Below are 115,343 nucleotides of genomic sequence, written 5' to 3'. Positions count from 1 at the left end.
TCCGTATCAGCAGTCAAGTTTTGAATATTCATATAATCCATGACGCCAATATTGCCAGAGCGCAGTGCTTCTGCCATCGCTAACGGTACTTCTGCTTCTGCTTCTACTACTTTTGCACGCATTTCTTCTACTTTTGCACGCATTTCTTGTTCTTGAGCAACGGCCATAGCACGACGTTCTTCGGCTTTTGCTTGTGCAATATTTTTATCTGCTTCCGCTTGGTCTGTTTGAAGAACTGCCCCAATATTTTTCCCAATATCGATGTCAGCAATATCAATGGATAAAATTTCAAACGCTGTTCCGGAATCCAACCCTTTTCCTAAAACCGTTTGAGAGATCATATCAGGGTTTTCCAATACTTTTTTGTGATCTTTTTGCGAACCGATTGTAGAAACAATCCCCTCGCCAACACGGGCAATAATTGTTTCTTCTCCAGCTCCCCCTACTAGTCGATCAATGTTTGCACGAACGGTAATTCGGGCTTTTGCTTTGACTTCGATTCCATCCATAGCCACCCCTGCAATAAAAGGTGTTTCAATAACTTTTGGATTAACGCTCATTTGTACAGCTTCTAGTACATCACGGCCCGCTAAGTCGATAGCTGCTCCGCGCTCAAATGTTAACTCAATATTTGCTCTATGCGCTGCAATCAACGCATTTACCACGCGGTCAACGTTACCGCCTGCTAAATAGTGGCTTTCTAATTGATTAATGGTAATACCTAAACCGGCTTTACTTGCTTTAATTAACGGATTCACAACGCGAGATGGTATCACTCGACGAAGTCTCATTCCGACCAGTGTGAAAATACTAATACGAACGCCTGCTGCTAATGCTGAGATCCATAGCATAATCGGTACAAAAGTGAAAAAAACAGCTAAAGCAATAATTGCTAGACCAATAACTACAAAAAATAATACGCTACCTACTTCCATTAATTAAGGTCCTCCTTTTTCAAAGGCTCTGTGAGCTTCCGCACCACAACCCTTGATCCCTCTACTTTTATAATATTTACTAACACATCTTTGTCTAAATATCCGCCTTCAGTGACTACATCCACATACTCTTCATCGATGAGCACGGTACCTGAAGGACGCAGCGGTGTTGTTGTTTTACCTTGTTTTCCTATTAATTCATACCGATTTTGATTCGACACGTAGCCGGATTCAGTATTAAGTGAATCATTAAGCACCATTTTTTTGAAAGGTGTAAGCTTTCTTTTAAAAAATTTCATCATCACAAACGCACCTCCCAGTGCCACCACTATTGCAATTACAAGAGAAATTCCCATTTCGACATTATTATCTGTTGACATAAAAAAACTTAAAATGATAGCTCCAAGTCCTAGCAGCCCTAAAACTCCTCCTGGTACTACAATCTCTAACAGAAGCAATATAATTCCTGCTATAAATAAAACGAGCGCTTCCATGCCCGCTAATCCTGCTACCATATGACCATAGAAAAATAAAAGAAGTGAAGCTATTCCAATAGAGCCCGCAATACCAAATGAAGGCGTAAACAATTCAATTACAATTCCTAAAGCACCAATGGATAATAAAATGGGAACAACAAGCGGATGGGTAAGAAAACGAGCAACTTGTTCACTTACACTCATTTTTGCATACGTCAGTTTAGCATCTTCATAGCCAAGTACCCTCAGGAGATCGTCTAAATTTTTTACAGTTCCTTCTGAATAACCAACTTGCTCGGCTTGCTTCGGAGTGAGCGTCAGCAATTCGTTTCCTTTTAAGTTGAGCTCAGGTATTACCATCTTAGTATTTGCCATCGCTTCTGCATATTTAGGGGTTCGGTTATTTTGTTCTGCTGCGCTCTTCATAGCCGATAACCAGTAGGACTGAGCCTTTTTTCGTGCGGCATTTCCCTGTTGGTCAATCACAGCTGCCGATCCCATTGTAGAACCGGGTGCCATATAAATTTGATCAGCGTTAAGTGCAATATACGCTCCAGCTGATAGTGCTTTTTTATCGACAAAAGCAGCGGTAGGAATAGGTGTTGAGGTTAAGCTTTTAGCTATTTCAGAAGCTGCATCTACAGCTCCTCCAGGAGTATCTATGTCCAATATAATCAAATCTGCACCGTCATTTTCCGCATCTTTAATGGATCTGTTTAGAAAAGAAAGCAGTCCATTTTCTACCGTTTTATTTACAGGAATAACGTGTACACGCTTCACGTCAGCAGTGCTAATAGTGGGGAATAACCCAGTGGCTAAGATAAGAAAGCACACGAAAGAAAATAAGGTTTTCACCGAATACACTTCCCTCCTTCCATAGATAGTATGAGCATGTATCTGTATATACGAATAACTTTAACAATAGTTTCAAATTTTTTAAAATTTATCTATTTTATTCTTTGTACCAGAAAAACAAAACGTACGTTCGAGTATTATCCACATAAAAAACACCTTACACAAGGTAAGGTGTTTTTTATGATAAGTGTTGAAGGACAAGCTTATTAACAAGAGAGCCATCCGCTTTGCCTTTTACTTTCGGCATAAGCGCTCCCATAACTTTCCCCATATCAGCTTTAGAGGAAGACTGCGTTTCTTCAATCGTCGTTTTAATAATTTCAGATAACTCTTCTTCAGTTAGCTGTTTAGGAGCGTAAACTTCTAACACCGCTAATTCAGAATGAATTTTATCAACAAGATCTTGACGACCTGCTTTCTCAAATTCATGGAGGGAGTCTTTACGTTGTTTGAATTCGCGAGAAATAACCGTCAACTCGTCTGCTTCAGTTAGGTCGGTTCCTAACTTAATGGCTTCGTTTTGAAGAGATGCTTTGACCATACGAATGACCCCAAGCTTCTCTTTCTCTTTGTTTTTCATCGCTTGTTTCATATCACTATTTAAACGCTCGAGAAGACTCATAAATCCACCCTCTTATTAGAACTTGCGTTTTCTAGCAGCTTCAGATTTCTTCTTACGCTTTACGCTAGGCTTTTCATAGAATTCGCGCTTTCTTGCTTCTTGTAACGTACCAGTTTTTGAAACTGAACGTTTGAAGCGACGAAGAGCATCTTCAAGCGATTCGTTTTTACGAACAACTGTTCTTGACATTCTAATTCCCTCCCTCCGAACAAAACCACTAACATCATAATGAAATGACATGTTAGACATGTCTTTTGCAATTATAATATAATGATTCCTTAAGGTCAACCGCTTTACATAAAGTAATGCAGTTATTCCCCCTTTATTTTATGAACTTTCTTGATAAAACATTACTCGTTCAGCTTTTTTACACGTATAAAAAAAGCTGCGTATACACGCAGCTTTCCAATAAGTGTTATGAGCTCATTTTCACCTGATCTTGAAGATGAACCTCATCTAGCACGCGAACAAACTCACCTTCATTATAAGGATATCCAGCTTTTGAAATTTTTACTTTTACAAGCTTTCCAACCATTTCTTCAGACGCTTTAAACACAACCTTTAAGTAGTTATCAGTATATCCTACATATAAACCACTTTCAGGATCTTCTTTATATTTTTCTTCCGGAATTACTTCTAGTACTTCTCCTTCAAACGTTGAAGCATATTCTTTTGCCAATTGATTTGAAAGTTCGATTAAACGATGCACACGTTGATTTTTTACTTCTTCATCAATTTGGTCGGTCATACGAGCCGCTGGCGTACCTGTACGTTTAGAATACGGGAATACATGAAGCTCTGAAAAACCGTGCTCTTTAATAAAGTTATACGTCTCCATAAACTCTTCTTCTGTTTCACCTGGGAAGCCAACAATAACATCTGATGTAATCGCTAATCCAGGAAGAGCTTCTTTCAGACGGTTTAAGCGCTCACCAAAGAACTCCATTGTATACTTACGACGCATGCGCTTCAATACTGTATTTGAACCTGATTGAAGAGGAATATGCAAATGACGTACAACCATTTCTGATTGATCTAGTACCTCAATCACTTCGTCCGTAATTTGACTTGCTTCAATTGACGAAATACGAATGCGTTTTAATCCTTTTACTTGAGACTCTAAATCACGAAGAAGCTGGGCAAGATTGTAATCTTTCATGTCTTCTCCGTATCCGCCAGTGTGAATACCTGTTAACACGATTTCTTTATAGCCCGCATCCACTAGCTGCTGTGCTTGTGCTACTACTTCTTTAGGATCACGAGATCGCATTAAACCGCGCGCCCATGGAATAATACAGAATGTACAGAAGTTGTTACAGCCTTCTTGAATCTTTAACGAAGCACGCGTACGGTCTGTAAAAGCCGGTACATCTAGCTCTTCATATACGCGTGTTTTCATAATGTTTCCTACGCCGTTAATCGGCTGACGCTCTTTTTTAAATTGTTCAATATAATCAAGCATCTTAACGCGATCTTGTGTACCTACTACGATATCAACACCAGGAATGGCCATAATTTCAGCTGGCGAAGTTTGAGCATAACACCCAGTTACACAAATAACCGCATCTGGATTTTTCCGCACAGCTCTGCGAATAACTTGACGGCTTTTTTTATCTCCTGTATTTGTTACCGTACATGTATTAATTACATATACATCGGCAGTTTGTTCATATTCAACACGCTCATAGCCTTGGCCTTTGAACAATTGCCAAATTGCTTCTGTTTCATAGTGATTTACTTTACACCCTAGCGTGTGAAAAGCAACTGTTGACATAATCGTCACCTCATTAACTCAGTTTGATAAGATATAGCAGACAGCGCATATAAAGGAGCTGTTTCTGCTCGTAAAATTCGCGGACCAAATCCGCTTATTGTAAATTCATTTTCTTCTAATACTTCTACTTCCTGCTCGGTCAAACCACCCTCGGGGCCTACAACCACAAGCATGGAATGGCCGGGTTTTAAAGCCGAAAGAACAGCGTGCAGATGAGATGTTTCTCCTTGCTTTGCTCTTTCTTCATAGGCTACAACTTTATGAGTATAGTCACCGCTAATTTCTACTAGTTTTTTAAAAGAAATTGGGGCTTCTACTGCTGGTACAATCGTACGATGAGATTGTTCTGCAGCCTCTTTAGCAATCTTGTTCCAGCGATCTACTTTTTTTTGACTCTTTTTATCATCCCATTTAACAACTGAACGAGCCGCAATAAAAGGGATAAACTTATACGCCCCAAGTTCTGTCCCTTTTTGGATAATAAGCTCGAGCTTATCCCCTTTAGGCAGACCGTTCACAATTGTAACATGGACTGGAAGCTCTTTTTCTTCGCTTATCCATTCTATAATAGATGCTTTCACTTCGTTAGCGGAAATATTTTCAATTTCACACAAAGCAGCTTGCCCCTGTTCATTACAGGCAATAAACTGTGATCCTTCATTCATTCTCATGACGCGTGAGATATGATGGGCATCATCTTGTGTTACTATGACACTTTGCTCTTGAAATTGATCATTTGGCAGAAAATAACGTTGCATCTTGACACCTTCTCACTTGTTAAGCTTGTTTTTGCGCAATAATTGCTACCCAGTCTTCCATAAGCGTTACTTCTTGAATAACAAAGCCCGCTCCCGTTAACGCTTTTTTGACATCTTCTTTTTTCGCACTAATAATACCTGATGTAATGAACATGCCTCCTGGCTTCAACACCTTTGCAGCATCGTCTACAAAACGAACGATTACTTCAGCTAGAATATTCGCCACAACAATGTCAACCGGTCCTTCTATACCTTGCAATAAGTTGTTTTGACCTACTGTTACGACGTTCCCAACTTGATTTAGTTCAATATTTTCGCGAGCAGAACGTACCGCTACTTCATCAAGGTCTAGAGCTTGTACATTACTTGCTCCTAACAGAGCTGCGCCAATGCTTAGCACTCCTGAACCTGTACCCACGTCAATAACAGTATCTCCTGCTTTCACTGTTCTTTCCAATGCTTGAAGAGACATAACCGTTGTTGGATGCGTACCTGTCCCAAAAGCCATTCCGGGATCAAGCTCGATAATCAATTCATCTGTGCTTACTTTTTCATAGTTTTCCCAAGTTGGTACAATCGTAAAACGCTCTGAAATTTTCACGGGATGGTAATATTTTTTCCAAGCAGTGGCCCACTCTTCCTCGTTCACTTCACTGATCGTAACTTTGTTAGCTCCTAAATCAAAGTCGTAAACAAGCAGTCCATTAATTTCTTTTTTGATACCATCCACAGTTTCTGCTAAAAAGCTGTTAACTGGAAGATATGCTTTAATCACTACACCTTCTTCTGGGTAGTCTTCTACGTTTAAATCGTAGATTTCACCAAAAGTTGTATCTCTGTCTTTCACTAAATCAGCAGGATCTTCAATCACTACCCCGCTAGCTCCTGATTCATGTAAAATATGAGAGATGGGTTCAATTGCTTCTTGCGCTGTATGAATACAAATTTCAGACCATTTCATTGCTACCAACTTCATCCTTTCTGCCTTCAGTAATATAGGATTTTAAATATGAACATGACAGATGACAGGTTGGCAAAGTACCTTTACCAACCTGTCTCTGTTTACTATGAAAGACAATTATTCTCCTTTAATTGCTCGTTTTACTTTTGCAAAAAAGGAATCATGCTGCTCATCAACGGCTTCTTGACCGCTCAGTTCAGCGAACTCACGCAATAATTGTTTTTGTTTTTCTGATATTTTTGTTGGAGTTACAACTCGAACGTGAATATGCTGATCTCCTTGACCATATCCTCGTACGTTTGCCACACCTTTTCCTTTTAAACGGAATTTCGTTCCCGTTTGTGTACCAGCAGGAATCTTCAACTTCACCTTGCCGTGTAGAGTTGGTACTTCTACTTCATCACCTAGCGCTGCCTGAGCAAACGTTAAAGGCATTTCGCAGTAGATATCGTCTCCATCACGTTCAAAGAATTCATGAGTGCGCACGTGGAACACTACGTATAAATCTCCCGGAGGACCACCATTTACCCCTGGTTCTCCTTGAGCACTTACGCGCAGCTGTTGACCATCATCTACACCAGCTGGAATTTTAACATTAATTTTACGTCGTTTTGTTACTTTACCGTCACCGTGGCACGTTGCACATTTGTCTTTAATGATTTTTCCCGTACCATTACAATGATGACACGCACGTCGATTTACCACGCGGCCAAACGGCGTGTTTTGTTCAACGTTTAACTGACCTGAACCATTACAGTGCGAACATGTATCGACTTTTGTTCCAGGTTTTGCACCTGAACCGTGACATGTTTCACACGTTTCTTCACGTGGAATTTCAATTGTTGTTTCTTTTCCGAAAACAGCTTCTTCAAAAGAAAGTGTCATCGTGTATTGTAAATCGGCACCTTGTCTCGGAGCATTAGGGTCACGTCTGCGACCACCACCACCAAAGATCGAGCTGAAAATATCTTCAAAGCCGAAGCCGCCAAAGTCTGAGCCGCCTCCACCAAAGCCGCCAAAGCCTTGATTTGGATCAGTATGACCAAATTGATCGTATTGTGCTTTTTTTTGGTCATCACTCAATACTTCATATGCTTCTTTTACTTCTTTAAATTTGTCAGCAGCATCTTCCGCTTTGTTAATATCTGGATGATATTGTTTAGAAAGCTTGCGGTATGCTTTTTTTATTTCATCTTTTGTAGCGCTCTTACTGATACCGAGTACTTCATAGTAATCTCGCTTACTCATCAATACTCACTCCCGAATCGTTTCACATAAACGTAATTGTATCATTATTAATAATTCCATAGCAACATAAAAGTTACTTTCTATTGCTCCCGTGCACGCAGAGAGCCAAGTGAAAAACTTTCCCTTTCGCTTTTCCACGTTAAAAAAGTCAAAGCCAAGAAATAAGCTTGACTTTGACTTTTTAAAAAGATGTGAATCGCACCATGGCGTCATTCACGTTAGTCGTCAAGATGCATTATTTTTTGTCGTCGTTTACTTCTTCAAACTCTGCATCTACAACATCATCATTTTGAGCGCCTTGTTCACCTGCTTGCTGAGCTTGTTGAGCTTGCTCATACAATTTTACAGTTAACGCTTGAACGATTTCTTGAAGTTCATCTTTTTTCGCTTTGATTTCTTCAAGGTCATTCTTTTCAATCGCTGCTTTTAAAGCATCTTTTGCTTCGTTAGCTTTTGTTACTTCAGCTTCTTCTACTTTTCCTTCAAGATCTTTTAATGTTTTTTCAGTTGTAAACACTAATTGATCTGCTTCATTGCGTAGTTCCACTTCTTCTTTACGTTGCTTATCAGCATCTGCGTTTTCTTCCGCTTCTTTTACCATGCGGTCGATTTCGTCATCTGATAAACCAGTTGAAGATTTAATTGTAATAGCCTGCTCTTTGTTTGTACCTAAATCTTTTGCACGAACGTTTACGATACCGTTCTTATCAATATCGAATGATACCTCGATTTGAGGTACTCCGCGTGGTGCAGGAGGAATGTCTGTTAATTGGAAACGTCCTAGCGTTTTGTTATCTGCAGACATTGGGCGCTCACCTTGAAGAACGTGAATATCTACAGCCGTTTGGCTATCTGCAGCCGTTGAGAATACTTGTGATTTACTTGTTGGAATTGTCGTATTACGCTCAATTAGCTTTGTAAATACGCCACCCATTGTTTCGATACCTAGTGATAAAGGCGTTACGTCTAGTAATACAACGTCTTTTACATCACCAGTTAATACGCCGCCTTGAATTGCTGCACCAAGTGCAACTACTTCATCAGGGTTTACACCTTTATGAGGATCTTGACCAGTTTCTTTTTTGATTGCATCTTGTACCGCTGGGATACGAGTTGAACCACCAACTAAGATTACTTTATCAAGTTCGCTTGCAGAAAGACCTGCATCTTTTAAAGCTTGACGCACAGGAGCCATTGTACGCTCTACAAGACCTGCTGATAACTCGTCAAATTTAGCACGTGATAAAGATACCTCTAAGTGAAGAGGGCCAGCTTCTCCAGCAGTGATAAATGGTAAAGAAATTTGTGTAGATGTTACGCCTGATAAATCTTTTTTCGCTTTTTCAGCCGCATCTTTTAAACGTTGAAGCGCCATTTTATCTTTGCTTAAATCAACGCCGTTTTCTTTTTTGAATTCAGCTACTAAATAGTCGATGATTACTTGGTCAAAGTCGTCACCACCAAGGCGGTTGTCACCCGCAGTTGCGCGAACTTCAAATACGCCGTCGCCAAGTTCTAGAATAGATACGTCAAACGTACCGCCACCAAGGTCATAAACTAAAACTGTTTGATCTTCATCTGTTTTTTCTAATCCGTATGCAAGTGCTGCTGCAGTAGGCTCGTTAATAATACGCTCTACTTCTAAACCAGCAATTTTACCAGCATCTTTTGTTGCTTGACGCTCAGCATCATTAAAGTAAGCAGGAACTGTGATAACAGCTTTTGTTACAGGCTCACCTAAATACTCTTCAGCATAACCTTTTAAATGTTGAAGAATGATAGCTGACATTTCTTGAGGCGTGTATTGCTTGCCTTCAGCTTCCACCTTATGGTCTGTACCCATATGACGTTTAACTGAAATAATTGTGTTAGGGTTTGTAATAGCTTGACGTTTCGCTACTTCCCCAACTTGACGCTCACCGTTTTTGAATGCCACAACTGATGGCGTTGTACGGTTTCCTTCTGGATTTGGAATTACTTTTGGTTCGCCGCCTTCTAATACAGCGACACAAGAGTTAGTTGTACCTAAATCGATACCAATGATCTTACTCATTGACAATGACCTCCTTCATAATATGTAGTGTTATTGATTCACTTTAACCATCGCAGGGCGGATGATTTTATCTTTTAATTTGTAACCTTTTTGAAGCTCTTCTACTACCGTGTTCGGTTCGTATTCATCGTCTTCTACTTGCATCACTGCTTGATGCTCGTATGGATCGAATGTTTTCCCGACTGATTCAATTGCTTCAACACCTTCTTTTTGAAGTGCCTCTACTAATTGACGGTATACCATTTCTACACCTTGCAGCACAGATTTAGTTTGTTCGTCCGCTGTGTTAACTTGTAATGCACGTTCGAAGTTATCTAGTGCTGGTAAAATATCCGAAACTAATGATTGAGCACGGTATTTTTGAGCAGCTTCTGCATCGAGACGTGAACGACGACGGAAATTATCGAAATCAGCTTGTAGACGTAAGTAGCGATTCTCTTCTTCTTCAAGCTGTTGCTTTAATTGATCATTTTCTTGTTGAAGAGGGTTTACTTCCTCAGACACTTCAGCTTCAGTTGCTTCAGCAGCGTCTGTTTGAACTTCTTCAACCACTTCTTCGTTTTGTTCTTCTACTTGCTTTTCGTTTGACAATTCATTCACCTCCCTTAAATGTTTACACACATTTTCACATTTTAAACAACGTTTTTTATTTTATCACAGGGAAAGGATGGAAGTAATATATTCCACCCGATTCCTTTATTCTTTATACAAGTTTGTTAATACTTGAGACATATCTGATGACAGCAGTGTAAGCAAACTAATCACACGCGCATATTCCATGCGGGTCGGTCCCAGTATAGCAATTGTGCCAAGCTGTTCGTGACCAAAGGAATAACTAGCTGTAATTAAGCTGCACCCTACCATTTCATTCAATTTATTTTCATGACCAATTTTCACATGTATGCCAGCCTCATTTGGGCTTAACAGCTTATAAAACTGCTGTTCATGTTCAATAATGTTAAACAGCCCGCGAATTTTATTAAGATCATGAAATTCCGGCTGAGCAAACATATTCGTTTTGCCGCCAACTACTAATTTGCCATTCATGTTGAGCTTTAATGCATCATTGAGTATATCCATCGTCTGCTCATACCCTTGAATGTGGCTTTTTAAGAGCGTCGCTACTTCTTTGTACATTTTATCATGTAAATCAGTAATGCGAACGCCGATGAGCTTTTCGTTTAAAATGTTAACCATTTTTTCAATATCGGAAGGTTGAATACTGCTCGGCAGCGTAATCGTCCGACTTTCAACGTGTCCTGTATCGGTCACAATAATGGCAACAGCTGACTGAGCCGTTAAAGGTAAAATCTGCAGCTGTTTTAACTTATGGCTGACCGCTTTTGGTCCTAGCACAATAGACGTTAAACTCGTTAAATCAGATAAAATTTGCGCTGACTTTTGAACGAGCTGCTCCAGTTCTACAATGCGTTCAGCGAATACCGAACGCACTGTGGAAACGTCGCTTGCTTTCAAGTGCTGCGGGGACACTAGATGATCAACATAATAACGATAACCTTTCTCAGACGGAACGCGCCCTGAAGAAGTATGAGTTTTTTCAATAAATCCAAGTTCTTCTAGGTCTGACATCTCATTACGAATCGTAGCCGAACTAAAATTAAACTCTTCTTTCTTAGATAATGTTCGAGAGCCTACCGGCTGCGCAGATCGAATGAAATCATCAATAATGACTTGTAAAATTAATAACTGTCGATCAGTAAGCACGCTTCATCACCTCTGTTAGCACTCTAAAACTCTGAGTGCTAAATCTAATAATAAATTACCAAATCACTATAGCGATGTCAACGATTTGATATTAGATTATCCCAATAAAGGCTTGAAAAACTTCATTCCCCAAAAATCGACCATTGTGTGTTAAAAAGACTGAGCTATTGTCTTCACCCAAAAGTCCTTTCTCTTTGTATTCTTGAATAGGTTCTCCAAATACATCTTTTAATTCTCGATTGAATTTTTTCTTAAACTCCTCTTTTGAGACTCCTTTCGTTTTACGAAGGCCCAAAAACATTTCTTCTTCCATTTTTTCAGCCTCGGTCACGCTCACTTCATTGAGATATGCATTTCCGTTTTGCTCGACCGAATCAATGTACTTTTTTAATGGTCCAATATTTGCTCGTCTTATTCCGTCTATATAGCTATGTGCGCCTGCGCCAATTCCGTAATAATCATCGTTGTTCCAATATGTTAAATTATGAATACTCTCGTAGCCTGGCTTTGCGAAATTACTGATTTCGTATTGATGAAAACCTTGTTTGTCCATTTCTTTCATAAGCAGCTCATACATAGCTGCTTCTTCTTCTTGAGCAGGCAGCGGCAGCTTCCCCTTGTTCATTAGATTATAAAATACCGTTTTAGGTTCAATAATCAACGAATAGGCAGACATATGCTCTACCTCTAATGAAAAAGCCGTTTGAAGCGTCGAAGAGAAATCAGCTACCGTTTGTTCTGGCAGGCTATAAATTAAGTCTAAGCTTATATTCGACATTCCAATCTTTCTCGCTTGCTCAACACATTCAAATACCTGTCTGTTTGAATGCACACGTCCAATTTTCTCCAATAATCTTTCATTAAACGTTTGTACACCAACGCTTAAACGATTCACGCCATAATCATGGAGAAGCTGAAGCTTTTCTTTTGTCAATTCATTCGGATTGGCTTCAAATGTAAACTCACCTTTTTCGTCATAAGGGAGGTACATACGAATCGATTCTAAAAAATGCTCCAGCTGCTGTTCATCTAAGGCTGTGGGCGTTCCACCTCCAACGAATATCGTGTTTAAATTGGTTGTTGGATAACGTTCGACTGTTTGTTTCATTTCTTCTCGCATGCTTTCCAAATACGGCATAACGGGCTGATTTTTGAAAAACACTTTATTAAAGTCACAATAGTGACAAATATGATGACAAAACGGGATATGCAGATATGCTGCCTTCACCATGGACTTCCACCTCAATCACATTTATAAATGATAAAAATACCGCAGAGTCTCTCTGCGGTATTTTTATCTATGTTCGTTCGCACTTATTTACAGCGCTCAAAACTCTTTACTATCGTATCAGATTAGCTTGATTTTCAAAACTAATTTGACATGTTAAATAATAGAATTTCAGCTATTAATCTTCGTCCATGCGAAGCACAGCCATGAATGCTTCCTGCGGTACTTCAACAGAACCGACCTGCTTCATACGTTTTTTACCTTCTTTTTGTTTTTCAAGAAGTTTACGTTTACGAGAGATATCTCCTCCGTAACATTTTGCTAAAACGTTTTTACGAATGGCTTTAATTGTTGAACGCGCGACGATTTTTTGACCGATTGCCGCTTGAATAGGCACTTCGAACTGTTGACGTGGAATAAGCTCTTTAAGCTTTTCTACAATGACTTTACCACGATCGTACGCCGAATCTCTGTGTACGATAAAGGACAGTGCATCGACCGTTTCGCCGTTTAAGAGAATATCCATCTTCACAAGCTTCGAAGGCTGATATCCAATAAGCTCGTAATCAAACGAAGCATAGCCTTTTGTATTTGATTTTAATTGATCAAAGAAATCATATACAATTTCAGCTAGTGGAATTTCATATACAATACTCACGCGATTAGCATCCATGTACTGCATATCAATAAAGTTGCCTCGCTTCTTCTGACAAAGCTCCATCACAGCACCTACATAATCGTTTGGTACCATCATCGTTGCCTTTACATACGGTTCTTCCACACGTTCAATCTTTTGTGGGTCCGGCATATTAGACGGATTATCTACAGACAGATGAGTCTCGTCTGTTAAATACACGTCATAAATAACGCTTGGAGCTGTTGTAATTAAATCAATTTTAAATTCGCGTTCAATACGCTCTTGGATAATTTCCATGTGAAGCAACCCTAAGAATCCACATCGGAAACCAAACCCTAAGGCCTGAGACGTCTCTGGTTCAAACTGAAGTGCAGAGTCATTTAGCTCTAACTTTTCTAGTGCTTCACGAAGATCGTTATACTTTGCTGTATCAATTGGATACAGTCCGCAGTATACCATTGGATTCAGACGACGATAACCAGGAAGAGGTTCACTTGCTCCATTTTTAGCAAGTGTAATCGTGTCCCCTACTCGCGTATCTCCAACGTTTTTAATAGCTGCTGTTAAAAACCCTACGTCGCCAACAGAAAGTTCATCTTTAGCAACGGCTTTTGGCGTTAACACACCTAGCTCCGTTACCTCAAACTCTTTTCCTGTTGCCATCATTTTAATTTTGTCGCCTACTTTTACTCGTCCCTGTACGATACGAATAGATGCAACTACACCTCGGTATGCATCATAAAATGAATCAAAGATTAGTGCTTGAAGCGGTGCATCTGGATCCCCTTCAGGAGCAGGAACTTTTTCAACAATTTGTTCTAAAATTTCTTCGATTCCAATTCCTGCTTTAGCTGAAGCTAATACAGCTTCCGACGCATCTAATCCAATTACGTCTTCAACTTCTTGACGCACTCGCTCTGGCTCTGCACTCGGCAGGTCAATCTTATTAATGACAGGTAAAATTTCAAGGTTGTTATCAAGCGCTAAATATACGTTTGCTAGTGTTTGAGCTTCAATACCTTGAGCTGCATCTACTACTAGAATTGCACCTTCACACGCAGCTAAACTTCGCGACACTTCATATGTAAAATCGACGTGTCCCGGTGTATCAATTAGATGAAAAGTATACTCTTCTCCATCTTTTGCTTTGTATTGAAGCTGCACAGCATTTAATTTAATGGTAATTCCACGTTCACGTTCCAAATCCATCGAATCTAAAAGCTGAGCTTTCATTTCTCGCTGTGTTAACGCATTTGTTTTTTCTAAAATACGGTCTGCTAATGTTGACTTACCGTGGTCTATATGAGCAATAATCGAAAAGTTTCTGATTTTCGATTGTCGTTTCAATCTTGCTTCTCTATCCATATTTTTTTCACTCCTACTGAAAATCGGCAAAATACACTAAACTAAATTATAACAACACATTCGTCAACATTCAATAAGCATTCCATTGGGGATTTTTCCATACAAAAAAGCAGAAAGAGATTCTGCTTTTAATTAAGAAGATGATGGATAGCCTTAAAAGCTTTTCCTATTGTACTTTTTACGCCTTCCGCTAAACTTTGACCTAGCGAGGAGAAAAAGTTAAAAGCCTTTCGTTTTTCTAGAAACTGCTGTTTTTCATCAATATTCACGACTTTTTTTGAACCTAAAACAGCAGCTTCCACCTGACCATCTGACGTTTTAGAAACATTAATAACATGTTCAATCGAAGGATCATTATATCCCTTCATTTTAATCAACCCTTGCTGAGCCGTCTGCATCCCTAAAAATACAATGCACAGTAAAAAAATAGTTAGCACTACTGATTTTAAAGTAAATTTAATCATATTATTAGGCCCCTTACTTCTTTATCTTCTGTAGTACTAACCATTATGACTATATTGTGAAGAACTCATTCATCTAAAAGCGTATTAATGAGTATATGCCCCAAAGTTCTCTTGATCCACTTCATGATGCAAAGCAGCGTTAAGTCCTCCTGCAACTACATTAGCCATATCTTCAATAAACATATCCACTTCTTTGGGCGTAACCATCAAATTATGGCCTAAAGGTGCAAGCACTTCATGAATAAGACGTCTTTTTTCTTCATCGTGAAGGGTGCCAATCATACCGAGATACGTTTGACGCTGCTCTTCATTAGGTAAATCATCCTCCGTGAGCTTCTTTTTTTCTCCAAACGTCATACCAGACGGAAGCAGCGACTTAGACGGCTTTCCCTGCTCTTTCATTTCTCGGCCAAAATGTTTTAAGATAAAGTCAATTGTATCGCTTGTAATGGAAACAGCATCCACCACCGTTGGAATACCTATTGCAATAACTGGAATGCCAAGTGTTTCATAACTGATTTCTTTGCGTTTGTTTCCAACCCCAGACCCCGGATGAATACCTGAATCTGAAATTTGAATGGTAGCATTTACCCGTTCAATCGAACGAGCGGCCAGCGCGTCGATTGCAATGATAAAATCTGGATTCACTTTCTTTACAACGCCAAAGATAATATCACTTGTCTCAATACCCGTCATTCCCATTACTCCCGGAACAATGGCGCTAACGGGTCTAAAGCCATCTTGCACACTTTCAGGCTGTAGCTCAAACAAATGTCTTGTAATCAACAAATTATCTACTGCCTTTGGTCCAAGCGCATCTGGTGTAACACTTAAGTTTCCAAGACCCACTACAAGACAGCTAGCATCATCTGGAATGTTGAGGCTTTTAATAAAAAAATTCAGCTCTTTAGCAAATACTTCTTCCATGGCCTCTTGCTTTTCAGTATCCTGCTCGCGAATGCCTACCGATTCAAGGGTTACATATCGGCCTTTTTTCTTACCGATTGCTTCTGCGCCTTCTTCCGTAATTTCTACCATTGAAATTTTGACACCTTGTTCTTCTTTTTCTTTTACAATTACGCCTTTGATTTCTGACTGATTATTCGGTTTAGGCTGATTTTCTAACGCTATGTCTTTTGCTTCGACGGCTAAATCCGTGCGCACGCTATATTGACTTAAATCAAGTTCTTTTTCCATTTCTTAACCTCCTAGACAATCTTTGTTGAAATTATTGTCACCGAGGACTGGCGGATTCATGCATTTAAGAAATGAAAAGTGGAAGGAAGGGCGCAATATCAGCTACAAGCTTTTAAAGAGAGGTCTGTCATATAAAATTCCTTGTCAAGGCTATTGCATTCTGTCCTTGTGTTTGATAAAATATCTTTTGTTCTTATTGTGAAGAATGTCGAGTTCTATATAATCTCGATTGTTATCATTTCGGGAGGTGAAACGGATGCCAAACATTAAATCAGCTATCAAACGTGTAAAAACTACTGAAGCTCGCCGTGCTCATAACATTCAAGCTAAATCAGCTATGCGTACTGCAATCAAAAACTTTGAAGCTTTAGTTGAAAACAACGATGTAGATAACGCAAAAACAGCATTTGCTGTTGCTTCTAAAAAATTAGACAAAGCCGCACAATCTGGTCTTATCCACAAAAATGCTGCAGCTCGTCAAAAATCTCGCTTAGCAGTAAAACTTAACGGTTTATCTGCATAATTGAGACAAAAACGATCCCATTAGGATCGTTTTTTTATTGCGCTCTTTTTAATAAAAACAGCTGTAAAATAAGCGCTTTATCCATTTTTCCCGTCTTCATTTCATAATCTGCCTCTGCTAAATCCTTTAAAATTTCTTTAAGCTGCTGTTCCTCAAAACTTCTGCTCTGCTGCAAAGCAATTTTCACACGAAACGGATGAACCTTAATCGTTTGAGCAATTTGCTGCTGACCGTACCCTTGACTAGACAGCTGCTTCGTATGATAAATCAACCGAAACTGCGTCGCTAACAAAGATAAAATTTTAATAGGCTCTTCGTTATTACGCAGTAAATCCTGATACATATTTAAAGCAGTAGAAACCTTTCGCTGAATAACAGCGTCAATAAGCGTAAATACATTTTGTTCAAGCGTTTTTGCCACAAGCTTAAGCACAACTTCTTTTGTAATGACTCCGTCTTGTCCAACGTATAATACCATTTTTTCAATTTCATTTGTCACAAGCGTTACATTAAGACCCACAAGCTGAATAAGCAGCGTCACAGCATCTTCATCCATGTTCACTCCATCTTTTGAAAGTAAATTATGAATCCACTGCTTCATTTCTTTTTCACCAAATTCGTTCGCTTCAATGTAAGCTGCTTGTTTTTTTAATAATTTTGTTATTTTTTTTCTTTCATCCAGCTTTTCATAAGGGGCTAGTAGAATTAACGTTGAAAAAGACGGGGGCTGCTCCACATATTGCTGCAGTTTTGCCAGATCATGCTCAACTTTATCTTTCGATTTTTCAGCCGTTAAAAATGCTGCATTTTTCGCAACCACTACACGCTTGTCTCCTAAAAAAGGAAGCGTTTCAGCATCTTCTAGAACTTGATCAATCGATGTTTCTTCTAAATCGTATAGTGACAAGTTAAATTCTTTATCTTCTTCATTTAACGTATAGTCGACGATTTTATCTCTAATCTTTTTACTCATAAATGCATTGACCCCGTGTATTAAGTAAACGGGGGCTATATTATTTTTGGTAATACTTTTTAAGCTATCAACTGCCAACGTATATACGCTCCTCTTTTTTATTCATCTATATTGATTATGTATAGTTACTGATAAACAAAATACAATTTCTATCGTAAAGGTGTTATGAGTTTTTGGCAACAATACAAAAGGAATTGCCTTAAAACGACAATTCCTCAGTTTATGATAAACATTAACAATATAAGCCCTAGGTTACTTATTTGTTAATGATTAAACCCTTATCTCTATTTTCTCCTCATGCTCGTAAAGTATAGTTGTTAACTGTTGTCAGTTTGTGAAAACGCTTTTAAATTGTCTAGATTTTTAAAAAAAGTTAGATTATACTGTAAACAGGAGGGGTGTTAATGAACCAATTTGAAGAAAGTGTCCAAAGTAAACGCAACGACGCTGTCGATTCTGCCGTAGGATTTGGTGTTTCATTTGGCTTTTTCACTGCCTTATTTGTTATTGCAACTGTGATTCACTACTTGGGTTCGTAAAATTGCTTCAAGGCTGCTTCTTAGCAGTCTTTTTCAGTTCGTTTTTCTTACTATAGATTATGGAAGTTGCTGCGAAAACGTTCCTGACTTTTTTGTAAATTCATACATTACCCCACCATCTTCATCCGTTCGATAAATATACACTCCGTAGCTTTTCAGAAGCTCTAATATTTCTTGATGAGGATGACCATAACGATTTTTTTGCCCCGCTGAAACAAGCGCTACTTTAGGATTTAAATGTTGAACAAACTCTTCTGAAGTTGAAGTTTTACTGCCATGATGCCCAACTTTTAATACATTTGCTTTAAGGTTTGGAAAGTCTTTCAATATTCTTTGTTCTCCTTCCTTTTCTAAATCTCCCGTGAATAGCCATCTTAAATTTCCTAACTTAGCGTCTATTACAATTGAGCCGTTGTTGCTCGTTTCTTCGAAACCTGTCGGAGAAATAATCTGAAATAACACACCTCCTTCTTGCCAGCTATCTCCTTGTTGAACAATTTGAACAGGCACGCTTTGTTTTTGAGCAGCGATCACCAAGCCAGTCTCTACATCATTTAATTCAGCTTTTTTCCCAAGCACCAGCTCTCCGACAGCCACTTGTGAAAATAAATGCTGTGCCGCCCCTGCGTGATCATAATCGCCGTGTGTAATAATCATTTTATCTACCCTTGTTATTCCTTTTGAATGCAAAAAGGGAACAAGTACATCTTCTCCCACGTCAAAAGAAGAACGACGTTTTTGCCATGGTTCTTTTGGAAATGAAACGGTTCCTCCGGTATCGATCATATACACACCTTTTCGATAAGGAAGCTCAATGATAAAGCAGTCTCCTTGTCCTACATCGACCATTGTGACCGTTCCTTTTGAATTCAAATAAGGATACATACATTGTGCGGCTAACAATGCCACGAGAAGAAACATATAGCGAACGAAAAATTCTCCTTCTTCGAGCGCCACAAATAAAGCATAAATGCATAAGTACATGCCCAAAAACAGCACAATGTGGGGTTTTCCCGTTACAAAATCAGCGGGAATCCACTCAAAAGAGCCAAGCAATTTTTCACAAAAAAGTAAAAGAACATGAAGAATCTGCTCCAGCAGTTCACTCACTCCCGGCAAGAGGATACGAACAAAAAGAATGAGCAAACAAAGAGGTAATATAACAAGAGAAAACAGCGGTACAAAAACCATATTTAATGGCAAACTGAGGAGAGATACTCCATAAAAATAATACAACAATAAAGGAAGTGAACTGACTTGTGCAATCGCTGAAACAACCATGAGCTGGCTGAAAGAAGAATGAAAACGAGGTAAAATCGTCTGACTCGATAAAATCAATGCAAAACTAACGGCAAAAGAAAGCTGAAATCCTACATCAAATAAATAGTACGGCTTAAAAAGCAGCATGGCTATAAAAGCAAGGCTGATGCTATCAACCAAAAGAATTTTTCTTTGTATTTTTATCGATATAAGCATCAGCATACTCATAAAAACAGCTCGGACAACTGAAGCGCTGCCACCGGCCAAAACCATGTATACAGGAAGAAGCAAAAGTAAAAGCGTAATGGCTCGCTCGCGCGTTATTCCAATCCGAATGAGCAAATAAAAACACATCGCTGTCAGCAGTCCAACATGAAGACCTGATATGGCAAGCAAGTGTATTAAACCAAATTGCTGATAGCGCTTGATACTCTCTTCTTCGATGCCGGTGCGCTCGCCGTAAATTAGTGCCTGCATAAACCCAGCGCCTGGATCCGACATATTTTGTTGAATATAATTAATTCCTTTTTGACGAATAAAGGTAAGGTACGTAAGTGGAGTTAGAGTGGGGAGCTGGCATTTTACCAAATCAAGTCTCTTGACGTTAAGCTGCCAATGAATAGACTGATGGTACAAATATTGCTGATAATCAAATGCATGAAGGTTGCGAGCAGGTGAAGGAGAAGTTAATTGCCCCGCTAGTTGACAAACTTGATGAATCGTTAGCTTTTCGAGCTGCTGTTTCTCTTCCAACGTTTTTAGTTTATAAAAAGCCATGACCTCTTCATTTTGAACCGTAAACTTAAAAGTAAGCTTGTCGCCGTCACTATGCGGCACAGATGAAATTTCGCCTGTAAAAGAAGAAGATTCAGTTAAAAGAACCGTTTTGTTATGCTTATTTGTCTCAGCTAATAGGTAGACGCACAAAACACTCAACAGCGCAGAAGTAATAACCACTTTCCTCGGACATTGTAGCCATTGAAAAATGAAAAGCACGATTAGCAAAAACAGGCTTACAGCGGAATGATTATCATATACATATAAAGCTATCATCATGCTAAAAGCACAGTAAATATAATATCCTTTCACTTTTAGCTCCTTTCTTCTTAAAAGAAAGAGGCTTCTTACTGTTACCAAGTAAAAAACCTCTTTTACCTTTAATTTGCCGCAAACAAAGCGAGAGCTTCACGCTGTAAATTCATCACTTCTGCTTCGTCCGCTCCGCTTTTTTCTAAACGAGCGAGAACATCCGTCACAAATTGAAGCTTCTCTTTACTTTTTAAGTCAATGATTGCGTCATCAAGTTCAACTTTTGCTGTTTTCACTCCCGCCTGTTGAAATAACTCAACAGCATACGGATGATTTTTGTAATCATTAGCGTAATATACTGTTTTAATTCCCGCTTGAATAAGGGCTTTACAGCAGTTTAAACACGGAAAATGCGTGACGTATACTTCCGCATCTTCTGTTTTCACACCAAACTTAGCACACTGCAAGAGTGCATTCACTTCTGCATGGACAGTTCTTACACAGTGTCCACCAATCACATAACAGCCTTCGTCAGCACAATGCACGCCTCCGCTGATCGAGCCGTTGTATCCTCCAGCTATAATACGTTTATCACGCACCACTGTAGCCCCAACAGCCAGACGTTCACAAGTGCTTCTTAAGGCTAGCAAATGGCTTTGTGCCATAAAATATTGATCCCATGAAATCCGGTTCATCTCATTCCCTACCTTTTTATTTAAAACTCAATAATTATAATTATACTTGTCTCTTTCATAGTGTAGCGTTTCTTTTCCTTTTTCGTCAATAAGTCTCTACTGTACCGTAATTTGAGCTTTGATTTTTTCTAGCGACTTCTCGCCAATACCTGATACTTGGCCCAAATCCTCTACTGTTTGAAACAAGCCATTTTCCTCTCGATATGAAACGATGGCACTCGCTTTTGAAGGTCCAATTCCATTTAGCGTTTGCAGTTCATCAGTATTCGCTGTATTGATATTAACCAGGGGCTGATCATTTGAAGTTCCTGAGGAAGAGATTGAAGAAACTGGAGATGAAGGCGGGATTTCTTCTCCAGCAGCTGGAATGTAAACAGCCATTTCATCTTGTAGCTTGCTAGCTAAATTGAGCTGTCTTAAGTCCGCCTCTTTCGTAGCGCCTCCGGCTTGTGCTAGAGCATCTTTTACCCTTGCGTCTTTCGGAAGCTGGTATACACCAGGCTTCTGAACAGCTCCTTTAATATCCACCATAACAAACGGGGAATCTTGGCTCGAAATTACTTGATCAGACGACTCTCCTTCTTTTTTTGCAGCAGAAGATTCTGCCTTTATCATATCTGAGGTTTGAAGAGAACTTTCCGATTTCTCTCCGCCTGTGCGATAGATATAAAAAGCCAACCCAACTGCTAAACAAATACAGCCAATTAGCCATTGTTTTTTTGAAAAAGTCAAATTGTACACTCCTTTGAATTTTGAAGTAACGTCATAAATTCCATTACGTCTTCATAGTGTTTAGAAGAAAAGGCTTTTGAAGGAGGGAATGAATCAGTGAACATAGGGTTTATCGGAACAGGAAACATGGGGAAAATATTAATTGATGCGTTTATTGAATCAAAAGCCGTACGTCCTTCTAAAATTACTATTATGAATCGCACAAAAAAAAGAGCCAAAGAGATTCAACAGCAGCATAAAAAAATTAATGTTGCTGATACAGCTGAAGAAGTTGTTCACGCATCCAAAGTCATTTTTATTTGTGTTAAGCCATTGGATATTCACCCCCTTTTAATAAAATTAGAACCACTGCTGACGAAAGATCATTGCATTGTATCCATTACCAGTCCAATTAGCGTAGAACAAATCGAACGCCTCATTCCGAGTCAAGCAGCTAGAATTATCCCTAGCATTACGAATCGGGCATTAGCAGGTGTTTCTCTTTTCACGTTTGGAGAAAGATGTACGCCTTTTTACCAAAATTATTTATATGAATTATTTTCATCTATGTCAAAGCCTGTGGCTATTGATCAAACGATTACGCGTGTATCATCCGATATCGTAAGCTGCGGTCCTGCATTCTTCAGCTTTTTGCTTCAACGCTTTATTGATGCAGCAGTTCAAGAAACAAATATTTCTGAAGAAGAAGCTACCGTCATGGCCAGTGATATGATTATTGGAATGGGAAAACTGTTGGAAAAAGAAATATTTACGCTTCCTACCTTGCAGGATAAAGTATGCGTAAAAGGCGGTGTAACCGGAGAAGGTATTAAAGTTTTAGAAGCTGAACTCGGAGAGATGTTTGTGCACGTATTTCAAAAGACACATGAAAAATTTGACGAAGACATTGAGCTTGTTCACAATCAGTTTGATAGTCTTATTCCATAATTTCTGTAAAAATCCTGCTTTGAAACAAAAAAAGAAGCCTCTACTCGGCTTCTTTTTTTTGCGCAGAGAAAAAGATGCGCTCACTGTTTGAAGTAGGCTCACTCATTTTGAAATCTGCACTTACTTCTATATTTATAAAACCAGCTTCGCTCAGCCATGATTGATAATCGTCAATCGACCAAGTGCGCTGAGTATGCACCTCATCAAAGCGATGATATGCATCCATTTCTTCATCATAAGCAAAAAACGTAATATCATGCTCTACGCGCGTGTCTGTATCGTCATAGGTGCAGTTCCAAATATATGACACGTCTTCATCTACGTAAGAAAAAGATTGATTTCCAAATACGTCTTTCATCTTGTGCACTGAATGAACATCAAATATAAAGAGCCCACCTGGTTTTAAGTGCTTATATACACGTTGAATGGTTTCTTGAACTTCTTTATCACTTTGCAAATAGTTCAAAGAATCACAAAAGATTACTACACAGTCGAACTCTTTCAATAACTCAAGTTCCGCCATGTTTTGCTGAAAAAGAGATAGCGTTAACCCTGCTTCTGCCGCCTTTTCCTGGGCTACCATAAGCATATCATCAGACAAATCAACGCCTACTACGGAGAAACCTTCTTGTGCAAATCGAACGGAGAGTTCTCCCGTGCCGCAGGCAAGGTCTAATATACTGTCAGGCTTTTTTTTCGTTTTTGCCACCTGCTGATTAAAAAATTCAGCCCAATCGTCATACGGAACGTCTGCCATTAGCTGATCATATACGTAGGCAAATTCTCCGTACCTGCTCATAGCTGTAGCTCTTCTGAACTTACAAATGGTGCATCTCCCCATAAGCGTTCTAAGTTATAATATCCGCGCTCATCTTTATGGAAAATGTGAACCACAACATCTCCAAGATCAACAAGAACCCACTTAGCCTGCTCAAATCCTTCTAAACGCTTCACAGAAATGCCTTGTTCGTGTGCTTTTTCTTTAATTTCACGAGCGATTGCCTGCACTTGTTTATCTGAGTTACCGTGACAAATAACAAAATAATCTGCCACAAGTGAGATTCCTTCCATATTTAACGCTACGATATCGATTGCTTTTTTATCGTCTGCTGCTTCTACAACAAGAGATAGCAATTCACGTTCAGTCATGTGTTTGACCTCCTAAGATTAAATCATTATATGTCATCATCGTATCGGGATAAACGGCCTGATGTTTAGTCATTAAAAAAGAAATGGTGTTTTTCAGTGATTGAATAAGTGCTGCATTTAAGTCCGTTTTAGCTAACTCCCGCACTTCATCAACACCTGGAAATCTTCTTCCGGGTTCAATGTAATCAGCAACGTACACAATTTTTTCAAGTAACGTCATGCCAGGTCTTCCGGATGTATGGTAAGCAATCCCATCCAATACTTCCTTATCCGTAATCCCTACTTCATTTCTCACTAAAAACGCGCCTACTGGAGCATGCCATAATTCGGTATTGTATTCCAATAAAGAAGGGCTCATGTTTTGATCAATAATAATTTGCTTCATCTCTTCCTTTGGACGAAACTTGGCGTAGTCATGAAAAATAGCAGCCAGTTCTGCTTTTTTTTCGTCTGCTTCAAAACGCTTAGCTAATTCAATTGCTGTTTCCATTACCCCGACAGTATGAATATAACGGCGTTCTGTTAACTGTTTCTTTACGATTTCTAATGCCTCAGTTCGATTCATATAATTGATTCTCCTCGATATATTGTTTAACACCAGCAGGTATAAAATAACGAATGGTTTCTTTCTTTACTACTCGTTCACGAATAAAGGAAGAGGAGACATCAAACTGCGGAACTTCTACTTCTTTTATCGGGTAAGGGGACGTAATGGTATACCCCGGGCGTTTTACACCTACAAATGTAACCAAATTGACTAATTCATCAATTTCATACCACTTCGGCAAATATTCTACCATATCAGCACCAACGATGAAATGAAACTGATACGTTGGATATTTCTCTGTTAGTATTCTCATCGTATCGTATGTATATGAAGGCTCTTTGCGCTCAAATTCGATCGGCTGCAGGGTAAATTGATCATGTTCTTCAATAGCTAGCTTTAGCATGTGTAAACGATGATATGGCTCAATAGGCTCTTTGATTGTTTTATGAGGTGGAATATACGACGGCATGAACCATATCTCATCTAATTTCAAGGCATGCAAAACCTCATTTGCCATCATTAAATGCCCCAAATGAGGCGGGTTGAATGTTCCACCTAAAATTCCAATACTCTTCAACAATCCCCGACTCCTTTAATTTACTTCATTTTTAAATAGAGCGGGTTTCCCCGCTCTATTTCATTTCACTTTTGGAAGCATTAACTGCTTATTTTCGCGTGATTCTTTATATAATACAATTGTATTTCCAATCACTTGTACAAGCTCTGCTTTTGTTCCTTTTGTTAATCGAGCAGCAACCGTATCACGATCTTCGTCACAGTTTTGCAGAATGCTTACTTTTAATAATTCTCTTGCTTCTAATGCATCAGCAATTTGACCAATCATATTTTCGTTGACTCCACCTTTTCCTACTTGGAAAATTGGATTTAAATGATGTGCTTTTGAACGTAAAAAACGTTTTTGTTTACCTGTTAACATAAAAACCTCCGTTGTATCTTATCTCTTAGTTAGTGTTGAAAGAACAATGTGTTCCATTGCCTCTTCGTCAGGACGGACGTTCGTCCACTTTTCAAATGCAAGTGCACCTTGCAGTACAAACATACCGACACCGTTATGAGTGCCTGCCCCTTTTGCTTCAGCCTCTTTTAAAAGCTTTGTTTTTAAAGGGTTGTAAATAATATCGCTGACTACGGCTTCTTTTTGCAATAAAGTAAGTGCTAATGGCAGCTCATCCACGTTAGGATACATTCCCACTGAAGTGGTATTAATAATAATATCGAATGTATCTAATTGTTTTTCTGCATCAGAAATAGACATCGCCGCCGTTTTCGTCGAAAAAGGCAGCTCGTTAGCTAATACAGCTGCTTTTTCGACGGTACGATTGCATATCGCAATTACCTCGGGAGCATGCTGAGCTGCAATTGTATAAAAAATAGCTTTTGCGGCTCCTCCAGCTCCAATAATTAAAATTCTTTTTTGGGATAAGCTTCCTTCTACTGCTTTGAGTAAAGACGTCACATACCCCTCTCCGTCGGTATTGTATCCAATATAACGGCCATCTTGATTAACAACTGTATTTACAGCGCCAATTGCCTTTGCTAATGGATCGACTTCATCCAAATGCTTCATAATATCAACTTTATAAGGAATCGTGACATTAAATCCTTGAATGTTTTTATCTTTTAGCTCTCCAATGGCTGACTCAAAATGAACAGGTTCAATTGGAAAAGCTTCATAATGAGCATCCATATTCAGACGTTTAAAGGCATCATTTTGCATCAATGGCGATAGTGAATGCCCAAGCGGATAACCAACTAGCCCATATAATGTACTCAAGATTTTTTCCCCTTTTTGTTTAAATTAAAGAATCGCGCACAAATACGCCGACTCCTTTTGGTGCATGCGCCACAACTTTTGAACCTGACTCATTAACCGTCACCCAGCCCAGCCCTGAAAAAACAATATCCGTTTTTTCATTTTTTATTGTAAATTCATGTGCAACCAGTTCAGGAAACTCATCCATTTGCTCTGGGCGTGGCGGCTGAAGCAGTTCACCTGCTTGCTTTTCATACAACTCATCTGCTTTTTCAAGCTTCGTACGATGGATATGCAAATCGTTTGATACATAACATGTTAATGACTTGCGGCCCCCCTGTACATAATCTAAGCGCGCCAGTCCTCCAAAGTATAACGTTTGCCCTTCATTTAGCTGATAAACCTTCGGCTTTATTTCTTTTTTAGGAGAAATCAGCTTTAAGTCTCGTTTATCTACATAGTGAGCCATCTGATGGTGATTAATAATACCAGGCGTATCATATAAAGACGCGCCGTTATCAAGCGGGATATCAATCATATCCAGCGTTGTGCCCGGATATTGAGATGTAGTAATAATATCTTTTTCTCCCGTTACTTCTTTAATAATGGCATTAATAAATGTTGATTTACCAACGTTTGTACATCCCACAACATATACATCTTTACCTTCGCGATAATGTTCAATGGCTTCGGCAATTTCTCGAATTCCTTGTCCTTTTTGCGCGCTCATGAGGAACACATCCACTGATTTTAGCCCAAGCTCTTTCGCTTCTCGCTTCATCCAATGAATTAGTTTATTTTTCTTTATAGACTTTGGCAGTAAATCTGCCTTATTTCCCACTAAAAGAACCTTGTTATTTCCAACAAATCGATGCAAACCAGGTAACCAGCTGCCGTTAAAGTCAAAGATATCTACAACTTTTACAACTAAACCATCCGTTTGACCAATTCCATTTAAGATTTTTAAAAAATCATCGTCTGTTAAGGAAACATCTTGTACTTCATTATAATGCTTCAAGCGAAAGCATCGCTGGCAAATAATAGCTTCTTTTTCTAGTGCTGATTTTGGAGCATAACCAAGTTCATTTGGTCGTTCTGTTTGAATCTCCACTCCGCATCCTACGCACTGTAATTTTTCTTCACTCACGTTTTAATCCTCCCAGTTAATCATACCTTTTCGTTTCATCCAACCTAGAATTCTTCGTTCCATTTTACGGTTAAATTTCGTTACAAATCCATCTGTTTGTGCAACTGGTACAACCAAAACCGTATATACGCCGAGACGATTTCCTCCTAATACATCCGTTAAAAGCTGGTCACCAATAACTACAACCTCATCTTTTTGCAGCTCCATATCACGAAGAGCTCTTCTAAATGCTTTACGCATCGGTTTGCGTGCTTTATATACAAATGGAAGTCCAACTGGATCTGAAAACAGCTTGACTCGTTTCTCCACATTATTCGATACAATCGTAATTTTAATTCCACTATCTTTCATTAACTGAAACCACTCAATTAATTCCGGAGTGGCATCAGGGCGATCCCATTCCACCAACGTGTTATCTAAGTCGGTAATAATTCCTTTTATTCCGCGCTCTTTCAAATCGTCTGGCTTAATTTGAAACACGTTTTTCACATGTTCATTTGGTAAAAAAAGTTTCAACACGTATCATGCACCTCGAATATATAGTTACATACTAAAATTAACGCCGTCTATCATTATAACGACTTCTTGTTATTTTCCAACCTAAAATTTTATTCTCTTCAAAAACAGGTCTTTTCTTAGTATAAAGGATATGCCTTGTGAATGCTTTAACTTTATACAGAAAGTTATTGACAAAAGGTAGCAAACCTCTATTTGTTCGTAGGCTTACGATATATTCACTCTCTGCAAACTTAAAATAAAAAATAGTGTAGAAAACGTTTATTACTTATCAAATAGGGTAAGTGGTAAACAAATTCTGTTAAAAGTTTTCGACAAAAAATGATAAGCCTAATTATGTGGATAAGTTTATACACATTATCCTCTGTTATAGTTCAGCAATTAATGGTAATTATAAACAACATACCCACATTTTATCCACCGAAAGCTGTGGATAACAGAACGATTGTTCCTTTATTTGATTCATGTTAGATTATAAATAAGGAATTTATTAGCATTTAAATATAACTTTTTAGGATATTTATTTTAGTAGGAGGTGGCGGCAATCTTATGAGAAAATTATCAGATGAGCTGCTTATTGAATCATACAGCAAAGCAACCGAACTGCAATTAAGCCCTGATTTTATAAAATTAATTGAAGAGGAAATTGAAAGAAGATCATTAAAGATTAGCATACAAATTCCTTCTTAACGAATAAAAGAGCCTTCTTAATAAAAGAAAGCTGCATCTTCATTTATCTATCTACTCTTTTATTATATAGGCTCTATTTTTTCAAATGAGCAATTGGTTCTCCATACTTTACATAAGAACCTGAGTGAACGTTAGAATCAAAAGTGATTGAGTTCTTCTCAAATAATAAAATGACAGTCGAACCAAACGTGAAGTAAGCCATTTCTTCCCCTTTTTCGACTACTTCTTTTTTAGAAACCGCTTCAATGCTGTTGATAAACATGGCTCCTACTTTTACCATCAGCATGTGACCATTTTCAAATGTTAACTCCGTGAGCTTCCGGAAATTTTTCACCAGCGGTTCTTTCCCATACTTGATTCCTAATGAATTTACTGGATAAGACTTTTGCCCAACGGTCCACGTATTCCCCACTTGGGCTTTAAGAGGACTGTGAATGCGATGATAGTCTTTCGGACTAAGATAGAGAATAATAAACTGTCCCTCTATATATTTTTCAAGAATGAGATCATTTGAAACCATTTCCTGTATAGAATAAGGTTTGTTTTTTACAATCATTTCTTTTTGAGGCGTAATGACTCCATATGCTTCTATCTTTGCATCTACAGGACTGACAACGCTGTCTTTCTGCTGATCGACCGGACGGGCAGAAGGATTCAAACGGCGAATAAATAGCTCGTGTAAGGTTTGATAGTGATGCAGAGGCTTGTCCATTTCTTCTTCATTTACTTTAAAAACTTTTGTATAGGAGGGTATAACAAACCGACTCCATTTAGAGAAAGTGAATTTTCGAATGAGCTTCGATGATCCTTGATGATTCGTAAGCTCAATAAACGTTCGATACAGGTGCTGCAACAATAATTTTACCTCCACATACTGAATAGTTCTTTACTAGAATAAGGTTTGCGTCTACAATGAAATTACCATTATTTTTACCTTTAGTTCATTCCATCCTTTAAAGGAGTGAGGAAATTGTTTTTATTAGACTATCTAGATCATACAATTAAAAAGCTGAGATCCCAAGCGGCAAACTCCTTAACGATTGTTAATTTAAGTTTAGGAAGCTTTGCTATTTTATTTGTCATGAAAAATGAATTGAACTTAAGTTTATTACTAATTTTTTTAGCAGCGTTAGCAGACCGATTCGACGGCATGGTAGCCAGAAAGCTGCAAATTGAATCTGAACTTGGAAAACAACTGGACTCCATGTGCGATATTATATCATTTGGCATCGCTCCAGCTCTACTACTTTATCAAAGTATTTTGTCTCACTTTGGTGCTGCAGGTTCAATTGTTACCATCTGTTACATTGCTTGCGGAGCACTTCGTCTTGCCCGCTTTAACATCACAGAAAATACTGGGTATTTTACAGGGCTCCCTATTACCGCAGCAGGTTGTTTATTAACTCTTAGCTACTTGGGCGTCCCTTATTTGCCTTCACACTTTTATATGTTTTTAATTATCGTACTCGCTTGCTTGATGATTAGTACTTTCAAGCTAAAAAAAGTGTAGAGCTCCATTTACTTTTGCAGAGGAATATTATCGTCTTGCTTCTTTTCTTAATTATAGAATAAATCATCTTCTTTAAGAAACAAAGCGAAAATGCCTTAAGAATTCTTAAAAATGAATGGTTCTATTCGGTAGGATATGTCATCTAAAAAAACTCATGCGCATGCATGAGTTTTTTTAATACCAGCAGCTAAAAAACCAATAGAAGCTTCCGAAAATTAATAACAGGACAAACAGAACAATCAACAATCCAAGTCCCCAGCCGAAGCCTCCTCCACATAGGTAAGCTGGATAATTAGGATAACAGCAGCCTCCGTAACCGTACATACTTTCCCTCCTTACACTATGAACTACTACTAGCGTATGTACATACCTTTTCCCTGTATAGGCTGGTAACTATCTATAAAGAAAAATCTGTGGACTTTTTCAAACTCTCTTGTCCCCGGGGGGAATTTTAAACGTACAGGCAAAGACATCCTTCTTTTTACATATAGTGTAATGTTAGTCTCTCACAAGTTGATATCCCCTTATGGAGGTGAAGAGATGTCTGCATTATTTACCGCACTAGGCTATTTCTTTAAAGAATTGGTTTTCCTTGTTTCCTACGTAAAAAACAATGCCTTTCCTCAACCCTTGTCTGCTGCTGAAGAAAAGAGATATTTATCTTTAATGGAACAAGGAGATCAAGAAGCGCGAAACCTTCTTATCGAACACAATCTCCGGCTCGTTGCGCATATTGTTAAAAAGTTTGAAAACACGGGAGAGGATGCGGAAGATTTAATTTCAATTGGGACAATCGGTTTAATTAAAGCAATCGAAAGTTATTCACAGGGAAAAGGAACAAAATTAGCTACTTATGCCGCACGATGTATTGAAAATGAAATATTGATGCACTTGCGAGCGCTCAAAAAAACAAAAAAAGATGTGTCTCTGCATGATCCAATTGGCCAGGATAAAGAAGGAAATGAAATCAGCTTGATTGATGTATTAAAATCAGAATCAGACGATGTAATTGATATGATTCAACTAAATATGGAATTAGAAAAAATAAAAGAATACATCGATATTCTCGATGATCGGGAAAAGGAAGTAATTGTTGGTCGCTTCGGTTTGGATCTGCAGGATGAAAAAACCCAGCGAGAAATTGCAAAAGAATTAAATATTTCAAGAAGTTATGTTTCGCGAATTGAAAAGCGAGCGCTCATGAAAATGTTTCACGAATTTTACAGAGCCGAAAAAGAGAAAAAAAAGAGCGGAAAGAAGGAGAATTAATCCTTCTTTCCGCTCTTTTTTTAAAATAATTTCCAAATAATAATCCGTAGCAAACACATCATTACTCCCCCTACTAATCATTTAGGTGGAATCTTTCTCCACAAGCAGCCATACAACGATATATCCTTTTTGATTAATCATCATTCATCCACTCCTTTCCACTGTTCAAATTAGAAATGACGGTAAAACTCATACTTGCGGTCTTTTATTTCTTCTTCTAATTGTCTTACATACTGTTCATGCTTAATTTCTGCCTCAGAGTATTGACGAGACTTTATGGTAATAGTTAAAAAGAAAATGTTCAGTGTCATTACAATCACCTCCTTATACACAAAAAAGCCACAGTAATGCATAAGCATCCTGTGGCTGAAAAATGATAAAAACCACAGGGCTACTATTCGCACCTGTGGTGAATTAACGTGTTTTAATGATCAAAGTAAGAAAGTTACTTGATACAGGAACACGGCCGAATAGTATACGTATATAGACGATTTTTGAACATAGTTGAAACTGGATGACCCATAACTGATAAACGTCTTAACATATGACTCGACCTCCTTTTAATAAAGTATTTTCCTTACAATGGTAATTATATCCACGGACTCATAAAAAGTAAACTGTTTTTTTGAAAAATAGGGAATTTTTTTATTTTTTCAACCCTCATAAAAAAAAGACGATGTATGATCGCCTTTTTATATCTATTATTCTTTTTCTTTCATTAGTTCTTTTTTCAGTTTTTTAGTTTGATAACTAAAATAAAAGGCAAGGGCGGCAAAAAGAATAACGATGGCTTCCATTATTCCAAGCTGCATATCACTTTTTTCACCTTGGCCAATCATAACACCAATGTACAAGAATGTACTTACGGCTAGAAGGACGTAAATAAAGCGGCTGTAATCTTCAATTTTTGCTTTGATGCGTTGAGCTTTCATACAATCACCTTCTCAGTAGAATGTTATAACTCTACTCTATCATAGATCTATAGGTCTATAAAAATCCTATTTTTACCAACCTTATTTCAATGCCTCTTCTAAGTCTTCAATTAAGTCTTCTACATCTTCAAGGCCTACAGAAATACGAATTAATCCATCTGTAATTCCTAGCTCTTTACGTCGGTCGCTCGGTATAGAAGCATGAGTCATTTTAGAAGGAATGGAAATAAGGCTTTCAATGGCTCCTAAACTTTCTGCTAATGTAAAATACTTCACTTTGCTCAGTACTTGTTCCGCTTTCTCTTCGCTTCCCACATCAAAAGAAACCATTCCCCCAAAACCTCTTGCTTGCTTTTTAGCAATGAGGTGGTTTGGGTGGGTGTTTAATCCTGGATAATATACTTTTGTAACAGCAGGATGAGCAAGTAAAAATTCTACTATTTTCCCAGTGTTGAATTCATGTTCTTCCATTCGTATTCCTAATGTTTTAATCCCTCTCATCAAAAGCCAAGAATCTTGGGGTCCTAAAATGCCTCCAGTCGCATTTTGAATAAAATGGAGGTCTTCTGCCAATTTAGGCGAATTCACAACGGCTAGCCCTGCTACAACGTCACTGTGGCCGCCTAGATACTTAGTTGCACTGTGCAGAACGATATCCGCACCTTTTTCGATAGGGTTTTGCCAATACGGGGTACTGAATGTGTTATCAACGATGGTAAGTAAATGATGCTGTTTAGCTACTGAAGAAGCCTGCTGCAAGTCAGTAATTTTTAGGAGAGGATTCGTGGGAGTCTCGATATAAATAGCTTTTGTGTTGGGGCGAATTTCTTTCTTAATATTTTCGATGTCGCTTGTATCAATAAAAGTAGCTTCAATGCCAATACGGCTCAGCACTTTTGTAATCACTCGGTACGTTCCTCCGTATACGTCATCTGTAATTAGCACATGATCTCCGCTGTTAAACAGCATGAATACAGCAGTAGTAGCTGCCATACCAGATCCAAACGCAAACCCAGCATATCCTCCTTCAATTTCTTTGATAAGTTCTTCTAAGGCGTGTCGTGTAGGGTTACCGGTTCTCGAATATTCGTATCCCGTATGTTTTCCAGCTCCCTCTTGTTTATAAGTGCTCACTTGATAAATAGGAACAGAGACAGCACCCGTCTGTTCATCGCCAACAATTCCACCATGAATTAATTGTGTTTTACGTTTCATCTTATCTTCCTCCACTGTAAATATTTTTACTTAAGTACCGTTCGCTGCTATCGGGAAAAATAGTAACAATATGAGCGCCTTTTTCTGCATTTTTTGCTTCGAGCAGGGCTGCTTCGAAGGCTGCTCCTGAAGAGCTCCCTACTAGTAACCCTTCTTTTAAAGCCAGCTCTTTCACTCTTTGAAAAGCATAAACATCTTCAACAGTATGAATAGCATTAAAATAAGACCGATCCATATAATCAGGGATGAACTCCATTCCAATTCCTTCAGTTAAGTGAGGGCCGGATTTCCCACCGTTTAAAATCGAACCTTCTGGCTCAACAATGACTGCTTTTAGAGAAGGATTTTTTTCTTTCAAAAATTTTGCTGTACCCATAAATGTTCCACCTGTACCTGCTCCAGCTACAAACACGTCGATTTTTCCATCAAGCTGTTCATATATTTCTGGCCCTAAGGTTTTGTAATAAGTCATAGGATTGGCCGGATTAGCAAACTGCTGAGGACAATAAGAACCAGGTATTTCACGCAGCAGCTCTTGAGCCTTGTTTATAGCACCTTTCATACCAGCTTCAGTAGGTGTTTGAACCACAGTTGCCCCCAAAGCCTTCATAAGCTGCTGTTTTTCAATACTGAATTTTTCTGGAACACATAATATGACGTTTATTTCGTGCTGAAGAGCAGCTAAAGCCAGCCCAATCCCCGTATTTCCAGCAGTAGGCTCAATCACCGTTCCGCCTCGCTTCAGTCTTCCAGAGCTAAGAGCTTCTTTCAGCAGTTCTTTTCCTAAACGATCTTTTACACTTCCTCCTGGATTAACATATTCCAGTTTAGCAAATATCCTGATTTCTCTGGGTAAATCAAATTGTGTAATCTCAATCACAGGTGTGTTTCCAATCAATTCATGAACGTTTTTGGCTACCTTCATAATCTTGAACACCTCGCTAACGAATAATATAACTTAACTTATAAATAAAGTCGGAATTAAGGTAAAAATATAGTCTACACCCCATGTTATGATAAACGATGCAGAGTGTAGACGAAAACAAACTCTATATTTTACGAACAGCTTATTTTAATTTTGTAATAAAATTCAATACTAATTTCGTTGAATTAACAGCTGCTTTTTCTAAAAATTGCTCAAAAGAAACATTTGATTCTTTGCCGGCGATGTCAGAAAGAGCACGAAGAATAACAAACGGTACGCCAAATTGATAGCATACTTGAGCAACGGCCGCCGCTTCCATTTCAGCTGCATACAGGTCTGGAAACTTAGAGCGGACAAACTCTACGCGCACAGGATCGTTCATGAACGAATCCCCTGTAGCAATTAGTCCTTTTACAATTTTCATATCCGTTACTTCAAGAGCGCTTTCTTCAGCAAGACGAACTAGTTTTTCATCTGCTTTAAAAGCTGCAGGCAAGTTTGGTACTTGACCGTATTCATAGTTGAATACCGTTACATCTACATCATGATGACGAACTTCTGTTGAAATAACCGCATCTCCTACGTTTAACTCCGGATGGAAGCCGCCTGCTGATCCTGTATTAATAACGTAATCAGGTTTGAACTTTTCTAGTAAGATGGCTGTAGATAACGCCGCATTTACTTTTCCAATACCTGATTTTAATAATACAACCTCCACACCGCTGATTGTTCCTGTCGAGTATTCACATCCTGCGATTACTGTTTCTTGACGATTTTCAATTTTATCGCGTAAAATCGTCACTTCTTCTTCCATTGCTCCAATGATTGCTACTTTCATTTTAAAACCTCTTTCTACTATTGTTTCGTTGCCTCCAATACCCACACAAAGTGATTAAATTGTGTAAAGGTTATGTGAAAACCATTGCTTTCAAAGATTTGCTTTAAGACGGGAATCGTTGTATAGTATTCCCTCTCTAGATCTTCTGCTAGTTGCGTATACCCTTTTTGTTTTGCCTGAACAATGGTATCAGCAAATGAATCCGCTGTTTCAAACATTGTATCAGCAAACACTATTTTACCACCGGTTTGAAGTAACTTTCCATAGTTTATCACAGCTTCTTCTTTTTCTTTATCTGTTAAATGATGAAAAGCATACGTACTAACTAAGCTCTCTGCTGGAAACAATGATGTATCAAATTGTAAAAAGTCTCCTGGTGTGACTAAAACATCTGCCCCTAATTTCTGGTGTGCCAATTGTCTCATTGGTACTGAAGGTTCAATTCCTACTACAGTCAGTTCTTTTTCTAACAGTTTTTTTGTTAAGTTTCCAGTCCCTGTTCCAAATTCTATCACATGCCCTATTGAACGGTCTGCTACATACTCTAAAATTTCATTATAATTGCGAAACACTTCTCTATACTGTTCATCTTTCCCGCTTACCGATGCATCATACTCATTCGCCCACTTTTCAAAGATATCTAAAAACTCTAGACCCATAAAAAACGCCTCCTTATAACTAATAATTCTTATGGATATAGTATGTTTTTAGCTATCGTTTGTTCTTCATTTACAAATATTTTAAGCTTTTAACTTTCTATTTGCTATACTATAGTAATGAGGTAAGGAGGTCGTAAGATGAATTTTGAATTTGAAATGATTGAAGATAAAATAGAATTTTTTGAAGCGCCTGATGTTAAAATGCTTGAGAAACAAATTGCGGAAAAAATTGATCAAAATAAAGCGATTTTGCTTGAGGTGCATAGCGTATCTCATCAAATGTCTGTGGACTATGAACAAGGTAAAAAACTGTACTCTGCGGTTGTTCATTTCAAATTAAAAAAGCAGCGCTAGCGCGCTGCTTTTCTTATTGAAGCTTATCCACTACTGCGGGCTTCCAGCCTTCTCCATCTACCCATTCAATTTGAACGCGGTATTTTGTTGATGAGTTGCCTTTAGGACTAACCGTAGCTACGGCTTTACCTACGCCACCGTTATTCCCTAAACGCCATACGGTCATATTACTTGGGCTAATGCCTGACCCTTCGCCTACAGCTTTTAGCATTTCGTTCCAATCCGTTGATCCTTTTTTATAAGTTGCTGCAGGTGCATCTTGTGACGTACCTACTGAATCCCATGAAGGATCTACCTTGCGTTCTGCCACGCCAGGCTCTGGATTTTTCTCTACTTCAGCCTGTGAATCTGAGTCATTTGATTCTTCATCTGTTGCTTGATCATCTTCAGAGCTTTGGTCATCTTCAGAACTTTGATCGTCCGTTGCTTGATCATCTGTTGCTTGATCATCTTTCGAAGAATCATCGTCTTTTTTAGCCGTCTTGTCCGTTTTTTGGTCATTTGTTTGCGGATTGTTTTGAGTTGTTTCCGCTTGGTTATCCGATTTATCCTTGTTTCCAAGAATCATCGTACCACCGACAAATACAATTAAAACTGCTACGACAGCAATTAACAGATTATATAATCGGTTTACTTTTTTTTCTTTGTTTTCGTGTCTTGAAGAACGATTGTTATTCATTGCTACAATTTCCTCCAACTTTTATAATGCTTTATTCTAACATGTGTTTTCTTATACATGAAGCATCAAAATTTATTTGAAGTATATTTGTAATATTTTTTACAAATTCTTCTTGTTTTAACGTGTATTTAAGTCATACATCCCTTTAACAATATCATAAAATACGCTGTTTGTGGGAGATATCGCACTTTTTGTATTTAAATCCACTACTACCATTGCATATTTTGGATCATCTGCAGGAAAGTAACCCGCAAACCATTTATTGACGATATCGTCTTTCACATTGATTTCAGCAGTTCCTGACTTTCCTGCCACTTCATAAGGAAGCGTTTGAAATCTTCTTCCTGTTCCTTTTTCGCTCTGTACGACACCTTTTAAAAGCTGCTGCATAGAAGCAGCTGTGGCTTTATTAATGGTATCTCCTTTTAGCTTATGCTCTTTAAACGTATACAATGACGTGTTGTTTTTATACTCTAGCGCATCTACAGCTTTTACCTGTTTCTTTTCTCCTCCGCGTGCAATTGTCGCCATCATATTTGCTACTGCAAGCGGAGTCACTTTTACATCAAGCTGTCCAATTGCCGTTTGAGCTACAGCATTTGGTACTTTTTTTTCTCTTTCATTTGTCCAAACTCTTCCCGATTTTTCTCCTGAAAACTGCTTAAAATGTTCAAAATGAAACACATCACCCGTCCATCCTACAGGCTGAATAAGCCCTAACTTATCGGCATATTGTTCAAGGGTATTCGGATTAGATATTATCATTTCTTTTGCTAGCTGTGCAAACGTTGCATTACAACTTTGCGCGAAGCTTTCTTCAAACGTCAGCTGCCCTTTTTGATGATCTTCTTCTACATTATTGCCATAAATACTTTTATCGCAGTTATAGGTAAAAGAAGGCTGAATTTTATTTTGTTCAAGCGCTGCAGCTGCTGTTACGGTTTTAAATATAGATCCAGGAGTTTGTGGCGTCAGCAAACGATTTTCTACGCTGTCTGAACCATTTTGCTTTTTAAATGGATCTTTCTTATTAATCGAAGGCCTGCTGGCCATCGCAATTACTTTATTGTTTTTTATATCAATTAAGACGGCTCCTCCGTCTTTTAACTTATAATGATTTAATGTATTCTCCACTAGCTCCTGAGCATACAAATCAAGCGTCGTACGCACACTGACTGGATAATAAGGGTTAGCTGTGCCCGTGTATTTTACATCGATGCCAAACATAGGCCCACCTAGGCGATCAACATGATAAAGGAGCTTAGACTCCTGTTCCGGCAGCAAAAACTCGTCAAAAGCCCTCTGCATCCCTGAGATACCTACAGGCGTAGTTGATTTAATTGCTCCATTTTTCAATTTGTCACTATACTTCTCTTCAATTATTTGTCTGCTTTGTGCCTCTAGTCCGATTAAATGTTCAGCAAGAGGAACTGGACGCTCATCTTTTAGAGGAATTCCAAATACGCCAGGTACCTTTAATGCATTTATTCTTTCGACTTGTGCATGGGATAATTCTTTTGTAATAACAACCGGTGTTTTAGCATTCGCTAGTCTGTTCGTTAGTTCCTTTGGTTGCATTCCCACGATTTCACTTACTTGCTGAACAGGCCACTTCATTTTTTCTAAAAATGGAAACAGGACTAAGCGATTATGCGTGATAGATGTTAAAGACTGTCCATTTTTATCTTCAAATTTCCCTCGCCCGTCATCTACCACCATTTCCTGCGTACGCTGTTTTACGCTTCCTTCAATTAAGTTAATCTTTTTGTCAGTAAAAGATTCTGTGCTGACAAGCTGAAGTTGAACAAGCCGTGCTCCCAGTCCACTAATTAATAATAAAATAAAAATAAGAGTAATATAAATTCGCTTGTGAATTATTTTCATGACTACACCTCACTCTTTACAAGTGTCGACGTTGCCATTACTTTTAAAACCATTATCTTAAGAAATATTCATTCTTTTTTTCATTTCACAAAAAACTTGCTGATTCAGCAAGTTTTTATTATTAATTTTCTGTTAAAAATTGCTGAGTTGTTCTTAGCTTTCCTATTTTCGGAAAGATGTAAGAAAGAGTTGCTTCATGCTCTTCTTTTGTAAATGTCGCCATGGCATCCGTGATAAAAATTTGGTTATACCCATACTGAAATGCTTCACGAGCTGTGCTTTCCACACCAATATTTGTTGCAATTCCGCAAAGGACAATTGTATCAATTCCTCTTCGGCGAAGCTGAAGGTCTAAATCTGTCCCAAAAAAGGCTCCCCACTGACGTTTTGTCACAATATAATCATTCTCTTGAACATTAAGTCTTGGATCGAATTCCGCCCAGTCTGCAGGTCTTTCTTGAGGAGCAGATGGCTTTTGATCCGTTTCTGGCGTCAACGCATCTTTTCCATCTTGAAAATCTACTCGTACAAAACTAATAAATCCATTTTGTTCGCGGAAACGATTCACAAGCTGAACAGATTTCTCCACAATTTCGTCTCCTCCAATTGGAACAATCCCTTTTTGTAAATCAATTAAAACAAGCGCTGTTTTAGCAAAATCGATATCTTTCATTTTCATCTTTCCTTTCTTACATATCTTTTCTATTCTCTCCGCTTTTTAAAATCATATAAAAAAAGCTGACGCGTGTCAGCTTTTTTACTTACGAGCATTCAGTAGAACGCTTCCAACCAGATGTTTTACTTAACAGATACAATTTTCACTGACATATCTCCACCAGGAGTTTGAACAGTTACTTGATCTCCAATTTGTTTGCCCATTAGACTTTTAGCAATTGGCGAATCATTTGAAATTTTCCCTTCAAACGGATCTGCTTCTGCACTACCTACAATTGTATACGTTTCTTCATCACCATCTGGCAACTCTACAAATGTTACAGATTTACCTAATGATACAATAGAAGAGTTTTCTACATCTTCTTCAATAATTTTCGCATTGCGAATCATATTTTCAAGCGTTGTAATACGGCCTTCTACGAAAGCCTGCTCGTCTTTTGCAGAATCGTACTCAGAGTTCTCCGATAAATCTCCAAAACTGCGGGCGATTTTGATACGCTCTACAACTTCTTTACGTTTTACTGTTTTTAAATATTCTAGCTCTTGCTCTAGCTTTAGCTTTCCTTCTTCTGTCATTGGAAATACTTTTTCTTGTGCCATAATCCCTTCACTCCTTCTTGAACTCAAAATCTCTAGTGTATACAGTCCATTTCTGTATGTACAAAAAATTTTCCATTCTGTGGAAAAATCAGTTAATAGAGAAATGACAGCTTCAAAATAGAAGCTGCTCGTTTCTCTATTCTTTATAATGTTTGTGTTTAGTTAGCAGAATATGTCTGCATTGTCTTCAAAAAAATTCCTGCATCTATGCTATGTTATTATAAAATGGCATTTTGTTCAAGAATTGTTTGAATTTTAGTGACCATCAAGTCAATCGCTACGTGGTTTTGACCGCCTTCAGGAATGATAATATCTGCATAACGTTTTGTTGGTTCAACAAACTGATTATGCATCGGGCGAACGACAGATACGTATTGATCAACAACTGACTCAAGCGTACGCTCTCGTTCTTTAATATCACGAAGCATACGACGAATGATACGAAGATCCGCATCTGTATCTACGTATAGCTTGATATCCATTAAATTACGCAAGCGCTGATCTTCTAGTACAAGAATACCTTCTAAGATAATAACATCTTTTGGTTCTTCTCTAATTACCTTTTCAGAGCGCGTATGAATTGCGTAATCATATACCGGTTTGTCAATGCTCTCATAATTTAATAAGTTTTGCAAGTGTTCAATCAGCAAATCATTATCAAATGCTAAAGGATGATCGTAGTTTGTTTGCAAACGCTGTTCAAACGGTACATCGCTTTGATCTTTATAATAATAGTCTTGCTCAAGAAGCATAATAGAATGCCCTTTAAAATATTCATAAATAGCTTTGGTTACAGTTGTTTTACCAGAACCGGATCCACCAGCGATACCGATTACAACGGGCTTTTTCCCCATTTTATATTTAAATCCCCTTTCGCATCATGTTATATGAAAATAGAGGTTGGTCCACTTTAAATTTCACAATTTGCAGCGGATGACGCGCAGCATCTAGTTCTTTGCCATCTTCGTCCCAAATTTTATCTATTTTTTGCGTAAAGTTTTTAATTTCCGGACCGAAAAATTCCACTTCTTCTCCCGGTTTAAAATAGTTACGCTGTTGCAATGTCACGGTGCTTGTTTCTTCATCATAATTCAATACTAAACCAGCAAAATCAAATTTTGTTTTCTTGCCGTGTACGCCAAACATTTGCTCATCTACTCCAGGAACTCCTTCAAAAAAGGCAGGAGCCGTATCGCGGTTTGCACATTTGTCTAGCTCATCAAGCCATTCTTTTTGAATCACAAAATTCTCAGGATCTGCACAGTATGCGTCAATCACCTTGCGATACACGCTCACCACTGTTGCGATATAGTGAATCGACTTCATACGTCCTTCAATTTTTAAGCTATCAATACCCAGCTCAATCATTTGAGGGATAGATTGAATTAAATTTAAGTCTTTTGGACTCATTGCAAACGGATCGTCTTGCTCATCAAATAAAGCCGTTTCCGTTTTACCGTCTTCTACTTTAAATAAATCATAGTCCCAACGGCATGATTGACAGCAGCCTCCGCGGTTTGAATCACGCGCTGTCATATGGTTACTTAGCACGCAGCGGCCTGAATAAGCAATACACATCGCTCCGTGAATAAAAGCTTCAATTTCAATATCCACTTTTTCTTTCATTTCGCGCATTTCTTCAGCACCCGTTTCACGAGCAAGTACAACACGTTCTAATCCTTCTTCTTTCCAGAACTGAACGGCTTTCCAGTTTGAAAGTGATTGCTGCGTACTTAAATGTACTTCAAGCTTAGGTGCAACGCGTCGACAGGTTTCGATAATTAACGGATCAGCTACGATGATTCCAGAAACACCAGCGCGCTCTAATCCCATTAAATAATCTTCAAGTCCGTCCATATTTTCATTATGAGCAAAAATGTTTGTTGTAACATAAATACGTGCATCGTATTTGTTTGCAAACTGAACACCTTCTGCCATTTCTTCAAATGTAAAGTTATCTGCATTTGAACGAAGGCCAAACTCTTTTCCTCCGATAAACACAGCATCTGCTCCATAGTGTACGGCAACTTTTAATTTTTCAAGGTTACCGGCTGGAGCTAACAACTCAGGCTTCTTAGTAATAACTCGTTTACCTTCTACTACAGTATCGATTTGAACAGCCATCGTTTGTACCTCCTTTGTTTATCTTTCTTTGCATGCTTTTTAATATACCGTTTCTTTAAAGAAAAACCCTGTGTCTAACGGACGGTTAATCGGCTGCAAGATTTCAATTTCTTCTAACAAATCGTCTTTAACGTTTTCGTATTCTTCACGGTCATCTACACATAAATCAATCGCTTGACGATATTTTTTTGTTACTTCTAAAATATATTGCGGTGACTTTAATACGCCGTCAATTTTGAATACATCTACTTCAGCATCAATCATTTCGGAAAGCTCATCGATAATGCACATATCTTTTGGACTCATAATGTGCGTTCCATTTTCATCTTCGAAAATTGGATACTTATTGTTTCGCTCATTATCAAGTAAAAACATATCTTTTTCTACTTTACGATTTTCAATTTCCATGACTTTTCCTTGATACTCAAAGTAGTTGCCAAGAAGTGAACGTTTTGATTGGAACATACACGTCATGCCATGCACCTGAACTTCAATTTCTACTTCGGCTTTTTCTTTGATATCAATGATGCTATCCATGCTTAGCTCACGAGCAAGAACTGCGCGCTTAGCTCCTTTACGCCCCCAGTAGTTACATGAATACCAGTTTGTGCCCGTTGTTTCAGTACTCCAGTGCATCTTCATTTCTGGAGCTGTTTCACGCACTGCCATCAATACAGCAGGATCTCCAAATACAATCGCATCCACGCTTGCTTCTTTTAAGAATAAAATATATTCATTTAGTTCGGCGATTTTATCATTGTGAAATAGTCCGTTCATCGCTACGTAGACTTTTGCATTATGCTGATGAGCAATATTTACAGCTTCTACGATATCTTCACGTTTGAATTCACCTGCTAAACGCAAACCGTAGCGCTGTTCACCAACCATAACAGCTGTTGCTCCAGCTTGTAGTAATGATTCAATTTCCGAAACTGCAGTGGGTGTCACTAATAGTTCTGGTTTTTTCATTCTTGGTCACCTCTTTTAATACTAATCGCGATTCCGTCTCCAATAGGGAGAATAGTTGTATAATAATCGGGATGATTCATCAGCCACGTATTGTATGCCTGAATTTTTTTAATTAAGCTGCGGCGTCGACGTGTTTCTACTTCGGCCAAATCGGTCGCTACGTGACCTTTAAATAGTACGTTATCCGAAATAATCATTCCTTTAGAAGACAGCATCGGCTCATAATGTTCAAAAAAACGCTGATACTGACCTTTAGCTGCATCAATAAAAACTGCATCATAAGGACCATGACGTTCAATCTCATCTCTAAGCTCTAGTGCATCTCCAAACAACGACACAATTTTATCTTGTTTTCCCGCCCGTTCAATAAATTCTTGCGCTTTTTGGTAACGCTCTTCATTTCGTTCTACCGTAACCACTCGTGCCTCTGGAAGCGCATGGGTCATTCGAATAGACGAATATGCAATCGCTGTTCCAATTTCTAATATATGTTTTGGCTGATGAAGACGAAGAATTTGCAATAGCGTTTCAACACCAATCAATTCCATAATCGGAACGTGATGTTCTTTTGCATAAGCTTCCATTTCTTCAATAAGCTCCTGGCGCTTAGGAATAAGCTTTTCCACATACTGCTCTACGTTTTGTAAAAGCAAAACACTTCCTCCGTTCTCAGAAGTACATTTTACATTATGTTTTCATAACGTTTCATTACTGCAAAATAGTAAGACAACTAGTCTATTATAAGTTTTTTTCGGTTTTACGTAAACCCGATATATTTTAACATAAAAGATGGGGAATGCGAAGTATCGCGATTCCCCAATTTTAAATTCCCACTTATTTTTCGGTATTTTGCTTTTCTTTACCTGTAATATGCTTGGCTTTTTCTTTGTTATGTTCTTCTAACGTTTTGGTAAAAATAACTTTCCCTTCAGGTGTGGCCAAGAAGTATAAATAATCTGTATTGGCTGGATGTAACGCAGCTTTGATTGACATCAAACCAGAGCTGGCAATTGGTCCTGGAGGCAACCCTTTTACTTTATACGTATTGTAAGGAGAGTCCACTTCTAAATGCTTATAGAACACGCGGTCTTTATGCTCTCCTAAGGCATATAAGACGGTTGGATCCGTTTGAAGCGGCATATTTTTTTCAAGGCGATTATAAAAGACGCTGGCAATTTTTTCTCGGTCGACTTTTGCAGTTGCTTCCTCTTCAATCAGAGAAGACATGGTTAACAATTTATGTGCACTGAATTTTTTCTTCTCCATTTGCCCACTGTACTGACCTAATACATTATTTGTTTTCCCTACCATTTTATCCAATATTTCATCTAACGACACGTTTTTATCATAAAAATCATACGTAACGGGATATAAATAACCTTCTAGCGGATGTTTAATATCTTTTTGCATCACTTCATCCGTTACTAAATCTGGATATTTTTCTTTCATTTTATTGACGAATGCCTTATCGTCTAGCTTTTTCATGACTTCGTCTTTTGTAAACTTTGTATTTTTAGCAATGATACCAGCAATTTCGACAAGCTGACGTCCTTCTGGAATGGTGACACGAATATCAGGTTGTTTTGAAACCTCGCCTTTTTCCATTTTTTCAACCATTTCCCCTAAGCTCATGGAAGGAGAAAATAAATACGTTCCAGCTTGAAATCCAGACACATGGGTTAATTTTACGTAATAGCGAAATGCACTTTTGCTTTTAATTAAATCTTCTTTTTGCAATACCGTACCAATCGATTGGACGGAAGAACCTTGTGGAATGGTCACATTTACTTTTTTATTGCTGTTTCGATCCACGGGCGTTAAGCGGGATTGAGCATAGAAAAATGCACCGCCAACTAGTAAAAGAAGTACGATAATTGTAATAAAAATAACTCGTTTTTTTCTTGAACGATTAGGTGGTAAAAATGTTTGTTGCGACAAGCAGCTTCCTGGTTAAATCTACTTCTGTAAAAGAAGATACAACCAGTTTCACCTCTTTTCTTCTTGATTTTTTATAAGTATGAACAGAGAGGAGACATGAGATTGCGATTCATTCGTATCGCCTATAGGTGTGAGATGGTATCGCTTCCTTAAACTCTCGCCTCTTCTAAAATTTTTCCATGATTTATGTTATTGTCTGCCCAAAGTCTAGTTTCATCCGTTCAAACAATGAATTCTTTTATTAAAATGCACTCTCACACGCAGGAATTATTATACTACAATTTATCTTATTTTTCGTCATTATCATACAATCTGCCCTAAGAATGCAAGGAAAAACCTTTTTATATCTAAAAAGCACAGCCGCTATGTAAAAAAAAGCTGATAACGATTGTCATCAGCTTTTTCACTATAATTATTCGCCTTCTTCGTCAAGGAATGTATTAACCATTTCCTCAACCATGTCCCACTCTTCTTCTGTTTCAATCGGTTGTAGCTCACCGTCTTGACCATCTTCACTTGGTGTGAAAGCAGATGCATGAATTTCAATTTCCTCTTCATCATCTTGGTCTGCTCCGATTGGATAGTAAATTACATATGATTTGTTATATTGATCAGAATCAAATGTGAATAAAATTTCGCATAGCTGCTCATTTCCATTCTCATCGACGATTGTAATTTTATTTTCTTCTACGCTCATGTTTGCACCTCATTTTATATTGTAAGCTCTTAGCTTAACTTTTTCTTCAGTGAAAAGCAAGCCGTTCAGTTATTTCACTTCCCTTTTACGTACAAAAGAATATGCAAAAGGGAAATTCATAACTTTTCAGCTGAGGCAAAGCCTGCTGCTTTTCTTACTGCTTGCTGTCTAAGTATCCTTGAAGAATCATAACAGCTGCCATTTTATCGATTACTTTTTTGCGTTTCTTGCGGCTTACATCGGCAGACAGCAGTACTCGCTCTGCTGCCATCGTCGACAAGCGCTCGTCCCACATCATCGTTTCAATGTTAAGTTTTTCTTTGACGTTGTCAGCAAACTCAATGCACGCTTCGCCTCGGGGGCCAATCGTACCATTCATATTTTTAGGAAGACCCACTACGATTTTCTCTACGGAATATTCGTCAATTAGCTGCTGTAAACGAGGATATGATTGCTCCATCTGCTCATCTGCAATTTTAATTGTTTCAATTCCTTGCGCTGTCCATCCCATTTCATCACTAACTGCCACACCAATTGTTTTGGTTCCTACATCTAATCCTAATACGCGCATTTATGAATCCTTTCGATGCTGTTGTAAATAAGATTTAACAAGTTCTTCAATGAGCTCGTCTCGCTCTAACTGGCGAATTGTGTTTCTCGCATCGTTATGACGAGGAATGTAAGCAGGGTCTCCTGATAACAAATACCCAACGATTTGGTTGATCGGGTTGTAGCCTTTTTCTTGCAGTGCGTCATAAACCGTAAACAATACTTCATGTACGTTTGTTTCAGCTGGCTCATCTTGAAAATTAAATTGCATGGTTTTATCAAATGAACTCACGGTCCCACCTCACTCTCTTAATTTGTGAACACATTGTGCACTATGCTAAGTCTTATTTATATTGTACACCAAGAAAGAGGAGAATTAAACGGATTTAACCCATTCTTCTACAGTGCCAAGTGCTTTTTCAATTTGGCTAGCGTCTTTTCCTCCAGCTTGCGCCATGTCAGGACGTCCGCCTCCGCCTCCGCCGCAAATCGTCGCTACTTCTTTAACAAGTTTGCCAGCATGATGGCCTTTAGCAATTAAATCTTTTGTTACACCTGCAATAATATTTACCTTTTCACCTTGTGGAGAAGCTAATACGATTACAGCGGATTCTAATTTTTGTTTTAAATCGTCAACCATTGCACGAAGATTATTCATATCCGTTGCATTCACTTTCGCTGCTAGTACATTCACACCATTAATGTTTTGCACACGGTCAACGAGATTGCCAGCTTCAATATTGCCAAGCTTTGTAGATAGTGAATCATTTTCACGCTGAAGATTACGAATTTCTTCTAGTAATCCTTCAACGCGCCCTACTAAATCACGCGGGTTGGATTTTACTTTTGCCGCAGCTTCTTTTAGTAAGCCTACTTGATCGTTCATTAACTGATAGGCAGCTTTTCCAGTTACAGCTTCAATGCGTCGAGTACCTGCACCGATTCCCGATTCTGATACAATTTTAAATAAACCGATAACAGACGTGTTTGGCACGTGACATCCACCACATAATTCTAAGCTGTAGTCGCCTACTTGTACTACGCGCACGATATCTCCGTATTTCTCACCGAATAGCGCCATTGCACCCATCGCTTTTGCTTCGTCAATTGCTTTGTTTTCAATTTGTACAGAGATACTGTCCCAAATCTTTTCATTAACGATTTGTTCAATTTTCTCGAGCTCTTCTTGTGTCACTTGACCAAAGTGAGAGAAGTCAAAGCGCAAGCGATCCGCTGTTACTAAAGAACCCGCTTGATTAACATGCGTTCCTAACGTATCTTTTAATGCTTGATGCAATAAATGCGTTGCCGTATGGTTTTTCACAATCGCACTGCGGTTTTCTTCATCAAGCGTCGCCGTATATGTTTCACCTTTTACAAGCTCACCGTTTGTTACAGCTACCGTTTGGACATTTTGGCCGTTTGGCGCTTTTTGAACGTCTTTTACTTCCGCTGTTCCTGCAGCACTTTGGATCATACCTTGGTCCGCAATTTGACCGCCGCTTTCTGCATAGAATGGCGTGTGGCTTAAGATGACTTGCGCTTCTGTTCCAGCTTCAGCGCGGTCAACAAGCTCACCGTCTACAATAATTGCTTCAACAACTGTTTCTACTTCATTTTTATCATAGCCAACAAACTCACTTGCAACAGTTACTTCACCAAGTACGCCGCCTTGAACTTGCATAGAACTAGAATCTTGACGAGCAGCACGCGCACGCTCACGCTGTGCCTCCATTTCACGTTCAAAACCTGCATGATCAATTTTCATGTTCTCATCTTCTGCATATTCTTCCGTTAATTCAACAGGGAAGCCATATGTGTCATATAAACGGAAAACATCTTCCCCTTGTACCGTATCACTGTTTTGCGCTTTTTCTTTTTTAATAACGGTTGCCAAAATAGCTAGTCCGTCATTTAACGTTTCGTGAAAACGCTCTTCTTCATTTTTTACTACGCGCTGGATAAAATCCGTTTTTTCCTTTACTTCCGGATAGAAATCAACCATGATTTCACCGACTACCGGCACTAGCTCGTACATGAACGGACGATTAATGTTTAACTTTTTAGCATAGCGAACTGCTCGGCGTAACAAACGGCGCAGCACATACCCACGGCCTTCATTTGAAGGAAGCGCGCCATCACCTACAGCAAATGTTACTGTACGAATATGGTCAGCAATGACTTTAAATGCCGTATCTTGCTCATCATTTGTACGATATTTAGCGCCTGAAATGTTTTCTGTTGCTTCAATAATCGGCATAAACAAATCTGTATCAAAGTTTGTTTGCACGTCTTGAATAACAGAAACCATACGCTCTAAGCCCATTCCCGTATCGATGTTTTTCTTTGGAAGCGGCGTGTACGTGCCATCAGGATTGTGATTAAATTGAGAAAATACAAGGTTCCAAATTTCTAAATAGCGCTCATTTTCTCCACCTGGATATAATTCCGGATCAGTTAGGTCATTTCCATATGCTTCTCCGCGATCATAAAAGATCTCTGTATTTGGACCACTTGGACCTTCTCCGATATCCCAGAAATTACCTTCCAAACGAATGATGCGCTCTTTAGGCACGCCCATTTTTTCATTCCAAATCTTAAATGCTTCTTCATCTTCAGGGTGAACTGTTACAGATAGCTTATCTGCGTCGAATCCAATCCATTTATCGCTCGTTAAGAATTCCCATGCCCATTGGATTGCTTCTTCTTTGAAATAATCACCGATAGAGAAATTGCCAAGCATTTCAAAAAACGTATGATGGCGAGCCGTTTTGCCTACATTTTCGATATCGTTTGTACGAATGGATTTTTGTGCGTTACAAATACGTGGATTTTGAGGAATAACACGACCATCAAAATATTTTTTTAATGTAGCTACTCCACTGTTAATCCATAATAAAGATGGATCTTCATGCGGGACTAAAGATGCGCTTGGTTCTACATCATGGCCTTTTTCTTTAAAGAAATCTAAATACATTTGACGAACTTGTGCTGACGTCAGTTTTTTCATGATTGGTCCTCCTTTAATACTCTTCTTATTTATAGACAAAAAAATGATGACATAAAAGCATCTATTTTCTCTGTGTACAAAAGCAATTGCTAGTTATTTGCACACAAAAAAACTCTCATCCCTGTAGCAGGGACGAGAGTTGAACTCGCGGTACCACCCTGATTATAAATGCCTAAAGCACTTATCACCTTCATAGCGTTAACGTTGCTGACACGGCAGGTTTTAGCCTGCACTCTGGACTAGCGTTCAGCTGCTCTTTGTTTAGCGCTTCTTTCAGCCAAGGAAGCCCTTCTCTAAAAACCAGTGTGCAACGTACTCGATCCATCATTGTGTTTAAAATATGTAGCGTTTTCTTATGGCGATATTATGACAAATTAACCGCTCTTTGTCAATGTTTGAGCGTATAAGAGCGGATATGCAAAATAGATATTTTAATGACTGCTAAAATTGGCACAGCCAAAATGAGACCCAATACTCCTCCAAATTCTCCTCCTAAAAGGAGCGCAAGCATGATAAACAAAGGATGAATATGAAGGCTCTTTCCTACGATAAGCGGAGACAGCACATTTCCCTCTAGAAACTGCAGCACAAAGATTATAATGACAATGGTAATAACCAACTTTATCGAGATTGTGGCTGCAATAATAGCCGCTGGAACCGCACCAATAATCGGGCCAAAATAAGGAATGATATTCGTTACACCAATAATGAAGCCTAAAAGAAGTGCATAAGGTACATGAAAGAACCACAGTGCTGCCGTGGCAATCACACCAATAATGAGACAAACAAAAAATTGCCCTCTAATATAATTGCCGAGCGATTCATTCACATCCGATAAAAAACGTTCGCCTGGTTTGTGCCACTTTTTAGGCGTGACATAAGCTGTTGCTTTCTTAATAGAGGAAAAATCCTTCAGCATATAAAAAACAATAAATGGAATAATGATTAAAATCAAAAAAGAGGTAATCAATGACTTTAATCCCTCGGCCACTTTTGTAAGCCACACGTTGAGCGTAGCCTCTACATCATCAATGCTGCCTTCAATTTTCTCATGTACACCGTTTGGAAGTGAAGTTGTACGATCATGAATCGATTCTACCCAATGTCTATATGTATTCGTAAAATGAGGCAGCTGTTCGTTTAAATCTTTTACTTGTTCCACAAAAATAGGGTACGACTTATAGGCTCCAAACCCAATTCCTCCAAAAAAGATGATGTAGATCAGTAAAATAGCTAGAGGACGAGGCACGCCTTTATCATGCGTTTTTTCAATAAGCGGATGAAGTAAATATGTAATGAATGCTGCAATAAAAAAAGGCAGCAGTGCTTTTAAAAACATGTAAATAACAGGAAGCCATAAAAACTGGACTTTAAAAAAGACTAATATGCACAGCAGCGCTAATAACAGCAGTCCGAATCTATAGAACCATTTGAATGAACTATCTTTCAACGTAAACTCCTCCTCTCTTCTATTTTTTGATAAAGAAAGGAGTTTATACATGCTGTTGTCTCTTCTGCCTGCAAAAAAGCACTATTGCAGCTCAGTGCAATAGTGCTTTTTTTATTAGTGAATAGCTTTCATCATACGTTTACGCATTTTTTTCATATTTCTTTTTGTAAACATCTCTCGATCATCTGCCATTTTAAATGCATAAGCTCCAAGACCGAAAGCGACTACTGACGGAATGATTCTGCCCATTGCTCTTCCTCCCGGTAAAAAAGAATTAGAAATTAATTGTGCGCTCGTCGTCTGAGAACAAATCATCAAGCGAGCTCAATGTTCCATCTTCTTCTACTTGGTGAGTATTAATTTGTCCTTTTGAAATAGTCATTTCAATAAAACAATTCCAGCAGTAATACTGATTTACACCAATTTTGCCAACGTCAATACTTTTACAGTTTGGACATTTAAACAAAGTCGACACCTCTTTATACGTTCTACTTATATAAACGCATTATGTCCACTTCTTTCCATGTCCATACTTTATTTTCTGACAATTAGCAAAGAAGGATGGCAACAAAGGAGTTTATTTAACTCTTTGTTAGCATACGAAAGGTTACATGAAATCATACGGCGTAACGTTTTCCATCCCAATATTTGCATCTTTCATAAATGGAATTTCGGGATCTTCTATGTCGTTATCCAAGCTTTCTCGAAGCAGCGGCTGTAAATTCGTTTGTCGGATGCTGTCTTCATTTCGGCTGACGCCAAGCTGAAACGCTTCGTCTTCGCCGCATAAAATTAAAAACTGTTTGCTTCGCGTAACGGCGGTATAAAGTAAATTGCGTCGCAGCATCCGGTAATAGCTTTTAACAATTGGAAGCACAACAATGGGAAATTCACTTCCCTGTGATTTATGAATGGAACAGCAGTATGCATGAGTTATTTGATTAAAGTCTTGCTTTGTGTAAGTTACTTCATTTCCTTCATATGAAATAACCAGCATATCCTGTTTTTCCGTATTTTCTTTGGCAAAGAAAACCGAGACGATTTCTCCCATATCTCCGTTAAATACGTTGCTATCCGGCTGATTTACAAGCTGCAGCACTTTATCTCCCACTCGGTACGTGATATCTCCGTGTTTAAGCTCTCTTCTTTGCTCAGAAGCCGGGTTGAATAATTCCTGAAGAACTTCATTCAGCTTATCAATACCTGCAGGACCTTTATACATAGGAGCTAAAACTTGAATATCTTTAGCCGTATAGCCTTTCTTTAACGCATTCCCGCAAACTTGTTGCACGACGTTCGTGATGTGCTGTCCTTGACAACGAATAAAGGAACGATCTCCTTGCTGCCTTGATAAGTCTTCCGGAAGCTTTCCTTTTTTTATTTCATGAGCCAAATCAATAATTGACGATCCTTCCGCTTGCCGGTATACATCTGTAAGACGGACGGTAGGAACTACTTCTGAACTCAGTAAATCTTTTAACACCTGTCCCGGACCTACTGAAGGAAGCTGATCTTCGTCTCCAACTAAAATAACCTGTAAATTAGCAGGAAGAGATTTAAACAGCTGATGAGCAAGCCACAAATCTACCATTGATACTTCATCCACAATCAGTAATTTTCCGTCAATTGGATTTTCCTCATTATGATCAAATCCTTCTTGTCCGTTCCATTTTAATAATCGGTGAATGGTAACTGCCGGAAGTCCCGTCGCTTCGCTCATTCGTTTAGCAGCGCGTCCAGTAGGTGCCACAAGTAAAACAGGAAAAGCTTCATCTTTTTTATAATCCCCTGGATTTAACGAACATCCGTGAAGTTCTGCATAGAGTTCGACTATTCCTTTAATAACCGTTGTTTTCCCTGTACCTGGTCCACCTGTTAAGAGAAGCATCGGAGACATTAAAGCGGTTTGTATGCCCTTGCGCTGAGACGGTGCATATTGCACGTCTAATCGCTCTTCTAGTTCACCCAGTGCCAATAAGAATTCTGATTCCGGAAACTGCTCTTCGTACTGCGTTTGAGCCATAATTTTTTGAATAGCTTTAACCAGCCCTTTTTCAGCATAGAAAAGGGGAGGAAAATAAATTTTTTCGTCTTGAATGATAAGCTTTTTGTCTGCTTTTAATGCGTCCACTTCTCTTGTAAGATCCATTTCAGACAGATTCTCATGCCTGCTTTTTCGAAGAAGCTCTGCTGTTTTTCCATACAGCTGATCTGCCGTGACGTATACATGTCCCATTTGATTGCATTCTTGCTCAATGACATATAAAATACCTGCACGCAAACGATCAGGATGATTGGTTGCCATACCAAGCCTCTTTCCAAGTTCATCGGCCCTGCTAAAGCCAATACCTTGAATATCTTCTACGAGCTGATAAGGATTATTTTGAACAATTTCAAGCGCTTCTTGTTTGTACGCTTGGAAAATCTTCATCGAAAGCTGCGGTCCAAACCCAAGGTCTGTCAGCTTTACCATTACTTCTTCTAACCCTTGATGTTCACGAAGCTGCGTGACTAAAGCTTCTGCCTTGTCGGCTGAAAGCCTCGGAACCTCTTTTAGCACAGACTCATTTTGCAAAATACGAAAAATAGCGCGTTCTCCTAGAGCGTCCACAATGTTTTCAGCAGTTTTTTTACCGATTCCGTGAAATAAATCGCTAGACAGGTACTGAACAACCCCTTGCCTTGATTGCGGAAGTTCTTTTTTAAACTGTTCAACATGAAACTGCAGACCAAACTTTGGATGCTCTTTGAAGTCTCCGTAAAACGTGTATACTTCATCTTCATTCAGCTTAGGAAAATAGCCTGTAACGACCGTTTCTTTATCTTCAATCTCTAAATTTGTTTTTTTGATCCGTATCCGCGTAACGTTATATAAGTTTTCTTCGTTATGAAAGACGGTTACAATCGACGTGCCGCTTATATAATGACGTTCTGGCTGTGAAGGGTTCACTTGTTCTTCGTTCATGTTATCCTTCCTTTACCCGCTTTCTTAATGTTCTAATGTAGACAGAACTTGTTTGGCATTTGCTGCCATTACGTGATCTGGCTGCACGTTTAAAGCTTCATCTAACATCTCAATCGCCTTGTCTTTGTCATCTTTCATAGCATACGCTACGCCTAAATTATAAAAAGCATCGGCATGTTCTGGATCTTGATTGACTACCTTAAGAAATTCAGCAATTGCTTCATCTACCATTTCGAGCTGTGCTAAACAAAGACCGTACTGAAATTTTGCTTCTACATCATGTTCGTTTAGTTCTACCGCCCGCTGAAGATAAGGCATCGCGAAACGAATTTCTTCCATATGAAACAGCGTTAAACCAAGCATAAAGTACGCATCGGATGAATCTAAGCCTTTTTTGATTGCTAAATCAAAGTAGTGCTTTGCCTGCTCAAGCTGCTCTGCATTAAAATAAATATTTCCTGCTCCGTAATACGCTGTTGCCGTTTCTTCATCTAATTCAATCGCACGTTCATAAAATTTCAAAGCACGATCCATCTCACTAACAGCCGCTAACAAATTGCCAAAATTCACATACACAATTGGATCTTTTGGATTATCTTCAATTGCTTCTGAAAATGTTTTAGCAGCCTCTTCAAATTTCCCTTCCTGCATATACTGAATTCCTAGCTGATTTTTATCTGTCATTTTTTCGTTCACTCCACTGTTTTAGTTATGATTTAAGAGATTTTCACATCATGAAAATCTAGAATATGTAAGTTATTAGTTTACCCAATAAGTAAAGTATATCATAGAAAAACCTCAGCTATATACGGCCGAGGTTTTTCGTTCTTGCTTATATGAATTATACGTACCAGATTTGCTCTTCTTCTTGAAATACTTTGTCAATTGTTGCTCCGCCAAGACATTCATCATCTTTGTAAAACACAACTGCTTGACCTGGCGTAATTGCGCGAACAGGTTCAGCAAAAATAACCTTAATTGTATCATCATCGACTTTTTCAACGGTTACTGCTGAATCAGTTTGACGATAGCGGAATTTTGCTGTGCACGTCATTGGTGACGACCAGTCACGTTCGCTTACCCAGCTGACATTGGTTGCTGTAAGAGATGTAGAATAAAGAAGCTCATTGTGAAAGCCTTGATCGACGTATAAAACATTTTTTTCTAAATCTTTTCCGACTACAAACCAAGGTTCACCGCTGCCTCCAATACCTAAACCGTGGCGTTGACCAATCGTGTAGTACATAAGACCGTCGTGCTTGCCTTTTACTTCGCCGTCAAGCGTTTGCATTACACCTGGCTGAGCAGGAAGATACTGACTTAAAAATCCTTTGAAGTTGCGTTCACCAATAAAGCAAATACCTGTGCTGTCTTTTTTCGTTGCTGTAGCAAGGCCTGCTTCTTTCGCAATTTCACGCACTTTTGATTTCTCAATTTCACCAATCGGGAACATTACTTTTGAAAGCTGATCTTGTCCTAATTGATTTAAGAAATACGTTTGATCTTTATTTCCATCTACGCCTCGAAGCATTTTATACTCCCCGTCGCGGTACGCAACGCGTGCATAATGTCCTGTCGCTAGATAATCTGCTCCTAGCGTCATTGCATGCTCTAAAAAGGCTTTGAATTTAATTTCTTTATTACACATTACATCAGGATTCGGTGTACGACCTGCTTTATATTCCTCTAAAAAGTAGGTAAATACTTTATCCCAATATTGTTTTTCAAAGTTGACTGCATAGTAGGGAATACCAATTTGATTACATACGCGAATAACATCGTTATAATCTTCAGTCGCAGTACAAACGCCGTTTTCATCCGTATCGTCCCAGTTTTTCATAAAGATTCCGATCACATCGTATCCTTGTTGTTTTAATAAAAGAGCTGCTACGGATGAATCAACACCTCCGCTCATTCCGACTACTACACGTGTATCTTTAGGTGATTTTGTCAACTTCGCCACCTCCGTTTTCTTCATTTTAATTAAATTGTTCGCTAAAAAGCGAAAGAAACGACACAAACCATCAGTGAGGGATGAAGACCCTACTGATGGCTGCTATTTACATCGTTAGTCGCTTAACGATGTTTGCTGTTTGACGTGCGGTTTTTTCAATTTGCTCAGCTGAGTTTCCTAAGCCAAAGCTAAATCGAATAGAAGTTGTTAAACGTTCAGAACCTTTTCCAAACATAGCAACAAGCACATGAGAAGGATCGATTGCTCCCGCTGTGCAAGCTGAACCGCTCGATGCCGCAATTCCCGCTAAGTCTAAATTGACGAGCATCGATTCAACATTTGTTTTTGGAAATGATAAATTTAACACATGTGGCAGAGAATTTTCAAGATGTCCGTTAATTTCAAAGGAAATACCTTCTTCTTTCAACACAGCTACCATTATTTCTTTGTATCTTCTATATTCATCTGCACGTGTTTGCAGCGTTTGTTGCGAAATTTTCACAGCTTCTTCAAACCCGACAATACTTGTCATGTTCTCAGTTCCAGCTCGTCGTTTGCGCTCTTGTTCTCCTCCAAATAGCAAAGGAGACAGTGAAACGTGAGCAGCTGCATATAAAAAGCCCATCCCTTTTGGTCCGTTAATTTTATGAGCCGAAACGGATAAAAGATCGACACCTAATTGTTGCACATTTAACGGAATTAATCCATAAGCTTGCACTGCATCCGTGTGGAAATATGCTCCATGCTCTTTTAATAGAACGCCAATTTCTCCAATTGGCTGAATAGCACCTACTTCATTATTTCCAAACATCACCGACACAAGAATTGTTTGATCGGTTAGGGCTGATTTTATTTCATCCACAGATACTTGTCCGTACTCATTAACTGGTAAGTAAGTCACTTCAAAGCCCTGTGTTTCTAAATATTCACACGTATGAAGCACAGCGTGGTGTTCAATTTGCGTGGTAATAATATGATTTCCTTTATGGCGGTTTGCAAGAGCGACTCCGATCAGTGCCATATTATCTGCTTCTGTCCCACCACTTGTAAAAATCAGTTCATTTTCGTGTGCTCCAATACTTGCTGCAATCGTTTGGCGAGCTTCGTCTAAATAGCGTCGACTTTCCCGCCCATAGTGATGAATACTAGACGGATTTCCAAAGTACTCATGCATAAAAGTCGTCATTTTCTCAACGACTGCTGGATGTATTGGAGACGTTGCTGCATGATCAACATAAATACGTTCCAAAATAAACGCCTCCTAGCTCATTATTAAATATAAAACATATAAGACGCTTGATCATCATCAGAATGATTTGCTAAATCTTCAAGCGTTGTACTATCTAGCACTTCTTTAACCGCATCTCGAATACGAATCCACAGCTCGCGTTTTGCAGGCTCTTCATCTTCAATTCCTTCTACAGGACTAATAGGACCTTCTAAAACAGAAATAATATCACCAGAAGTAATGTTAGCAGGTTCATGGGCTAAGATGTAACCTCCATAAGCTCCGCGCACGCTTTTTACAAGCCCAGCGTTACGCAGCGGTGAAATAAGCTGCTCTAAATAATGTTCAGATAAGTCATGCGTTTGAGCAATAGTTTTAAGCGAGATAGGACCTTCGCCAAAGCGCTTCGCAAGCTCAATCATAATCGTTAAACCGTAGCGTCCTTTTGTTGAAATTTTCATACGATACACTCCTTCAATACACTTTTTTTATTTATGAAAAAAATAAGACCCTCACGTTGTCACTGAATGCTGTGATGAGCCGTTTTTTACTAAGCTATATGAACTTCTCTATATGCATTTCTTGCAAATGTAACTGTTGATATTATAACATACTATGCCTATAAGATAAATTTCCACCACCTATTCACCGCTTGTGATACAGTGAAAGAAAAGAAAGGAGAAAAACATGGCTACAAAACCTCTCGCATTTCGAATGCGTCCGACTCATTTAGATGACGTTATCGGACAGCAGCATTTAGTTGGCAAAGATAAAATGATTTATCGAATGGTAAAAGCAAATCACTTAAGCTCGATGATTTTATATGGACCTCCAGGCGTTGGAAAAACAACAATTGCCACAGCTATTGCAAAAACAACCAACACGGCGTTTCGTCAGTTAAATGCCGTTGTAAACAATAAAAAAGATATGGAAATTGTCGCCGAAGAAGCCAAAATGTCAGGCAAAGTAATTCTGCTGTTAGATGAAGTTCATCGGCTTGACAAAGCTAAGCAAGACTTTTTGCTTCCTTACTTAGAAAACGGCATGATCATTCTAATCGGAGCGACAACAAGCAATCCTTATCACGCAATTAATCCTGCTATTCGAAGCAGATGCCAAATCTTCGAATTAAAATCTCTTACGCCAGATGATATCAAAATGGCGCTAACAAGGGCACTAAACGACTCATCAAACGGATTTGGGGATAGAAAAATCATCGTAGAAGATGACGCCATGAACCACTTTGCCAACAGCTGTAACGGTGACGTGCGCTCGGCTTTGAATGCTCTGGAACTGGCTGTTTTATCAACAGGTGAAAGCGATGGTAAAATCGTTATTACCTTACAAACGGCAGAAGAATGTCTGCAGCAAAAATATTTTTCACATGATAAAAATGGTGACGCTCACTATGATGTATTATCGGCTTTTCAAAAATCGATTCGCGGCAGCGACGTAAATGCCGCTCTTCATTATTTGGGACGGCTAATTGAAGCAGGAGACTTGATCAGCATCAATCGTCGCCTTTTAGTCATTGCCTATGAAGACATTGGACTAGCTGATCCGGATGCCGGCATGAGAACTCTCGCAGCTATTCAAGCAACTGAGCGATTAGGACTCCCAGAAGCACGTATCCCGCTTGCAAACGCCGTTATTGAGCTTTGTCTATCACCGAAGTCCAACGCTGCTTACAAAGCATTAGATGAAGCGATAAGCGATATTAAAAAAGGGCTTTCCGGCGACGTTCCCCCTCATTTGAAGGATGCTCATTACAAAGGAGCAGAGAACCTTGGCCGAGGCGTTGAATATCAATACCCGCATGATTTTGATAACGGATGGGTCCTTCAACAGTATTTACCGGATCGCATCAAAAACAAACAATATTTTCATCCTAAACAAAATGGACAAGAAAAATACTTTTCAAAAGTTTTCAATCGTTTAGAGACATTAAAAAAAGAAAATGGCTGAAACTGTTGCTCAGTTTCAAAGCCATTTTCTTTTTTGTCTTTATCTATTAAGCTGCACTTTTAACATCTTTGCGTTTTTTCGTTTTTGTTGAACCTTTAAAGTAGCTGTCTAAAAGTTTAGCGACTAAACGAGCGATTATGTTAAACAACAGAACCATAATGATTAGAATAGCAGCTGACTTTGTTGCAATCAATCTTGCATCAGGTACGATTCCTTCAGAGTTTAATTTCCAAATGTGAACGGCAAGCGTCTCTGCTGGTCGAAAAATATTAAACGGGTTTACAGGACTCGTTAAGTCAGCATTTGAATTTAACATCGGCGTCGTTAAGCCAGCCGTATAAATCAACGCAGCTGCCTCTCCAAAGATTCGTCCCGCAGTTAAAATAACGCCTGTGATAATTTGTTGAATTGCTGATGGAATGACGACTTTGACAATTGTTTGCCATTTAGTCGCACCCAACCCTAAACTCGCTTCTTTTACACTCGCAGGAACAGATGCAATCGCACTTTCACATACGCGCGTTAAACCCGGTAAATTTAAAATTGTAATCACAAGTGCTCCGCCGATAAGCGTATAGCCCCAGCCTGAAAATGTGACAAAAATTAATAATCCAAATAAACCAACTACAATGGACGGTAATGACGCCATTGTTTCAATACATAAGCGGACGAAATTTAAGAAACGACCTTGCTTCGCGTACTCCGCTAAGTAAATTCCGGCTCCTAAACCAAGAGGAATAGAAATGATCAGCGTTAAAACAAGCATGTAGAACGAGTTAAACAGCTGGGGTCCGATACCGCCTCCTGCCATCGTATTGCTTGGCTTTCCAAATAAAAAGTTCGGATCCCAAAATCCCCAGCCTTTAGCGATAATTTCAACAACTAAATACACTAATAGCAACACAACTAGAGCGGCAATGCCATAAAAAATACCTGTCCATATATTATTTACTGTGCGTGCATTTTTGTTTCTCATTGATGAGCACCTCGTTTCCCAATTGCTCGGATAATTAAAATGAACACGAAAGAAATAAGCAGTAAAATCATGGCTAACGTCCACAATGCGTTATTCCATGCCGTTCCGTTTAACGTATTAGACATATCCATTGTTAAAATACCTGTTAATGTTGCCGTTGGACTATATAAGCTTTCAGGAAGCTTAACCGTGTTTCCAATAACCATTTGAACAGCTAGCGCTTCTCCGAATGCGCGGGCAAGCCCTAACACGATACCTGTTAAAATACCTGTTTTAGCAGATGGAATAATGACTCGGCTAATTGCCTGCCATCTTGTTGAACCTAGTCCATAAGAAGCTTCTAAATATTCAGGTGCTACGCTTCGAATTGCATCGTCAGCAATACTTGCAATTGTCGGAAGAATCATGACGCTTAAGACAATAATTCCGGCAATCAAACTAAAGCCCACTCCGCCGAAGTTATCGCGAAGAAGCGGTACTAAAATGGTAACCCCTAAAAGGCCGTATACCACTGAAGGAACTCCGACTAAAAGTTCTAAAACCGGTCGTAAAACCGTTGAACCAAATTTAGGCGAAATATAGTTGTTAAAAATGGCGATAGCAATTCCAATTGGAGCACTTATAATCACGGCTCCGATTGATACAAGCATGGAACCCATAATAAACACAAGTGCACCGTATTCTTTATTGTTTGGGCTCCATTTTGTTGAAGTCAACATTTCACCGATTGATATATTACTTTGTAAAAATGACTGTATGCCTTTTTCACAAATAAATACGATAATAGCTAACGTAACAAGTACAATTAAAATACCGCAAAATGTAGAAAGCGTACGGCCAATGTATTCGCTTTTTACATAATTAATGGATTTTTTCCCCTTCATCGCTCTGTCTCCTTACATATTCAGTATATATTCGCTTTTCTTTTTATTCGCTATATACTTTATTAACATTCAAATAGAATAAGACTGACTGTGTTAGTCAGCCCTATTCTTTTTAAAAACACTCTTATTTTTTGAACTCAGTCATTGGGATATATCCCATATCTTCTACTTGCTTAGCAAAGTCTTTACCAGCTACGTAGTCAATGTACTCTTTTGCACCATCTTTTGGCTCACCGTTTGTAATCATGTACTCATAAGACCAAAACGGATATTTTTTAGAAACAATATTTTCTGTTGTTGGCTCTACACCATCAATATTAAGCATTTTTAAACTTTCTTTTTTATCGCCAATTAAATACGACATAGCAAGGTAACTTACTGCTCCTGGCGTTGAATTTACTGATTGCTCAACCGCTCCGTTTGAGTCTTGAGCTGTACCAACGCTGTCATTTACTTTTGCGTCACCCATTAATGTTTTCTCGAATGTAGCACGTGTACCAGATGATGCTGGACGGTTGATTACGTTAATTTTCTCGTCGTTTCCGCCAACTTCTTTCCAGTTTTTAATTTCACCAGAGAAAATCTTTTGAATTTGCTCTTTTGTTAAAGATTCTACTTTTACATCTTTATTTACAACAAGTGCGAACCCAATGCCCGCTACTTTCGTATCTACAAGTTTATCTGCTTTTGATTTATCTTCGATTTTATCGGCTGCTGGAACATCAGAGTTTCCAATGTCAACTGCTCCTGATGCTACTTGGTTAACACCCGTTCCACTACCTCCACCTTGTACCGTTACTGAAAGGTTTGGATATTTTTCAGTAATTCCATTCGCTGCTTCTTCTGCAAGTGGTTGTAAAGCTGTAGATCCCGCCGCTGTTAACGTACCTGACACTTCTTCTTTGCTGCCCGAACCACTGTCGTTGCTTGCTCCGTCTTTACCACATGCTGCTAGTGCTCCTACCATTAAAAAAGCTGCTAATGTTACTTTAAAACCCTTTGTTTTCATTACATTACCCTCCAATAAATATATGTGTAATTAGTACTAGTCCTTTGTACTCGAACAACAGGTACAAGACACATTATACGAGTAGATTGTTGTCTTTATATGAAGTGAATTTTAAGTTACTGTAAACTTACTTATTTGGGGTTTATTTTTTTTATTTCTATCAAAACCCTTGATATATAAGACTTTCTGAATATTGCTGTAGAAGATATAAAAGAAAGAAAGCCAAAACGTAAATTTTATGTAAATAAAGCGTTAAATAAATTTACATAAATCTCTTTTTTTAATACAGTGTAAATTCACCATCAAGCCATATTTTTCAATTTATTAGTACTTTTTATACATATCAAACAGAAGATTCCATCCAAAGTATAAATAGAACAGATATTTCCATAAAAAAAAGAAGGCTACGATAGCCTTCTTTTTATTCATCACCTACGCGGCGAATCTTAATATCACTTAATAATTCATTGATAACATGACCGCCCATAATTAATCCTGCTACAGATGGAACAAAAGCATTAGAAGATGGGGGCATTTTCGCTTTGCGAATTTGGGCTTGATCGTTTCCTACTTCTTTGCGAACTTCTTCGCGAATAACGATGGGACGTTCATCAGAAAAAACGACGTTAATTCCTTTACGAATTCCTTCTTTACGCAGACGAGTACGAACCACTTTTGCAATCGGATCTGTATGTGTCTTTGAAATGTCTGCAATTTTAAAACGTGTTGGATCCATTTTATTCGCAGCACCCATACTTGAAATAATCGGAATATCACGTTTTAAACATTCTTTCATTAAATGAATTTTATACGAAATCGTATCGGATGCATCCACTACGAAGTCCGGTTTGTAACTAAAGAACTCTTCATATGTTTCTTCCGTATAAAACATTTGAAGAGAAACGACGTCACAGTCTGGATTAATATCCAAAATACGTTTTTTCATTAATTCTGTCTTGGGCTGACCTACCGTAGAAAGCAGCGCGTGAATTTGACGATTTACGTTTGTAATATCAACATCGTCTTTATCTACAAGAATTAAACGCCCTACTCCTGACCGAGCCAAAGCCTCAGCAGAAAACGACCCTACTCCTCCTATCCCTAAAATAGCAACTGTGCTGCCTTTTAAAGTAGCTAGCCCTTCTTTTCCTATCGCCAGTTCATTACGCGAAAACTGATGCAACATGTTAAAACACTCCTCTATTAAATACACTAACGTGTATGAATAATTCAAATAAACAACGAAATTGACTATACCATATTTTTAGCAAAACGAACATGAGCATTCGTTATTTATCCATAAAAAAACTCTATGCAAATAATTACATAGAGGATTTTTTATATGTATGCTAGTCCCGATCGTGCCGTCTCGAGTGCCTTCGTTTTGAACCCGCTCTCGGCAGGTGGGTGCTCTGCTTTAACCATTGTAAGTCCTCGAGAGGAGGCATGTACGCTCGTTAAAAACTCCGAGCTCCCAAGCAAAAAATTGTTCGGTCAAAACTGGATTAAGGACGAACACATCAGGACTATTTAGTTCTTGAAAGTATCTTATCACAGAAAAAATCACTTTGCAATTAATAAGTAAAACAAAAAAATCGAGCCTGTCACGTTCCAGTGACAGGCTCGATTTAACGGACGGTTCAATCGATTACGCTTCTGTTTTTTGCTTTTTTACCTGCAAATGCAGCTCGTCTAATTGCGCTTCACTTACTTCACCAGGTGCGTTTGTTAATAGACAGCTTGCACTTGCTGTTTTAGGGAAGGCAATTGTATCACGCAAGTTTGTGCGTCCTGCTAGAAGCATGACCAAACGGTCAAGACCTAACGCAATTCCGCCGTGAGGAGGAGTACCGTATTCAAATGCTTCAAGTAAGAAACCGAACTGCTCATATGCTTCTTCTAATGTAAATCCAAGCGTTTTAAACATTTTTTCTTGAATATCACGCTCGTAAATACGTAAAGATCCTCCGCCAAGTTCGTAACCATTCAATACTAAGTCATATGCTTGTGCACGGACTTGTCCAGGATCGCTTTCTAACATTGGTAAATCTTCACGAACTGGCATTGTGAATGGATGATGAGCCGCGTAGTAACGGTTGTCTTCTTCATCATGTTCAAGAAGAGGCCAATCTGTTACCCATAGGAAGTTAAATTTCGTTTCATCAATAATTCCTTGTTCTTTTGCAAGCTTTAGACGAAGAGCGCCAAGTGCATCTGCTACAACTGACTTTTTATCAGCTACAAATAAAAGTAAATCTCCTTCTTCCGTTTGAAGAGCTTCAGCAAATTGCTTTTGCTCATCTTCATTGAAGAATTTTGCAATCGGTCCTTTTAAGCCGTCAGCTTCAACTTTCAGCCATGCTAACCCTTTAGCACCGTAAATTTTCACGAACTCTGTTAGAGCATCGATATCTTTACGTGAATAGCTAGAAGCGGCACCTTTTACGTTAATGGCTTTTACTTCTCCGCCGTTTTCAACTGCTGCGCTAAATACTTTGAACCCGCAGTCTTTCACAAGCTCTGATAAGTTGACTAGCTCCATTTCAAAACGTGTATCCGGCTTATCTGAACCGTAGCGACTCATCGCTTCATCATATGACATGCGCGGGAAAGGCGTCGTTATATCTAAATCTTTTACGCGCTTCATTACTTTAGACATCATTTCTTCCGTCATTGTCATGATGTCCTCTTGAGATAAAAATGATGTTTCAATATCGATTTGAGTAAATTCAGGCTGACGATCTGCACGCAAGTCTTCATCGCGGAAGCAGCGAGCAATTTGATAATAACGCTCAACTCCGCTTACCATTAGCAGCTGCTTAAAGATTTGCGGCGATTGAGGAAGAGCATAAAACTCCCCTTCGTGCACGCGGCTTGGCACAAGATAATCACGCGCGCCTTCTGGCGTACTTTTCGTTAGAATAGGTGTTTCAACATCTAAAAAGTCATTTTGATCTAAGAAGTCACGGATTGTTTTTGTAATGTCATTGCGCATTTTAAGCGTGTTAAACATCTCAGAACGTCGAAGATCTAAATAACGATATTTTAATCGAACATCTTCTGATACTTCCGTTTGATCCGCAATGGCAAAAGGAGGTGTTTTGGCTTTGTTTAATACCGTAATCTGCTCAGCGTGAACTTCAATTTTACCTGTTTTTAAGTTCGGGTTAACGGTTCCCTCTTCACGAGCTACAACAGTTCCTCGCACTTCCAGTACAAATTCATTACGTACATCTTCAGCAATTTTTAGCGCTTCAGCAGATTTTTCAGGATTAAATACAACCTGTACAACTCCGCCGCGGTCGCGTAAATCGATAAAGATTAATCCCCCTAAATCACGGCGTTTTTGAACCCATCCTTTTAATAGAACTGTTTCGCCAGTTGCTTGTTCTGTTACATCTCCACAGTAGTATGAACGTTTTGTCATCATGGTTCCCCCTTATACTTGTTTTTGCAAATAGCTGACCAATTGATCAATTGATACTTCTTGCTGTTCGCCAGATTCCATATTCTTTACGTTTACAACTTGTTTTGCTAGCTCATCTTCACCTAGAACAACAACAAATTTTGCTTGTACACGATCAGCTGCTTTGAACTGAGCTTTCATTTTTTTATCTTGATAATCTTTATCGGCTACAAAGCCTGCGCGTCGAAGCGTATTTACAATTGAAACGGATTTTTCTTTTGCTTCATCGCCCATAGTTACTACATAGCAATCTACGCCTGTTTCTACCGGAAGCTCAATTCCTTCTGCTTCCAAGGCAGATAATAAGCGTTCGATACTTAAAGCGAATCCGATACCCGGTGTTTCAGGTCCGCCGATTTCTTGAATCAGCCCATTATAACGGCCTCCGCCACAAAGAGTTGTAATGGCGCCAAATCCTTCTGCTTCACTCATTAGTTCAAATGCTGTGTGATTATAATAATCTAACCCGCGTACTAGCGTCGGATCTACAACATAGTCAATGTCTAAATCGGTTAAGTACTGCTGTACTTTTTCAAAATATTCTTTTGAATAGTCGTTTAAATAATCAAGAATAGACGGCGCTGTAGCCATCAGTTCATGGTCACGATCTTTTTTACAGTCTAAAATACGAAGAGGATTTTTCTCCAATCTGCTTTGGCAGTCGCTGCAAAACTCTCCAATGCGAGGTGCAAAGTGGTCAATAAGCGCTTGACGGTGAGCTTGACGACTTTCTGTATCTCCTAAACTGTTAACAACCAACTTTAATTTTTTCAATCCAAGCGATTGGTAAAAGCTCATTAACAGGGCAAGAACTTCAGCATCAATAGCTGGATCATTTACCCCTAATGCTTCTACGCCAAACTGAACAAATTGACGGAAACGTCCCGCTTGAGGTCGTTCATAGCGAAACATAGGACCAATATAAAACAGCTTTGTTGGCTGCGTTGGATTTCCAAACATCTTATTTGAAACAAATGATCGTCCAACTGCAGCTGTTCCTTCTGGACGAAGCGTTAAGCTGCGGTCACCTCGATCTTTAAATGTGTACATTTCTTTTTGCACGATATCTGTTGTTTCTCCCACTCCGCGCAAAAATAATTCAGTGTGTTCAAACATTGGTGTACGAATTTCTTGGTAGTTGAACGCACGGCAGATTTCTCTTGCTCGCTGTTCAACAAACTGCCAATATTCTACTTTGCCCGGTAAAATATCTTGTGTGCCTCTAGGTATTTGAACTGACATAACGTGATATGCCTCCTATTTTTAAAATTTACAATACAAAAAAACTCTCGCCTCTACTATTTTTCCATAGTAGGGACGAGAGTTAATCTCACGTGGTACCACCCTAATTGAAACATATGACATGTTTCCACTCATTTCGTTAACGCACGAACACGTTCATCTCCTACTAAGTTTCCCTTTTCAGAGTGAAGCCTCCTGAGTGTTCTTTCATAAAGTCATCATGTAGAAATGCTTTCAGCCTAAGACATTTCCTCTCTAGCCATGTGTCATCTTTACTACTTTTCTCGATCTTTGGCTTATCAATATAAAAATGTTATACATTCATTTTAATTTAGCAATTGCTTTCTATATTACGAATGAAATGAGCAGTTGTCAAGCACCTTTCATGTTAAGAGCGGTCTAATTGTTTTCTTAGTTTCTGAATATCTCGAAGCGTTAAACCAAATTCAGAAGCCAATTCAAGGGATGAAGCTTCACTTTCTCTGTCAATAAAATCATGAAAATGAATGCCAAATACCGAATTTACCTGCTGAAATGATTGTTCACCTTTTTCACTAAACTTCATCGTTTCTTCCTCCCTGCCTACACTTACTTATCCTTTTATTAGCATTGCCCAAAAAAGATGTTTTTACATAAGAGAAAGGATTTTTTTTATTTTCATCGAATACTCTATTTTGTTATAAAAAGGAGGTCTATCTATTCGCCATCTAAACATGAAGTCTGTATCTGTTTTGGCTGCAAGTATCCTTTTATTACTGTGTTCTTCCTCATTTGAGCGCCCAAATGTACCGGTCCATCAACCCATTATTGTAACAGCTGACTCTCTTCATGTACGCAGCGGTCCAGGACGTTCATTTTCAATTACAAATAAATTGACGAAGAATACAAGACTATCCGTTTCAGACCGTCAAGGAGATTGGTATTATGTAGAAAGCTCGGATATTCAAGGATGGGTGTTTAAAAAATTCACGAAAACCGTAGCGCTTCGCAGCGTTCAGCCTAGCATGCAGGTAGCGCAGCGCCAGCCTGTTTATACGCTGAGTAAAAGCTTGCAGCACTTAAAGGGCAAAACAATTATTATTGATGCAGGCCATGGAGGAAAAGACAAAGGAGCCATCGGCACACAGGGCACATATGAAAAAGACCTCACTCTTCGAACAGCACTTATTTTACAAAACAAACTTCAAAAAGAAGGCGCACACGTCATTTTAACCCGCACCCATGATGAGTACCTTCTACTTTCACAGCGCACGCTGCAATCGACTAAAGCAGATGCTTTTATAAGCATTCACTACAACAGTACGAACAGCTCACAGCTAACTGGCCTTATGACGTATTATTACCATCAGCATCAGGACAGTCCACTCACACATTCTATTCATCAGTCCCTTATTAATCATGCAAAATTAAAAGACAAAGGAGAACGTTTTGGAAACTATTATGTTCTTCGCGAAAATACACGTCCGAGTACATTAATTGAACTGGGCTTTTTAAGCAACGAACGGGAAGAAACGTATATTAATTCCATCAGTTATCAGCAAATGATTACGTCCGCTATCGCTGAAGGATTAAATCACTACTTTCAAAGCAAAGAAAAAACGCAGACTCATCTGTGAGCCTGCGTTTTTTCTTTGCTTTCTACAATAAGCGTGACCGGTCCGTCATTTGTAAATGATACGTCCATCATTTCACCAAATGCGCCGGTTTCTACTCGAACATTTTTTTCTGATAATATTTTATTAAAATAGTTGTAAAGCGTTACAGCATGATCTGGCCTAGCAGCTCCCATAAAGTTTGGTCTTCTGCCTTTTCGGCAATCTCCGTACAGCGTAAATTGAGATACCGATAAAATTTCTCCTTCTACATCTAGAAGCGACAAATTCATTTTGCCAGACTCATCATCAAACACTCGCAAATTCACAATTTTATCCGCTACATACTCTGCATCAGCTTCAGTATCGTCATGGGTAATGCCCACTAAAAGCATATATCCGTGCTTAATCTCACCGACCGTCTCACCTGCAACAGTTACTTTTGCATTCTTTGCTCTTTGTACGACTACTCTCATGTATAACGACCTTTCTTAATGCATAATTCGGCGAACTGAATAAATGTCTCGAAGCTGCTTAATGCGCTCAACCACTTTATGAAGGTGACTGATGTTATGAATAGAAATTGACATATGAATCGTAGCCATTTTGTTTCGGTCCGATTTTCCTGAAACGGCTGAAATATTCGTTTTAGTCTCGTTTACAACCTGCAGAACTTCATTTAGTAAGCCCCTGCGGTCGTATCCGGAAATTTCAATTTCCACGTTAAACTCTTTGCCTTCTTTAATATGTGTTTCCCACTCTACAGGAATAAGGCGGCTTTCAGCATCATCTGTGTGAACGTTTAAACAATCTGCTCTATGAACAGATACTCCCCGCCCCTTTGTAATAAAACCAACAATCTCATCTCCAGGAACTGGATTACAGCATTTAGACAAGCGAATCAGCATGTTCTCTACACCCGGTACAATAACCCCGGAATCTTTTCGTTTATGCTGGCGAACACGCTTGGCCGCAGTGTCGCGTGCAATATCATCAATTTGGATCTCTTGTTCTTGATCGCGCTGCTTTCTCCACTTCTCGGTTAAACGATTAGCTACTTGAGCCGCAGTTAATCCGTTATACCCAATAGCTGCATACATATCATCTTCGTTTGAGAAATTAAACTTCTCCGCTACTCGTTTGATATTATCAGCTGTTAATACTTCTTTTAAGTCAAACTCCATTTGACGAATTTCTTTTTCAACCAGCTCTTTGCCTTTTTCAATATTTTCATCGCGGCTTTGCTTTTTAAAGAATTGGCGAATTTTATTTTTGGCTTGAGACGTTTGAGCAAGCTTTAACCAGTCCTTGCTTGGACCATACGAATGCTTAGACGTCAAAATTTCGATAATGTCCCCCGTTTTCAAACGGTAATCAAGCGTAACCATCTTGCCGTTGACTTTTGCTCCAATAGTTTTATTTCCGATTTCAGAATGAATACGATAGGAAAAATCAATTGGAACAGAACCCGAAGGAAGCTCAATGACGTCGCCTTTTGGCGTAAAAATGTAAACCATGTCGGAAAACAAGTCAACTTTTAGAGATTCCATAAATTCTTCTGCATCGTTTGCGTCATTTTGAAATTCTAAAATTTCTCTAAACCACGTCAACTTTTCTTCAAATGAAGCATGCTCAGCTGTTTTTCCCTCTTTGTAAGCCCAATGAGCAGCAATTCCATACTCAGCAATTTGGTGCATGTCAAACGTTCGAATTTGAACTTCTAACGGATCACCTTTTGGTCCGATAACCGTCGTATGAAGAGACTGGTACATATTTTGTTTTGGCATTGCAATATAATCTTTGAAACGTCCCGGCATTGGCTTCCAGCACGTGTGAATAATTCCTAACACCGCATAGCAGTCTTTAATGCTATTTACAATAATGCGCACAGCTAGTAAATCGTAAATTTCATTAAACTGCTTGTTTTGCAGTGCCATTTTACGATAAATGGAATAAATATGTTTTGGACGTCCTGAAATTTCAACTTTAATCGACACTTCATCTACTTGCTCACGAACTTCATCAATAACTTCAGCCAAATACTGCTCGCGTTCCGCACGTTTTTTCTTCATCAAATTGACAATGCGATAATATTGCTGAGGATTTAAGTAACGTAAAGCTGTATCTTCAAGCTCCCACTTAATTTTTGAAATACCAAGACGATGAGCAAGAGGAGCAAAAATTTCAAGCGTTTCATTTGAAATGCGTCGCTGCTTTTCCTGCGGTAAATGCTTTAGCGTACGCATGTTATGAAGACGATCCGCAAGTTTGATCAATATAACTCGAATATCTTGAGCCATTGCCACAAACATCTTGCGGTGATTTTCAGCCTGCTGCTCTTCTTTAGACTTATATTTAATTTTCCCAAGTTTCGTTACGCCGTCTACTAACATTGCTACTTCTTCATTAAAAGCTTTTTCTAAATCCTTTAGTGTTATCTCTGTATCTTCAACCACATCATGTAGAAATCCAGCTGCAATTGTTGCTGGATCCATATCTAGATCAACTAAAATTCCTGCGACTTGAATCGGGTGGATAATATATGGTTCACCCGACTTGCGATATTGTTCTTTGTGAGCTTCTTTTGCAAAATCATATGCTTTTTGTACAAAAGCCACGTCTTCTTCATTTAAATATCGCTTCGTATTGTCAATGACCTGTTCCGCTGTTAGGACTTGCTCATTTGCCATGAAATCACCTTTTATCAACTAGCATTTTTAATTCATATTGTAACTATTATCTTGAAAAAATCCAAGGATGTAAAGCCTTTGCGTTTAATTTATCAAATTTACATCATTTCCATTTTACGTATTAACGTTTTTTAACGAAAAAAGAGCACCTGTATCAGGTACTCTTTTTTATGTGATCGTTCTTCTTAATACGTCATTAATGTGAATACATCGTAACCGTCTAGTTTGTCACGGCCGTCAAGGTAAGAAAGTTCAATTAAGAACGCAGCTCCAACAACAATTCCGCCTAATTCTTCGACAAGCTTAATCGTCGCTTCAATTGTACCGCCTGTTGCTAATAAATCATCTGTAATCAACACGCGCTGACCTGGCTTAATTGCATCTTTGTGAATCGTTAATACGTCTTTACCGTATTCTAAACCGTAATCTACTTTGATTACTTCACGCGGTAATTTTCCTTCTTTACGAACAGGTGCAAAGCCGATACCTAACGCATATGCTACTGGACAACCAACGATAAATCCGCGAGCTTCCGGTCCTACGATAATATCAACTTGTTTATCATTGGCATATTTTACAATCTCATCCGTTGCGGCACGGTATGCATCACCATTGTCCATTAATGTTGAGATATCTTTAAATGTAATACCTGGTTTTGGCCAGTCAGGTACAATTGTAATATAATCTTTAAAATTCATTCTAATGTTGCCTCCTCATTCAATCGAACGCTTAAAAATATCTTGAAATTGATTTTTAAGCTGTACATATGACGTATAAATAAAGTTTTTTTCTATTTCAATCTGCTGCTGCTTTTGGCGATAAGTCGCAGATTCTATTAAATCACGTTTCGCAGAATTTTTCACTAACGAAATTAAGCCATTGTTTATTGTAACAAATTCTAACTCAAAAAACACCTTTGCCATAAAATCAATCGTTTCTTTCGACCAGCCCTTATGAATCGCTAAATCTTCTTTGTAGCGTTTTAAATCAAAAGGACCCTTTTTCGCTAAAAAGCCGTAGAACCATTTAAAGTGATCGCGAGTTGGGATTGTATCAAAATAATGGTCTTCTTCCGTTAAGAAAATAGCGTATATTCTAGAAGGAATACCTTGGAAAAACAAAGCTTCAAGCCACTTCTGTGAAGGAGGCAAATCTAATAAAACAATCTGTTCCCCTGCAAACATACATGCTTTTGCCTGTTCTTCATGTTGAATAAGAACAACATGCTCCATCGGCAGCATCGACTTGTATTTATCAATTGTTGAATCGTGAAAAGCAACAACTTTCATTTGATCCGTAAATACCTGCTGAAAGAAACGTTTTACATCAACTGCACTGCGATAATCAAACATCTGCCATTCATCTACAGAAATATCTTCCACCATCAGCTGCGGTTTGCGCATATTGTTCCACTCATTAATAGATAGTTCACCTACTAATGATACTTTAGCTATAGGAGATACTTCATCTAATATATAGCCTAACCCAAATCCTACTGCATCAACCGATACACCGCTGTCTTCAAATACCAGTTTTAAATGATTTTTATTAGCACCAATTTTTCGCATAGATGTTGTATGAACATCTTTAATGAGAACTTTTGGCTTCGGGTTATGCATACCAAATGGAGCAAGCGCACTCATTTGTTCAATGTTTTCCAGCGTAATTTCCTCTGTTGTGCATACTGTATCAACTGATGTAATTGGAATAAAATCCTGTTCGGTTAACACGTTGCTTGCTTGTTCATTAAGACGTCTGCGCAGCTCTTCTACATCATCGCTGTTTAACGTCATGCCGGCTGCCATTGGGTGCCCTCCAAAATGCGGCAAAATGTCACGGCATTTAGATAAGTTCGCGAATAAGTCAAAGCCTTCAATACTTCTTGCTGAACCTTTGGCAATACGGTTTTCAGAGTCAATACTTAGTACAATTGTTGGTCTGTAGAACTTTTCTACGAGCCTAGAAGCGACAATTCCAACAACGCCTGCATTCCATCCTTCTCCCTCTACAATAAGAACGCTGTTTTCATCCGGAGGATACATACTCTCAACAAATTCAACAGCCTCTTCTGTAATATCGTTTACGATTTGCTGCCTTTCCTTGTTTAACGCATCAATTTCTTTAGCTAAATCTTTTGCCTCTTCAGCATTTGTCGTCATAAGCAAATGAACAGCTGGATCGGCATCTTGGAGACGTCCTACTGCATTAATGCGAGGAGCCATCGCAAATCCGATTGTATCCTCATTAATTTCTTCACGTTTTACTCCACATACGCTCAGCAGCGCTTCAATTCCGGTGCGCTTCGTGAGCTTGAGATAGTCAAGACCTTTGCGAGCAATTAAGCGGTTTTCGTCGACTAAAGGAACCAAGTCAGCAATCGTCCCAATTACTGCTAGTTCTAACAAATGTTCCGGAAGCTCCCCTAATAGCGCATGAGCGAGTTTAAAAGCGACTCCTACACCTGCCAGTTCTTTAAATGGATATGTACTTCCCGGCAGCTTTGGATGAATAATTGCATACGCATCCGGTAAAATCGGCCCCGGCTCGTGGTGATCAGTAATAATTAAATCAAAGTTTAATTCACGTGCATACGCAGTTTCTTCGACTGCCGAAATACCTGTGTCTACCGTAATCACCAGCTGATAGCCGCCTGCGCTTATTTTATCAAATGCCGCCTTATTCGGCCCATAACCTTCTGTAAAGCGATTAGGAATATAAAAATCAACATCAGCGCCGAGCTGCTGTAAAGCAGATAACATAACAGAAGTACTGCTGACGCCGTCCGCATCGTAATCTCCATAGATCATAATTTTTTCATTATGATCAATTGCTTGCTGAATACGAGCTACCGCTTTGTCCATATCGTGCAATAAAAACGGATCGTGGAACGTTTGTGCATCAACGTGTAAAAACTCACGCGCCGCTTCTACTGTTGTCATGCCTCTATTAAGTAATAACGAAGCTACTAGAGGTGTAATATTGAGGTTTTCTACAAATTCATTAACAAGTTGTTCATCACATTCTTGAACATTCCAACGTTTTTTTGACTGTAACATGTCTCTTCACCCCTTAACCCACATTATTATACTAGAGTGGATGAAATGGAGCAACGAAAGAAAATAAGCATATTTTTCTGACAGTACGTCTTGAATTTTTACAAACAAAAAAACGTGCGAACACTTCGCACGTTTTTGAATTACTTGCTTTCTACTTCTTTTTGTTCCTCGCGCTTCAACTGTTTCCCTTTCCACACAAGCCATAGCTGAGCAGCAATAAACACAGATGAATATGCACCAAGAATTAAACCTACTAACAGGGCAATTGAGAAGTTTTGAATTGATTCACTTCCGAATACAAGAAGTGCTACAACTGCAATCACAACTGTTAACACGGTGTTCATTGAACGAGTAAACGTTTCACGCAAGCTTAAATTTACGATAAACGCCAAATCGTCAAACGTTTTGGATTTGAATTTCTGCATATTTTCACGAATGCGGTCAAACGTAACAATCGTATCGTTAATTGAGTAACCAACAATCGTCAAGACAGCGGCGATAAACGTTAAATCTACCTCTAACTTTGTTAAGCTAAAGACCGTAACGATAAAGAACGCATCATGCAACAAAGCAAGCACGGCTGCAAGCGCCATGTAGAACTCGAATCGAATCGTTACATAGATGATAATTCCAATTGAAGCAATTACAATCGCCATCATTGCATTTTTCGCCAGTTCTTTTCCAACTGTCGGCGAAACGGTGCTTACGTTTGGTTCAGAACCGTATTTATCTTTAAAGTGATCTTTTAAGTTGGCAATTTCTTTTTTATTCAAGACCCCAACTACACGTACAACACCCGTATCATTACTTTTTCCTGTAATGACTACGTCATCCGTTTTGATATCAAGAGACTTCATTTCACGCTGTATCTCAGCCTGCGTAACGGTATGATTTGCCGGAATCTCTATGCGAGTTCCGCTCGTAAAGTCAATACCTAGGTTCAGCCTAAACACAGCAACCGAGATAATACCGATAATGACGAGCACGCTTGAGAATGTGAAGAACGCTTTACGGTATTTAACAAAGTCAATTTTATCCCACGCTGTAGGTAAAACGGTTGTGCCGTCATCTTTGCTTAAATCGTGAATTTGCTCTTTCTTCACGCCAAAGTAGCCTGGTTTTTTATCAAACCAGCGGCTGTTTACTAAAAGACTCATTAGTAAACGAGTACCATAAACAGCAGTTACAAAGCTGAGCACAATCCCGATCATTAATGTTGTGGCAAATCCTTTTACTGAACTTTGACCATAAAAGAATAATACAAGAGCCGCTAACATCGTTGTAATATTGGCATCAAAAATGGTCGCAAGTGAGCGACGATTTCCTGCCCGGTAGGCCGATATAACAGACCTTCCTGTTTTCAGTTCATCTTTAATCCGCTCGTACGTAATGATATTCGCATCTACTGCCATACCTACACCGAGAATAAGAGCCGCGATACCTGGAAGCGTCATAACCACATGCATCAAGTCAAATACAAGCAGGTTTAAATACACGTAGAAGCTGAGTGTAATAATGGCAATAAGCCCCGGTAAACGGTAGAAAAACAGCATGTAAAGGAAGATGATTCCAATCCCAATAATACCCGCTAATATAGTCGTGTGAAGAGCTTCTTCCCCAAACTGCGCTCCAACGGATGTAGAGTATAGCTCATCTAATTTAACCGGCAGCGACCCGGCATTTAGCAATTCCGCCAGCTGCGTTGCACTTTTCACTGTGAAGTTGCCACCTGAAATCTCAACATCTGGCTGTGTTAACACGCTGCTAACAGAGGCTGCAGACAGGTACTTCGGATTTTGTTTTGGCGCTTCTTTTTGGTACGAGTCTTTTCCTTCTTCATAGTCCAGCCAAATGACAATTAAATTGTTAGGTGCTGGTTTTTGAGAAAGCTCTCGCGTGATCTTTTCAAATTTTTTCGCATTTTTTAACTTTAGTGAGACGCTAGGCTGATTGCTTTGGTCAAACGATTGCTTTGCTCCGCCTTGCGCTAAGTCTGTACCATCCATCAGCACCTTATCGTTCACGTCACGGAACGTTAAGTTTGCTTGAGTTGATAACAGATCCCTGGCTTGCTTTTGATTCGTGACACCAGCTAGCTGAACGCGGATACGGTCATTTCCTTCAATTTGAATGCTAGGCTCACTAACTCCCAGTACATCGACACGTTGACGCAGCGCTTCAACCGTGCTGTTAAGTGCCTTTTTGTCAATGACATCGCCTTTTTTAGCTGGACTGACTTTATATAAAATTTCAAATCCACCTTGAAGGTCGAGGCCAAGTTTAATATCTTTTGTAATTCCAGTCATCGTTGTTCCGATTGTACTAAACACAAGCAGTACTAAGAGGAAAAAGGCAACGATACGTCCTCTTTTAACCATCGACAGAAAATCCTCCTTCTTATGTAAAAAACATGAAATGATAACAATAGATAAATGACCAACCTAATTATCATTCATAACCTAATGTCTGTCAAATAAAGACCTTATCAAATTTTAATACATGTATTTTACAAACTCTACTTTAATAATTCTTTCCAGTCTTCTCCATTATTAACACTTGAGAACATATCAGATTTATAAGATTCAATTGTTACATAGCTCATCACCTGCGTGATCTTAACAGATAAAATATCATTTACCACTTGATGGAGAGATAGCTCCTTTTCTTTTTTCCATTTTTTCATTTCTAAATAACTCAATAAATCGTTCTCCGTTACTTCTTCATATCCAAGCATATGAAATTCTTCCATTTTGCTGGATAAGACAGGCTGTATAAGTTCTTTCGAAGCTGAAATAAATGGATGTGCCATATCGATCCTCCTTCCTGTTTGACATTTCACGTAAAATTTCTTTCTCGTATGAGGAATACTTGTCATGCTTGGACACCGGGGGCGCATATATTCACTGTATAAACCTCAAGAAAGCAGTGAGTATATGTCTAAATTTTTACAGGGAACTATTATTTTAATAATTGCTGGCTTAATTACACGTGTACTCGGGTTTGTCAATCGAATTGTGGTGGCTCGAATGATTGGAGACGAAGGTGTGGGACTTTATATGATGGCGGTCCCCACGCTGGTATTAGTAATCACCTTAACACAGCTTGGGCTACCGGTTGCCATATCCAAGTTAGTGGCAGAAGCAGAAGCTTTAGGTGACAGGCATAAAATAAAAAAAATACTTGTCGTCTCTTTAAGTATTACGTGTACGCTGAGCGTTTTATTTACGCTCGGACTAATATTATTCGCTCCCGTTGTAGCAAAAACCTTCTTTACAGATTCACGTACGATCTATCCGCTGCTTGCGATTATTCCAGTTATTCCAATCATCGCCGTCTCGTCTGTCATCCGCGGATATTTTCAAGGAAAGCAGCAAATGAAGCCTGCTGCTTATTCTCAAATTATCGAACAAGTGGTGCGCATTACGTTAATTGCCGTATGTACAAAAGCATTTTTGCCCTATGGAATTGAGTACGCTGCGGCTGGTGCTATGCTATCTTCCGTATTTGGAGAACTAGCTTCACTGTTTTATATGATGTTTATGTTCAAGCGAAAGAAGAAAATAACGGTAAGACGAAAATTTTTTGCTTCTTTACATGCGGGCAAAGATACGTTCTTTGACTTAATGCGAATTGCTCTTCCCACGACAGGAAGCCGCATGATTGGGTCAATTTCTTGGTTTTTAGAACCGATTGTAGTAGCTCAAAGTTTAGCAATTGCAGGAGTAGCGACAGCTGTAGCAACGAAGCAGTACGGAGAATTAACAGGCTTTGCACTCCCTCTCCTGATGCTGCCTTCTTTTGTAACGGTGTCTCTATCCACGTCTTTGGTTCCCGCAATCAGTGAATCTCTTGCACAGAATCAAATGAAGCAAATCGAATATCGGCTTCATCAAGCTCTCCGCTTGTCGTTTGTAACAGGCGGGCTAGCCGTTGTTGTTCTTTATGTATTTGCTAATCCGGTAATGGAATTAATGTATGGTTCTGACAAAGCTGCTATTTTTGTCAAAGTAATGGCGCCTTTTTTTATCTTTTATTACTTTCAAGGGCCGCTTCAAGCTGTTCTGCAGGCGCTAGACCTTGCAAAAGCCGCCATGATTAACAGTTTTATAGGAGCAGCGGTCAAAACATCTCTTATCTTCTTACTCGCAACTCAGCCAAATCTAGGCATTATGGGAGCTGGTCTTGCAATTGTTGTGGGAATGATGCTTGTCACTCTTTTACACCTGTCTACCGTCATGAAAAAAATCACGTATAAGATTCATGTGTTTGAGTATCTTCGCAGTTTTTCTGTAATGGGAATATCAGGTTTTACCGGACACTTCGCTTATATGAACCTTTTCACTTCCATCCCTTTGAGCTTACGAACCGTTTTATCGATTGCACTTACAAGTATTGTATACGTACTGTTTTTGCTGCTTTTTAGACTGATAACAAAAGAAGAATTAAACCGTTTTTCTGTTTTACGCTATTTTAAACGAAAATAAAACGCGGAGCAATCCGCGTTTTATTGTTTCACATCTACCAAATCTATGAAAAATTTTCCGTTGTCATAGCTGCAATATGAAACCTTATCTAAGTTTGAATACCCTAGCTTTTCCAGCTCTGTCTTTAACCATTTCGTCGTTTTATGTTCATGCAGCAGATGCTCTTCTTGAATAATGCCGTCAATGATAAAAGGCAAATTCAAATTGCCTTTTTTGCCTGATTGCTGATCTTTCTCAAACACGGATAGCCTTCCTGAAGATTCTAAAATAGCAAATTCAACATCAGCTACATTTTTTATATTTTTATCACGCAGCTGCACGAGCAAGTCATTGAAATTATATCGCTGCCTTTTCATTTCATGTTCGTTTATTTTTCCATTTTCAATGATAATACTAGGTTTGCCATCAATAAAATTTCGCATTCGATTGCTTTTAAGAGACCATATAGCTAAGCCGATTTGAATAATAAGAAGCGTTAACATCGGAAGAATTGAATACAGCAAAGGATCTTTTGGGTTTTCAATAGCCATTACTGCCATTTCAGCAATCATAATAAAGACAACTAAATCCAAAATGCTCAGCTCTCCTATTTCCCTTTTACCCATGACGCGAAAAATAATTAAAACTACTACGTATAAAAGCACGGTTCGCGCAACCATGATCAATAGTTCCACTGCAAAGACCTCCTTTATGTATTCCCTTGTAGTTTGTACCATTTATTTTAAAATAGCCTTACTTTTATGCGTCTATTTTGAAGTCATCCCGAATATGCTCGTACTAAGGGTTCACCTATCTTTTTATTTCATGAGGGGGAAACAAGTTGGGTGCAAAACGAATGAGCAACGCTGTATTTGCAGGAGTAGCAACAATCTTAGTGATGGCTTTAGCGATTAGCATTATCTTTTCGCTTATTTTAAAATTCACATCTCTTGAAGAACAATCCGTACGTTTATTTTTACTTATTCTCTCATTTATTACACTGTTTATCGGAGGATTTATCGCGGGAGGCCGAAACGGTTCAAAGGGACTTCTCGTTGGAGGAGCCACTGGTGTTTCTTATTCTTTTTTAATGTTTTTACTACAATTCCTCGGCTATAGTCACCTGTTTTCTGCACAGCAGCTCTTATTTCACGCTGGATTTATTGGAGTCGCTATTCTAGGGGGAATTGTTGGCGTAAACATTGCCGGTTCACGAGAAGCATAAAAAAACGTCACGTACATGTACGTGACGTTTTTTTATTAATCTACGCTTCTTACTTCACGAATAGCATTGCGGTCAAACGTTAATTTTGAACCGTCAGTGCTGCGAACCACAACTTGTGACTCATCGATTGCGTCTACCAAACCGTGCATACCGCCAATTGTAACAACCTTATCACCTTTTTTAAGTGCTGATTGCATTTGCTGTACGTTTTTTTGACGTTTTTGCTGTGGACGGATTAACAAGAAATAGAAAATGACAAACATTAAAAGTAATGGCCAAATATTTTGTAAAACACCCATGAAAACTCCTCCTTTTATTTATATTATCAACAGGTACTCATTCATAAATTTGATGAAAATTCCTGTAGTGACCTAGAAATTCTTTGCGTCTGGACCGTTAAACCCATATTTTTCAAAGAACTCATCACGGAAATCGCCAAGTCGGTCTTCGCGAATGGCTTCACGGACTTGCTCCATTAAGTTTAGCAGAAAATATAAGTTATGGTAAGATGTTAAACGAATTCCAAACGTTTCATTACAACGAATTAAGTGGCGAATATACGCTCTTGAATAATTTTGACACGTGTAGCAGTCACAGTTTGGATCAATCGGACCGAAGTCTTCTGCATATTTTGCATTTTTAACAACAAGACGACCTTCGCTTGTCATAAGCGTTCCGTTACGTGCAATACGCGTTGGTAATACGCAATCAAACATATCGATCCCGCGAATCGCTCCATCAATTAACGAGTCAGGTGATCCTACTCCCATTAAATAACGTGGTTTATCGGTTGGTAAGTATGGCGTCGTAAACTCAAGCACACGATTCATCACATCTTTTGGTTCTCCAACTGACAGCCCTCCCACAGCATAACCTGGGAAGTCCATTGAAACTAAATCAGCTGCACTTTGACGGCGTAAATCTTCAAACTCTCCGCCTTGAACAATTCCAAAAAGACCTTGGTCTTGAGGGCGGCTGTGAGCCTCAAGGCATCGCTCTGCCCAGCGACTTGTGCGTTCAACTGAACGTTTTAAGTAGTCATATTCTGCTGGATAAGGTGGGCATTCATCAAATGCCATCATAATATCAGACCCAAGCGCATTTTGAATGTCCATCGCTTTTTCTGGAGATAAGAAAAGCTTGTCTCCATTCAAATGGTTGCGGAAATGGACGCCCTCTTCTTCAATACGGCGCAAATCACTTAAGCTAAAAACTTGGAAGCCGCCTGAATCCGTTAAGATGGGACGATCCCAGTTCATAAATTTATGAAGGCCTCCCGCTTTTTTAACAATTTCATGACCAGGACGAAGCCATAAATGATACGTATTACTTAAAATAATGCCTGCTCCCATTGCTTTTAAATCTTCCGGAGACATTGTTTTTACTGTAGCTAATGTGCCTACTGGCATAAAAATAGGCGTTTCAAATGAGCCATGAGGCGTATGGACAATCCCTAAACGCGCTCCTGTTTGTTTACAAGTTTTTATATGTTCGTAACGAATTGCTGTCATTGATGTATTCCTTTCATGTTAAATTACAAAATTAGCATCGCGTCGCCGAAGCTGAAAAAGCGATACTTCTCTGCTACAGCTTGTTCATAGGCAGAAATGACGTTTTCTCTTCCTGCTAAGGCACTTACAAGCATAATGAGCGTAGATTTTGGAAGGTGGAAATTTGTAATCATTCCATCAATTGCTTTAAATTCATACCCTGGGAAGATAAAAATGTTGGTCCAGCCTGAAGAAGCAACAAATTTGCCGTTATGCTCAGTTGCAATCGTTTCAAGGGTACGGGTAGAAGTTGTGCCTACTGAAATAATGCGACCGCCTTTTTCGCGTACGCTGTTTAGTAAAGCAGCGGTTCCTTCACTCACTTGATAAAACTCTGAGTGCATATCGTGCTCTTCTAAGTCGTCAACGCTGACTGGACGGAATGTACCCAATCCGACATGAAGCGTTAAAAATGCAATATGCACACCTTTTTCTTTTAACTGTTCAAGCATCTCTTCTGTAAAGTGAAGACCTGCTGTTGGCGCTGCTGCAGAACCTTGTTCGCGAGCAAAAACCGTTTGGTAGCGCTCTTGATCATCCAAGCGTTCTTTAATATAAGGCGGCAGCGGCATTTCTCCCAGTTGTTCCAGAACCTCATAAAAGATGCCTTCATAGTTGAATTCCAACAAACGTCCGCCTTGGTCGCTCGTTTCTTTACATACAGCTGTCAGACGTCCGTCACCAAACGAAATAACCGTACCTTCTTTTACTCGCTTAGCCGGTTTTACAAGCGTCTCCCACGTATCGCCTTGTGTTTGTTTCAAAAGCAATACTTCAATATTAGCACCTGTATCTTCTTTTGTCCCAAATAATCGTGCAGGAAGAACACGCGTGTCGTTTAACACTAAACAATCTCCTTCTTGCACATAATCAAGAAGGTCATGAAACATATGATGCTTCACACTTCCTGTTTCCTTGTTTAATACCATGAGTCTTGACGCATCTCGCTGCTCAAGCGGCGTTTGGGCAATCAATTCTTCTGGTAAATGAAAATCAAATAAATCTACTTTCAAAATGTTCACCTGTTTCTACTTAATTATTTAAATTTGCCAATTACATAAAAAATAAGTGATAACAAAACGCTTACTAGAATACATGTCACAATCGGGAAATAAAAGGTTGTATTTCCTTTTTTGATAAAAATATCGCCAGGAAGTTTGCCAACGAACTGCCATAACAGCCCAATGACGACTAAAATGCCCCCTAATGTGATAAGCATCTTAGGCATATCATTCACTGATCAGGCACCTCCAGCTGAAAATGATCATAAACCAAAGGCGTCACAATTCGTCCTCGCGGCGTTCGCTGCAAAAAGCCGATTTGCAATAGATACGGCTCGTATACGTCTTCAATTGTGTGAGACTCTTCACCAATAGTAGCCGATATGGTGTCTAACCCTACAGGTCCGCCCCTAAATTTTTCGATAATCCCTCTTAATAATTTATGGTCAATATGATCAAGACCTAAACGGTCCACCTGCAACATTTCTAATGCTTCGTTGGCAAGCCTTTCGGTTATGGCTCCGTCTCCTTTGACCTGAGCAAAATCTCTGACTCTTCGAAGCAAGCGATTCGCAATACGCGGGGTTCCCCTAGCACGCCTAGCCATCTCAAACGTAGCTTTCTCATCAATCTCTACATCTAAAATAGCGGCTGTCCTTTCTACTATCGAAGCAAGATCTTCTTCTTGGTAATATTCTAAACGGCTTAAAACGCCGAATCGATCACGCAAAGGAGAAGATAAAAGCCCTGCTCTTGTCGTGGCACCTACTAGCGTAAACGGAGGCAAATCCAGACGGACGGAACGTGCACTCGGTCCTTTTCCAATAACAATATCTAAACAGAAATCTTCCATTGCTGGGTACAGTACTTCTTCAACCGAACGATTTAATCGGTGAATTTCATCAATAAAAAGCACATCTCCAGGCTCTAAGCTGGTTAAAACTGCGGCTAAATCGCCTGGACGCTCAATAGCTGGTCCTGAGGTCGTTCGGATTTGCACGCCCATTTCATTAGCGATAATAGTAGCAAGAGTTGTTTTCCCCAATCCTGGAGGACCATATAAAAGCACGTGATCTAACGTTTCGCTTCGCATTTTGGCAGCTTTAATAAAAATGTCAAGATGGGATTTTACTTTATGCTGACCAATATACTGCTGTAAGGTTTGCGGCCGCAAACTTTGCTCGATGATTTCTTCTTCACCAAGAACATCTCCCGTTACAATACGATCGTCCATTTTACTCCTCCCTTACTTATTGTTTCAATAATCGCTTTAACGCTTCTTTAATATACTGATCCGTTGTCATCGTTTCCTTCATTAAAGCCGGAACAATTTTTTTGATTTCTCTTTCTGCATAACCTAATACTTTAAGTGCTTCAATCGCTTCATCCAGTGCTTCTGAACTTTGAGATTTGACTTCTTGTGCGTCCAAATCTGCGAATAAAGAAGGAACGGCATCTGGTACAATATCATGCAGCTTTCCTTTTAAATCTAGAATCATCTGTCGAGCTGTTTTTTTACCTACTCCTGGAAACTTAACTAAAAACTTCTCGTCTTCCTCTTCCACAGCTTGGACAACCTGCGCTGGATTACCTGACGCTAAAATAGCTAAACCGCCTTTTGGGCCAATTCCTGACACACTAATTAACTTCATAAATAAATCCTTTTGTTCTCGGGAAGCAAACCCGTAAAGTGCAATTACGTCTTCTCTTACATATTGATAGGTGTAAACCGTCTTGGGTTGTTCATCAATTGAAAATACATATGGATTCGGCGTAAAGACTTGATAGCCTATCCCGTTGTTTTCGATTACTACATACTCAGGATTTATATATGTAACAGTACCTTTGATATAATCAAACAATAAGCTCTCTCCTTAATCACGTACGCGCGGGCAGTGACCTTCAACTTTGCCTACGAAGAATCCTGCCCGCATCGTTCTCTATTTTCCTTTAAAGCTGCTTTTTAAAAAGACGTTCAAGAGAACGTTTGCCTCTTTTCATCTTTGCCAATCTATTTTTACAATAGCTATAAAAATTAGAACCGCACACTTTTATTGATGAATGACCTTTTAAAATATATACAATACTAGACTGCTGAATACCATTTTAACATATCGCCAAAAGCAAATAGAAGCAATTTAGAATGTTGAATTCAATAATTATTTTACCATACTAAAAAACGGCTGCTTGATTGAAAGCGGCCGCTGCTGGAGCTGATAGATTTTATAGAAATTAATGAGGGAAAGATATTCATCTTTTGATTGAACGCGAATACCTTTCTTTAATTGTTCATGCTGATAGCTCTCAAGCCTTTTGATGTCAATTTGAAAAAACGATTGTATAATATGCTGCGACGAAGCTGGTTTGCCTTCAAATGCTGAGAGAATACCGTTAACAGAAAGCCCTACATAACCGTTCTCTTTTAAAATAGGTGAAATATCGTCTATGCTTGTTCTAAAAACTAGCTCTTGATCCGTTTCTTTAAGCAGTCGCCAATTTTTATATTTTTTCATTAATTGTTTTTTCGTCATAGAAGGGCTTTTGATCATCTCTTGACTTATGACTCCATCCACATACACGCGCTCAAGAAATAATGTCATCGGCTCCTTTTCATTCGCATCTGCACGGTATGGCATTATACAAAGCACAATACTTACTAGCATTAAAAAAGCTGCTTGATGAATGACTTTCTTCACTCACCTTCACCTCACACGTTAATCATACTCTTTTTAGTATTATCTAAAAAGGTTTTGTGAAAATCTACACTAATAGTTTGACCTACTTATTTTCTTTTATCCTCTTATTTTATGAAGCAAATCCCTTTTACGATATTATGTTAAGAAAACATGGAGTATTTGTTACATTTGCACACTATTTGTAAAATTTTCTCTTGAACGTTTCAATTAAATTTTCGCAGGGTATGTACATAGTGGAAGTAATTGTAAGGACTTCTATTATCTATTTTCATAAAAAAGGGAGCTGAAGTAATGAGAATGAATAAACGTGTAGTCGGAACTTTTTTTTCAGAGAAAGAAGCTTTAGATGTTATCCATAATTTAAAGCGTCAAGGTTATCGAGAAACAGACATTATGGTTATTTCTAACAGTAAAAGCAATACATTTCAAATAGGTCACGATACAAATGTAATTATTGAAGCTGGTTCACCTGCCGTAAGTTCATTAGCTGGCGTCATGATGGATAACTTTTTCACCATGATGACAGGCGGCATGGGGCTCAAACAAGGAAACGGCTTGAAATCAAAATTAATCCGCATGGGCATACCAGACTTCTCAGCTGTGCAGTGCGAGACAGATGTAGCTGCTGGTAAAATTCTAATCTTGATAGATGCCGTAAGCTCTGAACAAACTCCAGCGTACGGAACCTATACGGAACACAACGAGCATAGAGCCGTCCAACTACGTGAAGAAAAATTAGATGTCTTAAAAGAACGCGTCCAAGTCGGTGAAGTAAAACTTCACAAAAAAGTAATAGAGGAAGAAAGAACTGTACACGTTCCTGTTACGAGAGAAGAGTTTTATATTGAACGTCGCCCTGTAGTTGACGGAGACTATAACGCTGGGCCACTTACAGAAGATGAAATTATTCGTGTTCCAATCATGGAAGAACGAGTGGAAATAACCAAAAGACCAGTTATTGTTGAAGAAGTAATTATAGGAAAAAAACTTATTCAAGAAACAAAAGAATGGACTGAAACAATTAAGAAAGAAGAAGCAAGCGTAGAACCTGATGGACTCGCGAGCCCTGAAGTATACGAAAATATGATGAACTATACAGACCATACTTACGCTCAAGTTTCTGCAGCTCTAGCAAGCGACGTGGAAGCTGAATACGAAAATAGTCAGACAACTAACAACGAGAAGCCAAACACACAAGCTAATGAGACAAGCTCTTCTGCAAAAAATGTAAAAAATACAAAGAGTGTCGCTACGGCACCAGCAGATACGAAAAAAAGAGAAGGTCGCCTCAAACAAAATGAAACTAACGCTCAAAAGGAAGAAGAGGAATCCAAAACAACAAACAAATCTGCTTCTAACAAGAAAAATTAATAGTTACATGTTCGAGGAATAGCTGCCTGGCTTCAATGGCAGCTTTTTTATATGTCTTCTCATCAAAAAAAACAGCCGTCCTTCACAGACAGCTGCTTCTTCATTTAACGATGTTTATGATTGACATTCTCATCGACTGATTCAAATAGACCATTGAAATTAGTTTGAATCGTATTACGGTCTTTTCCATTTCGAATATCGTCATCAAGAGAGCGAGCGTTCATAAATACATCATGATCTACTTTTACTTGAACATTGTAGTCCTTTGCAATAGGCTTTACTTTATCGAGCACGTTTTGTTTTAAACGGCCGTTATTTATGTCTTTGGCCGGATCCACAGCAACTAATAGCTGATCTCCACGGACAACGGCGCGACTATTTTCTACACCTTTAACGCTTGCAGCCCGATCAGCCACTTTTTCCGTAAAGTCTCTTGGATAATCTTCACCATAATACATATTAGCAACGCCATTTGTACGATCATTTGTATTATTGATGTTTCCATAAGGGTTTGTCGGATTATCAAAACGCCCATCACTTACGTTTAACGGATAATTAGGTGTTCCATTCCCATCTAAAACTTCAGTCATTGGACCTTTCGGATTATCTACGCGATGTTCATTCGCTTTTTCATTTGTATGATACCCAACAGGCTGTGTCGTATCTGTATAGCGCTGTTCCATACCTTGGTCTTTGTTATTGCAAGCGCCAAGTCCCATCATACATGCAAAAGCTAAAGAAGTTGCTACATACCTATTCAACATAATCGCCCCCTAATTTAAGCTCTATTTACTCTGAGCTTACTATTAGGATTAAAAGACGAGCCGTTTCTTATTCGATGAAGTGTTTATAAACTCTTTACATGTCATGTAGGTTTTGTAAGTGCTGGTAAATCACTCGATAAAAATGTGTACGCTGTGACCATTCTTCGACTGATTGCTGCATTAACCTTTGGCGATTTGCCCATGATAAAGCAGAGGCATTTATATTCCAGTTTCTCATCAGCATCGATGGAAATAGTAAAGAAGCAAGAAAAAAACGCTGCTTGCTTAATTCTTTTATTTTCGAGTGTTGAAGTAGTTCTTTCATCGACCACTGGACGTAAGGCAAAAAGCGCTGCACAAGCTGAACATAGTCATAAAGAGCAGGAGCTTTAGCCGATAAGTCAAAATCAATCATAACAATACCCAAGTGGTTTGTTTTCAAGAAATTATGTGAAGCAACGTCACCGTGAATAATGGAACAGTTCAACCCACTATCTTTGAAACGTTCCATTAAGACTAAAGCTTTTTCTCCCCAAGTCACAATGTCTTTATATACATGAAATTGATTAAATTCCCTAAATATATGTGAGGTTTCTCGAAAAGAGGAAAGCCGCTTTTTCCATTTTAAAATAAGGTCATACTCAGAAAGCTTTGTATACGCGGCTAGTTTCTTTTTATGAACTTCTCCATGATAGCGGATCAATGTTTGTAATACTTCTTCCCGATCCTGAAAACTTTCATACGTTACCTCTTTTACTTGCTTAACAAAAGGCATCATCGCCCAGTACAAATGACGGTCCTTTATATAAAGTTCACCTTCTGGGTAAGCTTCGAAATTAACAGCATACCCTTGTTGAATCTGAGATAAAAAATGATAAACATGTTCAATTTTACTTTTGTCTCTGTATGCTTTTATTACTTTTTTTCCTTTATTCGTATCCGCTATGATGACATGAGGCTTTTTCATACGATAGGTCTCAATGTGAATATCTCTTTTTTTCAAATAGAGAAAGAGACGATTTAAATTAAAATCGTCTCGTGTATAATAATCAATCTTCATCTTCGTCGTACTCATCGTATTCTGGAATACTAAATGCATTTGGATCAAACGCAGGATACGGAGGTACACCAATCATGCCATATGGGGCTGGATAGGGCGCCCTTGGGTCCTGAAAGCCATAAGGTACCTGCTGTTGGTACTGTGGATAAGGCTGCTGTGGTGCATAGTCTTCAGGTCTTGGTTCACCGCATCCGCAGTCTCCCTGCTGCTGTGGCGCATATTGCTGCCCATAATGGTAAGGCGCGTTTCCATAACCATCGGAAGAACTTTCATAATGGCCACCCGTCATAGCTCCTTGTACTTGTGGATACATCGGTGCTTGATGATAGGCCGGATAAACGGGCTGCTGATATCCCCATGGAGGCGGACAAGGAGAACATTGTACCGGTCCATAGCAGCTGTGTGGCATCATTGGATACATTGGCATCGGTGCCATGTGAGCGCCCATCGCATGTTCTTCAAACGACTCGTTTTCATAACCGTGATGATACATTGGAGCCTGTTGATACATTGGCATTGGATATGGCTGCGGTGCATACATTGGCGGAGGACACGGCATGTAATTAAACCCGCAGCCTGGCATTACAGGCGATATCGGCATGATTGGGTAACATGGCATTTGAGGAGGCATTTCTATACTCTCCATCTCAGGACTTTCTGGCGATTCATGCTTAGGCATTTCTTTTGGTGCTTCTTTTTTTGGAGCCTGCATCGCCATATTAACGGTGTAATAATTGTTAATATCAATCTCAGGTGCAATTGGCTTTAATTTAGGAAGCTTTGGCGCAACTGGCATTTCTTTTTTAGGCTGCGCAATTGGTGCTTCTTTTTTAGGCTGCGCGACCGGCGCTTCTTTCTTTGGCTGCGCAATCGGCGCTTCCTTTTTCGGTTGAGCAATCGGTGCTTCTTTCTTTGGCTGGGCAATTGGTGCTTCTTTTATCGGTTGCATAAACGGTGTTTGAGCAGGCTGATTAGCTGACTTTTTCTCATCCGGACTTTCATCAATTTCCGTTACTGGATAAGCTTTTGTGGATTGGTCACTATAAGGGTGTTGAACTTTAGGCATTTCTTTTATACCAGGTGAAGGAGCTCCTTCTTTTTGAACAGGCACTCCGCTTGTCGGCACTTTAATTTTCATTCCAGGCATGATCATGTCTGGATTGCTTAATTGAGAATTCGCTTTTTTTAACTCTTCAAAATTAACCCCATACTTTTCAGCGATTTTCCAAAGGGTATCCCCTTTTTGAACGATATGGATTTTCAACGTCATTCCCCTCCCGAGTAGAGTCTCTGCCATCTATATGTGCAAAATCAAAGTAAGTTCTGTTTGTTCATCACAAGATATGCCTTGAACCATTTTTTTATTCATTTTGCCCACAGTTTGGTTCAAGTTTTTATGATAAAGAAAAAAAGACTTATCAACACAAACAATATGTCAATAAGTCTTCTTTTAGACCTTCTCTTTTTAATTGTCTTAAAAATCTTTATGCTCGTTCTAACATATTCGTTAGCGCTTTGATCGCCCCTTGTGCTGTATGTTTATCCACCTTGATTTGATTCACTTCTGTTCCTTCTTCGATGCTTTCTAAAGCCCACAGCAAGTGAGGCAAATCAATTCGGTTCATCGTCAAACAAGGACACATATAGGGATTAAGCGAAACAATTTCTTTATCCGGATGACTGTTGATAATCCGTTTTACTAAGTTCATTTCCGTGCCAATGGCCCATTTAGAGCCTGAAGGGGCTTTTTCAATTGTATCAATAATATATTTTGTAGAACCTGCATAATCTGATTTTTGCACCACTTCATAAGAACATTCCGGATGAACAATAATATTCATCTCAGGCTGCTTCTCGCGTAAATAATCAATATTTTTAACCGTGAAATTTTCATGCACAGAACAGTGACCTTTCCACAGAATCACCTTGATATTGTTTATTTCCCCTTCATATTCAAGCATTTCTTCAATAGGATTCCAAATGGCCATTTCATCTAGTCCAACACCTAAATCATAAGCTGTGTTTCTGCCCAAATGCTGATCTGGCAAAAAGAGAATGCGCTCTTTTTTAGAAAATGCCCACTCCACCATATTTTTTGCATTTGAAGATGTTACAGTTGCCCCATCATGTTCGCCTACAAAAGATTTAATTGCAGCTGTAGAATTCACATACGTAAGCGGAATAATTGTATCTCCGAAAAGATCCTGTAAGACAGGCCAGGCCTTTTCTGTTTGCTGAATAGTAGCCATATCAGCCATTGAACAGCCAGCTCGCATATCGGGTAAAATGACTTTTTGATTTTCAGCTGTTAAAATATCAGCTGTTTCTGCCATGAAGTGAACGCCGCAAAACACAATATGCTCAGCTTCTCTATTTTCAGCTGCTATTTGAGCCAGCTGTAAGGAGTCTCCTACCGCATCTGCAAATTCGTACACTTCATCTTTTTGATAATGATGGCCGAGCAGAAACAATTTGCTTCCGAGCTTTTTCTTGATTTCTAGTACTCTTTTTTTCATTTCATTTTCTGTGAGCTCTATATATTTAGCGGGCAGCGTTTGCTGCTGAAGCGTTTGTAATAAACTCATGATTTCCTGTTCCCCTTTCTGTTAATAAGTCCAAGCTGATATCGATAGCCCCTGCTGAATGCGTTAAAGCTCCAAGTGAAATATAGTCCACTCCGCTGTCTCTAAAAGAATGGAGCGTGCCAAGCGTAATTCCACCGGATGCTTCTGTGACAATATGATCCGGAACCAGTGGTATCCAATCTTTAATGACTTCTGGAGAACAGTTATCGAACATAATGACATCTGCTCCTGCCTCTATTGCTTCTAGCAACTGACTTTTGTTTTCAATTTCTACTTCCACCTTAACCATATGTCCAACCTGCTCTCTTACTTTCACAACAGCGTCTAGAATAGATCCTGCATGTGCAATATGGTTATCTTTTAACATGACGCCATCGTACAATCCAAAACGATGATTATAACCTCCTCCAGCACGAACGGCATACTTCTCTAACATTCTCATACCAGGCGTTGTTTTTCGCGTGTCACATATACGCGTATGTGAGCTGCCAAGCAGCGCTACGGCTTTGTCCGTCATCGTGGCAATGCCACTCATTCTTTGAAGTAAGTTTAAGATTACCCGTTCACCGGTCAAAATAGATCGCACGGGTCCTGAAACGGTAGCTATTTTATCTCCAGGATTAAGAACATCTCCATCTTTTTTCTCCAAATTCACTTTCACGTTAGGGTCTATTAAATGAAATCCTTCTTTAATCAATTCCACTCCTGCGATAATACCTGATTGCTTTGCCGTGAACACAGCTTCCCCTTGGTCAGACGGAGAAAAAATAGCTTCACAGGTTATATCTCCATCTCCAATGTCTTCTATAAAAAAAGACTGCAATAGTTTTTGTAATTTCAACGTGTTCATTGTGCTACCTTCACCTTTCTTTTTAGATTTTCTTGCTTATAAAATCAATGATTGTTTTGTTGAAGCAGCAGACTGCTTAATAATTCGCTTATGCTCCCATTCTTGGTTTTCATGCGGAAAGTCACTTCGGTAATGACCTCCTCTACTTTCTTTTCTTGCAAGAGAGGACTCGGCAATAAGCAGACCTGCAGTTAGCATATTGCAGATGGTCGCAGCTTTCCTCGAATATATAACTTCTTGGTCAAGAGGTATTCCATCCAGATAATTTGTGAATTCATGCACAATAGTAGCCAATTCGTTTTCATGACGAATGATTCCTACACAATCCATCATTTTATGCTGAATTTGTCTTGTGGCAGGCAGTGTTTTAGGCACGTCTTTATAGATGTAACGGGCGGGGGGATAACGAGATATCGTTCTCGCTTTATGTAAAATATGACGCCCTGTCCGTTTTCCAAATACAAGACACTCTAACAATGAATTGCTTGCTAGACGATTTGCTCCATGAACGCCTGTAGAAGAAGCTTCCCCCACGGCATACAATCCTTCAACGCTTGTTTGTCCGTAACCATCTACTTCAATTCCACCCATTAAAAAATGTGCGCCTGGAGTAACAGGTATTCGTTTTTTGTCCAGTTGAATTTTATACTTCCGACACAGTGCCGTAATCGTAGGAAATTTTTGTTGGAAATGAGCCACTTTTTCAATGTCTAAAAATATGGATCTTCCTTTTTTTATTTCATTAAAAATTGTCCTTGCTACAACATCTCGCGGTGCTAAATCCTTAAAGGGATGAACGCCTTCCATTATGCGTTCATTCCATTCATTTACCAGTACGCCACCTTCACCTCGAACCGCTTCGGATACTAGACCTTTCGCTTCATTTTGATACAAAAGCGTCGGATGAAACTGAACAAATTCTAAGTCCGCTAATTTTGCTCCAGCCCTGTACGCAAGCGCTAGCCCATCTCCCGTCGCAAGCGGCTGGTTGGATGTATGCTTGTACAAAGCGCCGATTCCTCCGGTAGCAATAACCGTTTGACGAGCATGATATATAGTAATTTTATTGTTTTCCCCTTGTCCAATAGCACCTCTGCACGTTCCATCTACAGTTATTAAATGCTGAATCATTTCGTTTTCAATCACTGTAATATATGGCAGTACTTCTTTTTTCAAAAAAGCGAACAGCGCTTGTCCTGTTGCATCCCCGCCTGCATGGAGAATACGATTCGTACGATGGGCTCCTTCTTTTCCAAAATGCAGCGTACCATCTGGATTTTTATCAAACTTCATTCCTTTATGAATCAATTCATTTACTACAGCCGCACCTTCTTCCACTAAAGTGCGTACCGCTTGTTCATTGCAATGCTTATTGCCCGCAACCAACGTATCATAGAGATGTTCACTCCAGTGATCGCTGCTTCCAATAGCAGCTGCTACTCCGCCTTGAGCAAGAACTGAGTTATTGCGGTCAATTTTCCCTTTCGTTACCATTACAACTCTGTTATGACGACACAGTTCATAAGCTGCAGAAAACGCTGCTAATCCGCTTCCAATAATTAAAACATCCGTCTCTAACATTTTACACCTCTTTATTTACATGTGTCTTGACACCTATATTTACATATTATTAAATGAAAGACAAGAAGTTTTTTTATCGGAGGGAGAAAATGATTTATCTGGACTATGCAGCAACAACGCCAATGAGACAAGAAGCAATTGAGGTATATACTGAAGCCGCAACAAGCTATTATGGAAACTCCAGCAGTCTTCACACACTTGGAACACAAGCAGAAAATTTACTGACTCTATGCAGAAAAAAATTAAGCCTGTTAGTAAATTGTCGAGAGGATGATCTTTTTTTTACAAGCGGGGGAACAGAAGCTAATTACTTAGCTATTCATTCTCTTTTAAAAGGAAAAAATGATGAAAGAAAACATATAGTGACAACGAAACTTGAACATTCTTCAGTCCTTCATACGTTGCAGCAGCTTGAAAAAGAAGGATTTTCCCTATCTTACGTACCTGTAGATCAAAACGGAGTTGTGTCCGTAGACGACTTAAAGAAGACGATTCGACCTGATACTGTGCTAGTAGCCATTCAGCACATCAATCATGAGCTGGGTACAATTCAGCCAGTTGAGGATATTGGCCATTTTTTATCTAAAAAAGAAATTCTCTTTCACTGTGATTGTGTTCAATCTTTTGGTAAGCTTCCTATTGATGTTAAAAAGCTCAAAGCTGATAGCATCTCAGTCTCTAGTCATAAAATTTACGGACCAAAAGGTGTAGGAATGGTATACATGAATTCAAGTTCTTCTTGGAAGCCTATTTACCATAAAGCAACTCATGAAAAAGGCTTTCGCCCTGGGACTGTAAATACAGCGGGCATTGCTGCCTTTACTGCAGCAGCTGAATACGCATATGCAGAAATGAAGACCGTTCAAAGCCATTATGAGCGCTTAAAATCGTACTTACTGGAAAACCTAGAGCCTCTTGCTCCTTTTATAGAAGTAGAAGGCCTTGGGAACTCTCATTTTCCTGGAATTATTGGACTGACGTTTTCAAACATACAGGGTCAATATGTTATGTTACAATGTAATCGTCACGGAATTGCTATCTCTACGGGAAGTGCCTGTCATGTAAATCAGCAGGAACCATTAGCTTCTCTACTTGCGATTGGCAAATCGACTGAGAATGCTAAGAACTTTGTACGTATTTCATTCAGTCAACATTCAACGTTTAAGCATATTGATCGACTCATATCCGTTTTTCATTTATTGCAGCAAGAATTTATGACAGTGTAAAAGGAGGGATTAAAGGTGCCAGGAACTCAAAAGAAAATTCTTGGAGAAGAAAGAAGAGAACTTATTCTACAATGGTTACAAACAGAGAATAAACCAATGACAGGCAGTGAGCTTTCGAAACGAACGAACGTTAGCCGCCAAGTCATTGTACAAGATATTTCGCTGCTTAAAGCTAAAAATGAGCCCATTATCGCAACGAGCCAAGGATATATTTACATTCAAAATCCATCTCAAACTACCGTGCATCAGCGAATTATTGCTTGTCAGCATACGCCAGAAGATGCTGAAAAGGAGCTTCTCCTGCTTGTTGACCACGGCGTTCTCGTAAAAGATGTAACCGTTGAACACCCTGTGTATGGTGAATTAACGGCTTCCGTTATGATTCAAACCCGAAAAGAAGTAGAAACGTTTATAGAAAAAATTCAAGAAACAAACGCAACTTATTTATCCCAGCTAACAGATGGGATTCACCTTCATACGATTGAAGCAGATACAATTGAAAAACTGAATGCTGCCTGCTTAGCTCTTGAAGCAGAAGGCTATTTAGTTTCGAATGAATAAAAAGGTGTTATAACAAACAAAAATCCCGCTTTAAAGCGGGATTTCTGTTTCAAGTAGTGTATGGGGATAGCTTCCTAAAAGCTCTACGCTACAGCCTAGTGCCTCAAGTTCAGCCATAGCCCCAGGGATTAATACTTCATCCATTTTTTGTTCAATATCAACGATAAAGAAATAGTTTCCAAGCCCTGTTTTCATAGGACGGGATTCAATTTTAGACAGATTTAGCTTACGCCAGGAGAAGGCTGAAAGCACTTGATGAAGCGCTCCTGCCTGATCAGATGGAAGTGTAATCATTAACGTTGTCTTGAACCCTTTTCCAGCTAAAAATGGCACCTCTTGCGCTCCATCTTTATGCAAAATAACAAATCTTGTTGTATTATGATCATAATCATGAATGTTCGGGCAGGCAATATGTAATCCATATTCATGGGCTGCTAACCCATTCGCAATAGCTCCAATATTAAGCTCAGGGTGTTCGCTTACATACTTCGCAGCAAACGCCGTTGATGTCATCTCTTCTACTGCAGTTGACGTACATTCTCCGTGTAAAAATTTATGACACTGCGCAATCGCATGAGGATGAGAATAAATCGTTTCAATGTTTTTCCACTGTTCTGCACGAGATGGATGAACCATTAAATGCTGACGAATCGGAAGCACAATCTCCCCAACAATCGGCAGACGACGTTCATGAATAAGATAATCAAGTGTTAAATTTACAGATCCTTCAAGTGCATTTTCTAACGGTACAATTCCATACTCAATTTCTCCGTTATCCACTGCATCAATGCATGCCGGAATTGTTTTGTATGGAATATGGTCGTGCTGTTTAAATATGCCTTGGACGGCTACATGTGTAAATGTTGCCTTTGGTCCTAAATATCCTACTTTCCCCACAATCATGCCTCTCCTTATCTATATCTGTTTGCCATTATGCCCCTGAACCAAGCACGTCCACTTTATCTACAAACTCTAAGCTTTTCAGTCTTCGCAGCATTTCATTTAATTCAACATTCATGCTTGCTGTATCTAATGAAAGAGTTACGTTGGCACGCCCTTGTAAAGGGATGGTTTGGTGAATCGTTAACACATTGCATCCCGATGATGCAACGGTGCTCAATAAATGTGATAAAGTTCCTGATCGATCTTCAATATGAAAAAATAGTGAAATAATTCGCTGTTTGACAACCGTCTGAAACGGAAAGACCGTGTCGCGGTACTTATAAAAAGCACTGCGACTCAAGTCTACGGCTTGTACAGCATCTGCTACCGATTCAGCTTTTCCCCGTTCAATTAACAGCTTCGCATCCAATGTTTTTTTCATCGCTTCTGGTAATACATCTTCGCGAACTAAATAAAACTGCTTATCGCTCTTATGCAAGTAAAGCCCCTCCCCTTATCCTATGAACAACAATTAGTCAATAAATTCAAATTCATATTCAAACAGCTTTACAATATCGCCATCTTTTGCTCCTCGTTCACGAAGGGCTTCATCGACGCCCATGCCTCGAAGCTGACGCGCAAATCGACGAACGGATTCTTCACGTGAGAAGTCGGTCATCTTGAATAATTTTTCGATTTTTTCACCGCTTAATACGTATGAGCCATCGCTATCACGCGTAATAACAAATTCCACTTCTTTCTTTTCATGCTTGTACAATACGCGGTGCATAGATAGATCTTCCTCTTCTTGCATTGGGAATTCCGGCGTAGTTTCTACAAGATCAGCTACTGTAAATAACAGTTCGCGGATTCCATTACGCGTTGCTGCAGAAATTGGAAAGACTTTCACTTCGTCTCCTACTTTTTCTTTGAATGCAGCCAGATTCTCTTCAGCTTGCGGGATATCCATTTTATTTGCTACCACTACTTGCGGACGTTCAGTTAAACGCATATTATATTGACGCAGCTCTTCATTAATAGTTAAGTAATCTTCATATGGATCGCGGCCTTCTAAACCTGACATATCGATTACATGGACAATAACGCGGGTACGTTCAATGTGACGTAAAAACTGATGACCTAATCCTACACCTTCATGTGCACCTTCGATTAGCCCTGGTAAATCTGCCATCACAAAACTGCGATTGTCTTCTGTTTCAACTACTCCTAAATTCGGATTAATTGTTGTAAAATGATATTCAGCAATTTTTGGCTTTGCAGCAGACGTTACGGATAATAACGTTGACTTTCCAACACTTGGAAAACCAACTAATCCTACATCGGCTAATACTTTTAATTCAAGAATTACATTTCTCTCTTTACCTGGCTCTCCATTTTCTGAAAGCTCCGGTGCTGGATTTGCAGGTGTAGCAAAACGCGTATTCCCACGCCCTCCGCGTCCACCTTTAGCAATCACTGCGCGCTGGCCGTGCTCAACTAAATCAGCAATCGTTTCGTTCGTATCTTCATCTAACACAACCGTACCTGGTGGAACTTTTACAACCATCGGCTCAGCGTTACGTCCGTGCTGTCCTTTTGACATTCCATGTTCACCGCGGCTTGCTTTAAAGTGACGCTTATAGCGGAAATCCATCAGCGTACGCAATCCTTCTTCTACTTCAAAGATGACATCTGCACCGTGACCACCGTCACCACCTGCAGGACCTCCTTTTGGTACGTACTTTTCGCGACGAAAGGCAACCATTCCATTTCCTCCGTCGCCACCTTTTACATATACCTTGACCTGATCTACAAACATTTCTTTTTCACTCCGTTCTATATCTTAGCTCCTGCAATAGCAAAAGCGCTGTTAACTTATTGTGAGCATAAGGCTAAATTCATCTTCAGACATATGCTGTTCAACCAATGCAACTCCTTGAGCGCACTCATAACATTGTAGCTTGTTTTGTAGCTTCTGTATATCTGTTAGTATTCCACTAAAGTCAAAAAAGAAACGAATTCCCTGTTCTTCAATGCATACTGAAATACTCAAATAGTTTTCTGCATGATAATCAACATATTTTTCGAGTGCTTCTGTCAAATAGCAACACCAGTTGTATACGAACTCATCGTATTGTGATAAATCCTTCAATTCTCCGAGCACTTCCACATCTAAGCGAACAGCATGGTTATTCCAATGATAGGTCATAACAAAGCCCGCAAACAGTCGCATATTGATGTTTGTTAACTTGGATTCATGTTTGGATTCATTTACAATTTCTTCAATGATTTCATTCGCTCGATCAAGCCGATTCAACGCTAGATTGCCTTTGATTAATTGCAGCTTATTTAACCAATCATGCCGCGCGTATCTTAATACCTCTACGACATCCCATTCTTTTTCCATCTTAGCACTCCTAACTTTGACTCGAGCATAAGTATTTCACAACGCTGACAAACATCTCGTATCAATCTTCTTAGATATGTTCGATTATAACAAATTCCAATGGGTAATAGGTGAAATATTCTACAAAAAGAAAACTCTAACCTACTTGGGTTAGAGTTTTCTTTTTGTATCTTATGCTTCTTGAGCAACAGGGTATACAGATACTTTTTTACGGTCACGACCGAAACGTTCAAATTTAACGATACCGTCGATTTGAGCGAATAAAGTATCATCTCCACCACGACCTACGTTTGCACCTGGGTAAATTTTAGTACCGCGTTGACGGTATAAAATTGAACCACCAGATACGAATTGGCCATCAGCACGTTTAGCACCAAGACGTTTCGAGATTGAATCACGACCGTTTTTAGTACTACCTACTCCTTTTTTAGAAGCGAAGAATTGAAGGTCTAATCTTACTAACATGACATCCACCTCCTGTTTAGTTGTCGTTAATTTTTATATAATTACTGTAATCTAATTCGATCGTTTTCAGTGAAACAACCATACCTTCTAATAGCAATTGAATCTGTTCCAATGTGAACGAATCCACATCTTTTGGAATCTCACAACGGAGATACCCACCATCTCCACCTTGCTCTAAGTGCGGTTCAACCCCACTTATTGAAAAGATAGCATTAATTGTTCCAAATGAAACTGCAGATGCTCCCGCACAAACAAGATCTTTTCCGTGTTCGGAAAAGTCAGCATGTCCACTCATCGTGAACCCGTCAACTTTCTTATTTGCATCACGAGAAATCGTCACCTTAATCATTTGTTATAATTACGCGTTGATAGCGTCGATTACAACTTTTGTGTAAGGTTGACGGTGACCTTGCTTACGACGATAGTTTTTCTTTGCTTTGTATTTAAATACAGTGATCTTTTTAGCGCGACCTTGTTTTTCAACTTTAGCCGTAACTGTTGCACCTTCTACGAAAGGAACACCAACTTTCACGCTGTCGCCACCTACAAATAATACTTTGTCAAAAGTAACTGTTTCGCCTTGTTCACCAGCAAGTTTTTCAACGTAGATTGCTTGACCAGCCTCTACTTTAATTTGCTTACCACCAGTTTCAATAATTGCGTACATTCTCTGCACCTCCTCTAAAAACTAAGACTCGCCATCACAGGTGTTCAAGTGAACTTAAAACCTGTTCTGAGCGGTTGTAGCACGGGTGCTACAAACCAACATATTAAATCTTACTACAAATCAAAGGTTAGTGTCAATTGGAATTCATGTTTTCTTCTAAAATTTTATATAGAAGCAGAGACCCTTTTTTGGATCTGCTCATTCGACCCCAATTGACGCAAAACAAATGCGTTTGTATAATCATCGCTTGGCGTAAGATATACGGTTTTTTTTACCATTTTCTCTAGAGCGTTGAGAAATCCTTGCGCCTTTATTTCATTTATAACATCACTTCGCGTCTCAATCCAAATAGCCTCTTCTTCCGCGCCTCGATGTTCCCAAATTACACGTTCAATTTGAAAAGCAGCCGTTTTAGAATCAATCACTTTACCTGTTCCTTCACACACTTCACAAGGCATAGTTAATGTTGATCCAATACTATTGCGCACTTTCTTCCGCGTTAATTGCAATATGCCGAGCTCTGTAAAGCCAACTACATTCGTCCGCACTTCATCTTGTTCACATAGCTTTTTCATGTATCTTTCTACTTCTGTCCGATCTTCTTTGTGAGGCATATTTATAAAATCAATTAAGATCATGCCGCCTAAGTGACGTAATTGCATCTGTTTGGACAGTTCATACGCAGCTTCCATATTTGTTTGAAGCATTGTCTTTCGAATATTATCTTTTCCTGAAAACTTCCCCGTGTTCACATCCACGACCGTCATCGCTTCCGTTTCGTCAATAACGATATAGCCTCCGCTTTTGAGCCACACGATTCGCTTTAAAAGCTTCTCTATTTGCCGTTCCACATCGTAAAAAGAGAAAATATTTTCATTTCCTTTATAGTACTCTATTGACGAGTTAGGGTAGGTAGTTTGAAGATGCTGATATAGGTCGAAGTCATCTACTACTATCCCATCAATTCCTTGTTGAAGTGCGGCTTGCACTCTTGTTTCGAGAAAATCTTGTCCTTTGCTGACTAGGGCAGGAGCTTTCATTCCCTGTGTCTGTCGTTCAAGGTGCTCATATTTTTTCTGTAGCTCTTTTACTTTATGTTGGACCGCGGCTTCTGATTTTTCTGCAATCGCTGTTCGAAATAAAAAGCCTTCCATCCCTTGTTTTAACCGCTCACCAAGCTGTTTCCACTGTTGTCGTTTTGGCTCAGCTATTTTTTTGGATACAGCGACATAGTTTCCGTGCGGTAAATATACAAGCTCATCAGAAGAAAATTCAATGATACCCGTCAGCTTGGGCCCTTTTGTCCCAATGCCTTCTTTTACAACTTGAACTAATACTTTTTCTCCTTCACGAATAAAAGCAGACATCGGCTGCTGATCTTTATGAGGATTCTCTGACTGCTGATAGGATACAAGTTCATTTCGATGAATAAATCCGTTCATTGATAAACCGATATCGATAAAGGCTGCTTGCATATGCGGCAGTACTTTTACTACTTTACCCCAATATATATCACCAATAATTTGATTCTCGCTTTGTTCTTGTAAATAGATTTTTTCTAGTGCTTTATCGTTTATCACGGCTATACGTTTTGAAGAAGTAGCCGCGTTAATAATACATGCCTTCACATACATTGCCTCACTTTAATCTAAATTCACAGGAAAAAGTTCGGTCAGTGCAACCGAACTTTTTTCATTCTATTCTATGTTACTAGAAATCAGTAAACTGTTACAAGTTCGTCTAGTTGGCTATTTGTTCTTTTTTCTACAAAGTAAGCGTGTAAAAGTTCATTTTCATCAATTTGTACATGCTCGCCTGTTTGAGATGTAGCAATAATCATATGCTTACAACCTCTTTGGAATTTTTGCAGAACTTGATGGAGCGTCTCACTGGTTGATACACTTAGTGTTTTTAAAGCTCCAATTGGATGCTCTTTGCCATGATATCTCTCCAACAAAAAGCGCATGTAGACAAATTGCCTGCTCTTCCATTCCAAATATCCGGATATAATTAAAAATGAAATAACAATCCATAAGTGCAGCTGAAAAGGATGCATAATGACGGCGTAAATAATACCGACAGCTAAAAAAAACGTTGATAACCGGAGCGCAAGCTTATGCGCTTCTAAAAATGGTAAAGACCGACTGCAAATTAAAAAAAGCAGCTTCCCTCCGTCCAATGGCCAAATGGGCAAAAGATTAAACAGTAAAATCACCGTGCATTGAAACATAAATTGCTCATACGTTTCGAAGGACAACACATTTATTTTCATTAATAAGAAAGCAGCTCCAAACATCCAGAGATGCTGAAGAGGTCCACTTATTGTCACAATAAACTCTTCTCGAAATGGACGATTCCCATGTTCATCTACTTCTGCTACTCCCCCAAAAGGTAAGAGCATAATTCTGCGAATCCGCCAAGAAAAATACTGAGCCGCTACGGCGTGGCCCAGTTCATGAATAATTACAATAATAAATAGCAAAAAAAGCTGCTTTACCGTAGCCGTTAAGATACCAATTACGAAAATCCCCCAAAACAATGGATGAATGTGAATTTTCATCAATAACGAAAAAGCACTATTCAAATTGAATCACCTGACTAGGATCAACAAACTTATCGCCTTTTTTAATAGCAAAATAGAATGTTCCAGCATCGCCTTTTTTACTGTTTTCCACAATTCCTACTTCTTTGCCTTTATTCACAAAATCATACATACTAACATTGATTTTTTTGAGCTGTCCATACCAAGTTTCGGTTCCATCGGCATGTTGAATAATAACGGTATTCCCAGTATCATCACGTTTTCCTACATACCTTACGATACCTTCACTCATTGCTTCTACAACCGAATCCACTCCTGTTTGAACCGTCACGCCTTGCTTACTTTGAGCAAATGTTTCCGTTACTTTCCCTGAAGCTGGAGTAGCATATTCTCCGCTTACACTTTGCTCCATTTTGCTAGACTCTTTATTCGGCAATAGCGTTAACGGCTTCCCAAATTTATCTTCATACCAGGAGGAAACAGCTGCAAACTGAAATTCTTTATCCATTGTTTGTTGAACCACTACTCTGGCCTGTTCAAAAGTAGGAGAAGCGTTCTTGAACATAATTCCTACAATTAACACTAAGCAGGCTGAAGCTAAAATTTTAAATAAAAAGCGTTCTTTTCGAAATAACGGGTGGTATTCCTTTGCTGATGGTGTGTATTCAACCGCAGAATAATCCATCGATCCATATTTTTCTTCTTCACTCATTAAGGACGTATGAAGAGGTTCTTGAGGAAGACGCTTCGTTGTATTTAATTGTTTTCGCTTACGCTCAGCAATTCGTTTACGGATTTCATCAGCACGTCGATTCATGATTCATCATTCTCCTTGTTCTTATCGTATAATCAACTATATGACTTGTCCGTGGAGCTTATGACAGCTTGACTCTACAAAATCAAACAAATAAAAAAAGCTTCCTCTATCGGAAGCTTTTTAAGAACGAACACCAAAGAATCGTTTAATACGTGCAAACATTCCCTTATCTTCTTCATCCAATGATTGAAGAGGAACCGTTTCACCTAGAATACGTCTTGCAATATTACGATATGCAATTGATGCTTTGCTTGATGGATCCATGACAATTGGTTCACCGTTGTTAGAAGCACGAATAACATTTTCATCGTCAGCAACGATTCCAATTAAATCAACAGCCAGAAGCTGAGAAATTTCTTCCACGTCCAGCATGTCTCCATTTTTCATCATATGACTACGGATTCGGTTAATAACCAGTTTTGGAGACTCGATATCCTCTTGCTCCAATAATCCAATAATACGGTCAGCATCACGAACAGCTGAAACTTCCGGTGTTGTCACAACGAGTGCCTTATCAGCGCCAGCTACGGCGTTCTTATAGCCTTGTTCAATACCAGCTGGGCAATCAATAACCACATAGTCATAGTCTTGCTTTAACTGAAGAACTAACTCTCGCATTTGTTCTGGTTGAACAGCTGTTTTGTCACTCGTTTGAGCAGCAGGAAGTAAGTACAAACATTCAAAACGCTTGTCCTTAATCAAGGCTTTTTGCGGTTGGCATCGACCTTCTACCACGTCTACAAGATCATAAATAATACGATTTTCAAGCCCCATTACAACATCCAAGTTGCGTAAGCCGATATCAGTGTCTACTAGACACACGCGCTTTCCAGCTAATGCTAGAGCAGTACCTAAATTGGCTGATGTCGTTGTTTTTCCAACTCCACCTTTACCAGACGTAACAACAATAGCCTCTCCCACTGTCAAATTCTCCTTTCTACCCTGGTCAAATTCGGTCTTAGATGCGGTAAAGTTTGCACGCGATCTATCACCATTTGATCATTATCATCTAAGTATGCACATTCCATTATATTCTCTTCCTTCTCACTGCGCTCTTCTTCTGATCGGGTAATGATATCAGCAATGCGCAGCTGTGAAGGTTTCATTAACGATGCAGCAATAACGGCGTTTTTATTGCCGCGATATCCTGCATGAGCAATCCCTTTTAAAGCACCTAATACAAATAAATTCCCTCCAGCTACAACGGTTCCTCCGGGATTTACGTCTCCGACTAGAAGCAAATCGCCTTCTACATGGAGAACCTGTCCTGAACGAACTACCTTTGTAACAGATACTAATTCACTTTCTTCTCTTACGCGGACTGCATCTTGCTTTAAAATAACGTTACTATCAATTTGTTTAACTACTAAATACTGATTTTCTTCTATGAGCGCCTTCAATTCGGTTTCCTGCTCTGTAGTTAAATAACGATTTCCGATTTTGACATACACTGTGACGATCTGATCGGCATCGCCATGCTTATTTGTCAAAAGCTTCGTCTTAAGTTCCGTCAAAAGCTCTGCAAATGAACATGTATCATTGAGATGCAACGTTAATCCATCTTTTGTTCCTTTAATTGTCACATTTTGTTGCTTTTGTTTATTCAAGACGCTCACCTCAACGAATATATAATTTCGACAGAGACTTACTCAATTCCTTTTTTTCGTTTCTTCAATCAGCATTTTTATCCTATCATGAACGAGAAGCGTAATATATGTTCCGATCAGCGTTCATCGATAAATTTAGCGAAATATTGAAAACATCTTTGAAGCGGAAATGCAAAAATGAGTGCAAATATGGCATTTAAAATGATGGTTGCGTAAAATCGCTCTTGCAAGAAGCGACCAATGGTCATATCAGATATATTAATAATGCTATTAATTCCATATACATAAAACTCAATAATGGCTACAGCTAATAGCGACATGCAGATTACGATAAGCGTATTTTGCTGAAAAATCTTCATTAGTTTTGATACGATATAGCATACGGCCGGCAATCCAAGCGCGTATACTCCTAAGACATCCGTAAAGGCAATATCGTACATGAATCCAAGGATTACCCCATATAGCATCGCTTGCTTTGGGTGATAATACACTGACATAAAAGCCAGTACCACTACAACAAAGTGAGGCGATAGAATCCAGTCTCGCCATGGTGATGCCATGGCGATAAAATTAACAAAGATACTTTCAAACATAAAAACGACAAGCACGAGAATAGGAAGGACAAACCGCTTCATCAGTTAGCCTCCTCCGCCCCTAAATCGTCTTCAGCAGCGGGCGCACTTCTTTTAGCTACAACTACGTTATCTAGGTCATACAAGTCAGCAGCAGGTTTGATATAAGCTTTTTTCGTTAATCCATATTCATCAGGCTCAATTTTTGTGATAACGCCAATTGGAAGATTGCTAGGGAAAATGCCGTCTTCTTGTCCTAGACCGGACGTTACTACTTTTTGCTTTTCTTTAATATCAGCATCAAATGGAATACGACGCATAACAAGCGCCTGTTCTTTATCATCATAGCCTTCAATTAAACCAAATACTTCTTTTTTAGCCTGAATTTTAGCAGATACACGGTTTGTACGATCTGATGAACTAATTAACTGCACAGTAGATGTGAACTTAGATGCATGCTTCACTTTACCAATCAGCCCTTCAGGAGTCATAACAGCCATATTTTCCTGCACATTATGAACCGTCCCTTTATCAATGGCAATTACCTCATGCCAACGGTCTGGATTACGAGCAATAACTGTTGCTTCGATTGGGTTGTATTGACTTAAATCCGTTTTTTTGTCGAGCTGTGCTCTTAATTTTTTATTTTCTTGCTGCAAAGCGTTGGCTTTCGTTTCTAATTGCATGCGTTCGTCTAAACGAGCTTTTAATACCTCGTTTTCTTCGTATGTACGCTTTAAGTCACCTACATTCTGAAAGAAACCCGCTACAAATTGTGCGGGTTCATTAAAGGTAGCCTGAACAAGACCAACCGTATCTTTGACAAACTGTTCAGGCCACGTTACATTTTTACGACCATTTAACGAAAAACCAATCAATGCCACTAATACAATAATACTGACTAATAAAATAACTAAACGTTTATTTAAGAAAAATTGTGGCACGATCTACACCTCTTAATATTTAGCGATATGAATCGCTTGTACGATTTTTAAATAAATCAATGTGTTCTAACGCTTTACCAGTTCCAATTGCAACACAGTCAAGCGGATCTTCTGCGATGACAACCGGCATATTTGTTTCTTCACTAATAACTTTATCTAAATTACGTAGCAATGCGCCACCGCCTGTTAATACAATACCGCGATCCATAATATCTGCCGCAAGTTCAGGTGGTGTTTTTTCTAATGTACTTTTTACTGAATCTACAATAGAAGCCACTGTGTCTTTTAGCGCTTCTGCAATTTCTTCTGCTGAAATTTCGATTGTTTTCGGTAGACCTGTTAGTAAGTCACGTCCGCGAATTTCCATGTTTTCAATACCTTCTGGAATTCCGGCAGAACCGACTTCTACTTTTAATGCTTCTGACGTACGCTCACCGATCATTAAATTGTAATTCTTGCGAATATATTGAATAATCGCTTCATCCATCTCGTCCCCAGCGATACGGATTGACTGACATGTTACGATTCCTCCTAAAGAAATAATCGCAACTTCTGTTGTTCCTCCGCCAATATCTACTACCATACTTCCCGTTGGCTCCCAAACCGGTAGATTGGCGCCGATTGCTGCAGCAAACGGTTCTTCAATTGTATACGCATCACGCGCGCCAGCCTGACGAGTCGCATCAATAACGGCACGTTTCTCAACAGCTGTAATGCCAGAAGGTACACAAACCATTACATACGGCTTACCCGCAAACAAACTTTTTGTTTTTTGAGCTTGATTGATGTAATATTTCATCATCGTCGCAGTTGTTTCGTAATCTGCAATAACTCCATCTTTCATTGGACGAAGGGCTACTACGTTCCCAGGTGTACGACCAATCATATTTTTTGCATCGTTACCTACCGCAACGATTTGTTTTGTATCAGTTTGCAAAGCCACAACAGACGGCTCACGCACAACAATTCCTTTTCCTTTTACATAAACGAGCGTATTTGCAGTACCCAAATCTATTCCAAGGTCTCTAGTACCGATTCCAAACATGTGTCTCTTCCTTTCTCTTACCAAAATGCAAAGGTAAAAATTCCATAATTCAATTTCTTCATTTCATAAGTAACATTTTTTATTTTCTATACTTTTTTCATAGATGTCAACGCCAAATATTGTATGATAAAAAGTCATACTTTGTCTATTAATAACGAATGATTGTAAAGAACTTGTCATTTAAAATCATGACTACTATTATAACCCAAGGATTTTAAAAAGCATAGCCTTACATGTATCCTTTTTCTTTTAAACTAATATATTTTCGATCTCCGATAATTAAATGATCTAACAATTCAATTCCTATGATAAATCCGCACTCTTTTAAGCGCTTCGTTACCTCTATATCTTCTCTGCTGGGAGTAGGGTCGCCGGAGGGATGATTATGAATACAAATAAGGGATGCAGCTGAACGACGAAAGGCTTCTTTAAATACTTCTCTTGGATGGACAATAGATGAATTGAGGCTTCCGATAAAAATGGTTTGCTTGTGGAGAACTTGATTTTTCGTGTTGAGGTATAAACAGACGAAATGCTCTTGAGACAGCACGCGCATTTCTTCCATCACATAATTAGCTCCGTCTTCAGGGCCATGAATGGTATATCGCTGACTAGATTTCCGCTGTACAATCCTCTTACCTATTTCAATAGCCGCTATAATTTGAATTGCTTTTGCAGGTCCGATACCTTTAATATTCATCATTTCATCAAGCGATGCATGCTGCAAAAGTTGAAGACCTTCAAAATGCGTTAATATGCGATTGGACAGCTGAAGAACAGATTCATCTTTGGTTCCAGTGCGCAGCAAAATAGCAATAAGCTCGTGGTTAGAAAGACTAGAAGCACCCATTGACACAAGGCGCTCTCGAGGTCTTTCATCTTGAGGAAAATCTTTAATTAACAATGATTGATCCAATTTCGCCACTCCTTTTTAGTAAACGAAACCGTATTGTTTTAGCTCACGTATTGTTCGGGAGAGCGGCAAGCCCACCACGGAGAAATAGTCTCCTTCAATTTTTTTAACTAGCGCAGCACCGAGACCTTGAATTCCATAAGAACCAGCCTTATCCATAGGCTCTCCTGACTCTACGTACTGTACGATTTCATCTTGTTCAATCGGCCAAAACTCTACATCTGTTTGTTCATAAAACGTATGAACTTTTGCATTTGATACGAACGCTACTCCAGTTAATACCTGATGTTTTTGACCTGACAGCATCGTAAGTGTTTCAATCGCTTCTTGTTTCGTTTTTGGCTTTCCTAAAATACGATTGCCATATACGACAACTGTATCGGCACCTAGGACAATATCCTCTTTATGATGCGAAGCGACGTCCACTGCTTTTTGCCTAGCTAAATCCATTACTACCTCCGACGGAGTGTATAATGGATTGACGATTTCTTCAATTGTACTAACGTGAACGGTAAAGGGAATGTGAAGCTGCTGAAGTAATTCTTTTCGACGAGGAGAGCCTGAGGCTAAAATTAATGTTTGTTTCATACATCTCACCTTTGCATTTTGATTTAAAAAAGAAGGACACACCGTTATTTTAGCAATTTCATCTCCAAATGACAATAAACAAGTGAGGCAGCATTACACTACCTCACTTGTTAAGACGTTACAAGGCTTTCATACTGCTGAAGAGCTTTTAACACGTATCGTTGAGCAAGCCAAGCATCTTTACTGCTTTTATTGTCTTCATATGAAGAAAGAGAAGCAGCAGCTTTTTGAAGGGTGCTCACCATGGTTTTAATGTCTTCATTTGACGCTTCTTTCTGAACTTTTGTCAGCTCTTTTTTCAGAGATTTGATATCGGCTACCCGCTGTCCTTCAATCGCTTTAACAGATTGATCTAAGAGATTAGCCATAAACGGCTGCGCTGTGGTTATAACCGTTTGATCTTTTCTCCCTAATTCGCTAGTGGGCTTAATTTCATAAGACTTTACATATACATCTTTACCTTGTTGTTTATACGTTTTACTAAGTGCGTTCGCTTTTTCTTCTCCAGTGGCAGCACCAACGACAAGAGAATAGGTTTTAGGTGAAAAGATCTCGCCAGCTTCGTTCTCTTCTTTCCATTTATCCATTTCTTTATTTGCAGCAGTTTTTGATGAAAAAGCACCTGCTTGAACAATGTAAAAGGAAAAAGGTTCTAAAGTAGAAGCAGCAGCTGATGTCCCCTTCGATTCCTGTTCGTTTTTCTTTTCAGCTTTACCAACACTTTCAGTGGCAGACGCTGTTTGAGAAGTTTTTTCTTCTTTCGTTTGCTCACTTGTTTGTGCTTTGCTTACAGGCTGTTCGCTTCCTGTCATCATTTTCACACCAACCATACCGATGCCGCTGCCTATTCCAACTGCTAGCAGTACAATCACAGCTGTTCGTTTGATCACACTGCCGTTTACCGTTTTAATCGAAACATTTTTAGGATGTAATCGCGGCTTTTTCTTTTTTTCATTTCTTACATCTTCAATAAATACCACTTTATTTTCTTCCACATGAGAATCTTTAGATGCCGGCTCCGGAAGAACCCACGTAAATTCGTCTTTTTCTGGCGCTTGTTCTTCCTTCTCATCCTTGGATTGACCATTGATTTTAATTGAAATTTTTCGTTCCTGCTTGTCCACTTCCCCACCGCCTTTAGTTAACGTAGTCTTAATACCGGTTGCAAGCTGAGGTAAACCGACATAAAACATACACTTTTTTCCATGCTATCATAGAAGAAAAAAAAAATAACAAGACATTTGTCGTCTTGTTACAAAAGGTTTTCGCTATTTAGTTACAGAAATTTCAAATTTGTCGAAGATTTGAAGCTCAATAAAAATAGTTGCTAACATACCAATCTATCAATTCGTTTCCATGAAAATAAGCAGCGATTGTCCCTATAAAAATAAAAGGAACGAAAGGAATTGGTACACCTACCTTTGCCTTTTTCATTAATAACGCTCCTATGCTAACGGTTCCGCCTATTAATATAGCTAAAAAAAGCGATAGCAAAACAAGCTTTACTCCAAGCACAATACCAATCAAACCATACAATTTAATATCTCCTTCTCCAAGGCCTCCTCTGCTGAGAAATGCGACTAGAAAGAGGAGAAAAAATGCTATTCCTCCTCCCATTAAGGAATCACTCCACGAAGTTAATGGAATGAAAAGACGCTCAAGAAGAAAGATAGGCAAAAAGAAAAGCAGTACCTTATTTGGGACAATCATATAAGCTATATCTGAGACAACTATAATTGTTAAAAAAGAAACAAAGGTTAATATGACAATCAGTTCTAACGTCATATTCAATCTAAAAAAAGCATATACAAATAAACTTCCTGTCGAAAATTCTACGAACGGGTAGATGAAGGAGATTTTTTTGCGACACATACTACATTTTCCTGCATTTTTAATGTAGGAGACTACGGGAATTAACTGTTGTGGAGAAAGAACGTATAAACAGTGTGGACAATGAGATCTTGGAGATAAAATAGATTTTTTCTGAGGAATTCTAAGGCCTGCTACATTATAAAATGAACCTAGAGTGAGACCTGAAACAAATAGATAAAGGTAAATTAAACTCATATGACTCCTTCCATTTCAGGGGTACAGAATACTAACTGTAGATTTTCTTTTGAATGGGGCAATGTATCTTTTCCTTTTAAATAGCTGCCAATAAACGGAATGAGAAAAGCTGCTAGAAGACCTATTATGATAACCAGTATGATCACTTGCATTAGAGAAAGTCCTTTATTCTTCGTGGACAGTTTATCCATTTCCACACCTCTCCTTTATTGATTAGTATCAAACAGCTCCTTGATTAATACACTGAATCATAATACCCATAAAAGTCATATTCTGTATGCCTCCTTCCTTAAAACACACCATTTATAGATAATAAGGATTATACCACTAAAAAACAATAACAGCATAAAAAAAACGTCTGCAAAAGCAGACGTTTTTTAATAGTAAGGAGCCATAAATAAGTAGACAATTACACCTGTAAGACTTACATAAAGCCAGATTGGCATTGTCCATCGCACAATTTTTTTATGTTTTTCAACTTGCATTGTCCAGCCCCACACAAGTGCAAACAGTGCCAGCGGAACAATAATCGCTGCTAGGAAACTGTGTGTGATCAAAATAAAGAAGTAAATGGGACGAACGATTCCTTCTCCACCGAACGTGGCTGTTTCTGTGGAAATGTAGTGGAACGTTAAATATGAAACTAAAAAGAGCAGTGTGGAAGTGAATGCTGCTAAAATAAAACCTTTATGAGCATTAATATTTTTCCTGAAAATTGAAATCAACGCTGCAACTAAAAAAATAAACGTAAAACTATTCAAAATAGCATTTAACCGTGGAAAGATAGTCAAATCAAAACTTACTTTTCCTTGATAGCCAATATTCGAAAAGAATAGCAGTAAAATAATAACATTCGCTATCACTGAAAAGGTAAGAATAATACCGGTAAAGTTTTTATTACTTTTCGGTACAATTTTTTCATTATTCTTACTCATGTTAACAATCTCCTTATTTAGTGATGTACATGTTTATTATATATCACTTACCTAGGGGGTGAAAGTGACAATACTTTGAACTTAGTACTTACTTATTATCCCTATCCCTTCCTTACATTATGTTAAAAGCAGCAAGATTCCACTTGCTGCTTTTGCTCATTTGAGAAGAAAAGCCCGCACTTCTGATATAAAATACAGAGACCCTGTAATCACGACCATGTCTTGTTCACCTGTCGCCTTTTCCTTTACGTAAGCAATTGCTTTTTTCCAATCCTCGTCCATATGCTTATTATGATGAGTACTCATCTCATAAAGCTCCGCGGCTGTGCGAGCACGAGGAAAGTCAAACGACGTAAATGTAATACTTGCAGCGATTGTTTCAAGTTCTTGGACCATTCGATCAGCGCTTTTATCATTTAAGCAGCTGAAAACTAAATGAATGTTTCGATCTTCATAATGAAGGCGTAAAGTAGATAACAGGCTATCAATGCCTTCTGCATTATGAGCCCCATCAATAATCGTTAAGGGATGCTCATTTACTATCTCAAAGCGGCCGTTCCACTTTGTATGCTGAATCCCTTTTATCATTTGCTCTTTGGAGATAGAAAGCTTTTTCTTTTCTTTTAAATAACAAACGGCCATCACAGCCAAAGCTGCATTTTTAACTTGATGATAGCCAAGCATATTTAATTGCAAGTGTTCAAATGTGCCATACGGCGTTTTTAACATAAAGCCTTCTCCATTTGCTAAGGGCTCATAGTTTTCAATTTTAAATTCTTTTCCTAACACAAATAACGGAGCCTGCTTCGAATTTGCCTCTTCTGTAATGACGTCAAGCGCCTTTACCTGCTCGGCACCCGTAATAATAGGGGCTTCTTTTTTAATAATCCCCGCTTTTTCTGCTGCAATTTCTTCTACCGTATCACCTAGTATCGCCATGTGATCAAATCCAATGTTTGTAATAACACTCACCATAGGACTCACAACGTTTGTTGAATCATATCGTCCCCCAAGACCTGTTTCAAACACAGCATAGTCAACTGAATCATGATAGCCGAAATAAAGAAAAGCCATGATTGTAATCACTTCAAATTCCGTTGCTGACCCTAAGTCCGTATGTTCTAGTCGCTCCACTACAGGCTTTACTTCCTGAACAAGAGCGGTCATTGCTTCATTTGAAATAGGCTGTCCATTCACGCTAATCCGCTCATTAAATGTTTCGATATAAGGGGAAGTAAACGTTCCAACTTTATACCCTGCTTCTTCTAACATGTTTCGCAAATAAGAAACAGTAGAACCTTTACCATTCGTCCCAGCAACATGAATAGCATTTATATTTTGCTGCGGAAAATCAAGCTGCTCTAGCATCCATTCCATTCGTTCTAACCCCGGCTTGATTCCAAAGCGAAGTCTGTTATGAATCCAATCAAGCGCTTCTTCATATGTCGTTATCATCTTTTATTCACCTTTCTTTTCCATCGCTATTATTATGTAAAGAAAAAGCGTCGCTATACAAGCCACGCTTTTTCTGTTCATTCATTAACCCATTGATTATCCGCGTAATTCAGCAATACGAGACTGAACAGCTTCACGTTTTTCAACGTAATCTTGCTCTTTTGCACGCTCTTCTTCTACTACTTTAGCAGGCGCTTTTGCAATAAAGCCTTGGTTGTTTAATTTCTTTTGTACACGTTCTACTTCTTTGTTTAACTTGTCGTATTCTTTTTCTAAACGTGCGATTTCTTCTTCGATATTAATTAAACCTTCAAGAGGTAAAATTAATTCTGCTCCTGTTACAACAGCACTCATCGCTTTTTCATCTAATGAAACATCGGTTGAAATCACAAGCTCACTTGGATTACAGAAACGTTCTACATACGCACGGTTCTTTTCAAGCTGGCTTTGAATATTTTCATCTTTAGCTTTAATAAATAATTTTACTTGTTTGCTCATCGGCGTGTTCACTTCAGCACGAATATTACGAACAGCACGGATAATATCTACAAGTAAACGCATATCGTTAGCAGCTTCTTTATCCGAAAGCTCAGCGCGTACTTCCGGCCATTTAGCTACTGTAATTGATTCGCCTTCATGCGGCAAGCTTTGCCAAATTTCCTCAGTAATAAACGGCATGAATGGATGTAAAAGTCGCATTGTGTTATCAAGTACATAAGCTAAAATTGAGCGTGTTGTCTTTTTAGCTGCTTCATCTTCTCCGTAAAGAGGAAGTTTAGCCATTTCAATGTACCAATCGCAGAAATCATCCCAAATAAAGTTATAGAGAATGCGTCCAACTTCACCGAATTCATATTTGTCAGCTAATTTTGTTACGTGCTCAATCGTCTCATTTAAGCGCGTTAAAATCCATTTATCGGCAACGGATTTTTCGCCTGATAAATCAAGCTCTTCAAATGTGATGCCATCCATGTTCATTAATGCAAAACGAGAAGCATTCCAAATTTTATTTGCAAAGTTCCACGTCGCTTCGACTTTTTCAAAGCTGAAGCGTAAATCTTGTCCCGGTGAGCTTCCTGTAGATAAGAAGTAGCGAAGAGAATCCGCACCGTATTTCTCGATTACTTCCATTGGATCTACGCCGTTACCAAGTGATTTACTCATTTTACGACCTTCAGCATCTCGTACAAGACCGTGAATGAGCACATCGTCAAACGGACGTTTACCCGTAAATTCAAGACCTTGGAAAATCATACGAGATACCCAGAAGAAAATAATATCGTAGCCTGTTACAAGCACATTTGTTGGGTAGTAGCGTTTGAAATCAGCTGCATCCACATCCGGCCAGCCCATTGTTGAGAACGGCCATAGCGCTGAGCTGAACCATGTGTCTAATACATCTGAATCCTGTTCCCAGTTTTCGATATCTGCTGGAGCCTCATGATCTACGTATACCTCTCCAGTTTCTTTGTGATACCAAGCTGGAATGCGGTGTCCCCACCAAAGCTGACGCGAAATACACCAGTCGCGAATATTTTCCATCCAGTGTAAGTATGTCTTTTCAAAACGGTCAGGTACAAAGTTTACTTTTTCTTCTTGTTTTTGAAGATCTACTGCTTTATCTGCTAACGGCTGCATTTTTACAAACCATTGAGTTGATAAATAAGGTTCAACAACGGCACCGCTTCGTTCACTGTGACCTACTGAATGCATGTGGTCTTCAATGTTGAACAATACGCCGTCTTCTTGAAGGTCTTTAACAATTTGCTTACGGCAAACAAAACGATCCATTCCTTCATATTTACCTGCTTTGTCATTCATCGTACCGTCTTGATTCATCACTAAAATACGCTCTAAATTATGACGGTTTCCAATTTCAAAATCGTTCGGGTCATGAGCAGGCGTAATTTTTACCGCACCAGAACCGAATTCCATATCAACATAATCATCGCCTACGATAGGAATTTCACGCCCTACAATCGGAAGGACAACCTTTTTGCCGATTAAGTGCTTATAGCGATCGTCTTCAGGGTGAACAGCTACAGCCGTATCTCCTAGCATCGTTTCAGGACGGGTTGTTGCGATTTCAATATGTCCAGAACCATCTGCCAACGGATAGCGCATATGATAAAACGCACCTTGTACATCTTTGTAAATAACCTCGATGTCTGAAAGAGCTGTTTTTGTAGCTGGATCCCAGTTAATAATATATTCTCCGCGATAGATTAACCCTTTTTTGTAAAGCGTTACGAATACTTCGCGCACTGCTTTAGAAAGGCCTTCATCAAGCGTGAAGCGCTCGCGTGAATAGTCTAAGCCAAGTCCTAGCTTCGACCACTGCTGGCGAATAAAGCTTGCATATTCTTCTTTCCATTTCCATGTTTCGGCTACAAAATTTTCG

Annotated in this window: 120 protein-coding genes, 1 other RNA gene and 2 other annotated features (2 of these 123 cut by a window edge); of the genes, 14 read left to right on the top strand and 107 right to left on the bottom strand. The window is 39.0% G+C overall.

Annotated features, from left to right (window positions below):
* From floA to gpr, 15 genes are all read right to left on the bottom strand, one after another.
* Positions 1-935, bottom strand: partial view of a flotillin-like protein FloA gene (floA, locus tag POF52_RS01720; protein ID WP_013059234.1) — the 5' portion only. The gene continues 49 nt to the left of window position 1, outside the view; only the first 935 of its 984 coding nucleotides appear in the window; it begins with the start codon at positions 933-935; its stop codon lies off the left edge, out of view.
* Positions 935-2,266 carry an NfeD family protein gene (locus POF52_RS01715; RefSeq protein ID WP_271989384.1) on the bottom strand — a complete coding sequence of 444 codons (1,332 nt, stop codon included), beginning with the start codon at positions 2,264-2,266 and terminating at the stop codon, positions 935-937. The genes floA and POF52_RS01715 overlap by 1 nt, the downstream gene beginning before the upstream one ends.
* Before the next feature lie 178 nt (positions 2,267-2,444).
* On the bottom strand, positions 2,445-2,888 hold the full coding sequence (locus POF52_RS01710; protein WP_013059236.1) for a GatB/YqeY domain-containing protein: 444 nt from the start codon (positions 2,886-2,888) through the stop codon (positions 2,445-2,447).
* 15 nt (positions 2,889-2,903) lie between these two features.
* Entirely contained in the window at positions 2,904-3,077 is a 174-nt protein-coding gene (gene rpsU / locus POF52_RS01705) for a 30S ribosomal protein S21 (RefSeq protein ID WP_013059237.1), read from the bottom strand.
* Positions 3,078-3,303: 226 nt separating this feature from the next.
* Positions 3,304-4,662, bottom strand: coding sequence for a tRNA (N(6)-L-threonylcarbamoyladenosine(37)-C(2))-methylthiotransferase MtaB (gene mtaB, locus POF52_RS01700; RefSeq protein ID WP_025750549.1), 1,359 nt, complete (start codon positions 4,660-4,662; stop codon positions 3,304-3,306).
* A gap of 5 nt (positions 4,663-4,667) precedes the next feature.
* Positions 4,668-5,420: a 16S rRNA (uracil(1498)-N(3))-methyltransferase gene (locus POF52_RS01695; protein ID WP_176583494.1), complete on the bottom strand. Its 753-nt coding sequence runs from the start codon at positions 5,418-5,420 to the stop codon at positions 4,668-4,670.
* 19 nt (positions 5,421-5,439) lie between these two features.
* Positions 5,440-6,381 (bottom strand): 50S ribosomal protein L11 methyltransferase, encoded by a 942-nt coding sequence (gene prmA / locus POF52_RS01690; protein ID WP_013085059.1) that lies wholly within the window; start codon positions 6,379-6,381, stop codon positions 5,440-5,442.
* 117 nt (positions 6,382-6,498) lie between these two features.
* On the bottom strand, positions 6,499-7,629 hold the full coding sequence (dnaJ, locus tag POF52_RS01685; RefSeq protein WP_013059241.1) for a molecular chaperone DnaJ: 1,131 nt from the start codon (positions 7,627-7,629) through the stop codon (positions 6,499-6,501).
* A gap of 235 nt (positions 7,630-7,864) precedes the next feature.
* Complete coding sequence (gene dnaK, locus POF52_RS01680; protein WP_013059242.1) at positions 7,865-9,682, bottom strand: molecular chaperone DnaK; 1,818 nt, start codon at positions 9,680-9,682, stop codon at positions 7,865-7,867.
* A 30-nt stretch (positions 9,683-9,712) separates the two neighbouring features.
* Positions 9,713-10,273 (bottom strand): nucleotide exchange factor GrpE, encoded by a 561-nt coding sequence (grpE, locus tag POF52_RS01675; RefSeq protein WP_016765598.1) that lies wholly within the window; start codon positions 10,271-10,273, stop codon positions 9,713-9,715.
* Positions 10,274-10,378: 105 nt separating this feature from the next.
* Positions 10,379-11,407 (bottom strand): heat-inducible transcriptional repressor HrcA, encoded by a 1,029-nt coding sequence (hrcA, locus tag POF52_RS01670; RefSeq protein WP_013059244.1) that lies wholly within the window; start codon positions 11,405-11,407, stop codon positions 10,379-10,381.
* Between the two features lie 91 nt (positions 11,408-11,498).
* Positions 11,499-12,638: a radical SAM family heme chaperone HemW gene (hemW, locus tag POF52_RS01665; RefSeq protein ID WP_271989376.1), complete on the bottom strand. Its 1,140-nt coding sequence runs from the start codon at positions 12,636-12,638 to the stop codon at positions 11,499-11,501.
* Between the two features lie 175 nt (positions 12,639-12,813).
* A complete protein-coding gene (gene lepA, locus POF52_RS01660) occupies positions 12,814-14,637 on the bottom strand; it encodes a translation elongation factor 4 (protein WP_013085062.1) in 1,824 nt (607 codons plus the stop codon).
* Between the two features lie 128 nt (positions 14,638-14,765).
* Positions 14,766-15,101 carry a DUF3679 domain-containing protein gene (locus POF52_RS01655; protein WP_013085063.1) on the bottom strand — a complete coding sequence of 112 codons (336 nt, stop codon included), beginning with the start codon at positions 15,099-15,101 and terminating at the stop codon, positions 14,766-14,768.
* Between the two features lie 84 nt (positions 15,102-15,185).
* Positions 15,186-16,298, bottom strand: coding sequence for a GPR endopeptidase (gpr, locus tag POF52_RS01650; RefSeq protein ID WP_013085064.1), 1,113 nt, complete (start codon positions 16,296-16,298; stop codon positions 15,186-15,188).
* A gap of 256 nt (positions 16,299-16,554) precedes the next feature.
* Here gpr and rpsT point away from each other — a divergent pair, with 256 nt between their 5' ends.
* On the top strand, positions 16,555-16,821 hold the full coding sequence (rpsT, locus tag POF52_RS01645; protein ID WP_176583496.1) for a 30S ribosomal protein S20: 267 nt from the start codon (positions 16,555-16,557) through the stop codon (positions 16,819-16,821).
* Between the two features lie 34 nt (positions 16,822-16,855).
* On the opposite strand, the gene holA is transcribed toward rpsT, so the two are convergent.
* The gene (gene holA / locus POF52_RS01640; RefSeq protein WP_013059250.1) at positions 16,856-17,872 is read right to left on the bottom strand and encodes a DNA polymerase III subunit delta; all 1,017 of its coding nucleotides are present in this window, start codon (positions 17,870-17,872) and stop codon (positions 16,856-16,858) included.
* A gap of 326 nt (positions 17,873-18,198) precedes the next feature.
* Between holA and POF52_RS01635 the strand changes: the two genes are divergently transcribed.
* Entirely contained in the window at positions 18,199-18,333 is a 135-nt protein-coding gene (locus POF52_RS01635; protein ID WP_013059251.1) for a YqzM family protein, read from the top strand.
* A 57-nt stretch (positions 18,334-18,390) separates the two neighbouring features.
* Here the strand turns inward: POF52_RS01635 and POF52_RS01630 are convergent, their stop codons facing one another.
* The 3 genes from POF52_RS01630 to POF52_RS01620 all read right to left on the bottom strand — a co-directional run bounded on the left by POF52_RS01630 (position 18,391) and on the right by POF52_RS01620 (position 22,049).
* Positions 18,391-20,682 (bottom strand): DNA internalization-related competence protein ComEC/Rec2, encoded by a 2,292-nt coding sequence (locus POF52_RS01630; protein ID WP_271989370.1) that lies wholly within the window; start codon positions 20,680-20,682, stop codon positions 18,391-18,393.
* 68 nt (positions 20,683-20,750) lie between these two features.
* Entirely contained in the window at positions 20,751-21,317 is a 567-nt protein-coding gene (locus POF52_RS01625; RefSeq protein WP_271989368.1) for a ComE operon protein 2, read from the bottom strand.
* A gap of 96 nt (positions 21,318-21,413) precedes the next feature.
* Positions 21,414-22,049 (bottom strand): helix-hairpin-helix domain-containing protein, encoded by a 636-nt coding sequence (locus POF52_RS01620; RefSeq protein WP_412761885.1) that lies wholly within the window; start codon positions 22,047-22,049, stop codon positions 21,414-21,416.
* Positions 22,050-22,145: 96 nt separating this feature from the next.
* On the opposite strand from POF52_RS01620, the gene comER reads away from it, so the two are divergent.
* Complete coding sequence (gene comER / locus POF52_RS01615) at positions 22,146-22,976, top strand: late competence protein ComER (protein ID WP_271989365.1); 831 nt, start codon at positions 22,146-22,148, stop codon at positions 22,974-22,976.
* 40 nt (positions 22,977-23,016) lie between these two features.
* Here the strand turns inward: comER and POF52_RS01610 are convergent, their stop codons facing one another.
* Genes POF52_RS01610 through POF52_RS01575 form a run of 8 tightly spaced genes read right to left on the bottom strand, consistent with a single transcriptional unit; the run spans position 23,017 to position 28,109 of the window.
* The gene (locus POF52_RS01610; RefSeq protein WP_271989363.1) at positions 23,017-23,775 is read right to left on the bottom strand and encodes a class I SAM-dependent DNA methyltransferase; all 759 of its coding nucleotides are present in this window, start codon (positions 23,773-23,775) and stop codon (positions 23,017-23,019) included.
* Entirely contained in the window at positions 23,772-24,125 is a 354-nt protein-coding gene (gene rsfS / locus POF52_RS01605) for a ribosome silencing factor (protein ID WP_013085071.1), read from the bottom strand. Before rsfS ends, POF52_RS01610 begins: the two co-directional genes overlap by 4 nt.
* Complete coding sequence (gene yqeK, locus POF52_RS01600) at positions 24,118-24,690, bottom strand: bis(5'-nucleosyl)-tetraphosphatase (symmetrical) YqeK (protein WP_271989360.1); 573 nt, start codon at positions 24,688-24,690, stop codon at positions 24,118-24,120. Before yqeK ends, rsfS begins: the two co-directional genes overlap by 8 nt.
* On the bottom strand, positions 24,677-25,249 hold the full coding sequence (locus tag POF52_RS01595) for a nicotinate-nucleotide adenylyltransferase (RefSeq protein ID WP_013085073.1): 573 nt from the start codon (positions 25,247-25,249) through the stop codon (positions 24,677-24,679). Before POF52_RS01595 ends, yqeK begins: the two co-directional genes overlap by 14 nt.
* Positions 25,250-25,309: 60 nt before the next feature.
* Positions 25,310-25,609: a ribosome assembly RNA-binding protein YhbY gene (gene yhbY / locus POF52_RS01590; protein ID WP_013059260.1), complete on the bottom strand. Its 300-nt coding sequence runs from the start codon at positions 25,607-25,609 to the stop codon at positions 25,310-25,312.
* Positions 25,610-25,627: 18 nt separating this feature from the next.
* Positions 25,628-26,467 carry a shikimate dehydrogenase gene (aroE, locus tag POF52_RS01585; protein WP_016765605.1) on the bottom strand — a complete coding sequence of 280 codons (840 nt, stop codon included), beginning with the start codon at positions 26,465-26,467 and terminating at the stop codon, positions 25,628-25,630.
* Positions 26,468-26,486: 19 nt separating this feature from the next.
* Positions 26,487-27,593 carry a ribosome biogenesis GTPase YqeH gene (gene yqeH, locus POF52_RS01580; protein WP_043976164.1) on the bottom strand — a complete coding sequence of 369 codons (1,107 nt, stop codon included), beginning with the start codon at positions 27,591-27,593 and terminating at the stop codon, positions 26,487-26,489.
* A 3-nt stretch (positions 27,594-27,596) separates the two neighbouring features.
* Complete coding sequence (locus POF52_RS01575; RefSeq protein WP_013059263.1) at positions 27,597-28,109, bottom strand: YqeG family HAD IIIA-type phosphatase; 513 nt, start codon at positions 28,107-28,109, stop codon at positions 27,597-27,599.
* Positions 28,110-28,658: 549 nt separating this feature from the next.
* On the opposite strand from POF52_RS01575, the gene POF52_RS01570 reads away from it, so the two are divergent.
* On the top strand, positions 28,659-28,799 hold the full coding sequence (locus POF52_RS01570) for a sporulation histidine kinase inhibitor Sda (protein WP_013059264.1): 141 nt from the start codon (positions 28,659-28,661) through the stop codon (positions 28,797-28,799).
* A gap of 73 nt (positions 28,800-28,872) precedes the next feature.
* Here the strand turns inward: POF52_RS01570 and POF52_RS01565 are convergent, their stop codons facing one another.
* On the bottom strand, positions 28,873-29,655 hold the full coding sequence (locus POF52_RS01565; protein WP_176583499.1) for a phosphatidylserine decarboxylase: 783 nt from the start codon (positions 29,653-29,655) through the stop codon (positions 28,873-28,875).
* Positions 29,656-29,769: 114 nt separating this feature from the next.
* Here POF52_RS01565 and pssA point away from each other — a divergent pair, with 114 nt between their 5' ends.
* Positions 29,770-30,309 carry a CDP-diacylglycerol--serine O-phosphatidyltransferase gene (gene pssA, locus POF52_RS01560; RefSeq protein WP_013059266.1) on the top strand — a complete coding sequence of 180 codons (540 nt, stop codon included), beginning with the start codon at positions 29,770-29,772 and terminating at the stop codon, positions 30,307-30,309.
* A 174-nt stretch (positions 30,310-30,483) separates the two neighbouring features.
* On the opposite strand, the gene POF52_RS01555 is transcribed toward pssA, so the two are convergent.
* Positions 30,484-30,633, bottom strand: a complete 150-nt coding sequence (locus tag POF52_RS01555) for a hypothetical protein (RefSeq protein WP_176583500.1) — start codon at positions 30,631-30,633, stop codon at positions 30,484-30,486.
* Between the two features lie 216 nt (positions 30,634-30,849).
* Here POF52_RS01555 and sigK point away from each other — a divergent pair, with 216 nt between their 5' ends.
* Positions 30,850-31,578: an RNA polymerase sporulation sigma factor SigK gene (gene sigK / locus POF52_RS01550; RefSeq protein WP_013059268.1), complete on the top strand. Its 729-nt coding sequence runs from the start codon at positions 30,850-30,852 to the stop codon at positions 31,576-31,578.
* A gap of 170 nt (positions 31,579-31,748) precedes the next feature.
* Here sigK and POF52_RS01545 read toward each other — a convergent pair whose 3' ends face one another.
* The 6 genes from POF52_RS01545 to POF52_RS01520 form a co-directional block, all read right to left on the bottom strand.
* Positions 31,749-31,889 (bottom strand): YrzI family small protein, encoded by a 141-nt coding sequence (locus POF52_RS01545; RefSeq protein WP_013059269.1) that lies wholly within the window; start codon positions 31,887-31,889, stop codon positions 31,749-31,751.
* A 390-nt stretch (positions 31,890-32,279) separates the two neighbouring features.
* Entirely contained in the window at positions 32,280-32,510 is a 231-nt protein-coding gene (locus tag POF52_RS01540) for a YrhC family protein (protein WP_013085078.1), read from the bottom strand.
* Between the two features lie 81 nt (positions 32,511-32,591).
* On the bottom strand, positions 32,592-33,725 hold the full coding sequence (locus POF52_RS01535; protein WP_016765606.1) for a bifunctional cystathionine gamma-lyase/homocysteine desulfhydrase: 1,134 nt from the start codon (positions 33,723-33,725) through the stop codon (positions 32,592-32,594).
* Position 33,726: 1 nt separating this feature from the next.
* The gene (locus POF52_RS01530; protein WP_034648836.1) at positions 33,727-34,650 is read right to left on the bottom strand and encodes a PLP-dependent cysteine synthase family protein; all 924 of its coding nucleotides are present in this window, start codon (positions 34,648-34,650) and stop codon (positions 33,727-33,729) included.
* 142 nt (positions 34,651-34,792) lie between these two features.
* Entirely contained in the window at positions 34,793-35,488 is a 696-nt protein-coding gene (mtnN, locus tag POF52_RS01525) for a 5'-methylthioadenosine/S-adenosylhomocysteine nucleosidase (RefSeq protein ID WP_028411671.1), read from the bottom strand.
* A 17-nt stretch (positions 35,489-35,505) separates the two neighbouring features.
* Positions 35,506-36,147, bottom strand: a complete 642-nt coding sequence (locus tag POF52_RS01520) for a class I SAM-dependent methyltransferase (protein WP_013059274.1) — start codon at positions 36,145-36,147, stop codon at positions 35,506-35,508.
* Positions 36,148-36,285: 138 nt separating this feature from the next.
* Here POF52_RS01520 and POF52_RS01515 point away from each other — a divergent pair, with 138 nt between their 5' ends.
* On the top strand, positions 36,286-36,501 hold the full coding sequence (locus tag POF52_RS01515; protein ID WP_013085082.1) for a DUF2536 family protein: 216 nt from the start codon (positions 36,286-36,288) through the stop codon (positions 36,499-36,501).
* A gap of 13 nt (positions 36,502-36,514) precedes the next feature.
* Here POF52_RS01515 and POF52_RS01510 read toward each other — a convergent pair whose 3' ends face one another.
* The 21 genes from POF52_RS01510 to cymR form a co-directional block, all read right to left on the bottom strand.
* Positions 36,515-37,180 (bottom strand): YrrS family protein, encoded by a 666-nt coding sequence (locus tag POF52_RS01510; RefSeq protein ID WP_013059276.1) that lies wholly within the window; start codon positions 37,178-37,180, stop codon positions 36,515-36,517.
* Positions 37,181-37,297: 117 nt separating this feature from the next.
* Positions 37,298-39,064 (bottom strand): peptidoglycan D,D-transpeptidase FtsI family protein, encoded by a 1,767-nt coding sequence (locus tag POF52_RS01505; protein WP_271989346.1) that lies wholly within the window; start codon positions 39,062-39,064, stop codon positions 37,298-37,300.
* A 121-nt stretch (positions 39,065-39,185) separates the two neighbouring features.
* Positions 39,186-39,743 (bottom strand): isochorismatase family protein, encoded by a 558-nt coding sequence (locus POF52_RS01500; RefSeq protein WP_026106703.1) that lies wholly within the window; start codon positions 39,741-39,743, stop codon positions 39,186-39,188.
* 119 nt (positions 39,744-39,862) lie between these two features.
* Positions 39,863-40,339, bottom strand: a complete 477-nt coding sequence (gene greA / locus POF52_RS01495) for a transcription elongation factor GreA (RefSeq protein WP_013059279.1) — start codon at positions 40,337-40,339, stop codon at positions 39,863-39,865.
* 218 nt (positions 40,340-40,557) lie between these two features.
* The gene (gene udk, locus POF52_RS01490; protein ID WP_013059280.1) at positions 40,558-41,193 is read right to left on the bottom strand and encodes a uridine kinase; all 636 of its coding nucleotides are present in this window, start codon (positions 41,191-41,193) and stop codon (positions 40,558-40,560) included.
* A gap of 7 nt (positions 41,194-41,200) precedes the next feature.
* Positions 41,201-42,463: a peptidase U32 family protein gene (locus POF52_RS01485; RefSeq protein WP_271989342.1), complete on the bottom strand. Its 1,263-nt coding sequence runs from the start codon at positions 42,461-42,463 to the stop codon at positions 41,201-41,203.
* Positions 42,464-42,502: 39 nt separating this feature from the next.
* The gene (locus POF52_RS01480; RefSeq protein WP_271989340.1) at positions 42,503-43,432 is read right to left on the bottom strand and encodes a peptidase U32 family protein; all 930 of its coding nucleotides are present in this window, start codon (positions 43,430-43,432) and stop codon (positions 42,503-42,505) included.
* Positions 43,429-44,085, bottom strand: coding sequence for an O-methyltransferase (locus tag POF52_RS01475; RefSeq protein ID WP_013059283.1), 657 nt, complete (start codon positions 44,083-44,085; stop codon positions 43,429-43,431). Before POF52_RS01475 ends, POF52_RS01480 begins: the two co-directional genes overlap by 4 nt.
* Positions 44,086-44,266: 181 nt before the next feature.
* A complete protein-coding gene (mltG, locus tag POF52_RS01470) occupies positions 44,267-45,370 on the bottom strand; it encodes an endolytic transglycosylase MltG (RefSeq protein ID WP_271989338.1) in 1,104 nt (367 codons plus the stop codon).
* A 412-nt stretch (positions 45,371-45,782) separates the two neighbouring features.
* The gene (locus POF52_RS01465; protein ID WP_013059285.1) at positions 45,783-46,067 is read right to left on the bottom strand and encodes a DUF1292 domain-containing protein; all 285 of its coding nucleotides are present in this window, start codon (positions 46,065-46,067) and stop codon (positions 45,783-45,785) included.
* Between the two features lie 154 nt (positions 46,068-46,221).
* Positions 46,222-46,638: a Holliday junction resolvase RuvX gene (ruvX, locus tag POF52_RS01460; protein WP_013059286.1), complete on the bottom strand. Its 417-nt coding sequence runs from the start codon at positions 46,636-46,638 to the stop codon at positions 46,222-46,224.
* Complete coding sequence (locus POF52_RS01455; protein ID WP_013059287.1) at positions 46,639-46,908, bottom strand: IreB family regulatory phosphoprotein; 270 nt, start codon at positions 46,906-46,908, stop codon at positions 46,639-46,641.
* A gap of 84 nt (positions 46,909-46,992) precedes the next feature.
* Entirely contained in the window at positions 46,993-49,626 is a 2,634-nt protein-coding gene (gene alaS, locus POF52_RS01450) for an alanine--tRNA ligase (RefSeq protein ID WP_271989334.1), read from the bottom strand.
* A 388-nt stretch (positions 49,627-50,014) separates the two neighbouring features.
* The gene (locus POF52_RS01445) at positions 50,015-51,076 is read right to left on the bottom strand and encodes an AI-2E family transporter (RefSeq protein ID WP_013059290.1); all 1,062 of its coding nucleotides are present in this window, start codon (positions 51,074-51,076) and stop codon (positions 50,015-50,017) included.
* Positions 51,077-51,190: 114 nt separating this feature from the next.
* Positions 51,191-51,325 carry a YrzQ family protein gene (locus POF52_RS01440; protein WP_013059291.1) on the bottom strand — a complete coding sequence of 45 codons (135 nt, stop codon included), beginning with the start codon at positions 51,323-51,325 and terminating at the stop codon, positions 51,191-51,193.
* A 25-nt stretch (positions 51,326-51,350) separates the two neighbouring features.
* Complete coding sequence (locus POF52_RS01435; RefSeq protein ID WP_013059292.1) at positions 51,351-51,542, bottom strand: hypothetical protein; 192 nt, start codon at positions 51,540-51,542, stop codon at positions 51,351-51,353.
* 141 nt (positions 51,543-51,683) lie between these two features.
* Complete coding sequence (recD2, locus tag POF52_RS01430) at positions 51,684-54,041, bottom strand: SF1B family DNA helicase RecD2 (protein WP_034648822.1); 2,358 nt, start codon at positions 54,039-54,041, stop codon at positions 51,684-51,686.
* A 24-nt stretch (positions 54,042-54,065) separates the two neighbouring features.
* On the bottom strand, positions 54,066-54,725 hold the full coding sequence (locus tag POF52_RS01425; RefSeq protein WP_271989329.1) for a tetratricopeptide repeat protein: 660 nt from the start codon (positions 54,723-54,725) through the stop codon (positions 54,066-54,068).
* Positions 54,726-54,882: 157 nt separating this feature from the next.
* On the bottom strand, positions 54,883-55,995 hold the full coding sequence (gene mnmA / locus POF52_RS01420) for a tRNA 2-thiouridine(34) synthase MnmA (protein ID WP_271989327.1): 1,113 nt from the start codon (positions 55,993-55,995) through the stop codon (positions 54,883-54,885).
* A 106-nt stretch (positions 55,996-56,101) separates the two neighbouring features.
* The gene (locus tag POF52_RS01415; RefSeq protein WP_025750574.1) at positions 56,102-57,244 is read right to left on the bottom strand and encodes a cysteine desulfurase family protein; all 1,143 of its coding nucleotides are present in this window, start codon (positions 57,242-57,244) and stop codon (positions 56,102-56,104) included.
* Between the two features lie 23 nt (positions 57,245-57,267).
* Positions 57,268-57,684, bottom strand: coding sequence for a cysteine metabolism transcriptional regulator CymR (gene cymR / locus POF52_RS01410; protein WP_013059297.1), 417 nt, complete (start codon positions 57,682-57,684; stop codon positions 57,268-57,270).
* A 226-nt stretch (positions 57,685-57,910) separates the two neighbouring features.
* Here cymR and POF52_RS01405 point away from each other — a divergent pair, with 226 nt between their 5' ends.
* Positions 57,911-59,188 (top strand): replication-associated recombination protein A, encoded by a 1,278-nt coding sequence (locus POF52_RS01405; protein ID WP_013085092.1) that lies wholly within the window; start codon positions 57,911-57,913, stop codon positions 59,186-59,188.
* A 46-nt stretch (positions 59,189-59,234) separates the two neighbouring features.
* Here the strand turns inward: POF52_RS01405 and pstA are convergent, their stop codons facing one another.
* The 8 genes from pstA to POF52_RS01365 all read right to left on the bottom strand — a co-directional run bounded on the left by pstA (position 59,235) and on the right by POF52_RS01365 (position 67,330).
* On the bottom strand, positions 59,235-60,164 hold the full coding sequence (gene pstA / locus POF52_RS01400; protein ID WP_043976149.1) for a phosphate ABC transporter permease PstA: 930 nt from the start codon (positions 60,162-60,164) through the stop codon (positions 59,235-59,237).
* Positions 60,161-61,048, bottom strand: a complete 888-nt coding sequence (gene pstC, locus POF52_RS01395; RefSeq protein WP_271989323.1) for a phosphate ABC transporter permease subunit PstC — start codon at positions 61,046-61,048, stop codon at positions 60,161-60,163. The genes pstA and pstC overlap by 4 nt, the downstream gene beginning before the upstream one ends.
* A 124-nt stretch (positions 61,049-61,172) precedes the next feature.
* Positions 61,173-62,057: a phosphate ABC transporter substrate-binding protein PstS family protein gene (locus tag POF52_RS01390; protein ID WP_013059301.1), complete on the bottom strand. Its 885-nt coding sequence runs from the start codon at positions 62,055-62,057 to the stop codon at positions 61,173-61,175.
* Between the two features lie 421 nt (positions 62,058-62,478).
* A complete protein-coding gene (locus POF52_RS01385) occupies positions 62,479-63,243 on the bottom strand; it encodes a tRNA threonylcarbamoyladenosine dehydratase (RefSeq protein ID WP_013059302.1) in 765 nt (254 codons plus the stop codon).
* 162 nt (positions 63,244-63,405) lie between these two features.
* Positions 63,406-63,587: non-coding RNA, 6S RNA (gene ssrS, locus POF52_RS01380), on the bottom strand.
* A gap of 118 nt (positions 63,588-63,705) precedes the next feature.
* Positions 63,706-65,484, bottom strand: a complete 1,779-nt coding sequence (aspS, locus tag POF52_RS01375) for an aspartate--tRNA ligase (RefSeq protein ID WP_271989321.1) — start codon at positions 65,482-65,484, stop codon at positions 63,706-63,708.
* A gap of 12 nt (positions 65,485-65,496) precedes the next feature.
* Positions 65,497-66,765, bottom strand: coding sequence for a histidine--tRNA ligase (gene hisS / locus POF52_RS01370; RefSeq protein WP_016765628.1), 1,269 nt, complete (start codon positions 66,763-66,765; stop codon positions 65,497-65,499).
* 68 nt (positions 66,766-66,833) lie between these two features.
* Positions 66,834-67,066 (bottom strand) — a binding site (T-box leader).
* Between the two features lie 87 nt (positions 67,067-67,153).
* Positions 67,154-67,330 carry an RNA polymerase subunit sigma-70 gene (locus tag POF52_RS01365; protein ID WP_176583515.1) on the bottom strand — a complete coding sequence of 59 codons (177 nt, stop codon included), beginning with the start codon at positions 67,328-67,330 and terminating at the stop codon, positions 67,154-67,156.
* A gap of 166 nt (positions 67,331-67,496) precedes the next feature.
* On the opposite strand from POF52_RS01365, the gene POF52_RS01360 reads away from it, so the two are divergent.
* Entirely contained in the window at positions 67,497-68,381 is an 885-nt protein-coding gene (locus POF52_RS01360; protein WP_230586506.1) for an N-acetylmuramoyl-L-alanine amidase, read from the top strand.
* On the opposite strand, the gene dtd is transcribed toward POF52_RS01360, so the two are convergent.
* The 6 genes from dtd to POF52_RS01330 form a co-directional block, all read right to left on the bottom strand.
* Positions 68,372-68,833, bottom strand: coding sequence for a D-aminoacyl-tRNA deacylase (gene dtd / locus POF52_RS01355; protein ID WP_016765630.1), 462 nt, complete (start codon positions 68,831-68,833; stop codon positions 68,372-68,374). The genes POF52_RS01360 and dtd overlap by 10 nt on opposite strands.
* Before the next feature lie 15 nt (positions 68,834-68,848).
* Positions 68,849-71,047 carry a RelA/SpoT family protein gene (locus tag POF52_RS01350; RefSeq protein ID WP_013059308.1) on the bottom strand — a complete coding sequence of 733 codons (2,199 nt, stop codon included), beginning with the start codon at positions 71,045-71,047 and terminating at the stop codon, positions 68,849-68,851.
* Positions 71,048-71,232: 185 nt separating this feature from the next.
* Entirely contained in the window at positions 71,233-71,745 is a 513-nt protein-coding gene (locus POF52_RS01345; RefSeq protein ID WP_013059309.1) for an adenine phosphoribosyltransferase, read from the bottom strand.
* Between the two features lie 15 nt (positions 71,746-71,760).
* On the bottom strand, positions 71,761-74,103 hold the full coding sequence (gene recJ / locus POF52_RS01340) for a single-stranded-DNA-specific exonuclease RecJ (protein ID WP_271989313.1): 2,343 nt from the start codon (positions 74,101-74,103) through the stop codon (positions 71,761-71,763).
* A 140-nt stretch (positions 74,104-74,243) separates the two neighbouring features.
* Complete coding sequence (gene secDF, locus POF52_RS01335) at positions 74,244-76,481, bottom strand: protein translocase subunit SecDF (RefSeq protein ID WP_271989311.1); 2,238 nt, start codon at positions 76,479-76,481, stop codon at positions 74,244-74,246.
* Between the two features lie 137 nt (positions 76,482-76,618).
* Positions 76,619-76,912: a post-transcriptional regulator gene (locus POF52_RS01330; RefSeq protein ID WP_271989309.1), complete on the bottom strand. Its 294-nt coding sequence runs from the start codon at positions 76,910-76,912 to the stop codon at positions 76,619-76,621.
* A gap of 64 nt (positions 76,913-76,976) precedes the next feature.
* Between POF52_RS01330 and spoVB the strand changes: the two genes are divergently transcribed.
* Positions 76,977-78,587, top strand: a complete 1,611-nt coding sequence (gene spoVB / locus POF52_RS01325; protein ID WP_271989307.1) for a stage V sporulation protein B — start codon at positions 76,977-76,979, stop codon at positions 78,585-78,587.
* A gap of 20 nt (positions 78,588-78,607) precedes the next feature.
* On the opposite strand, the gene POF52_RS01320 is transcribed toward spoVB, so the two are convergent.
* Positions 78,608-79,261, bottom strand: a complete 654-nt coding sequence (locus POF52_RS01320; protein WP_013085104.1) for a DUF421 domain-containing protein — start codon at positions 79,259-79,261, stop codon at positions 78,608-78,610.
* Positions 79,262-79,407: 146 nt separating this feature from the next.
* Between POF52_RS01320 and POF52_RS01315 the strand changes: the two genes are divergently transcribed.
* Complete coding sequence (locus tag POF52_RS01315; RefSeq protein ID WP_013085105.1) at positions 79,408-79,791, top strand: TIGR04086 family membrane protein; 384 nt, start codon at positions 79,408-79,410, stop codon at positions 79,789-79,791.
* Positions 79,792-79,826: 35 nt separating this feature from the next.
* On the opposite strand, the gene yajC is transcribed toward POF52_RS01315, so the two are convergent.
* The 7 genes from yajC to POF52_RS01280 all read right to left on the bottom strand — a co-directional run bounded on the left by yajC (position 79,827) and on the right by POF52_RS01280 (position 85,038).
* Entirely contained in the window at positions 79,827-80,090 is a 264-nt protein-coding gene (yajC, locus tag POF52_RS01310) for a preprotein translocase subunit YajC (protein ID WP_013059316.1), read from the bottom strand.
* A gap of 72 nt (positions 80,091-80,162) precedes the next feature.
* Positions 80,163-81,302, bottom strand: coding sequence for a tRNA guanosine(34) transglycosylase Tgt (gene tgt, locus POF52_RS01305; RefSeq protein WP_013059317.1), 1,140 nt, complete (start codon positions 81,300-81,302; stop codon positions 80,163-80,165).
* 23 nt (positions 81,303-81,325) lie between these two features.
* Entirely contained in the window at positions 81,326-82,354 is a 1,029-nt protein-coding gene (gene queA / locus POF52_RS01300; RefSeq protein WP_013059318.1) for a tRNA preQ1(34) S-adenosylmethionine ribosyltransferase-isomerase QueA, read from the bottom strand.
* Between the two features lie 23 nt (positions 82,355-82,377).
* Complete coding sequence (locus tag POF52_RS01295) at positions 82,378-82,578, bottom strand: DUF2905 domain-containing protein (RefSeq protein WP_176583519.1); 201 nt, start codon at positions 82,576-82,578, stop codon at positions 82,378-82,380.
* Positions 82,575-83,576, bottom strand: coding sequence for a Holliday junction branch migration DNA helicase RuvB (ruvB, locus tag POF52_RS01290; RefSeq protein ID WP_013059320.1), 1,002 nt, complete (start codon positions 83,574-83,576; stop codon positions 82,575-82,577). Before ruvB ends, POF52_RS01295 begins: the two co-directional genes overlap by 4 nt.
* Before the next feature lie 16 nt (positions 83,577-83,592).
* On the bottom strand, positions 83,593-84,204 hold the full coding sequence (gene ruvA, locus POF52_RS01285) for a Holliday junction branch migration protein RuvA (RefSeq protein ID WP_013059321.1): 612 nt from the start codon (positions 84,202-84,204) through the stop codon (positions 83,593-83,595).
* Between the two features lie 297 nt (positions 84,205-84,501).
* Positions 84,502-85,038, bottom strand: coding sequence for a BofC C-terminal domain-containing protein (locus tag POF52_RS01280; RefSeq protein WP_081363789.1), 537 nt, complete (start codon positions 85,036-85,038; stop codon positions 84,502-84,504).
* Between the two features lie 291 nt (positions 85,039-85,329).
* Between POF52_RS01280 and POF52_RS01275 the strand changes: the two genes are divergently transcribed.
* The gene (locus tag POF52_RS01275; RefSeq protein WP_271989296.1) at positions 85,330-86,409 is read left to right on the top strand and encodes a YsnF/AvaK domain-containing protein; all 1,080 of its coding nucleotides are present in this window, start codon (positions 85,330-85,332) and stop codon (positions 86,407-86,409) included.
* Positions 86,410-86,513: 104 nt separating this feature from the next.
* Here the strand turns inward: POF52_RS01275 and POF52_RS01270 are convergent, their stop codons facing one another.
* The 6 genes from POF52_RS01270 to nadB form a co-directional block, all read right to left on the bottom strand.
* On the bottom strand, positions 86,514-87,173 hold the full coding sequence (locus tag POF52_RS01270) for a YhcN/YlaJ family sporulation lipoprotein (protein WP_013059324.1): 660 nt from the start codon (positions 87,171-87,173) through the stop codon (positions 86,514-86,516).
* A 94-nt stretch (positions 87,174-87,267) separates the two neighbouring features.
* Positions 87,268-88,233 carry a phosphotransferase gene (locus tag POF52_RS01265; protein ID WP_271989294.1) on the bottom strand — a complete coding sequence of 322 codons (966 nt, stop codon included), beginning with the start codon at positions 88,231-88,233 and terminating at the stop codon, positions 87,268-87,270.
* Complete coding sequence (gene safA / locus POF52_RS01260) at positions 88,223-89,503, bottom strand: SafA/ExsA family spore coat assembly protein (protein WP_271989292.1); 1,281 nt, start codon at positions 89,501-89,503, stop codon at positions 88,223-88,225. The genes POF52_RS01265 and safA overlap by 11 nt, the downstream gene beginning before the upstream one ends.
* A 214-nt stretch (positions 89,504-89,717) precedes the next feature.
* Positions 89,718-90,818, bottom strand: a complete 1,101-nt coding sequence (nadA, locus tag POF52_RS01255) for a quinolinate synthase NadA (RefSeq protein ID WP_271989290.1) — start codon at positions 90,816-90,818, stop codon at positions 89,718-89,720.
* Complete coding sequence (gene nadC, locus POF52_RS01250; RefSeq protein ID WP_098579217.1) at positions 90,775-91,668, bottom strand: carboxylating nicotinate-nucleotide diphosphorylase; 894 nt, start codon at positions 91,666-91,668, stop codon at positions 90,775-90,777. The genes nadA and nadC overlap by 44 nt, the downstream gene beginning before the upstream one ends.
* Before the next feature lie 36 nt (positions 91,669-91,704).
* Positions 91,705-93,249, bottom strand: a complete 1,545-nt coding sequence (gene nadB, locus POF52_RS01245; RefSeq protein ID WP_271989286.1) for an L-aspartate oxidase — start codon at positions 93,247-93,249, stop codon at positions 91,705-91,707.
* Between the two features lie 89 nt (positions 93,250-93,338).
* Here nadB and POF52_RS01240 point away from each other — a divergent pair, with 89 nt between their 5' ends.
* Positions 93,339-94,475: an IscS subfamily cysteine desulfurase gene (locus POF52_RS01240; RefSeq protein WP_271989284.1), complete on the top strand. Its 1,137-nt coding sequence runs from the start codon at positions 93,339-93,341 to the stop codon at positions 94,473-94,475.
* Between the two features lie 15 nt (positions 94,476-94,490).
* Entirely contained in the window at positions 94,491-95,036 is a 546-nt protein-coding gene (locus tag POF52_RS01235; RefSeq protein WP_057245345.1) for a transcription repressor NadR, read from the top strand.
* 30 nt (positions 95,037-95,066) lie between these two features.
* On the opposite strand, the gene pheA is transcribed toward POF52_RS01235, so the two are convergent.
* The 23 genes from pheA to POF52_RS01120 form a co-directional block, all read right to left on the bottom strand.
* Positions 95,067-95,939, bottom strand: coding sequence for a prephenate dehydratase (gene pheA / locus POF52_RS01230; RefSeq protein ID WP_271989281.1), 873 nt, complete (start codon positions 95,937-95,939; stop codon positions 95,067-95,069).
* Between the two features lie 28 nt (positions 95,940-95,967).
* Entirely contained in the window at positions 95,968-96,417 is a 450-nt protein-coding gene (locus POF52_RS01225) for an ACT domain-containing protein (protein ID WP_013059332.1), read from the bottom strand.
* Positions 96,418-96,450: 33 nt separating this feature from the next.
* Positions 96,451-97,737, bottom strand: a complete 1,287-nt coding sequence (gene obgE / locus POF52_RS01220) for a GTPase ObgE (RefSeq protein ID WP_013085117.1) — start codon at positions 97,735-97,737, stop codon at positions 96,451-96,453.
* A 51-nt stretch (positions 97,738-97,788) separates the two neighbouring features.
* Positions 97,789-98,325 (bottom strand): Spo0B C-terminal domain-containing protein, encoded by a 537-nt coding sequence (locus POF52_RS01215; RefSeq protein ID WP_013085118.1) that lies wholly within the window; start codon positions 98,323-98,325, stop codon positions 97,789-97,791.
* A gap of 171 nt (positions 98,326-98,496) precedes the next feature.
* Positions 98,497-98,790 carry a 50S ribosomal protein L27 gene (gene rpmA, locus POF52_RS01210; protein ID WP_013059335.1) on the bottom strand — a complete coding sequence of 98 codons (294 nt, stop codon included), beginning with the start codon at positions 98,788-98,790 and terminating at the stop codon, positions 98,497-98,499.
* A 16-nt stretch (positions 98,791-98,806) separates the two neighbouring features.
* Positions 98,807-99,139, bottom strand: a complete 333-nt coding sequence (locus POF52_RS01205) for a ribosomal-processing cysteine protease Prp (RefSeq protein ID WP_013059336.1) — start codon at positions 99,137-99,139, stop codon at positions 98,807-98,809.
* Between the two features lie 9 nt (positions 99,140-99,148).
* On the bottom strand, positions 99,149-99,457 hold the full coding sequence (gene rplU, locus POF52_RS01200; protein ID WP_013059337.1) for a 50S ribosomal protein L21: 309 nt from the start codon (positions 99,455-99,457) through the stop codon (positions 99,149-99,151).
* Positions 99,458-99,471: 14 nt separating this feature from the next.
* Positions 99,472-99,543: a sequence feature (ribosomal protein L21 leader region), on the bottom strand.
* Positions 99,544-99,621: 78 nt separating this feature from the next.
* Entirely contained in the window at positions 99,622-101,091 is a 1,470-nt protein-coding gene (locus tag POF52_RS01195; protein ID WP_271989276.1) for an Rne/Rng family ribonuclease, read from the bottom strand.
* Positions 101,092-101,174: 83 nt separating this feature from the next.
* The gene (locus POF52_RS01190) at positions 101,175-102,041 is read right to left on the bottom strand and encodes a M50 family metallopeptidase (RefSeq protein WP_074893643.1); all 867 of its coding nucleotides are present in this window, start codon (positions 102,039-102,041) and stop codon (positions 101,175-101,177) included.
* Positions 102,034-102,816, bottom strand: coding sequence for a M23 family metallopeptidase (locus POF52_RS01185; protein ID WP_271989274.1), 783 nt, complete (start codon positions 102,814-102,816; stop codon positions 102,034-102,036). The genes POF52_RS01190 and POF52_RS01185 overlap by 8 nt, the downstream gene beginning before the upstream one ends.
* 120 nt (positions 102,817-102,936) lie before the next feature.
* Positions 102,937-103,737 carry a septum site-determining protein MinD gene (minD, locus tag POF52_RS01180; protein ID WP_013059341.1) on the bottom strand — a complete coding sequence of 267 codons (801 nt, stop codon included), beginning with the start codon at positions 103,735-103,737 and terminating at the stop codon, positions 102,937-102,939.
* Positions 103,738-103,739: 2 nt separating this feature from the next.
* Positions 103,740-104,423, bottom strand: coding sequence for a septum site-determining protein MinC (gene minC, locus POF52_RS01175; RefSeq protein WP_013059342.1), 684 nt, complete (start codon positions 104,421-104,423; stop codon positions 103,740-103,742).
* A gap of 116 nt (positions 104,424-104,539) precedes the next feature.
* On the bottom strand, positions 104,540-105,058 hold the full coding sequence (mreD, locus tag POF52_RS01170) for a rod shape-determining protein MreD (RefSeq protein WP_028410564.1): 519 nt from the start codon (positions 105,056-105,058) through the stop codon (positions 104,540-104,542).
* A complete protein-coding gene (mreC, locus tag POF52_RS01165; RefSeq protein ID WP_013059344.1) occupies positions 105,058-105,939 on the bottom strand; it encodes a rod shape-determining protein MreC in 882 nt (293 codons plus the stop codon). The genes mreD and mreC overlap by 1 nt, the downstream gene beginning before the upstream one ends.
* A 19-nt stretch (positions 105,940-105,958) precedes the next feature.
* On the bottom strand, positions 105,959-106,984 hold the full coding sequence (locus tag POF52_RS01160; RefSeq protein ID WP_013059345.1) for a rod shape-determining protein: 1,026 nt from the start codon (positions 106,982-106,984) through the stop codon (positions 105,959-105,961).
* A 229-nt stretch (positions 106,985-107,213) separates the two neighbouring features.
* The gene (gene radC / locus POF52_RS01155) at positions 107,214-107,900 is read right to left on the bottom strand and encodes a RadC family protein (RefSeq protein ID WP_013059346.1); all 687 of its coding nucleotides are present in this window, start codon (positions 107,898-107,900) and stop codon (positions 107,214-107,216) included.
* A gap of 15 nt (positions 107,901-107,915) precedes the next feature.
* A complete protein-coding gene (locus tag POF52_RS01150; RefSeq protein ID WP_034648762.1) occupies positions 107,916-108,485 on the bottom strand; it encodes a Maf family protein in 570 nt (189 codons plus the stop codon).
* 110 nt (positions 108,486-108,595) lie between these two features.
* Complete coding sequence (locus POF52_RS01145; protein ID WP_271989266.1) at positions 108,596-109,678, bottom strand: SPOR domain-containing protein; 1,083 nt, start codon at positions 109,676-109,678, stop codon at positions 108,596-108,598.
* A 118-nt stretch (positions 109,679-109,796) separates the two neighbouring features.
* Positions 109,797-110,552: a prepilin peptidase gene (locus tag POF52_RS01140; protein ID WP_271989264.1), complete on the bottom strand. Its 756-nt coding sequence runs from the start codon at positions 110,550-110,552 to the stop codon at positions 109,797-109,799.
* Positions 110,549-110,743, bottom strand: coding sequence for a hypothetical protein (locus POF52_RS01135; RefSeq protein ID WP_271989262.1), 195 nt, complete (start codon positions 110,741-110,743; stop codon positions 110,549-110,551). Before POF52_RS01135 ends, POF52_RS01140 begins: the two co-directional genes overlap by 4 nt.
* A gap of 186 nt (positions 110,744-110,929) precedes the next feature.
* Positions 110,930-111,487, bottom strand: a complete 558-nt coding sequence (locus tag POF52_RS01130; RefSeq protein WP_013059351.1) for a DUF420 domain-containing protein — start codon at positions 111,485-111,487, stop codon at positions 110,930-110,932.
* A gap of 156 nt (positions 111,488-111,643) precedes the next feature.
* Entirely contained in the window at positions 111,644-112,942 is a 1,299-nt protein-coding gene (locus POF52_RS01125) for a bifunctional folylpolyglutamate synthase/dihydrofolate synthase (protein WP_271989259.1), read from the bottom strand.
* A 96-nt stretch (positions 112,943-113,038) separates the two neighbouring features.
* On the bottom strand, positions 113,039-115,343 hold the 3' portion of the coding sequence (locus POF52_RS01120; protein WP_271989257.1) for a valine--tRNA ligase. 338 nt of this gene lie beyond the right edge of the window; only the last 2,305 of its 2,643 coding nucleotides appear in the window; the start codon falls outside the window, past its right edge; it ends in the stop codon at positions 113,039-113,041.

The sequence above is a fragment of the Priestia sp. AB genome (assembly GCF_028369225.1).
Classification (GTDB): Bacteria; Bacillota; Bacilli; order Bacillales; family Bacillaceae_H; genus Priestia; species Priestia megaterium.
Note: the sequence above shows the minus strand (reverse complement) of the source record. Positions and strands in the feature narration are given on the sequence as shown.

Excerpts from the sequence above, each read along its gene's own strand:
- POF52_RS01710 (WP_013059236.1), bottom strand. The coding sequence starts at position 2,888 with ATGAGTCTTCTCGAGCGTTTAAATAGTGATATGAAACAAGCGATGAAA.
- rpsU (WP_013059237.1), bottom strand. The coding sequence starts at position 3,077 with ATGTCAAGAACAGTTGTTCGTAAAAACGAATCGCTTGAAGATGCTCTT.
- mtaB (WP_025750549.1), bottom strand. The coding sequence starts at position 4,662 with ATGTCAACAGTTGCTTTTCACACGCTAGGGTGTAAAGTAAATCACTAT.
- POF52_RS01695 (WP_176583494.1), bottom strand. The coding sequence starts at position 5,420 with ATGCAACGTTATTTTCTGCCAAATGATCAATTTCAAGAGCAAAGTGTC.
- prmA (WP_013085059.1), bottom strand. The coding sequence starts at position 6,381 with ATGAAATGGTCTGAAATTTGTATTCATACAGCGCAAGAAGCAATTGAA.
- dnaJ (WP_013059241.1), bottom strand. The coding sequence starts at position 7,629 with ATGAGTAAGCGAGATTACTATGAAGTACTCGGTATCAGTAAGAGCGCT.
- dnaK (WP_013059242.1), bottom strand. The coding sequence starts at position 9,682 with ATGAGTAAGATCATTGGTATCGATTTAGGTACAACTAACTCTTGTGTC.
- hemW (WP_271989376.1), bottom strand. The coding sequence starts at position 12,638 with ATGGTGAAGGCAGCATATCTGCATATCCCGTTTTGTCATCATATTTGT.
- lepA (WP_013085062.1), bottom strand. The coding sequence starts at position 14,637 with ATGGATAGAGAAGCAAGATTGAAACGACAATCGAAAATCAGAAACTTT.
- POF52_RS01655 (WP_013085063.1), bottom strand. The coding sequence starts at position 15,101 with ATGATTAAATTTACTTTAAAATCAGTAGTGCTAACTATTTTTTTACTG.
- gpr (WP_013085064.1), bottom strand. The coding sequence starts at position 16,298 with ATGGAAAAAGAACTTGATTTAAGTCAATATAGCGTGCGCACGGATTTA.
- rpsT (WP_176583496.1), top strand. The coding sequence starts at position 16,555 with ATGCCAAACATTAAATCAGCTATCAAACGTGTAAAAACTACTGAAGCT.
- POF52_RS01635 (WP_013059251.1), top strand. The coding sequence starts at position 18,199 with ATGAACCAATTTGAAGAAAGTGTCCAAAGTAAACGCAACGACGCTGTC.
- POF52_RS01625 (WP_271989368.1), bottom strand. The coding sequence starts at position 21,317 with ATGAACCGGATTTCATGGGATCAATATTTTATGGCACAAAGCCATTTG.
- POF52_RS01610 (WP_271989363.1), bottom strand. The coding sequence starts at position 23,775 with ATGAGCAGGTACGGAGAATTTGCCTACGTATATGATCAGCTAATGGCA.
- rsfS (WP_013085071.1), bottom strand. The coding sequence starts at position 24,125 with ATGACTGAACGTGAATTGCTATCTCTTGTTGTAGAAGCAGCAGACGAT.
- yqeK (WP_271989360.1), bottom strand. The coding sequence starts at position 24,690 with ATGAATCGAACTGAGGCATTAGAAATCGTAAAGAAACAGTTAACAGAA.
- yhbY (WP_013059260.1), bottom strand. The coding sequence starts at position 25,609 with ATGTTAACAGGTAAACAAAAACGTTTTTTACGTTCAAAAGCACATCAT.
- POF52_RS01570 (WP_013059264.1), top strand. The coding sequence starts at position 28,659 with ATGAGAAAATTATCAGATGAGCTGCTTATTGAATCATACAGCAAAGCA.
- POF52_RS01555 (WP_176583500.1), bottom strand. The coding sequence starts at position 30,633 with ATGTACGGTTACGGAGGCTGCTGTTATCCTAATTATCCAGCTTACCTA.
- sigK (WP_013059268.1), top strand. The coding sequence starts at position 30,850 with ATGTCTGCATTATTTACCGCACTAGGCTATTTCTTTAAAGAATTGGTT.
- POF52_RS01545 (WP_013059269.1), bottom strand. The coding sequence starts at position 31,889 with ATGACACTGAACATTTTCTTTTTAACTATTACCATAAAGTCTCGTCAA.
- POF52_RS01540 (WP_013085078.1), bottom strand. The coding sequence starts at position 32,510 with ATGAAAGCTCAACGCATCAAAGCAAAAATTGAAGATTACAGCCGCTTT.
- POF52_RS01535 (WP_016765606.1), bottom strand. The coding sequence starts at position 33,725 with ATGAAACGTAAAACACAATTAATTCATGGTGGAATTGTTGGCGATGAA.
- POF52_RS01530 (WP_034648836.1), bottom strand. The coding sequence starts at position 34,650 with ATGAAGGTAGCCAAAAACGTTCATGAATTGATTGGAAACACACCTGTG.
- mtnN (WP_028411671.1), bottom strand. The coding sequence starts at position 35,488 with ATGAAAGTAGCAATCATTGGAGCAATGGAAGAAGAAGTGACGATTTTA.
- POF52_RS01520 (WP_013059274.1), bottom strand. The coding sequence starts at position 36,147 with ATGGGTCTAGAGTTTTTAGATATCTTTGAAAAGTGGGCGAATGAGTAT.
- POF52_RS01515 (WP_013085082.1), top strand. The coding sequence starts at position 36,286 with ATGAATTTTGAATTTGAAATGATTGAAGATAAAATAGAATTTTTTGAA.
- POF52_RS01510 (WP_013059276.1), bottom strand. The coding sequence starts at position 37,180 with ATGAATAACAATCGTTCTTCAAGACACGAAAACAAAGAAAAAAAAGTA.
- POF52_RS01505 (WP_271989346.1), bottom strand. The coding sequence starts at position 39,064 with ATGAAAATAATTCACAAGCGAATTTATATTACTCTTATTTTTATTTTA.
- POF52_RS01500 (WP_026106703.1), bottom strand. The coding sequence starts at position 39,743 with ATGAAAATGAAAGATATCGATTTTGCTAAAACAGCGCTTGTTTTAATT.
- greA (WP_013059279.1), bottom strand. The coding sequence starts at position 40,339 with ATGGCACAAGAAAAAGTATTTCCAATGACAGAAGAAGGAAAGCTAAAG.
- udk (WP_013059280.1), bottom strand. The coding sequence starts at position 41,193 with ATGGGGAAAAAGCCCGTTGTAATCGGTATCGCTGGTGGATCCGGTTCT.
- POF52_RS01485 (WP_271989342.1), bottom strand. The coding sequence starts at position 42,463 with ATGGCTGTTCAAATCGATACTGTAGTAGAAGGTAAACGAGTTATTACT.
- POF52_RS01480 (WP_271989340.1), bottom strand. The coding sequence starts at position 43,432 with ATGAAAAAACCAGAACTATTAGTGACACCCACTGCAGTTTCGGAAATT.
- POF52_RS01465 (WP_013059285.1), bottom strand. The coding sequence starts at position 46,067 with ATGAGCGTAGAAGAAAATAAAATTACAATCGTCGATGAGAATGGAAAT.
- ruvX (WP_013059286.1), bottom strand. The coding sequence starts at position 46,638 with ATGCGCGTATTAGGATTAGATGTAGGAACCAAAACAATTGGTGTGGCA.
- alaS (WP_271989334.1), bottom strand. The coding sequence starts at position 49,626 with ATGAAAAAACTGACGTCAGCACAAGTTCGTCAAATGTATTTAGATTTC.
- POF52_RS01440 (WP_013059291.1), bottom strand. The coding sequence starts at position 51,325 with ATGGGCAGAATCATTCCGTCAGTAGTCGCTTTCGGTCTTGGAGCTTAT.
- recD2 (WP_034648822.1), bottom strand. The coding sequence starts at position 54,041 with ATGAACGAAGAACAAGTGAACCCTTCACAGCCAGAACGTCATTATATA.
- POF52_RS01425 (WP_271989329.1), bottom strand. The coding sequence starts at position 54,725 with ATGACAGATAAAAATCAGCTAGGAATTCAGTATATGCAGGAAGGGAAA.
- cymR (WP_013059297.1), bottom strand. The coding sequence starts at position 57,684 with ATGAAAATTTCAACAAAAGGACGCTACGGTTTAACGATTATGATTGAG.
- POF52_RS01405 (WP_013085092.1), top strand. The coding sequence starts at position 57,911 with ATGGCTACAAAACCTCTCGCATTTCGAATGCGTCCGACTCATTTAGAT.
- pstA (WP_043976149.1), bottom strand. The coding sequence starts at position 60,164 with ATGAGAAACAAAAATGCACGCACAGTAAATAATATATGGACAGGTATT.
- pstC (WP_271989323.1), bottom strand. The coding sequence starts at position 61,048 with ATGAAGGGGAAAAAATCCATTAATTATGTAAAAAGCGAATACATTGGC.
- POF52_RS01390 (WP_013059301.1), bottom strand. The coding sequence starts at position 62,057 with ATGAAAACAAAGGGTTTTAAAGTAACATTAGCAGCTTTTTTAATGGTA.
- POF52_RS01385 (WP_013059302.1), bottom strand. The coding sequence starts at position 63,243 with ATGTTGCATCAGTTTTCGCGTAATGAACTGGCGATAGGAAAAGAAGGG.
- aspS (WP_271989321.1), bottom strand. The coding sequence starts at position 65,484 with ATGACAAAACGTTCATACTACTGTGGAGATGTAACAGAACAAGCAACT.
- hisS (WP_016765628.1), bottom strand. The coding sequence starts at position 66,765 with ATGTCAGTTCAAATACCTAGAGGCACACAAGATATTTTACCGGGCAAA.
- POF52_RS01365 (WP_176583515.1), bottom strand. The coding sequence starts at position 67,330 with ATGAAGTTTAGTGAAAAAGGTGAACAATCATTTCAGCAGGTAAATTCG.
- dtd (WP_016765630.1), bottom strand. The coding sequence starts at position 68,833 with ATGAGAGTAGTCGTACAAAGAGCAAAGAATGCAAAAGTAACTGTTGCA.
- POF52_RS01350 (WP_013059308.1), bottom strand. The coding sequence starts at position 71,047 with ATGGCAAATGAGCAAGTCCTAACAGCGGAACAGGTCATTGACAATACG.
- POF52_RS01345 (WP_013059309.1), bottom strand. The coding sequence starts at position 71,745 with ATGAATTTTAAAGATTATATTACAATTGTACCTGACTGGCCAAAACCA.
- recJ (WP_271989313.1), bottom strand. The coding sequence starts at position 74,103 with ATGTTACAGTCAAAAAAACGTTGGAATGTTCAAGAATGTGATGAACAA.
- secDF (WP_271989311.1), bottom strand. The coding sequence starts at position 76,481 with ATGGTTAAAAGAGGACGTATCGTTGCCTTTTTCCTCTTAGTACTGCTT.
- POF52_RS01330 (WP_271989309.1), bottom strand. The coding sequence starts at position 76,912 with ATGGCACATCCATTTATTTCAGCTTCGAAAGAACTTATACAGCCTGTC.
- spoVB (WP_271989307.1), top strand. The coding sequence starts at position 76,977 with ATGCTTGGACACCGGGGGCGCATATATTCACTGTATAAACCTCAAGAA.
- yajC (WP_013059316.1), bottom strand. The coding sequence starts at position 80,090 with ATGGGTGTTTTACAAAATATTTGGCCATTACTTTTAATGTTTGTCATT.
- tgt (WP_013059317.1), bottom strand. The coding sequence starts at position 81,302 with ATGACAGCAATTCGTTACGAACATATAAAAACTTGTAAACAAACAGGA.
- ruvB (WP_013059320.1), bottom strand. The coding sequence starts at position 83,576 with ATGGACGATCGTATTGTAACGGGAGATGTTCTTGGTGAAGAAGAAATC.
- POF52_RS01275 (WP_271989296.1), top strand. The coding sequence starts at position 85,330 with ATGAGAATGAATAAACGTGTAGTCGGAACTTTTTTTTCAGAGAAAGAA.
- POF52_RS01270 (WP_013059324.1), bottom strand. The coding sequence starts at position 87,173 with ATGTTGAATAGGTATGTAGCAACTTCTTTAGCTTTTGCATGTATGATG.
- POF52_RS01265 (WP_271989294.1), bottom strand. The coding sequence starts at position 88,233 with ATGAAGATTGATTATTATACACGAGACGATTTTAATTTAAATCGTCTC.
- safA (WP_271989292.1), bottom strand. The coding sequence starts at position 89,503 with ATGACGTTGAAAATCCATATCGTTCAAAAAGGGGATACCCTTTGGAAA.
- nadA (WP_271989290.1), bottom strand. The coding sequence starts at position 90,818 with ATGAGTTTATTACAAACGCTTCAGCAGCAAACGCTGCCCGCTAAATAT.
- nadC (WP_098579217.1), bottom strand. The coding sequence starts at position 91,668 with ATGAACACGTTGAAATTACAAAAACTATTGCAGTCTTTTTTTATAGAA.
- nadB (WP_271989286.1), bottom strand. The coding sequence starts at position 93,249 with ATGTTAGAGACGGATGTTTTAATTATTGGAAGCGGATTAGCAGCGTTT.
- POF52_RS01240 (WP_271989284.1), top strand. The coding sequence starts at position 93,339 with ATGATTTATCTGGACTATGCAGCAACAACGCCAATGAGACAAGAAGCA.
- pheA (WP_271989281.1), bottom strand. The coding sequence starts at position 95,939 with ATGATTGTGGGGAAAGTAGGATATTTAGGACCAAAGGCAACATTTACA.
- obgE (WP_013085117.1), bottom strand. The coding sequence starts at position 97,737 with ATGTTTGTAGATCAGGTCAAGGTATATGTAAAAGGTGGCGACGGAGGA.
- POF52_RS01215 (WP_013085118.1), bottom strand. The coding sequence starts at position 98,325 with ATGGAAAAAGAATGGGATGTCGTAGAGGTATTAAGATACGCGCGGCAT.
- rpmA (WP_013059335.1), bottom strand. The coding sequence starts at position 98,790 with ATGTTAGTAAGATTAGACCTTCAATTCTTCGCTTCTAAAAAAGGAGTA.
- POF52_RS01205 (WP_013059336.1), bottom strand. The coding sequence starts at position 99,139 with ATGATTAAGGTGACGATTTCTCGTGATGCAAATAAGAAAGTTGACGGG.
- rplU (WP_013059337.1), bottom strand. The coding sequence starts at position 99,457 with ATGTACGCAATTATTGAAACTGGTGGTAAGCAAATTAAAGTAGAGGCT.
- POF52_RS01195 (WP_271989276.1), bottom strand. The coding sequence starts at position 101,091 with ATGTATGTGAAGGCATGTATTATTAACGCGGCTACTTCTTCAAAACGT.
- POF52_RS01185 (WP_271989274.1), bottom strand. The coding sequence starts at position 102,816 with ATGAATCGACGTGCTGATGAAATCCGTAAACGAATTGCTGAGCGTAAG.
- mreD (WP_028410564.1), bottom strand. The coding sequence starts at position 105,058 with ATGAAGCGGTTTGTCCTTCCTATTCTCGTGCTTGTCGTTTTTATGTTT.
- POF52_RS01160 (WP_013059345.1), bottom strand. The coding sequence starts at position 106,984 with ATGTTTGGAATCGGTACTAGAGACCTTGGAATAGATTTGGGTACTGCA.
- POF52_RS01150 (WP_034648762.1), bottom strand. The coding sequence starts at position 108,485 with ATGAAACAAACATTAATTTTAGCCTCAGGCTCTCCTCGTCGAAAAGAA.
- POF52_RS01145 (WP_271989266.1), bottom strand. The coding sequence starts at position 109,678 with ATGTTTTATGTCGGTTTACCTCAGCTTGCAACCGGTATTAAGACTACG.
- POF52_RS01140 (WP_271989264.1), bottom strand. The coding sequence starts at position 110,552 with ATGAGTTTAATTTACCTTTATCTATTTGTTTCAGGTCTCACTCTAGGT.
- POF52_RS01135 (WP_271989262.1), bottom strand. The coding sequence starts at position 110,743 with ATGGATAAACTGTCCACGAAGAATAAAGGACTTTCTCTAATGCAAGTG.
- POF52_RS01130 (WP_013059351.1), bottom strand. The coding sequence starts at position 111,487 with ATGAGTAAGAATAATGAAAAAATTGTACCGAAAAGTAATAAAAACTTT.
- POF52_RS01125 (WP_271989259.1), bottom strand. The coding sequence starts at position 112,942 with ATGATAACGACATATGAAGAAGCGCTTGATTGGATTCATAACAGACTT.